Below are 115,343 nucleotides of genomic sequence, written 5' to 3' on the forward strand. Positions count from 1 at the left end.
GGATTCGAACCAACGGCCCCCTCCTTAAAAGGGAGATGCTCTACCGGCTGAGCTAACGAGACATTTTCTGAAATAAAAATGTGATTATGCCAAAATTAGCTCTATTTGTCAAGCTTTTTTAAATCATTTTTGGCATTTTCTCTCCAAATAACGAGAAAATATACTTATAGGTAAAGTCAAAACAAGATATGTAATAGCCAAAATTACATAAGCTTCAAGAGTAGCAAAAGTATAAGAATTTATCTCTTGTGCACTTTGGGTTAATTCATTTACAGCAATAACGCTTAATAATGAACTATCTTTAATTAAATTTGCAAATTGTCCACTCAGCGGTGCTAAAATATTTTTTAAAGCTTGGGGAAAAATTACATACGCAAAAACCTGCATCTCTTTTAACCCTAAAGCCCTAGCGCTCTCAAGCTGAGATATAGAAATACTTAAAATTCCAGCTCTAAATATTTCAGCTAAGTAAGCAGCAGAAAAACATGATAAAATAATAACTCCAGCCACATATCGATTATCAAGTCCTAAATTATTTGCAACGATATAATATATCAATAATACCTGCACTAGTAAAGGGGTTCCTCTGATAAGCTCTATGTAAAATATAGATAAAAATCTTAAAAAAACAATTGAACTTAAAGAAAAAGCACAAAAAACTCCACCCAAAATTATACTCAGTAATAAAGAAAAAAAACTGATTATTAAGGTATTTAAAAAACCTTGAAGAAATTTTTCTTTATAGGTCGCAATTGCACTAAAATCAAAATGATAAGCACTTATACTAAAACTACAATAACAAAACAATATTAAAAATAAAATCAAAAGAATTAAATTAGTGATTATTTTTGACTTTGATAGAGGTTTTAAAGGTTTAAAATTCTTATTTTTTTGGATAAACAAAGACAATAAAAATCTCCAAAATTACAATTTATTCATTTCTTAAAGTATCTAAAATGTTAATTTGAGTTGCTTTTTTTGCAGGATAAAAAGACGATAAAGCTATGATTATTAAAGCACCTATAATGGTTAAAGAAAAATCCATTAAAGACAAATCAAGTGGTAATTTACTGGTTCCATAAACATCAGCAGGTAAAGTTACAATATCAAAATTTCCTAAAAGCCATAAAGCAAAAAATGCAAGCATCACACCCACTATCATACCACCGCCGCCAATAAGCATGCCTAAGGCAAAAAAACTCTTTTTTACCTCATTTTTGCTTGCACCTAGGGCAAGTAAAAGTGCTATTTCACTGCGACGATTCATTACTATCATCAATAAAGAACTTACTATATTTAAACTTGCAACCAAAATAATAAGCATCAACACTATAAAAAGCGCTCTTTTCTCAAGCTCTAAGGCTGAAAAGAAATTTTTATTTTGTTCCCACCAGCCTACTACAGCATAATCGTCTTTTAAATAAGATTTAATTTTTTCAACATCCTTAAAAGCATTATCACTATATACATGAACTCCATCATAATTTGGATTTTTAGGCATTCCAAGTACTTTTTTCAATGCATCAACATCTGTGTACATATAAGCTTTATCATAAAATGCAAGCCCTGAAGTAAAACGCGCTTTAACATCAAAACGTTTAGTTTGTGGTACTAAAGAAAATCCACTAGGATTAAGATTTGAAAAAATAAGTGAAAGTTTGTCATTTTTATGCAAACCAAATTCATCAATAAGTGCTGATCCTACAAGTATATCAAAACCACTTAAATTCTCATCCTTTAAAGCTTTAGCAACCACTTCGTTTATTTTTTTTTCATCATTAAAATTAACGCCAAAAAGCACACCACCTTCAAAACGATTATCCCCCTTTATAACAACTTGAGTACTTATATAAGGGCTAAATAACAAATTTGGAAATGTTTTTCTTAACTCATCTATAAATTCATCATTTACAGGAGCGTAAAATTTAGGCAAAATAGTAATAGGATAATTCATCACAAAAAAGCGTTTTTCAAATTCTTTATCAAAACCATTCATAATTGCCATAGCTACAAGCAAAACACAAAGTCCTACGCAAACTCCTAAAAAGGCCAAAAGCATAGAAAGATTGATAAAGGGTTGTTCTTTATCAAATCTTAAATATTTAAAAAGTAAATATTTTAAAACGCTTTTATTCAAGCTAAAATTCCTTGCTTAGGACCACTTTTTCCATGGCATTCTTTAAATTTTTTTCCACTTCCGCAAGGACAAGGAGCATTGCGTGGAACTTTTTTAAACTCAGCTTCGCCAAGATTATCTTCGCTTGCACCCATTTCTACTGAGCTTTGAAGTAGCTTTTCATTTTCTTCATTGGCTTTATTTTCTAAATTTTGTACCTCTTCTTGATTAAATTGCACACTAAAAAGTAGTTTAATACTATCAAATTTAATACGATTAACTAGCTCCAAGAAAAGATTATAACTTTCTTTCTTATATTCCACAAGAGGATCTTTTTGATTGTATCCGCGAAGTCCTATTCCTGTTTTTAAAATATCCATTTGATACAAATGCTCTCTCCAAGCATTATCCAAAACTTGCAAATATAAAATACGCTCTATATTACGCAATTCTTTAATCTCAAGTCTTGACATCTTTTCATTATAAGAATTTTCAAGAATTTGACTTAGCTTGTCTTGCATTTCAATGACGCTTAAATTTTCAAAATCTTTTTCACTAATCTGAGTTGAACACTCATATAAAATTTTTGCTTTCAAATTTTCAAAATTTACATTAGAACCGCTTTCATCAAGCATATAATCATTCATTACATTTGTGCTATATTCAGCGATATTTTGAGAAATTTTAGCTCTAATATCATAGTTTTCATCTAAAAGCTCATTACGATAACGATAAATAGTTTTTCTTTGTTCATTTGCTACATCATCATATTCTAACAAATGCTTTCTGCTTTCAAAATGTAAGCTTTCTACTTTTTTTTGCGCATTTTCAACCGCTCTTGTAACGATTCTTGACTCTATGCTTTCGCCCTCTTCTATACCTAAGCGATCCATAATGCTTTTAATACGATCCCCACCAAAAATTCTTAAAAGATTATCTTCTAAACTTAGATAAAAACGACTTATTCCAGGATCGCCCTGCCTTCCTGCACGACCACGAAGTTGATTATCAATACGGCGGCTTTCATGTCTTTCTGTACCTATAATATAAAGCCCACCCAAAGCCCTAATCTCATCATCGATTTTTATATCCACACCACGACCTGCCATATTTGTAGCGATAGTTACGGCACCTTTTTTACCTGCATCTTGGATAATCAAAGCTTCTTGTTCGTGATTTTTAGCATTTAAAACATGATGAGGGATTTTCTCTTTTACAAGCATATTGTGAAAAACTTCACTGCGTTCTATACTTGCGGTTCCTACAAGCACAGGCTGACCTTTAGCATTGGCTTTTTTAATCTCTTCAATTACGGCTTTAAATTTTTCATTTTGAGTTTTATAGATAAGATCATCTTTATCTTGTCTTTTAATAGGAATATTTGTCGGTATAGAAATAACATCTAAACTATAAATTTGAGAAAATTCAGTCGCTTCTGTTTGTGCAGTTCCTGTCATACCTGCGAGTTTATTGTACATTCTAAAATAATTTTGAAAAGTAATATCTGCTAGAGTTTGGCTTTCTTCTTGAATTTTTACATTTTCTTTAGCTTCTAAAGCTTGATGCAATCCTTCACTAAAACGACGTCCTTCGCTTAAACGCCCTGTAAATTCATCAACGATGATAACTTCATTATTTCTTAAAACATAATGCACATCTTTTTCAAAAAGATTATGTGCCTTTAAAGCTTGATCAAGCTGATGTGCTAAGATAGCATTATCAAGACTGTATAAATTTTCTACACCAAAAAGTTTTTCAGCCTTAGCAATACCTGCTTCGGTAATCAAAACACTACGATTTTTCTCATCTACCACAAAATCACCCTCAGGTTTTGCAGGAGGTAAAACTACTTCGCCTTTTTGCATTTGCTTAGCTACTTCATTGGCTTTAATATAACCATCTAAAGTGCGATTTGTAGGGCCGCTGATGATAAGCGGAGTTCTTGCCTCATCAATTAAAATACTATCTACTTCATCTACAATAACAAAATTATGCTCTCTTTGAACTTTTTCAACTTTTGAAAATTTCATATTATCACGCAAATAATCAAAACCAAACTCATTATTGGTTCCATAAGTAATATCGCAATCATAAGCTTGCTTGTGCTCTATGTCACTATTTTGAGAAGAAAGAATCACACCTACGCTAAAACCTAAAAAATTATAAATCGCACTCATTTGCTCAGCATCTCTTTTGGCTAGATAATCATTCACTGTAACGACATGTACGCCTTTGCCACTCATGGCATTTAAAACAACAGGCAAGGTCGCTACAAGGGTTTTACCTTCTCCTGTTTTCATTTCTGCGATTTTTCCATCGTGTAAAACCATACCACCGATTAACTGCACATCAAAATGACGCATATTTAAAGTTCTCTTACCTGTCTCTCTGACTATAGCAAAAACATCATTTAAGATATCATTTTCGTTTTTTTCTCCGCTTAAAATTTGCTCTTTAAATTTTGCAAATTCGGCTTTTAATTCATCATCGCTTAAATTTTGATATTTGCCTTCTAAAGCATTGATTTGTGCTACACGCTTGAAGTATTTTTTAACTTCACGATCATTTTTTGTTCCAAAAACGGCTTTTAAGGTATTTAAAAACATTTTTAAACCTTTATAAATTTTTCAAACTATCATTATAACGATTATTTAATTAAAATTAGCTAGAATGATATAAAAAATATAATTTTTTTAAGGAAAATAAATGAAAAAAACATTCTTGATATTTTTTATTTTTATAGGACAACTTTTTGCCCTTGATCTTAATTTTAATACCTTTTCAAGCGATTTTATCCAAATAGTAAAATCCAAAAACTCTACACTTTCTTATTCTGGACATTTTATACTGAGTAAAGATCAAGCATATTGGAGTTATGATACTCCTAGTAAAAAAGAGATTTATATTAACAAAAATCAAGTAACCATAATAGAGCACGATCTAGAGCAAGTCATTTTCTCTCATCTTGATAACATTCCAAATCTTAATGAAATTTTCAAAAAAGCAAGTCTTATAGATAAAGATAAACTTGTAGCAAAATATGATAATATAAATTATACAATTAAACTCAATCAAGAGCAAATTCAAAGCATATCCTATAAAGATGAATTTGAAAATGATGTTATAATCAATCTAAACAATCAAATTAAAAATCCAAAAATTAATTCCGATGTTTTTAAGGCAAAAATTCCGCAAAATTATGACATAGTTCGCTAATTTTGCGTTGTATTTTCATCAAGCTTTATATCATAACCTGTTTGTGGTAAATGATAAGGCTTGCTTGCGTTATTTTCTTTGAATATTTGTGGAGGATTGGCGATTAAATCTCTTTTAATTTTTTCTTCTATATCTGGAGTCATTTTAGGTGTATTTAAATTATCTATATTGATTTCTCCATTGTCATTTTTATTTTCTTCATCTGAATCTTTGAAAAGCTGTTCAACTTGTTTGACTTCTAAATTTGGAACACTAGGAGTTGAGATCTTTTCAACACTAGGAACTTGAGTTTTAGGAGCTTCTAAGTTTTCAAGTGCTTTTTTTACCTCGCTGCCCATACCCTTCTCTTTAGCCTCAGTGCTTTCTAAAAAGCGTTTAAACTCCTCTAAATCAAATTTTTCCACTCCGCTTAAAGATATGATATATATATCATCTAATTTAATCTTATATTTCTTATCTAAAAATTTTTCTAAAGTCTTTTTAAAATTATTTTTTCCAATTTCTGTAAAAATATCTTCGTAAAAAAATCCTGAAATTACTGTATTTACAGCATCAATTAACTTATTTTCATTTTCTTTTAAATTATTCCCATCAAATTCCAAAGAAATTTCAACTTTTTTAAGAACATTTGTCCCACTTTTAGAATACAAATCTGTTCTTATGTTATCTATTTCAAGATTTTGAGCATTTAAACTCAAAACCAAAAAAACACTTAAAAATATTTTTTTCATTTAATGCCTTTAAATGATTTGTTCTTGTATTTCAAGATCTAAAAAATTATGTTTTTTATAAAATTCGATCACATTAGAATCTATTTTTAAAATATTAGCAAAATAAAATCCAAAATTTATCTTTTTTGTAGAATAAATTTTTAAAGTATTTGGGTTTGTAGCGCGAGAAAGAGCGACATAAAGCTGTCCATTTTCAAAAATATGATCAATATCACACACTAATTTTTCAATGCTCATACCTTGTGATTTGTGTATAGTAATAGCATAAGCTAATTTAATAGGAAACTGTGTAACACTTGCGAGAATATTAACAACAAAATCTTTACCTGATTGCTCAAGTTCTTCCATGAAAAAAGTATAAGGTTCAAGTAAAATTTTCATCCCATTATTTTTAATAATGCTAATATAAATTTTCTCCTCTTCATAAAGAATATCTTCTATAATGCCTTGCTCTCCATTATAATAATTCTTATCCCAATTATTTACACAAAAAATAATACGAGCGCCTATTTTAATATTTAATTCTTCCAATATATTTAAGCTTCTAATCCAAGAATCAAGCTCTTCATCTTTTATTCTCTTATCTTCTTTTTTAACCTGAGCTTTAAAGCATACAAGCGGGGTCTCAAGTTTGCTTAATTTTTCTTGATTAATATTGTTTACTTTTTTATTGATACCACAAAGTAAAGTATAATCATCTTCTAAATTTTCTAATTCTTTATAATCAATTCGCAAAGATTCAAAAAAGCTTAAAATTTTTTCATCTAAAAAACCTTGTCTAATCAAAGATAAATGGTTATAAAATTCCATATTTTGCGTTCTTTTAGGTTGAGAAAGTTTAACATTCTTAAAATTTAAATCTTGCCAAAAAAATGAAGAAAAAGCATAATAAGAATGGTTAAATAAAGTTTCCTTTTTTTCTTTAACTACGGGAGGCAATTGAAAAAAATCTCCTACAACTAAAATTTTTCCATTAAATTGAGAATTTTTAAGTCTAAAACCTATCATTTCAAAAACACTTGCACTAACCATGGAAATTTCATCGATAATAATAAGCTCAATCGTTTTTAAAAGTTCTTTAAGTTTTGTTAATTTTTCTTTTTGTTTTTGATTGCGATCCAATGCACTTAATTTCATCATATCATCACAATACCCTAAACAAAAAAAGCTGTGTAAAGTAACACCGCCTATATTAAACGCCGATAGAGCACTAGAACCAAGAGCTATGGCTAATTTTTTTTGTTTTCTATAAGATTTGATAAGCTCATTTGTCAAAAAGCTTTTACCAACTCCAGCACCACCACTTAAAAAAACATTATCATAAGCTAAAATTTTTTCTAGTTTATCAAGCATTATATTTCCTTGGCTTTAATTATAACTATTTTTTCTAAAAGGTTGATTATGAAATCTTGTTTATATTTTACTTTTATAGTGCTATTTTTAACAGCTTGTTCAACAAAAAATTTAACTTCACTTCATCATGAAAATTTAGAACAAAAAAATGAAAATCAACATTATGCAAAACTTGAATACGAACAAAATGTAAGCATTTTACCACAATTTGCTTACGATATTAATTTTGATGCAAAACGATATAAAAAATATTTCTTTAACCCTTGGCATGATTCGTTTAAAAATTACAAAGGACAAAATATTTTTTGGTCCTTTCCTTTATATTTAAATTCAAAAAATACTTATTATTTTTTCAATAAACAAATTATTCCACTTTCATGGTTTAAAAACGCTATAAATAATGCAAATATCCAAGAATTCGGTAAACTTAATCAAAAAGCTTTAATTATCCAAAATACAATCATTAAAAATCTTCCAACCCAAAGAGCTATCTTAAAAAATCCTTTTTTTGAAAATGAAGGAATTCCTTTTGACTATGCAAGCGATGGCATTTTAAATGCTGGAACCCCTGTCTTAATTTCACATTTTAGTAAAGATAAGCGTTATGCTTTTGTTTTAGGTGAAGCTGGATTTGGATTTGTTGAAAGTAAAAATTTGGAATTTTTCTCAAACGATAGAGCGAAAATCTATGAAAATCTCAACTTTATCACACCACTAAAAGAAAAATTTCCTATCTATAGCGAGGATGGTAAATTTTTCTTTGAAAGTAGAATTGGCGCTATTTATCCTTGCTACAAAGAAGATAAAAACTATTTTTATGGAAAAATAGGTTCTAAAAAATATAAAATTTCTAAAAAAGATGTATCTAAATTTCCTTTACAATTCAATGATAAAAATTTAAAAAATCAACTTTCACAAGTTTTAAATTTGCCTTATGGCTGGGGCGGTTATAATTTTGAAAGAGATTGTTCTTTACTAACTCGTGATATCTTTTCAGCTTTTGGACTTTATCTACCAAGAAATTCAGTTGCACAAAAAAATTCTTTTAATCATTTTGATATAAGCACTCTTAGCAATTCTCAAAAAAAAGATTTTTTAAACCGCTTTGGGAAAGCTTATCTTAGTTTACTTTATTTACCTGGACATATTATGCTTTATGCAGGACAAATTACAGATAATAATATTGCCATACATAATATATGGGGCTTAAGAAAAGATACAACCCAAAGACTTCTCATAAGTTCTAGCGTCATCACTTCTTTAGAAATAGGAAAAAATGAAATTTTAGAAGATAATTTGCTTTTATCAAGACTTAAAGAAATAAGTTTTATAAATTTAAACGAACAAGAAAAAGAGCAAATAAAAAGCTATCTTGAAAATATACAAAACAAATAAGATTTATTGATTTAATCAATAAATCTTTTAGTTAAATCTGCAAAATATTCTATGCGTCTATCTCGCAAAAAAGGCCACCAACGACGCACATTTTCACTTCTTTTTTTATCTATTTCTATGATTTTTACACATTCGTTTTGAGAATCTAAAAGACAAAGTTCTTCACCTTGAGGGCCAAAAACAAAAGAATTTCCCCAAAATCTAATGCCCTCTTCTACCCCACTTACATCTTTTTCAAAACCTACTCTATTGATAGCTACTACATATAAACCATTAGCTATAGCATGTCCTTTTTGAACACCAAGCCAAGCATTGAGCTGCCTTTGTTTTTCTTCATCTTCATCCTTATCAAACCAACCAATTGCCGTGGGATAAATAAGAATCTCAGCTCCTTTTAAAGCCATAATTCTTGCTGCTTCAGGATACCACTGATCCCAACAAATAAGCACTCCAAGCTTACCTAAACTTGTATTTATAGGTTCAAAACCCAAATCTCCAGGAGTAAAATAAAATTTTTCATAAAAACAAGGATCATCAGGTATGTGCATTTTGCGATATTTACCTGCTATAGAACCATCTTTTTCAAAAACCACTGCAGTATTATGATAAAGTCCGGCACTTCGTTTTTCAAATAATGAAGTAATAAGCACTATTTGATTTTTTCTAGCTATATTTGCCCAAAATTTCACATCTTTTTCATAATCATTAGCATAGTCAAAAAAATCCACATTTTCACTTTGACAAAAATACTCACTTTGATGAAGCTCTCCTAAACAAATAAGCTCAGCTCCTTGTTTAGAGGCTTCTTCTATAAATTCGCAAGTTTTTTTTATAGTTTGTTCTTTGTTTGAGTGAAATTTTTGTTGTATTAAAGCGATTTTCATTGTCTTTGCCTTTCTTGTTCTGCATCATCATAAGGATCTAAATGAATTTGTATATCCCATTTTTCATTTTCAAACATCTTACGCACACCTTCTTCTATTTCATCTGAAATTTTATGCGCATTTAAAAGCGAAATTATAGGGCAAAAAACCAAATGCACGCTTAAATAATTACAACTTGGAGTTTTACGCGTCTTTAATTCATGATAGGAAATTATTTCAGGATTATTAGAAATCAAAGTACAAATTTTATCCACTTGTTCCTTAGGTAAAGCCTCATCCATTAAAAAAGCCAAAGCTTTTTTAATGATTTTAAAAGCAGAAAATGCCGTATAAAGACTGATCACTATCCCAAAAATAGCATCAATAATATGTAAATTTGTAAAATAAATCAAAACCAAAGCCCCTAAAGTACAAGCATTGGTTAAGCAATCTGTTTTGTAATGCAAAGCATCACTTTCTATAATCAAACTTTTGGTTTTTTTAGCTACATAATTTAAAAAAAGCACAAGAAAAAAAGTCATAATTAAAGCAAAAATCATCACATAGATGCTTGAATTTAAATCTTTAATTTCTTCTTTATAATAAATCTTTAAAATACTCTCATAAAAAATAAAAATCCCCACGCCAACTATAAAAACACCTTCTAACAAACCCATTAAAGCTTCAATTTTAGAAAAACCAAAATTATAATTTTCATTCGCCTTTTGTGAGCTTTTTTTAAGAGCTAAAAAATTAAAAGCAGAAATAGCAAAATCCATTAAAGAATCAATCGCACTTGAAAGCACTGCAACAGAACCACTTGTTAAGCCTACTATAAATTTAACCAGGGCTAAAACAATAGCACATAAACTTGCTACAAGAGTTGCTTTTTTTTGCAAACTCATCTTAAACCTTTGAAACGATTTTGACAAGAACAATGCAAAGAACCGTTTTGTCGTAAAAACACTCTTGCATCTACTCCTATAATTTTATGATTGGGTAAAGCTTTAGAAAGTCTTTTAGTTATGATTTCATCATTTTTATCCTTATAAAAAGGCACAATTAAAGCATTATTTATAAAAACAAAATTCGCATAAGTCGCCCCCAATCTTCTTCCTTTATAGTATAAAGGCTTAGGTATAGGAAGTTCTACTAAATCAAAGCCTGTTTTTTTAAGCTCTTCTTTCATTTTTTGCAAAGGCAAATAATGCTCATCCTCTTCATCTTCACAAACACAATGTGCTATGGTATTTTTATCTATAAATCTTGCTAAGGTATCGATATGATGATCTGTATCATCACCTTTTATGAAACCATTTTCTAACCAAATAATTTGCTTTAAACCAAAAAATTCTTTTAATTTTGTATCAATTTGAGTTTTGTTTAGATGAGAATTTCTATTTTCATTTAAAAGACAATGAGAGCTTGTAAGCATCACACCCTCTCCATTAAAGTCAATGCTTCCTCCTTCTAAAACAAAATCCACCTTTTTAAGCCCCTCTTTAAATTTTTCTTTAAAAAGCTTAGAATTTACAGCATTATCAAGCTCACTTTGAAATTTATTTCCCCAAGCATTAAAAGTAAAATCAAGAGCCTTTAAACGACTATTTTCTACTATATCTATAGCTCCAAAATCACGTATCCAAGTATCATTTGTATCACATTTAAAAAACTCTACATTTTTTATATCTTTAAAATTTTCAAAATCACTCTGTTTAGGAGCTATAAGTAAAACTTTTTGAAATTCACTTACCGCTTTTACAAATTCTTTATAACTTTGCAAAATTTCCTCTAAATATGGACTCCAATCGCTTTTTTCATGAGGTAAAGAAAGTATGAGGTATTCTTGCTCGCTCCATTCAGGAATTGATTTTATCATTTAACTACCTTTTTTGATAATAAAATTATAATTGTATCATTTTTTGGAATTTTGTCAAATTTAAGAAGATTGCCTCGATATTTCGAGGCTTTAGTGTATTATTTAAAAAAGATTTTCATTTCATCATTACTTAAAACAAGTTTTCCATTTTCATTTGAAATTTTAAAAGTTCCTTTGAAATTTGAAAGGAAAGAATTTTCAAAATCCATTACATCCATTGGGTGACAAAGCATTTGAGTTGAAGCTACGCGATCACCTTCGATTTGCAAAGTATCTGCCTTAGTTTGGTAAGAACCAAAAAAACGATTACATCCTGAATAACCATAAAATTTATTATTTTCAAAACTAATATTTGGACTTTCCTCTGCGTTTTTTGGATCAAAAGTTTTACCATTAACTATAATTTTTTCTATTTTGAAAAGCTGGTTTTGCACAAGTTCATTATTACCTTTAGAAGTAGATGAAGTAATAGAAGTACTAGCACAACCTGCAAAAAAAGTTGCAGCTAAAGCAATTTGAAGCGTTTTTTTCATTTTATTCCTTTAAATTTGAAATTGGTTAAGTTCACTTTCGAGATTATGACACACTATTTTTAACTCATCTGCAACTTGAAGCAGAATTTTAGAAATTTCTTCATTCTTTTCACTTACTTCGACATTTTTTTGCATACGAGAAAGTAAATTTTGTATATTCTCTTGGGAAATTTTTATTTTTTCAGTACATTGAGTTACCAAAGCCCTAGCATCTTCGTTGCATAATTTAACCTCATTAGCATCATCAACCAATAAAGTGGTGTCATCATTTAAAGCTTGTATACTTTGAGCATTTTTCTTTAATTCTGCGCTAACCTCATTAATACTTTGCAAAAGCTCTTTTGTAATTTGAGCTATATTTCCTAAAAAATCTTCACTGTTCTGAGCCAATTGCCTAACATCCTCAGCAATTACAGAAAAACCTCGTCCAAATGCACCAGCCCTAGCTGCTTCTATGCCAGCATTTAGAGATAGTAAATTTGTTTTATCTGCGATCTCATCCATCATTTGAGTTGCTTTTTGTATATTACCTGCTTGATTAACCATATTTTCAACTTTTTTAGCCAATTCATTTTCATTTTGAGATACTGTTGATACTTTATTAGCAACATTAAACAAAGATTTAAGCATTTGCTCTAATAATAAAAAGGATTTTTCATTGGCACTATTTGCCTTATTTGACAAACTAGCAAGTTCTCCAAGTTCATTGCCAACATTTGCACCAAGCTTAAAACTTTGATCTATTTGTTTATGACTTTGTGAACTAATTTCACTTAAAGAAATAGCATTTGAATTTAAAAGATTGCTTTGTTTTTCTACATTTTTTGAATTATGACTTGCACCGCTAACTGCCTTGTGAGTTTTTTCGATAAATTGATTGATATATCTACAAGCTAAAGCAATTTCATCTTGACCTTTAACTGAAATACGAGCTTTTAAATTACCACTTCCTTGAGCTAATTCTTTAGCATGATTTAAAAGCTCTAAAACAGGCTTTCCAACAACAACTTTAAGCATTAAGAGAACCACACAAAGGGTAAAAATCAAAGCAATAGTAAATATTATAATATAAGATTGACTGGTTTTACTTATATCTTTTTGAACACCTTCTAAAGAATGCGATATATCCATAACCCCTATCACACTCCCTATATTAGCATTTGCATGACAAGCAACACAACTTTCATCTGCAATCAAAGGGCGTATCAATCTTAAATGCACAACACCATTTACATTTTCTTCTAAAGCTTGAATTTTAGGATTTGAAAATTGTTCTATAATACGCTTATCATTTGAAATTTGAGGGGCTTTCATCTCAAAAAGATCTATAGTATCTTTTGAAGGATAAATTTTAATATCACTAATACCCTCTATACTTTTTGCATCTTCAATAGCTTCTTTAATTTTTTCAGGATCTCCTAAATTCATAGCCATTCTCATTGTTTGAAAAACAGAAGTACTTACGGTATCTAAATTTGCCCTGCTCATTTTATTGGCAGTATTTTTAAAATCCAAATTTAAAATCACTTGCATAACAATAAAACTTATAAGCAACACCACAAAAATTGCAGCAGAAACCTTAAATCCTATAGTTTTAAACATCACAATTTCCTAAAAATAAAATTTTTCAGAAATATTTTACACATAATTTATTTAATTTTTATTGAATTATGTGTAAAAAACATAACATTCCATTAAACTTAATGTAAGAAATGTCTTACGCCTGTGAAATAAAGCGCCATACCATACTCATTGGCTGCTTTTACCACTTCATCATCTCTTATACTTCCGCCTGGTTCTACTATAGCTTTAACCCCTACTTTACTTGCTTCATCCATGCTATCTCTAAAAGGAAAAAAGGCTTCACTTGCTAAAACGCAACCTTGCAAATCAAGCCCCATTTCTTTAGCTTTAGTGATCGCTGCCTTTGCTGCATCGATTCTACTTGTCATACCCATACCTATAGCCACCATAGCACCATTTTTTACATAAACAACATTGTTTGATTTGGTAAATGCTGCTATTTTCATAGCGATTTCAAGATCTTTTAATTCTTCCTTGCTTGCCTCTCTTTGACTCATAAGCTTTGCATTTTTAAGCTCATCTTCGCCCACTTCATCGCTGTTTTGATATACAAAACCCCCATCAATATGTTTAAAATCATATTTATCAAAACTACGGATTAAAAACGGACTTTCTTGAGTGAAAATTTTAATGCGTTTTTTACCTTCAAACACAGCTAAAGCTTTTTCATCTACATTGGCTGCTATAATTACTTCTACATAAATTTCATTGATTTTATTTGCTAAAGCCTCATCAAGAGTTCCATTGATTGCAACCACTCCTCCATAAGCACTGACGCTATCGCATTTTAAAGCATGTATATAGCTTTGTACCAAATTTTCTTTTATAGCAAAACCACAAGGATTTCCATGTTTTACTATAGCAATAGCTGGAGCTTTATCAAAACTACTAGCTAAATTTAAAGCTGCATTAATATCGGTTAGATTATTAAAACTTGCTTCGCCTTTAAGGGCTTTGAAATTTGCACTAAAAAAGGCATCAAACTCGTATAAAGCCCCTTTTTGATGTGGATTTTCTCCATATTTTGTATCAAATACTTTTTGTCCTACTATAAATTTACTCGCTCCAAAACCTCCGTTAAAGCGTTCATTCATATAATTTGCAATATAAGCATCATAATTTGCCGTATGCTCGTAAGCTTTTATCATCAATTTCAAACGAAAATTCTCATCATTTTGACCTTTTTTTAAAGTCTCAATCACTTTTTCATAATCAAGCGGATCACAAAGCACCATCACATCTTTATAGTTCTTTGCCGCACTTCTTATCATCGCAGGCCCACCTATGTCGATATTTTCTATAATTTCATCAAAATCATCACTCATAATAGTGGTTTTTTTAAAAGGATATAAATTTACACAAACTAGATCAATGCCTAAAATTTCATTTTCTTTTGCTTGTTTGATATGATTTTCATCGCTTCTTTTATGCAAAATCCCACCATGAATCTTAGGGTGTAAAGTCTTCACACGCCCTTCAAAAAGCTCAGGACTTTTTGTAAAATCACTCACTTCTATAACTTTTATTCCATTTTCTTTTAAAAGCTTAAAAGTCCCGCCTGTTGAAAGAATCTCAAAGCCTAAATTTCCAAGCTCTTTGCCAAATTCTACTATGCCTTCTTTATCACTCACACTAAGTAATGCTCTCATTTTTACCTTTCTAAATGTTTTTTAACTTTTTCGTAAGCTTCATTGATTTTTTGAAATTTCTCTATACCGATCTTAAGTTCTTCTTCGCTGACATTGTTTGCGTTTAAAATGTCAGGATGATATTTTTTTGCTAAATTGCGGTATTGTTTTTTTACTGCATTTAAATCCGCATTATTTGGAAGTTCTAAAATAGCAAAAGCTTCATCAAGACTTAATTCTTTTTTAGCACTTTTTAAATTTGAAAGACTTGCTATAAAAGCGTCTAGTTCGCTTTTTGCTATATCAAAGGCTTTAGCGATTTGCTCTAAAATTTCACGCTTTTTAGCATTAAAATCTGCATCGATTAAAGCCATAAAAACAAGCACACGCAAGACATTAAAACGCTCATTTTTAGGTAAAGGTACTTCTTTTAAAAAATCTTTTGCCACATAAAAAGCATCGCTTAAATTTTCTTTATGTTCATTAAAACTTGCTTTTAAAAAAGCTCTTTCTTTTTCATCTTTAGCATTTGCATCTAAAAGATCTTTGATCATTTCAGCTTCATTTTCACTTACTCTGCCATCGCTTTTTGCAATTTTTGCCAAAAGTGCGATAACATAGTAATTCATACGCCTTTTAAACTCATCCATTCTTTCTTCCATAACTCCACGAGCAAAACCCTTAGCAAAGCCTTTGGCTCCTCTTGTGGCTGAGTTTAAAAAATCCTGTTTTCCCCAAGTTTTATAATACCAGTAAAACACCAAAACAACGAGTATAATTAAAACTAAAGTCATTGGATTTGCTCTTTAAAACTTTCAAAATAAAACTTATCAAGTTCAGCCTTGCTTAACTCAATGCTATCAAGTTTAAAATATTTTTGGCTTGTACTCACACCTAATTTATAAGCTTTTACTCCAAATTCTTTGGCTAAATTTAAAAAAGCTTCTTCATTTTCTTTGCTAAGCCCTACTATAGCACGACTTGCACTCTCATCAAAAATCATTTTTTCATCATCAAAACCACTTGTTAAATTTGCACCCACACTAGAAATAGCAAACATTTTTGCCAAAGTCATAGCAATACCCCCTATTCCTACGCTATTGGCACACTCAAGTAAAGAATTTTGATTGGCTTTATAAAGCAAATTCCAAAGTGCAAGTTCAGCTTTATAATCAAGCTCTTTAAGGCTTCCTGATACTTTTTTATCTTGGATTTTCATTACCATAGATCCACCAAATTCTCCTAAACTTTTACCCAAAAGATAAACGCTTAAATTTTCTTTTTCAAAACTAGCTTTTAAGGTTTTATTTGCATCTTCTAAAACCCCTACGCTTACTATAGTAGGACTTGGATAAATACTTACACCATTGGTTTCATTATAAAGCGAAACATTGCCGCTTACTACTGGGGTATTTAACTCTTTACAAGCTTCTTTAATACCTTCGCAACCTTGTGCGAATTGCCACATCACTTCAGGATTTTGCGGATTTCCATAATTTAAACAATCGCTTATTGCCAAAGGCTTAGCTCCTGTGCAAGCAACCTTTCTTCCTGCAGAAGCTACTGCTAAAGCTGCTCCTATTTTAGGATTTACATAATTTAAGCGTGAGTTACATTCTACAGCCATAGCCACACTTACACCATTTTCTTTGATACGAATAACACTAGCACCTAATCTTCCATCAGCTTTTATGGTATTGGTTTGCACGCTTGAATCAAATTGATCATAAATAAAAGCTTTATTATTAATATTTTCATTTTGAAGCATTTGTATAAAAAGCTCTTGAATACTTGATTTTAGCTCAAATTTATAGTCTTTAATTTCACTTAAATATTTTGGCTCACTTATAGGACGACTTAAAATCGGCGCTTTTTCACTTAAAGGCTCGATAGGAATAAGCCCTACAAGCTCATCATGCCAAAAAAGCTCCATTTTTCCTGTATTGGTAACTTCACCCATAACCACAGCATCTAAATCCCATTTTTTGAAAATTTCTATAACCTTATCTTCATAGCCTTTTTTTGCACAAATAAGCATTCTTTCTTGAGACTCGCTAAGCATTAACTCATAAGGAGTCATACCGCTTTCACGCATAGGAGTTTTATCTAGGTAAAGTTTCATGCCACTGCCACTTCTTCCTGCCATTTCAAAAGAACTTGAAGTAAGCCCTGCAGCACCCATATCTTGAATACCCACAATATAATCGGTTTTAAAAAGCTCTAAACAAGCCTCCATAAGAAGTTTTTCACTGAAAGGATCGCCAATTTGCACTGTAGGACGCAAAGATTTGCTTTCTTCATTGAAACTATCACTTGCCATAACCGCTCCACCAAGTCCATCACGCCCTGTTTTTGAACCCACATAAATCACAGGATTTCCTACACCTTCAGCCTTAGCATAAAAGATATCTTCACTTTTGCAAACCCCTAAAGCAAAGGCATTAACTAAGATATTTCCATTAAAACACTCATCAAAAGCACATTCTCCACCTATAGTTGGCACACCCATGCAATTTCCATAATGAGAAATTCCATTTACTACACCTTTAACAAGGTATTTTTGATGTTTACCGCATTTTTCATCATAAATATCGCCAAATTTTAAAGAATTTAGCCCCGCAACCACTCTTGCGCCCATAGTAAAAACATCACGTAAAATTCCCCCTACTCCTGTAGCCGCACCCGCAAAAGGTTCTATAAAGCTAGGATGATTGTGACTTTCTACTTTAAAAACTGCTGCCATACCTTGCCCGATATCAATAACCCCTGCGTTTTCTCCTGGGCCTTGAATCACCCAAGGTGCTTTAGTTGGAAAACCATTAAGATATTTTTTGCTGGATTTATAAGAGCAATGCTCACTCCACATCGCAGAAATAACCCCAAGTTCTAACAGATTTGGTTCTCGTCCTAAAATTTCTAAAATTTGTGCATATTCTTCATCGCTGATTTTATGTGCTTTTATGGTTCCTTTATCCATTTTTATCCTTTCATTTTCCTAAACAAAAATTACCAAACATTTCGTCTAAAATTTCATCTCTTTGAAAATCTTTGGTAAATCTTGCAAGTTCATTAATAGCTAAATTAAGTTCAAAAGCAAAAAGTTCTAAAGAACTTTCCTCTAAAAGTCCTTTAGCTCTAAAAATCGCTTCGCTTGAAATTTTACAAGCATTAATAAGATCTAAAGAACTTACCATAATACCTTCGCTATCAAAAGAATTAAGATAATTTTGCAATTCTTCTTTTAACAAAGTGATGTCTTTTTGAGCACTAAGCTTGATAAAATTTTTATTTTGAGTATTTTTGAAAACATTTTCTAAATCACTTTTATTTAAAATCCAAAAGATTTTTTTATCAGTATTTGCTAATAAGTCAAAAATTTTCTCATCTTCTTTATCTTGCACTCTTGAAGCATCAAAGACTGCCAAAATAATATCTGCATCTTCTAAACTTTTTTTACTTAAAGCTACGCCGATTTGTTCTATAGCATCTTTACTTTCCCTAATACCCGCTGTATCTATAATGCGTAATAAATGCGTTCCTAGTTTAAAGCTCTCTTCTATAGTATCACGAGTAGTTCCCGCTATATCTGAAACAATAGCTCTTTCATAAGAAAGCAAGGCATTTAAAAGCGAGGATTTGCCTACATTTGGCTTACCTACAATAGCGATTTTAAAACCTTCTATAAGTCCTTTTTTGCTTTGAGAAAGTGTATAAACTTCTTTTAAAATTTTAGAATTTTCTTCACACATAGTAGAAATTTGTTCTAATAAATCAGAAGGTAAATCATCATCAGCATAATCAATGCTAGTTTCTACAAAAGCTAAAGTTTTAACCAAATCTGTACGAATTTTTTCTAAAAGTTCTCCTAGATTTCCTTGCATGTTGCGTGCTATAATTTTAGCTGCAAGCGCAGATTTTGAAAGTATGAGATCTTGTATATTTAAGGCTTTTAAAGGAGTCATTTTGCCATTTAAACACGCTCTTTTGCTAAATTCTCCCGCTAAAGCAAGTCTTGCCCCTAAACTCACAAGTTCTTCGAGTAAAACTTCACTCACACTAAATCCTCCATGAGTTTGAAACTCTACTATATCTTCACCTGTAAAACTATAAGGAGCTTTAAAATATATCATTATAGCTTCATCGATGATTTCATTGTTTTGATTAAAAAGTTTTGTAAAAGTAGCATGGCGGGGGGTGAGTTTGGTTTTGTGGCTAAGCTTTAAGGCAAATTCTAAAGCTCTTTCACCGCTTAATCTTACAATAGAAATCGAACCCACGCCATGAGCTGTGGCAATAGCCGCTATAGTATCACTCATCTTTTTTGAAAAAGTCGTTTATTACAACAAATCTTTGATCATTATTTTGCTTAATTCCTACATACTTATCTGGAAATGCAGCTCTTAACTGCTCTAAAGCGATTTTTATCAAAACCCCATCTAAAGGTTTGGTTTGTCCGCGTCCATGAATTTTAATTTTTTCAATCACGCTTTGTAAATAAAGCTGCATACCTTGAATTTGATTTTCTAAAAATTGAGCGATCTCAAGGCGCACTAAAAGATTATATTTTAAATTGATCCAATTATGCAAAAGATAAGAAATAGCCTTGTAACGATGTGCTTCTTTGCCTATCATCAAAGCAGCATCTTCCCCATCCAATCGAATCAAAACACAATCTTCATCATACATTCTAAGTTCACTAAGCTCTATTTTAAACTGGGAGCTTTCTAAAAGTTTTACAAGCTGAATACGAATCTCATCTAAAATATCCTGAGTATTACGCACTCCTTTGCTTTCTCGATGAAAACTATCAAAAATTTCATCACTTTTTACTGTGTATTTTTCTTTTTGACTTTTATTTTTTTCATTTTTTATTTCAATCTTGTTTTCTTGTTTTGGCTCATGTGTTTCTGGTTTGTGATTTTTTGAACTTGTAAATTCTTTTTTAGGATTTTTTTTCAAAATCCTTTTTTTTGCTTTAGCCTCTATAATTGCCTTTTTTCTTCCAAATCCAAAAAAACCTTTTCTTGGATGCTGAATAATCTCATATTCTAAGTCCATCACAGAACATTCTAAACTTCTTGAAGCTTCTGTTAAGGCACTTTGAAGATCAATGGCTTCGATTTTCATTTTTCATGCTCCACTTGTTTTTTTGTGATGTTCTTTAGCAAATATTTTATTGATAACCCATTGTTGAACCAAAGAACAAAGATTATTTGCAAACCAATAAAGCGTAAGTCCTGCTGGGAAAGTGATAAAGAAAAAAGTAAAAATCACTGGTAAAAATTTCATAATCTTAGCTTGCATAGGATCTTGTATAGTCATAGGTGTGATAAGTTGTTGTAAAAACATCGTTGCACCCATTAAAATAGGCAAAATAAAATAAGGATCCATTACCGATAAATCATGTATCCAAAACGCCCAAGGAGCTGCTTTTAGCTCAATAGCATTAAGCAAAACGCGATAAATAGCAAAGAAAATAGGAATTTGTAAAAGTATAGGCAAACAACCACTCATAGGATTTGCACCATGTTTTTTATAAAGCTCCATCATGTGCATATTCATTTTTTGTGGATCGCCTTTATAACGCTCTCTAATATCTTTCATTTTAGGAGCAAGATCTTTAAGTTTATTCATAGAAATCATAGATTTATAAGTTAGTGGGAATAAAATAATACGCACAATTAAAGTCATCACAACGATAGCCCAACCCCAATTTCCTATATACTGATGTAAGAAATTCAAAAACTCAAACATAGGCTTAGCAATAAAAGTAAACCAACCATATTCAACAACTGCTTCAAGGCGTGGATCTATACTTCTTAAAATCACATGTTCTTTAGAACCTATATAACCCCCTGCTTTAAATTCATTATCACTATAAGCAAAAACTATAGGGTTTTTATTAGCATCCTTGCTGATTGCCACATTTAAAGGTTTATCAAAATTATAAAAGAAAGTTGCATAGTATCTATCAAAAGCCGAAGTCATTACGACATTATTAGCACTTTCATCCTTCTCTACATCTCCATCTTTATAAGTTTCAATGGTTTCTTTATTATCCATTACCAAAGCACCATGAACTGTATAACTATCTACGGCAATATTTGGACGATATCCTGGACTTATAAAATAATTTGCATTTTTGCTGAGTTTAACTTCTATCTCATAATTTCCTTTTGGATAAAAAGTAATATCTTTTTCGATTTTCAATCCGGAAAGATTTTGAGTGAGTTTTAAAACTTGACTTCCATTTTCATCAACAAAAAGATTGCTAGAGTTAGCAATATAAGGAAATTTAAAAGCCTCTGAGTTAATACTTGGATCACTAAAACGCATTTCTAAAGGATAAGGACTATTTTCCTTGCTAACAAGATTTATAAATTCCCCTTTCTCATTTTGGTATTTTTTATCTTTTAAATAAAAAGCAGAAATTCTACCAAAAGAGTCAATTTGTGCTTCAAAATGTTTGCTTTGAACCTTAGATATCACACTATCTTGCGAAACTAAAGCCGCACTTGGAGTATTTGTGGTGGTATTTTGTATATTAGGAGTGTTATTTATGCTTGTGTTTTGTTGATTTTGTTGTGTAATGTTTTGTTCTATTTTTAAAGGTTGCTTTGGAATGAAAAAATAATCATAAACAACAAAAAATAAAAAAGAAATCACAACAGCCAAAAGTATACGCTTTTGCTGAAAAATATTATTTGAATTATTCACTGATTTGTCCTTTTAAAGATGATTTTTATAAGATAAAAACTTTTATTTTTATAAGGTATGTATAAAAAACAAAGTTGTTTTTTTGCTAAAAATATAGGCTTAAAACATAAATTCATAGGATAAAAATTTTTAGAAACTCTAGGATAATCAAATCCCCCTTTAAAAAAAGGGTTACATCTTAAAATTCTAAAAAAAGTAGAAAAAAAAGCTAGAAAAAAATTCTTTTTTTGAAACTGCCAAAGTGCATACTCAGAACAATTAGGATAATACCTACAAGCAGCGGGTTTTAAAGGGCTTAAGAATTTCTGATAAAAACGGAGTATTTTTAGGCATATCATTTGAAACATTCTAGTTTTTTCAATCCCCATTTTAGATTTTTTTCTAACCTAGAAAAAGAAAGTTCAGTGATTTCATTTTTAGCTACAAAAATATATTTGCCATCTTGAAGATATCTTTCAAACTTAGCAAACAAAGCCCTTAAAATTCGTTTTGAACGATTTCTAACCACTGCTTTTCCAACTTTTTTACTAGCAACAACTGCTATTTTTTTTTCATAACTATTCAGATAAAAAATGATCACACCTTCGCAATGCCATTTTTTACCTACTTTATATACAGATGAAAATTCCTCGTTTGTGCTAAATTTATCAAAATTTTTCACACAGCAAGTCTTTTTCTACCTTTAGCGCGTCTTGCATTGATCACCTTGCGACCATTTTTAGTTTTCATACGAACACGGAAACCATGAGTGCGTTTTCTTGGAGTGCCATGCGGCTGATAAGTTCTTTTCATTTGATTTTTCCTTAAAAAATTATAAAATAAACTTGTATTTTATCTTAATCTTACTTATAAATTGCTTTTGATTAAGAGTAATTTTTAAATTCTTTTGATAAATTTTGAAATTATTTTTAAAAGGTTAAAAATGTCAAAATTTAAAATTATTGATTTAAGACAAGAAGATTTAGATATTTTACAAGAAATGATCATAGAATTTGCAAAATACGAAGATATGTTAGATTTTCTTCAATGCACGAAAGAAAAACTAAAACATTCTTTACTAAAAAATAAATTTGCTCGTGCTTTTTTGTTAAAAGAAAATGAAAAAACTATAGGCTATATGATTTATTTTTATACTTTTTCATCTTTTTGGGGTAGCGGTGGAATTTATCTTGAAGATATTTATATACGAGAAGATTTTCGTAAAAAAGGTTATGGAAAAGCTGTTTTTAAATTTTTAGGAGAAATTTGCAAAAAAGAAAATTTAAAAAGACTCGACTGGGTTTGCTTAAATGATAATATTTTAGGTATTAATTTTTATGAAAGTTTAAACGCTAAACATCTTAAACAATGGAGAAATTATCGTCTAAGTGGAGAAAATTTAGAAAAATTGTGTGATTTATGATAAGAAGTCTTTATTATTTAAAAGCTATGGGATTTAACTTTGTTGATACACATACAAACCACTTTGAACAAGTACAAAATTTTCAAGAATTAAAACAACTTGTTTCATCTTGCACCTTATGCCAATTTTCCAAAACAAGAAAATTTAGTCTTATGGAGCCTAAGATAAAAAATGCCAAATTGCTAATTCTTGATGTTTTTGGGCAAAAAAGTGAAAATGAAAGCGGAATTTTACTTAATTCAAAAAAAGGTAAAAAATTAAAACACTATATTTATCAAATTTTAGGGCTTTGCGATGAAGATTTTTATTTTTCTTATTTATTTAAATGTTTTTGTAATGGAAAATTTGATGATTTTTCGCTACAATCTTGCTTACCATTTTTCTGGAACGAACTAAAACTGATTCAACCTGCTTTTTTGCTTTGTCTAGGAGAATACACATTTAAAAGCTTGGGATTTAAAGATTATCACATTTTAAAAGGTGAAGTTTTTGCTTATAAAAATTTTTTCATAATGCCAAGTTATGATTTAGATTTTATAGAAAAAAATCCAAGTTATGAAAAAAATTTCATACAAGATTTAAAAAAAATTAAAGGATTTTTATGAAAAAAATATTTTTAATATTTTTCTTATCTTGCTTTTTGCTTAATGCAAAAGAGCAAAAATTAGTCAATGTAAAACCTGTTGAAAATTTTTATCCTAAATTAAGCGTTCAAGAATGCAACACAAATTGTCTTTTTGATCTTTTAGAATCAAGATTGTATCTCAGTTTTTTAAGTGAATTTGCAGACCAAAACGATCAATTTTTATCTAATGTTTATGCAAAATTATTAAATTCCATTACTGATTTTGAAAAAAATGTTCAAAAAATTACTTCTGTTAAACTTGCGATAATTATCCCAGAAAAAACCATAAAAAGCTACTCAAATACTATAATAAATTCAAGCATAGCCTATCTTTTAAGACAAAGAGCTGAAATCAAAGTAAAAGTTTTTTTAACTGGCACAGAAGATAGTGATAAAATTCGAGCCGCGCTTGATGCAGCACAAGCTCAAGGATATCAGTATGCCATAGCTGGATTTACTCTAAAAGGTGCCAATGAGTTGAAAAATTACTCAGGAAATATGAAAATTTTTATACCGACCATCCATAAAAACAACATACAATTTTCAAATCAAAATATTATTTTTGGAAGTATTGACTATGATGCTCAAATTGCCACACTTTTAAGCAAATCAAATGCTAATATCGCAATATTTAGCGATGGCTCTGCCTTATCAAGCAATCTAAATTCAAGAATTCTTGCTCAAAATAATAATGCTAGAATATATACCATAGAAGGCGAGAAGCTTGATTTTAGCAGACTTTTAAGATCACAAGGCGGAGTTAATAATGCCTCAATATTTTTTAACACTCCATTGATCAAAACAGCTCTAGCAAGTTCTCAACTAAGAATTTATAACATTCATCCTTATGTGCTTTTATCCACTCAAATCAACTATAATCCAACATTTTTAAGTTTAACACAACAAGGAGATAGAGAAAATTTCATCATTGCTAATTCTATCAATAACCACGATGATAACCTAGTCTATCTTAATGAAATTTTTAATCAAAGTATAGATTATAACTGGATTGCTTATGCCACTAGTATAGGAGTTGATTACTTTTATACCGAATTCTTAAATAAAAAAAGTGAAAGTTTATTTGATGAGAAAATCAAAAATTCTCAAGTTGATTACAAAGTGCGTCTTATGCAAGGCAAACAAGCAAGCTTTGAAGAATTAAAATAATTCTTCAAAGAGCTTTTTTAACTGCATATCCATTCTAGCTGGTTTTTCGTTTTTAATAAAAGCTAAAGTTAATTCCATTTTAAAAAGCAAAATTTCATCTTTATAAATTTCTTGTGAAATTTCCACAGAAGCATTTTTGACTTCTAAAATTTTTGTTTTAATCTCTATTATATCTCCAAGTTTTGCAGGTTTTAAGAAATTGCAATTTGCTTTTGCAAGCAAAAAATGTCCCTTAGACGCATCAAAAATATCTACTTTTTTATTGAAAAAAATTTCACTTCTTGCTCTCTCACAAAATTTTAAATAATTACTATGATACACCACTCCACCCGCATCAGTATCTTCATAATACACACGCATTTTCATCGCTTTACCTTAAAAAATATTTTACATTTAAAAAACATTAGATTATACAACGGAAATTCTTTGATATCGCTTTTTAGCTTATATTAAAAAATTCTGTCCAATATTAATTTAATAAAGCTTTTTAATAATATTAAATATATATTATAAAAAAATAAAATTAAAAAATAGCTTTTTATTATTAATATTATTTAAATATTTTATTTATAATTAATATACTTAAGAATATTATAATTACGCTTTCTTTTGATAATATTTACAGATATTGTTAAATAGTTAAAATATAATAATCAATATTTAAGGATATCTATGCCAGCCATTAAGCTTTTTAACTTCACGGGGAGGGGTATAGAGAAATTTTGTTTTAAACTTTCTATTGTTACCTTCTTAAGCATCAATGCTTTTAGTCACTCAAGCAAATACTACAGACAATCGAAATTTAAATATTCCAGAGTATTATTTTAATGATAACAAACTTTATAATAAAACCAATTCTACTTATAAAAACCCCAAGGTATAAATTATTATTCTAAGAGTTCTAAACATGATATTAACAATATTACTTTAATTTATAACAATACTAAAGTAAATATTATAAATATAAACGATTTAAATTTTAAACATTATTTACTTGCTTCTGATATGAGAGAAGATAAAGTTCTTTCTTTTAATAGTGTCAATACAGCTAATCATAGTAATAAAAACAGTTAAAGCACTTCCTTTTTTAATCATAGCAAAAACCGATTATGCTAATGCAAGTTATAATAAACTTATATTAGAACAAGGAGAACTTAGTTCAGTTTTTTATCTTAAACCTAAAGATACTCATATAAAAATCTTAGCAATTCTAAAAGCAATCAACGCATGAATTTCTTAATGAGATATAGAAACAAGCAAAGTAGATGGAGTAGAATTTGAAAATTTGCTAAACTTAATGTCAATCTTAACAATGCTTATTTCTTTAATGATACCTTTACTCATCTTTTTAGCTTAAATTATCAACAAGTTATTAATGAATCTATTTATACTAGATAATAGTAAAACTATATCTTTAGTAGGTCCTTATGGAGTAAGGGTTTATAATAATGAAGATAGAGATAATGCTGTAGTGGCTAGCTTTGGACTTAGAATGGCTACTCCTTTGAAAGATTTTTATATCACTCCTTTTTATGATATAGGTTATTCTTGGTGTGAGAATGTTTCTAAACTATATAGAGCAAGTGAAACAAACTATATGGATGCCTATGATTTGCAACTGCTTTATAATAAAACAGGAAATTTTTATGTTAAGCTTGATTTAGCTAAAGCTTTGTAAAAATGATGATTATAGTTCTAAAGCTTATGTGAGTTTTGGGAAGTATTTTGAATTTTTAAAAATTTATTTTTGATCAAATATTTAATACATATGAGATTTATATTGCCATAAAAGCTTTTAATGTTATAATTTAGCATTAAAAGCAAATGTCAAGGATAAAAATGCAAGAAAATTTACTCGAAAAACAATTTCTAAATCACCCTTTATACGCTAAAATTCAAGAACTTAAAGCTCTCAATCTTGCTTGTAATTTTTCTTTAGATGATAGTGTAAATTTATCTACAAATTCTCAAGCCAAAGATGAAATCCTAGCTATAACAAAAGAACTTAAACCATGGAGAAAAGGTCCTTTTAAAATAGACGATCTTTTCATCGATACAGAATGGCAAAGTTTTATTAAATTTAATATTTTAAAGCCTTTTATGAACGAAATTTCTCAAAAATGCGTTGCTGATATAGGCTGTAATAATGGTTATTATATGTTTAAAATGCTTGAATTTAATCCTGCAAAACTCATAGGTTTTGATCCTTCTATCAAATACCGTTTGCAATTTGAACTCATTAACGCTTTAGCTAAAACTCCTATAGAATACGAACTTTTAGGCATAGAAGATCTTCCAAGCTATGGCTTGAAATTTGATGTGATTTTCTGTCTTGGGGTGATTTATCATAGAAGTGATCCTATAAAAATGCTAAAAGATTTAAAAGCAGGACTTAATAAAAATGGAGTTGTTTTTTTAGATACCATGTATATAGAAGATGAGAGAGAAATCGCTCTTGTGCCTAATAAAACTTATTCTAAAATTCCAAATATTTATTTTGTACCAAGCATTAGTGCATTAAAAAACTGGTGTGAAAGAGCAGGATTTAAAGAATTTGAAGTTTTGGCTACAAAAAAAACCGATGAAAACGAACAAAGAAAAACAGAATGGATAGACTCTTTTTCGCTGGAAAATTTCTTAGATCCAAAGGATAAAAATCTTACCATTGAAGGCTATGAAGCACCCAAAAGAGTTTATGTGCGTATTGGGATATAAATTCTTTTTACTTTTTGTCGATCTAGGCTTTAGATATTTTGAAGTAGATAAGTAGAATTTAAAGGTTAGATATGGCAAAAAAAGATAATTTTGAAGAATATGCACAACTTGAAGAATACGCATCTGCAGAAGATATATCTCGTGTTAGAGCAGAATTACTCACTTGTCCTGAATTAAACACTTCGCTTGCTGGAACCATTATAGAAATTGATAAAAACTATGCCAAATCAATTTTAATAACCACAAGCGAAATGGTAGCAGATGATCAAGGATTGATTTTTGATGCCTTTATTTTCGCTGCGGCAAACTATGTAGCACAAGCCTCTATCAATAAAGAATTTTCAGTGATTATTGGATCAAAATGTTTTTTTTATGCTCCGCTTAAATTAGGCGATGTTTTAGAACTTGAAGCTCATGCACTTTTTGACGAAACCTCCAAAAAAAGAGATGTAAAAGTGGTCGGGCATGTTAAAGAAATTAAAATGTTTGAAGGAACGATACAAGTTGTTAGCACTGATGAGCATATATTTAAACTCAAGCGTCCGCCACTTAATACTGTTAAACCTACAGAAAATCAAGAACAAGGTGCCAAAATCAACAATCCAGAAGCCGTAGCAGCTGCATTAATGGCCTCTGTGGGTGGAAAATAATCAAGGAGTCATTTTAATATCCACCCAATTCTTTGGGCAAACCTTATGATAAGTTCCACTTCCATCATAATATTCTTTGCAATCATCATAAAAACGATTTGAAATTCCTCTTTCATTTACAAAACATCCAGAAATTCCTAAAACTAATAGTATCATTAAAATATATTTTTTCATGTTTTTCCTTAGAATTTATTGTGTTTTCTCCATTTATAAGGCTCTATAGGATTACCCTCTTTCCAAAGACCTAAATGATTTTTCTTAGCATTTTCTTGTTCTTTAATATAAGCGTTACTATAGTAAGTATCAGCCCAAGCATAGCCTTTGCTTACTAAAAATCGATTAATATCAACATTATTAAGCTTTACAATAGCAACAATTCTACCATAAGTATCTTTATTTTTATAAATAATTTCAACTTGTTTACCGCTTAAAATTCTACTTAAAGCTTCTTTTGATTGCTTTCCAAAACTTTGTTTAAGTTCTGGTGCATCTATACCAAAAAATCTTATTCTAGCGAGTTTGTTTTCATGATTAACTTCTATAGTATCTCCATCAATAATTCTAACTACTTTTCCTTCAAAACTAGAATTTTGGGCAATATAATTCTGGATAAAAACAACTACAAGAGTAAAAATTAATACAGAAAAAAGTTTTTTTGGATCACTTAGTAATTTTCTTAAATTAAATAATTTTTTATAATTTATTCTCATTTTTTAATCATTTTGCCTTTAAATTTTAAAAAATATGCCATAATTTTATCAAAACAAAGGAGATAAAATGCAAAATGTTATAGAAAATTTTAAACAATTATGTAAAATTCCTCATTGCAGTTATGAAACAGAACAAATGAAAGAATTTTTAAGCTCTTATGCTAAAGATAAAGGCTTTAAGGTGAGTGTAGATAAGGCAGGAAATATCCATGCCATAAAAGGCAAACCAAAAATTTGCTTACAAAGCCATTATGATATGGTCTGTATGGGCGATGCACCAAACTTAGAAGTTTATGAAGAAAATGGCTTTTTAAGAGCCAAAAATTCAAGTCTTGGCGCGGATAATGGTATAGGTATAGCCATCATGATGAGCGCTATGGCTGAATTTGAAAATTTAGAGTGTCTTTTTACAAACGATGAAGAAGTAGGACTCATGGGAGTGAATTCACTCGAGCACACTTTAGAATCTAAAATGCTTTTAAATTTAGATCATGAAAGCGATGATGAGATCATGATAGGCTGTGCAGGTGGAGTAGATATAGAAGCTAGCTTGCCTTTTAATACCCTTAGAAAAAAGGGTAAAATTTATGAGCTTTGCGCGCAAAATTTTAAAGGTGGACACTCAGGTATAAATATCGTACGCAACGAAAAAAGCTCCATCAAAGAAATGGCTAAATTCATACAAGAAAATAAAGGAGAAATCATTTCTTTTGAAGGTGGAGAAAGAATCAATTCTATACCTAAACACGCCAAAGCTTTAGTGCATTTTAAAAATGAAGTAAAGAGCAATAACTGGATAAAATGCGATTTTAAAGAAGAAGGTGAATTTGAAATTTGCGATCAAAGTAACAAACTTTTAAGCCTTATAAATTCTTTTACTCATGGAGTTAGAGCTTATGATGAAAATCTAGGTATAGTTCAAACAAGCATTAACCTAGCTACTTTAAGAATGCAAGATAAACAAATCAAATTCGCACTTTTTGCAAGATCTAATATACTTGATGGACTTAAGCAAGTAGAATTTGAAACTTTAGAATTTTTCAAGGCTTTTGATTTTAAAGTAAGAAGTTTTAATTTCTATCCACCTTGGGAAGGCAAACCAAACGCACTTAGCGACATGGTTTTTAAAGCGCTTAAAAAAGTATCGCCTAATGCCAAAGTTTCAGCTATCCATGCAGGGCTTGAGTGTGGCATTATAGAGAAAAAACAAGAGCTTTTATGCGCTTCTATAGGTCCAAATATCCATAATCCTCATTCAACTGATGAGCATTGCGAAATCGCTTCAGTTGAAAAAATATCTAAGGTTGTTTTTGAAGTTTTAAAAGACAATGCTTAATTCTTTAATCTTGCTTCTTGCAAAAACGCGTTTTAACAAAAACACGCAAAATAAGGAGCAAGATCCGACTATAGCAAGATAAATACCTAAATACTCTTTATAAAAAGCATTAACTACAAAAGGGGTTAAAAAACCTAAAATCGCATAAGAAATATTATAAGCAAAACTAAGCCCACTAAATTTAAGTTCGCTTTTAAAAATTTGTGTCATAAAAACAGGTGCGAAAGTGATAATACCTTGTGTAAAACAAGCCAGTAAAAAATAAAATAAAAATTTCTCATCATAAAAACTAAAAAGCATACCAAAGATAATAAAAGCTATACTAAAAATAGAACAAATCCTATAGCTTCCCCATTTGCTTGCTAAAAAACCTTGAAATAAAGCTCCAAAAATCACCGCTAAAATAGCAAAATTTTGTACCCATAAAGCAGAAGTTTTACTCATAGCTAAAAGACTTTCAAAATACTTAGGCAAAATCATTAAAGTTGCCACACCGCTTGTTAAAACCATGGTCATTAAAAAACAAACAAGCATGCTCATTTTATGAGTTTTTAAAGCTTCAAACAATGGAAAACTTAAAATTTTCTTTTCATTTTGAACTTTTACAAATTCTGGAGTTTCACTGAGTTTATTTCTTAAAAACAAAGCTAAAATTCCAAAAAATCCTCCTATGATAAAAGGAATTCTCCAAGCATAGCTTTGAACTTCTTCTGGGGTAAAATAAGATCTTATGCCTAAAGTGGCAATATTTCCTAGCAATAAACCTATGGTTAAAGTCGCTGAAATAAAACCAAGAGCTAAAGGAATTTGACGCCCTTTGACAAATTCGCTCACATAAATCCAAGCTCCGCTCACCTCAGTTCCAACGGCTAAACCTTGCAAAATACGAATAGTAAATAAAATCAAAGTAGCAAATATACCTATACTTTCATAACTTGGCAAAAAAGCTAAAGCAAAACTAGGCAAAACCATCAAAAGCATAGAAATATAAAAAATATTCTTTCTTCCATATCTATCAGCAAAATGTGCCATCACAATAGAACCAAAAGGACGCGCTAAATAAGCAGCACCAAAGGCTATATAAGCATTTATCTGCATCCAAAAAGCATCATTTTGCGGAAAGAATACCTTAGCAAAAATATCCAAAAAAAAGGCAAAAAGCACAAAATCATAAAATTCCAAAATTCCACCCAAAGAAGCATAAATAATATTTTTGTATTTTTTTTGCATATTTTATCCTAAATCAATATAAAGGGCAAAAAGCCCTTTGTTAAATTTTTCCACCTTCAATCACTACATCATCAGCCTTAACATCATCTCCAAAATGAGCTTTTAAAGTTTCATCATAAGCCTTGTGAAAAAACTGCTCTTGGCCTAGTTTAATGATCAAGTTATCGATAAATTCTTTAAGTTCTTTATCACCTTTTTTAACTGCTGGTGCGATAACATCTTTGTTGCCTAACTCTTTGATAGCCATTTTAAAATCAGGATGATCTTTCACCCAAGCAAAAAGCAAGGTATTATCATGACTTAAAGCATCGCCTCTTTTATCCATCAAAGCGGCAAAAGTTTCGGTATTTTGATCGTATTTTAAAGTTTTAATATTAGGATAATTTTGCGTAAAATACGCATCCGCTGTTGTGCCTTTGTTTAAAAGTAAAGTTTTATCTTTTAAATCTTCTACGCTAGTTATATTACTATCCTTTGGCACAGCTACGCCTAAAGCTACCTTCATATAAGGCAAGCAAAAATCAACCTGTTCAGATCTTTCTGGAGTTTGAGTAAAATTAGCCAAAATAATATCTACTTTATTTGATTTTAAAAACTCAACCCTATTTGCAGCTTCAACAAGAACAAATTGCACCTTATTTTCATCGCCAAAAAGTTCTTTTGCTATGCGTTTAGCTAAAGCTATATCATAGCCTTGATTGTTTCCTTTTTCATCCACATAACCAAAAGGTGGTTTATCGCCAAATACCCCAATCCTAATAACTCCATTTTGCTTGATCTTATCAAGAGAATTTAAAGTTTTAGAGTCAGAATTTCCTCCACAAGCAGCCAATACTACTGCAACAAAGGCCGTTAAAACACTTAGAAGTATTTTTTTCATACATTTCCTTTCTTTAAAAATAAGCTTAAAGCTATTGCAAAAATATATAATAATTGCAAAGTTAATTATACTTAAAATTATAAATAATGCATTTGAAACAAACTAAAAAGATTTTCCTATGTGTAAAAATGTAATTAATCTCACACTCTCTTTTAGCATTGTTTAAATTTTAAGTAAAAAAAGATATAATCTTTGTTTTAAAATTTTTAAGGAGAAAACTATGAAAAAAGGTATTTTTCTCTCTATTGGAATAGCTGTTTTGTTTTCAGCTTGCGGAAATTCCATAGATGAAAAAACAGTTAAAAAATATGAAAATCAACTAAATCAAACAGTTAAACAAGAAATTGCAAACCTTTCTCAGGATTCTGGAATAAAGATTGAATTTTCTGATTTTAAATGCAATGCAGATGGTGATTTTATAGCGTGTTTAAGTTCAAATTTCAAAACTCTTGCAAAAGATAACAACGATGAGTATCAAGAACTATTTCAAGCAAAAAATATCAAAATTCGCTCAAATGAAATTTACAAAGGCGAAGCAAATACATCAATTAACATTAAAGAATATTACAACGATCTTTTTAAAAACCAAAAAAGCATACAATCAAATTTGGTTTTTGAAGATTTTAAACTTGGAGAAAAAGTTGTTAGTGACATCAATGCAAGCTTATTTCAACAAGATCCAAAAATCAGCTCTTTTATCAATAAATTAAGCTCGGATTCTTATACTTTATCATTTGATAACTCCATAAACAAACAAGAAAACAATTATCTAGATAATCTTAATATAAAATTTTATAACGCAAAATTAAATTTCAATACAAATCTAAATATAAATCTAAAAGAAGATTTTCTTAATTACCTTGATTCTAAGGGTATAAAATTTAACACTCAAACTTTAGCTATGGATGAACAAGCTATCAATGAACTTCTTAATATAGCAAACTACGAACAAGCTTCAGATTTTAGCAATACAATCCAAAAATACATCATCTTAAATAATTTTAAAATTGATTCAACTCTTAAAACCGAAGGCGTATTTAGTAGCTATATAGCAACTGCTAAGGAAAATTTACAAACCTTAAAAGCTCAAAGTCAAAATGAAGAACAAGCATTAATCTTTGATAAAGCTTTAGCTATTTTAAACAATATCACTCAAAATGATGATTATAAACTCAACCTTGATTTAAAATTTAAAAACATCCCTGTTAGTGACTATAGCACACAAGGAATCGACAGCATAGAAAAACTAAGCATCAACAATCAAGACGCCACAGAAGCGTTAAAAATTATACTTCCATTTATCATGTTTTCCATGTTAATGGGCGGAGCGTCATTTTAATCTTTAAGAGGAAATATTCCTCTTAAAGCCAATTATTCTTTATCAAAATATTCAAATTTTGCCTTATCTTTATCTCTTAAAACTTTAATATAACCAGCATTTCCAGAAATATCGACACCATTAATGTAAAACACATTAGGCTCTTCTAAAGAATTATGAATATCATACCCCATTTCCTTAGCTAATAATTTAGCAAGCTCATAATGAGTTGGCAATTTGTTTTGTTTTAGATAAGTTATAAAATCATCATTTTTAACATTAAAAGTGGTGGCAAAAATAGGAATATTAGCCACATTTGCACTTAAAAAAGAATGTCCATATTCAGCATGTCCATCTCTTCCTAATTCTCCCATAGCTTCTGCATGATCAGGTATAAAAATTACATAGGTTGGAATGCCACTTTTTTGACTTAATTCTTTAAAAACTTCAAATACACTAGAAATAAAATAATCGTTAAAAATCATAGCATTATCATAAGTATTTTCACGAGTCATTGGTTTAAAAACATCTGCTTTTTGATACGCTCTATAGCCTCTTTGATAAGGAGAGTGTGCATTTCTTTGATGCAGTATAACAAAATTTTTCCCATTTAAAAATTTATATTGATTTTCTTTTAATTTTTCTAAAACCAACAAATCACCCAACTGTTTGTGTTCAAAATAATAATTTTCTCTTGTAAAAAATTCATCTAAATTTTCAGAACTTATATCACTAAGTTCACTAATGGTTTGTGAACTATAATAAAAAGTTTTAAATCCTGCTTTCTTGGCTAAATATACAAGATGTGTTTTCTCATTTAAAATATGCTTAATATTGTCTGGTTTATAAGCAATATTTAATAAGCTTGGTACAGCCACGCGAGTCAAAACAGCACTTGAAATTGCTCTTTTTGCCACAAAATTTTTATCATTTTTTGCCCATTCACTAAGCAAAGGATTTGTATTTCTTTCATAGCCTAAAAGTCCTATACGATTTGCATTAGTGCTTTCACCTAAAATTAAAACAACATTACGATCTGCTACGTTTTTATAATCATAAGTGTATTCAGGATAATCTGGTATAGGCGCTTGAGGCATGCGTAAATATAAGAAAAAATAACCGCTAAAAGTTCTTAAAGTGTTATATAAAGAAATACTATCATTTTTGGGAGAAAAATTAACAAGCCTATCGGTTTTATAAACTGCCTTATAAGGCAAGATACTTAAAGCAAAAATCGCCAAAACTGTGGCAATAAAATTAGTTCTTCTTGAAATTTTAAAATAAAAAATACTTAAAATAACATAAGTAAGAACTATTATAACTATATGAATTAAGCCTTTAAATAATACCCCCCCCCGCTAAAGCCGTTTTAGCCACTTCTCCAAATTCAATAAACATTAAATGCAAAGAAAAGATATTTAAGGGTTTATTAAAATAATATAAATGCGAAAATTGGATACACTCCATCAGGGCAAAAAGTCCAAAGACGCAAACTATAAAAATCCTAGGACGTACCAAAGGAAAAATTAAAGCTGCCGCACCTAAAGCTAAAACACTATTCAACTCAAAACGAAATATATAGTCATTATAGAGTGAAAATAAAAATCCAGGTAAAATAAAAGCTATAAAAGTTATAGCTGCTAAAAAAAGATAACTTCTAAAAAAGATTTTCATATATTCCTTTCATTAAAAAGTTCAAAAATTTAGATTATAGCTAAATAATAATAAATTTTAATTAAGCCAAAATTTACAAGCTTTTAGCTACCTTTATTAAAAAATAAATGTTTAAGGAAAAATCTTGAAAATACTTTTCTCCCCTAGTGAAAGCAAAAATGCAAATTGCGTAAAAAATCCCATCAATGAAAACTCATTTATATTTAAAGAATTATTTCCTTATAGAATGGAAGCTTTAAAGCATTATGAAGAATTTATCAAAAACGCAAGTTTACAGAATTTACAAGAACTTTTTGGCATTAAAAACGAAAATGAAATTGATAAATTTAAACACGACTTAAAACAAGCTCCCACCCAAGAAGCTATAATGCTTTACACTGGGGTAAGTTATGAATATCTTAATTTTAAAGCCTTAGATAAAAAAAGCCAAGCTTATATTTTAGAAAACACACTTATATTTTCTAATCTTTTTGGCGTTGTAAGAGCTAATGATACCCTACCCTTTTATAAATTCAAGCAAGGGGCTAAAATAGGAAATTTTACCATAGAGAAATTTTATAAAGAACATTTTAGTAAAGCCTTAGATGAGTACTTAGAAAATGAAGAAATACTTGATCTTAGAGCGGGATTTTATGATAAATTCTACACCCCAAAAAAGAAATTTTATACTTATAAATTTGTAAAAAATGGTAAAGTCATCAGTCATTTTGCTAAAGCTTATAGGGGAATTTTACTCTCCATAAGTGCAAAAAACCAAGTAAAAAACAATAAAGAGCTTTTAGCAAACCTTCCTTCAAACCTAAAACTCAAAGAAATTCAAATCAAAGGTTTAAAGGAAGAAATTGTGCTTGAAATTCTAGATTAGTTTTTATTTTAAGTATTTTAAAGCTAGCTTCGCATAATAACTTGCAGCCCTAGCTAAAAGCTTATCATTAAAAACATAACTAGAATTATGTAAATAAATGTCGTTTTCATTTTCTAAAAAAGCATAGGCACATTTTTTCATTTCGCAAAAAAATCCAAAATCCTCACTTGCCATTAAAGGACGATGATTAAATTCACAATTTTTTTCGCCAAATAATTCTTTTGCAACCTCACTAGCAAAATCCACAGCTTCATCGTTGTTCATAGTCACTGGTGCAACAACATTTTTATTGATTTTAATCTCTATATCATTAGCCTGTGCAATACCTTTACAAATTTTATAAATTTTTTCTTCAGTTAGTTTTCTAGTTTCATTATCTAATGCTCTAACACTCATTTTAATCGTTGCAATATCTGGAATGATATTAAAAGCATGCCCTGCATTAAAAGCTCCTATGCTTATAACTGCTGAATTTTGAGGATCAACATTGCGAGATACTATACTTTGCAAAGCCACCACAAGTAAAGAAGCAGCATAAATAGGATCTTTTGCCTTTTCTGGAGCACTTCCATGACCACCTCTTCCAATAACTTCAATGCTATAACTATCCGAAGAAGCCATCATCGCACCTTTTTTAAGATAAAATTTCTTATCGCTACCAAAAGGCATATTGTGCCATCCAAAAACATAATCACTATCAAATTTTTCAAACAATCCATCTTCTATCATTGCCTTAGCACCACCCAAACCCTCTTCAGCAGGTTGAAAATAAAGATTTAGAGTGCCATTAAAATTCTGATTTGCTAAATACTTTGCAGCAAGCAATAAAGAAGTAGTATGTCCATCATGACCGCAAGCATGCATTACATTTTCTTTTTTGCTTTTATAAGGCAAATTTGTGCATTCTTGTAAAGGCAAAGCATCCATATCTGCACGAAGTCCTATTTTTTTATCGTTATTTCCCTTTTTTAAAACCCCCACAACACCTGTTTTTCCTATTTCTTCATAAACCTCATAACCAAATTCTTTTAATTTTTGCGCCACTAATTTTGCAGTACATAATTCATCAAAACCAAGCTCAGGATTTTCATGAATTTGATGACGAATTTTTTCAAATTCGCCTTGTAAGTCTAGTATTTCTGGAATTAAATTCATTCTATTTTTCTCCTTGTATAAAATTTTCTCTTCTAGGTAAAACAAATTGTGCTAAGATCGCTGAAATAAAAATCAAAGCAAAAATATAAACAAAACCCAAAGTAAAACTATGGGTTTTATCAACACTCCAAGATACTACCCATAGGTTAAATGATAGTATAACAAAGGTAATACTCCAAAAAGCACTCATAATATAAGCAGTTTGATTTGGATTAGAATTTTTTAATTCTGAAGGTAGATTAAAGAAAAATGGAAACCACATAGAATAAAAAATGCCTGATAACACAGCAAAAATCTGTATCAATACTAAATTTTGTAAAAACAACATACAAAATCCGCATATAAAAATACACGCTCCTCCAGACAATAGCATTATTTTAAAAGAAATATTTTTTCTTTTAAAAAATAATCCAAGATAAGGACCAAAAATAATAGCAAAATTAGCCAAGGCTGGAATTTCTTTTTTAGCAAAATCAGCTAATTCTTTACTAAAACCCGCATATTGCGCATAAAAAGTTGGTAAAAAAGTAAAAAGAGAATTTAAAAATAAAATAGGCCCTATGTAAAAAATAATCATACCCCAAGTAACACGAGATTTTAGAGCATAAATAAGATCTTTTGCATTATTCTTTTTTTCTTCTTTTTTATTCTCATCTTTACCTACAAAAAGCCACAAAATCAATAAAATCAAATTAATCCAAGCATAAAATGATAAAGAATCTCTCCAATTTCCAAAATAATTTGAGATACTTTCAGCTAAAACAAGTCCTAGGGTAATGCCTACCAAATTTGAAGTCATATTAAAACTAATTACAAAATGTAAAGCTTTTTTTTCAAACCATTGTTGTGCAATAGGCACTAAACAAACTAAAGCACAAGCTGAACCAAGCCCTGTTAAAAATCTTATAATCAAAATACCACTATAACTATCTACAAAACTTAAAAAGATACCCGAACTCATTAAAATACAGCCTAAAAAATATCCCTTTTTTAATCCGAATTTATAAACCAAAAAAGCAGTAAATGAAGCACCAAAAATTTTCGCAACTACTATCATACTAGTGATTAAAGTAGCTTGCTGAGTATTTAGAGCAAGATCATTTGAAATCAAGGGCATTAAAGACCCTGTTGCTGCCCAAGAGATACTAAAAACAGCATAAACACTAAAAATAATAAATTCAACCCCAATGCGTCTAAAATGAAATAAAAGTGATTTTTCCATATTAAAATCCTTTTTGGATATTTATTAAAATATAACATAAAAAAATGAGATATTTATTATCTTTGATTATTTTTTTAATTTAATTATTTTTTTATATATTTTTTTGTTACTTTTTGAAAATTTATATATAAGTTTAAAGATAAAAAAACTAAAATACAAAATAAAAACCCATAAAAGTTTTTTGAAGTATTTAAATGATATATTTCAAAATCTAGTTTTAAAAAGGAAAAATATGGAATTTTTAGCATTTATTTTTTTGATTATTATATTTTTATTTGTAGTCTTTATCATCGTTACTCGCTATGAAAAAAAGATAAAATTACTCAACCAAAACATACAAAATATGAAAGAAGATATAGCCGATCTTAAAGAAACAACTCAAAAAAATCGCTCTTTAATTGAAAAAAATCGCTCTAATATAGAAAATATAATAAAATAAAACTAAGAAAGATTTGCGACAAGTTTATAGTGCTTTTTCTGATTTATCATTAAAGTAAAAATTTTTTCACTTGAATTTTCGCTTTTATTTTTATAAATCATGCTTTTTAAAAACGGAAAAAGCATCGTACTAGAAGTTTTACCTTGTAAAATAATATGCATAGAACCTTTTAAAATTCCATACTTATAGCTCATACCGCTTGGAAATATATCAAGATTAAAACTTAAACTATCTTCATTACTATCATAATTTAAAATTTCAATTTTAACAAAGCTAATTTCTTGATCTTCTTGAGATAAATTTTTAAAAATTTCAAGTTTTTCATGTTTTTTGATAACAACAACTTCTTGCTTGCTTTCTTTAAAATCAGAAAGAAAATTTTCATTTTTAAAAATTCTTGAAAAAAATTTTAAATTTTTAAATTGCATACTTATTTGTTTTGTGTTTTCATGTATTATTTTTTCAGATTTTAAGATGTCATGTTTTATATTATCTTCTTGGTTTTGATTATCTTTGTTTGATTTCATGTCAAAATCTTCAACGATAATCATATCTTCACTATTACAAATATTAAAATGTTTTACAATTTCTTCAAAAGTAAAACTGTCATCACTAAATTCCAAAAGCTCTATATTTGAAGTGATAAAATCAACACCATCTCGTTCTTCAATCTTATCTTTAATCACAAAAGCATCAACACAAAAGCACGATCTTTGAATTTCATATTCAGAACTTTTGCCTTTAAATACTATCTTCATCATCACAAAGCTTTTGCTATAAGCTCTAAAGAACTAGCAAAAACAACCTTACTTGAATTTTGTTCTAATGCATTTGAAATTTGCATTCTACAAGCTGAACACTCGGCACTTACCACACTAGCCTTACTTTCATCGATCATTTGTGCTTTTTTAAGCCCTACACTTAAGGCTTTATCATAATAATCCGTTTGCATACTCACCCCGCCAAAACCGCAACAAGTATTAGAATTACTCATTTCCACAAAATGATAATTTGTTTTTAAAAGTTCTCTTGGCTCTTTAAAAACCCCTTGCATTTTTCTTGCATGGCAAGGATCGTGATAAGTAATGCTATAATTAAATTTATTTTTTGTTTTTAAAATTTCTTCCAAAGAAGTAAATTTATAAAAATACTCGCTAGCCATATATATCTTAGATGACACACATTTTGCGCGTTTTGCCCAGTCTAAATCATTTTGCATTATAAAAAAATGTTCATAATCTATCTTTAACATAGCCGAACAAGTGGCCTCAGGAACTATAATAGCATCTAATTTTTCTAATTTTTTTTCAAAATACTCAATATTTTTTTTAGCCAAAACTTCAACACTTTTAAAATCACCCGTAAAAAATTGCGGCGCTCCACAACACACTTGTTCTTTCATCAAATCCACATTGATTTTTAATTCCCTAGTGATTTTAAGCACTGCATTAGCCGTATCTATGTAAAAATAATTCGCCAAACAACCTACAAAAAAACCTATTGTTTTTTCTCCATCATTATTGATAAATTTTGGATTAGAATTTAAGAAACTTTTTTTATTAAAACTTGTAAGTAATCTTCCCTTTTTAACAAAAGGCATGGAAAATCTTGCCTTCATACCTGTATTTTCATTCTCATTTTGAATTTTAAACGCACAACTTTGAAACACATAGCCAAGCTTAGCTACCAAATCTAAAATTGTGCGTCTTCTTAAAAAGAAAAAAATAAGTTTTTTATACCAAGCTATACCAAATTTTTTAGCTATGTCATAACGAACTTCTTCTATGGCATTATCTACTCTTAATTTACTTGGACACACTTCAACACAATTGGTACATAAAAAACAAGATTCAAAAACTTTCTTAGCTTCTTTATCAAGTTCTAGAATTCCCTCTTTATAAGCAGATAAAAGATCTAAAAATCCTCTTGGACTGGTAATTTCATCGCGATTTTCTTCATGTATAGTACAAACAGGTATACATTTGCCACATTTAACACAAGCATCACTTATTTGACTAAATTTCATCTTACACCGTTTTTGAGAATACTTTTTTATCTTCACTAATGTTTTTCATATAAGCATCAAAACACATAGCAATATTTCTTATAAGCAAAACACCTGTTTCATTGACTTTGATAAAATTTTCATCAAAATTAATAAAATCTTTGTATTCTTCTAAAGCTTTTAAATCCTCTTTAAAATACTCCTGAAAATCAATGCAAAATTCTTTTTCTATTGACTTGATATCAAGCTTAAAATTTGCCATTAACTCCATAATCACTGCTTTTCTAAGCTCATCATCATCGCTTAAAGCTACGCCTCTTTCAAAAGGCAAAACTCCTCTATCTAATGCAGCCTCATAACTTGACATATCTTTAAAATTTTGCGCATAATGTCTTTGTCCTTCGCCTATACTTGTAAGCCCAACACCGACTAAATCAGCACCACCTTTAGTAGTATAACCTTGGAAATTTCTATGTAAAGTTCCATTTTCTAAAGCTTTAAAAAGCTCATCATTTTCTTTTGCAAAATGATCCATACCTATCATTTTATAGCCGTTTTTACTCAAAAAATTCTCACAAAATTCTAAAATTTCAAGTTTAACATCAGGACTTGGCAAGGTATTTTCATCAAATTTTCTCATATTTTTCTTAAGCCAAGGCACATGAGCGTAATTAAAAATCGCCAAACGATCAGGATTTAAAAGCATAACTTTTTCTAAAGTTTGTGTAAAGCTTTGTAAATTTTGATAAGGCAAACCATAAATTAAATCCATATTTACAGACTTTATGCCTTTACTTCTTACAAGATTTAAAGCATTTTGTGTTAATTCAAAAGGCTGGATGCGATGAATTTCTTTTTGAACTTTTTCATCAAAATCCTGCACTCCAAAGCTGATACGATTAAAGCCATTTTGTGTTAAAACTGTGGCTTGTTCGTCATTTAAAAAACGCGGATCGATCTCACAGCTAATCTCTGCATCTTTAGAAAAATTTCTAAAAATAGATCTGATTTTTAAAATCAAATTTTGAAGTTGTTTAGCACTAAAAAAAGTTGGAGTTCCGCCCCCAAAGTGCATTTGCACCACTTCTCTTTTAGTATCTAAAATAGTACTTAAAATATCAAGCTCTTTAAAAATATAAGTTAAATATCTTTCTTTACTCTCTTCTTTGGCTGTATAAATAACATTGCAACCACAAAAATAACAGGCACTCCTACAAAATGGTAAATGAAAATAAAGCGATAAAGATCTATCTTGCTTTTTTAAAATTTCTATATATTCTTCGTATTTGAAATTTGCATTAAACTCTACTGCTGTAGGATAAGAAGTGTAGCGTGGTCCTGCTTTAGAGTATTTTACAAAAGCTTTATAATCTCTCATTTTGGTTTACCCTTTCTATCATCGCTTGCATATCTACAAATAAATTTGGATGCTTTTGTTTGATTTTAGAAATTAATTTTTCAAGATCAATACTAACTTCCATGGTGCCATTTTGCGCCTTTTGCTTGATCTCATCCATAGCAACCGTCCAAACATCGTTAAAATCTACAGGAATTTGTTGATAAATCGCCTTTTCTAAACGCAATTCAAAATTCTCTTTTTGACTTTGTTTTAAACTTTCAAGTATATTCTTAAGACTTTGTAAAGAAAGCAAAGTGTGAATTTCATCGTTTTCATCAATCACAAACCAAGGCTCAGGAGAATCAAAACTTCCATTTTCAAGAACTAAACATTTTTCGTTTTCATTCTCGCTTTGCTTCATTTTAAAAATCGTTCTATCTTTTTTCTTTATTCCTAGATTTTGACTAAATTCATCAATGCGTTTTAAGCAAATGCTATACTTTTCTAGCTCTTTCATTCTCTTCCTCTCTGATTATCCAAAAAGCAAAGCAAGGCTTTTACCACATAAAGGCGATTTCTTGCTTCTTCAAAAATCACATCTGCATGTTTTTCAAAAATTTCTTCACTCACTTCATAACCCCTATAAGCAGGCAAACAATGAAGCAATATCGCGTCTTTATTGGCAACGCTCATAGCCTTCTCATCGATTATAAATCCTTCAAATTCTTTAATCTTGCGTTCTTTTTCATTCTCTTCACCCATAGAAACCCAAGTATCGGTGATGACTACATCTTTATCCTTTAAGGCTTCAAATTTATCATGACTTAAGGAAATTTTGGCTCCTGAAATCAAAGCCTGTTTCATAGCAAATTCCCAAATTTCAGGGCTAATTTTATAGTTTTTTGGTATAGCTATACTAAATTCAAAGCCCAAAATCGCAGCCGCAATAAGCCAAGAATTGCACATATTGTTACTATCTCCGATAAAAGCAACTTTTGCTATACCATTTTGCATCTTATTCCATTCTTTGATAGTAAGCAAATCTCCTAAAACCTGAGTAGGGTGATAAAGCTCGCTTAAAGCATTGATCACAGGGGCTTTAGAATATCTTGCAAATTCGAGTAAAGTTTCATGTTTATTGACTCTCATCATCACAAAATCAACCATCGCCCCTATCACCCTAGCTGTATCCTTTACAGGCTCGCCACGACTAAGTTGTAAATCATTGCTATTTAAAAATAAAGCCTTTCCGCCAAGCTCTGTTATGGCTAATTCAAAAGCCATTCTTGTTCTTGTAGAATTTTTCTCAAAAATCATTGCTAAAGTTTTATCTTGTAAAAGTTTTTTAGGCTCTTTTTTAAGCTCGCTAGCATGATTTACAAGGCTTAAAATTTCCTCCTTAGAAAAATCTCTTAAAGTTAAAAAATGTTTCATTTTTCTCCTTTTAACATTTTAGCTAATTCTTTGGCATGATAAGTGATGATAAGCTTTGCCCCTGCTCTTTTAAAAGCTATCATAGTTTCATATAAGATTTTTTCATAATCAATCACTCCCGCATTTTTAGCTGCCTTTAGCATAGCATATTCTCCGCTTACATTATAAACACACAAAGGCAAGTTAGAATAAAGGGATATTTCTTTAATTACATCAAGATAAGCAAGAGCGGGTTTTACCATTAAAATATCAGCTCCTTGTGCTTCATCTTCTAAGCTTTCTTCTAAAGCTTCTTTACCATTAGCAAAATCCATTTGATAGCTTTTTCTATCTCCATAACTTGGAGCTGACTCTGCTACATCTCGAAATGGCCCATAATAACTTGATGCAAATTTAGTAGAATACGCCATTATAGGCAAATTTTCAAAACCTTCCTTATCTAAAGCTTTACGCAAAGTAGTGATAATACCATCCATCATTCCACTAGGTGCTATCATATCTACCCCTGCTCTTGCGTGAACTAAGGCTTGTTTGGCTGAAATTTCTAAAGTGGCATCATTATCCACGCTTTTTGTTTTTGGATCGATAATCCCACAATGCCCGTGATCTGTATACTCACAAAAACAAAGATCGCTAATTACAAAAAGATCTGGAAAATTTTTCTTAATCTCTCTTATGCTTCTTGCAACAAGCCCTTCATCATCTAAAGCATCGCTTCCGCAACTATCTTTTTTCTCATTTTCTAAAACGCCAAAAAGTATAATAGCTTTAATACCTAAGTTGACTACATTTTGACACTCTTTTAAAATTTCATCTAAACTCATTTGAAACACATCGGGCATAGAAGAAATTTCTTTTTTTATCCCCGTTCCACTAACCACAAAAAGCGGATAAATCAAATCATTCACGCTTAAAGAATTTTCCCTTACCATAGATCTTAAGTTTTCATTAAGCCTTAATCTTCTAAATCTTTTAAACATTTTTTTGTCCTTTTTTTGCTAAAATCTTAACATAAATTTGATTATAGAGAGTAGTAAATGAAAATAAAAATTTCAGAAATTGCGAATTTACCTAGCAAATGGGGAAATTTCCAAATACAAAGTTTTAAAGAAAATGATAAAGAACATTTATGTATATTTAAAAATACTCCAAAAGACACACTCAATCTAAGAATTCATTCAGAGTGCTTAACAGGAGATGCTTTAGGAAGTTTAAAATGTGATTGTGGAGAACAGCTTGAATTTTCGTTAAAATATATAGACAAAAATGGCGGAATGGTGATTTATCTTAGACAAGAAGGAAGAGGTATAGGACTTTTTAACAAGGTTAATGCTTATGCTTTACAAGATAAAGGTTTTGATACGATTAAAGCAAATCATCAGCTTGGCTTTAAAGCCGATGAGAGAACTTATGAAATTGTAGAATTTATACTCAAACACTATGAAATTTCTAAGGTTAATTTACTCACAAATAATCCCGAGAAACTAGAGTCCATTAAGGAAAAAATCATCACACGCATACCGATTTTAATAGAACCTAACCGTTTTAATGTAGAATATTTAAACATAAAACAAACTCAAATGGGACATCTTAAATAAATGATTTTTAAAGATTATGATTTTTTACAACACTACGATTTAAAAAACTTTAAAGAAAAGGTAAAAATTTATAAAGAATTATTATCTAAATTTAACCGCATTCACAATCTTACTCATTTAAAAAATATAGATGAAAATATCTTTGATAGTATTAAAATTTTAGATTTTTATGATTTTTCTAAAGCAAAAAATATTGCCGATATAGGAAGTGGTGCAGGATTTCCAGCTGTATTTTTAGCCTTTTTACTGCAAAGCAATTTTCATCTTTTCGAACCCAATCCCAAAAAAGCTGCCTTTTTGCGGACACTAAAAATAGAATGCGAACTTTCAAATTTACATATTTACAAAGAAAAAGTTCAAGAGTGTAAAAATACCTTTAAAGCCGATATCATCACTTCAAGAGCCTTAATGGATGTCAAGCCTTTGCTTGAAATTTGCAAAAATCTAAAAGATGAAAATACAATTTTTATTTTATGGAAAGGCAGTGAAATTTATCAAGAACTTGAAAATATAAAAAATTATGAAATTTTTGAAAATAATTTAAGAAAATACTGTATTTTAAAGTAGCCCTAAGGCTACTTTTTATTCTGCTAAATCAGCATTAAAACTGATATCAACCAAAGGCCAAGAGATTCCACCATGTCCTGGAGCAGCATCACTTAATGCTTTTAATGCTTTAGAACCATTTTTAAAAGTATGCAAATCAAGCTGCCCTTTAGCTTCAAATTTATTATCTTTGATAGTATAAGTTAAAGGTACAATAGTACTTTTTTTATCCATGGTAATTTTTGCTGAAATAACGCCTTTGTTTTCACCTACAATCACATCTTGGAAAACAACTTTAATATCTGCATTTCCCAATAAAGCAGGAAAAAACACTTTTGTGATATTATTGGTTATAACATCATTGCCTTCACCCATAAAAGCATTACTTGGCTTTATAGTAGCTTTAGCTCCTTTAAGATAACTTGCAAAATCCTTTGTATTTTTAGAAAATTTATATTCTACATTCTTAAATTCACCTTCTACTCCTACCATATCCTTAGTTTTATACCCTTCAAAAGATATTTTTAAACTATCTTCTTTAAAAGATACGGCACTTAAAGCAGATGCTAATAAACAAGAACTTAAAATACTTAAAACAATTTTTTTCATTTTAACTCCTTCAAAATGAGATTTTATTAAACAAAAACAATTATATTATCACTTGATTAATAAAAATAAATTTTTTCAAAAAATAATTGTTATTACCAAAGTATATCTTTAAAAGTTAAAGTTAAAAAATATCCTCCAAAAATCAAAACAAGCCCTAAAACAAAAGCCAAACCAAATACTCTAGAGCCACTCTTTAAAAATTTTTTAAAGTCAATTTGTAAACCTAAAGCTGCCATAGCAAAAACAATACATAAAGTACAAAGTGTTTTACCTAAAGAAATAATATCACTCGTAGCAATACCTAAAATATTTTCTTTACTTGCTAGATAAGTATTTAAAACTATCATACCTAAAAATGCAAAAGCAAAATAAGGGATAGTGATACTTTTTGCAGTTTTTCCACTGCTTGAATGCTGATTTTTAGCAAAAAAATAAGTCACTATAAGCAAAAAAGGCACAAGTAAAATCACTCTCATCATTTTTATAATCACTGCAACATTAGAAGCACCTTGCTCAAATCCTGCCATATCTTTTGCCATTTCAGCGGCACCTGCAACATTTGCCACTTCATGCAAAGTAGCCCCCATAAAAACCCCCATAGCATTTTGATCAAAAAAAGGAAAAAGATTTAAAGAAAAAGCTATAGGATACAAAAACATAAACACAAGTCCAAAAATCACCACCGTACCTACAGCTAAAATTCCTTTAAAAGGATCACTTTTTAAACTTGACTCCAACGCTAAAACTGCTGCCGCACCGCAAATCGCACTTCCGGCTCCAACAAGCATAGAAGTTTCTTTATCGAGTTTAAAAATTTTCATCCCTACAAATAAAGCAATAATAAAAACAAAAAATATCACTATAGCAGAAAGTAAAAACCCTTTCAACCCTACACTTAAAAGCTCAGTTAAAGTAATATTAAAACCATATAAAACAATACCGAGTCTTAAAAGCTTTTTTGCACTAAAATGCACTCCAGCTTGAAAATGATGTTGGTATTTAAAAAACCAAGGAGAGAGCAACACTCCTATGATGATAGCAAAAGCAGTCGCTGCCAAATGAGTAGTATCTTTGATACTTTGAACACTAGAAAAATACATAGCAAAAATCACTATACAAGCAGTAAAAAGCAAACCCTTAAAATTTGAACGCACTATAGCCATGCTATGTGCTAAAAAACTTGTTTTCATTTATTTTCCTTTTTCTAAATTTTGTGTTATTATATTTTTTTTATTAAAATTATAAAAATATATTATTTTAATTTTTATAATAATTTTTTTTTATTAAATAAAGGAATCACTCATGAAAATCAAAGATATGGAAATATTTTTAGATCTTTTAAACACTCAAAGTCCAACTCATACAGCCAACAATTTTTCCATAACTCAACCTAATGTTTCAATAGTAATTAAAAATTTAGAAAATAAATTTGATGGCATTTTATTTGAAAGACTTGGAAAAAAACTCTTACCTACACCAAAAGCTTTAGAACTAGGAAAAAATTGGTTAAAAATTATACAAGCCTACTACCAAAGCTTAGAAAAATTAAACGACGAAAGCATGCTCTTAGGGGAAATAAAAATAGCCTCAACTCAAAGCATTTCTGAACATTTTTTAGCTCCTATTTTATTTGATTTTAAAGCAGAATTTAAAAACATAGAAATTCACTCTCAAACGCAGAATTCAAAAGAATGTTTAAATTTGCTAAAAAACGGAAATATAGAATTTGCAATCATTGAAGCAGAACTTGATCCAGCTTTAGTGGAGTATGAAAATTTAGAAATAAATTTTTGGCAAGATGATGAACTTATAGTAGCCACAAGTGATAAAAAACTCAATGAAAAAGAATTTTATATCGATGAACTTTTAGAACAAAAGTGGATTTTAAGAGAAGTAGGCTCAGGCTTAAGGGATAAATTTTTAAATGAAATTGGTGCAAGCTCAAAAAAGCTTAATATTTTTCTTGAGCTTGATAGAATGGCTGCGATTAAAGAACTTGTTTTACAAAAAAAAGCAATCTCTATTTTTTCCAAAAAAAGCATAGAAAAAGAATTAAAAAATTCAACACTTTATGAAATCAAGTTAAAAAATATCAACCTAAAGCGTAAATTTTATACCTTAAAAAGAAAAAATTATAATTTTAACAGAGCTTTAGAAAAATTTGAAAAAATATTTAAATCATAAGCATAATAACCGATTTATATAGAAAGTTAAGCAATTTTTAGATAAAATCTAAAGCTTATATAAATTTCAAGGATAATCAATGAACGCCAAAACTCAAGAAGCTGAATTAGAAGAATTATTTCAAGAAAATGCAAAAGATTATATCACATATGAAAAATTGGTAAAATATCTTACAAAACAACCAAGTGCATCAACCGCTAAAAAAGTGCAAGCATTAGTGAAAAAACACAAAGTGCAACTTTTTTCAGCAGCTGAAATTGCACAAATGAAAAACATAGAAGATGCAAAAAGACTTCAAGAAGAAAAACAAAAACTCCAAGATACAAGCCTTGAGAACGAATTTGATTTAGCCAATGAAAACGATTTATTAGAATGGAGCAGATCAGACTCTCCTGTTCGTATGTATTTAAGAGAAATGGGACAAATTGCTTTATTAAACAAAGATGAAGAAATTGAAATTTCTAAAAAAATAGAACTTGGTGAAGATATTATCATTGATGCTTTTTGTTCTGTACCTTATTTGATAGATTTTATTTTAGATTATAAAGAACCTTTAATAAACAGAGAAAGAAGAGTAAAAGAATTATTTAAAAGCTTTGACGATGAAGAAAAAAATGATGATAAACTTGATGAACTTGATATAGACGAAGATGAAGAAAACGAAACAGAATTAGAAACAGATGAAGAAAATACTAAAAAAAACAGCAAAAAAGAAGATGAAAGAACTTTAAAAGTTATAGAAAAATTTAAAGCTCTAGAAAAAGCTAAAAAAGATTGGCTAAAAACATCCAAAGACAAGGAAAGTGGAGATGAGCTTTTAGATAAATTAAGCATTGCATTCAAAAAAAATATTTTAAAAGAAAAATTAATGGATCTAGGCCCTACTTCAAAACTTATTAGTGAAATCGTAAAATCAATGGAAACTGCACTAAAAAGTGATGAAGAATTTGACAAAGAACTTAAGCGTTTAGAATACCGCTTACCTATGTTTTCTGATGAACTTAAAAAACGCCATGCAGATATTTTAAAAGATATTACAAAATTGAGCAAAGAAGAAATCACAGAGCGAGCTTTAGAAACAACCATGGTAAGCACTTATATGGAAATTAAAAAACTATTTCAAACTAAAGAAGCTAGTGAAAAAAGCTTTGATCTTGAAAAATCACGTTTAAAAGAAATTTTAGAGCAAATTAAACGCGGTAAAAAAATCTCTGATGAAGCAAAAGGAAGAATGGCAAAATCAAACTTGCGTCTTGTTGTAAGCATAGCTAAACGCTACACAAATCGTGGTCTACCTTTCTTAGATCTTATTCAAGAAGGAAATATAGGTTTAATGAAAGCTGTGGATAAGTTTGAATACAAAAGGGGTTATAAATTTTCCACTTATGCAACTTGGTGGATCAGACAAGCTATTTCAAGGGCTATAGCTGACCAAGCAAGAACCATAAGAATTCCAATCCACATGATAGAAACCATCAATCAAATTAACAAAATTATCCGCGAACATCTGCAAAAAGATGGAAAAGAACCTGATGTCAGTGTTATAGCTAAAGAAGTAGGTTTAAGCGTAGATAAGGTTAAACAAGTCATTAAAATCACAAAAGAACCAATTTCCCTTGAAGCTCCAATAGGAAATGAAGATGATGGTAAATTTGGAGATTTTGTTGAAGATAGAAATTCACTTTCTCCAATGGATCATATCTTAAAGGATGATTTAAAAGAACAAATTGATGAAGTTTTAGATCAATTAAACGATAGGGAAAAAGCGGTAATTCGAATGCGCTTTGGCTTAATGGATGATGAAAGCGATAGAACCTTAGAAGAAATTGGGAAAGAGCTTAATGTCACTCGAGAAAGAGTGAGACAAATAGAAAGCTCAGCTATAAAAAAACTCAAACACCCTAAAGTAGGAAGAAAACTAAAAAATTATATAGAAGGTTGGAAGTAAGAGTCAATCTCTTACTAAAAACCCAAATCTTTTTCTTCTTTTAACTTGCGCACATGTTCAAAAAAAACTAATTTTCCGCTATGTTTTTTTAAATTTTTAAATTCCTTAATATCAAATTCTAAACACAAGATAGAAGAAGTTGGAAAAGAAGCTAAACATAGCGAGCTTAATAACTCTCCAAGCTCCATTAAACCAGGATTATGACCCACTAAAAATACTTCGTTAAACTCATCATCAATATCTTGCAAAATTTTTAGCAAATTTTCAACATTGCAAAGATACAATCTTTCATCAAAACAAATTTTATTTTTATCAAAATTATAAAATTTGGCTATTTTTTTCGCTGTTTTAGCGGTTCTAACAGCAGGACTTGATAACACTAAATCAGGATGAATTTCATGCAAGGCAAGATTTTTAAAAAGTTTTTTTAAATCTTCCTTTCCACTCTTAGTAAGCTTTCTTTCAAAATCATCGATATCTCCTCTCTTACTTGCTTTTGCATGTCTTATAATATAAATTTTTTTCATTTTACCTCTTTTATTTTAGCTAAAATATAACCACATATAAACCCGAAAATATGACCATACCAAGCAACATTTACCCCCATAAGCAATGGCGCAAAACTCATAAGTAAAATTGCCACTATAAGTCCTTTTGTGCTATTTTTATCAAGAACAGCATAAAAACCCATTAAAACACAAATTGCACCACTAGCACCTATGACATTTATATTTTCTCCAAAATATTTAAAATCAAAATACACATAAAAAACACTTAAAAGTGAACATAACAACCCGCCAATAAAATAAATAAAAATAAAACGCAAAGCACCCAAATAAGTTTCTAATATACGCCCAAATTGAAGTAAAACTATCATATTTAATATAAGATGAGTTAAATTTCCATGTAAAAATATTGAACTTAAAAGTTGCCAATAAGCTCCATTAAAAAATAAAATATTCAAACCAAGGATATTGTAATAATCATAAGAAATCAAAAAATAACATAAAATATTTAAAAAAATTAAAAAAATTGTAAGCAAAGTATAAAACCTTTATTTTTTATAATATTGTCTTAAAATTCACATAAAATTCACATAAATTCTTTACAATTTTACTAAAAAATAATTAGGAAAAATATTGAAAATTAAATTTTTAAGTATTATTACTATTTTAAGTTTATCTTTAAACGCTGATATAATAATTTCTGCTGATAATTTGCCAAGTGTTTCTAAAGAATTTTTACAACATAATTTCAAAGCACCTATAGGGATTGTACAAAAAGACAAAAATTCCTATGAAGTCTATCTTAGCGATGGGACAGAACTTGAATTTGACATAGATGGAGCTTGGAAAGAAATTGAAAATAAAGCCTTTCCTTTTGAACTAGATTTTTTACCTCAAAATTTAGCTAATATCATTAAAAACGAATTTCCAAATACAAAAGCTAGAGAAATCGAAAGAAAAATCAACCATTACAAGATTAAATTTGATAACGATGTAAAAATTCTTATAGATTTTAATGGAACTATCTTGCACAAAGAAATTGATGATTAAAATATAATCAAATCTGCATTATATTTTTAACATCATCATGTTCTATCTTTTCTTTTTCAAGCAAAAGCTCTGATAATTTTAAAATTTTATCCTTCATAGAATTTAAAAATTCATCCATTTCTTTTTTTTGTTCATTTAAATTTGACTCTTCTAACATATCAAAACTCAACATATAATCAAGCAATTCTTTAATCTTTAAAAAATCATCTTGCGAGTTGGTATAACTTTCATTGTAAATTAATTTCATAGCTCTAGAACCAGCCAAATAAACTTTTATACGATTAATAAGCTCTGATTTTGATCTTATATTATGCTCATATTCTTTAAAACGATCTTCAATGAGAGTAATTTTTTCAAATCCTATGTCAAAATAATACGCACTCAAAGCTTTTGCAGCTTGATAAGTGGCTTGAATTTTCTTCTCTTCATCATTAAAACTTAAAATCTTTTTCTTGCCTAAAAGAACTTTATTTAATACAGCATAAAAATCACTTTCCTCAACTAAAGCACTATTTCTTCTTAAAGCATTAATTGCCGCTTCATTGACCAAAGTTTCAAGTCCTGCTCCACTAAAACCTACGCTTGCTTTGGCGATTTTATTTAAATTAACATTATTATTTTTATCCTTCATATAAATTTCTAAAATTTTAACTCTGTCTTTAAAATCAGGTAAAGATAAAAAAATTCTCCTATCAAAACGCCCTGAACGCAATAAAGCAGAATCCATAAGTTCGATTTTATTTGTCGCAGCTATAACTATAACCCCGCTATTGTCCTCAAAACCATCCATTTGGGTTAAAAGTTGATTTAAAGTACTATCTCTTTCAACATTTGACATTTCTCCCCTTGCTTTACCTACAGCATCTATTTCATCGATAAAAACTATACTAGGAGCCATCATTTTAGCTTTTGAAAAAAGCTCTCTAACTCTTTTTGCACCCATACCTACATAAATTTCAACAAAACTTGAACCACTTTGATAAAAAAATGGCACCCCTGCTTCTCCTGCAACTGCTTTTGCTATCAATGTTTTTCCTACACCTGGTGGGCCTACCATTAAAACACCTTTTGGCATTTTTACACCAAATTCTTTATATTTTTTAGGATTTTGTAAAAAATCTACAAGTTCGCTTAGTTCCATTTTAACTTCATCAACACCTGCTACATCATTAAAAGTAATATCTGAAATCACAGGTTTTATATGAGAACTTTCTAAATTAATATTTGAATTTTGAGCTTGAATGTGATTCTTATTTGATATAGGATATTTAGCCAATTCTTTTTTACGGGCAAAATAACCAAGACTTATAAAAAGTGCGATAATAAAAACAAGTAAAATAAAAAACACCCAAAGCGTGTTATCTTTTTTAACCTCTATAGGAACTTTTGCTAAAAGTGTTTTTATATCTATGCCATCTTTTATAATTACGTAATTTTCACCTTCTGCCTTAAGCCAAATTTCGTCTTTATCAATCACAGCTTTTTGGATTAAATTTTGGCTTAATAGACTTTGATAAAGATTTTCATCTATATATTTAGGTTCATTTTTAAAATATAAAATTCCCAAAAGCATACATAAAACCATAAAAGATGCTAAAATTATCTTTTTATTTTTCATTATCTAGCCTTTTAAAATTGCAAAGTTAGACTTTTCTTGCACTTCATATTCAGATATAACAATCCATTCTTTAGCTATATCTTTATCACTTTTAATTTTGATCTTGTTAAAAAACTGATCATAACCCTCAAAAAAACCATCTTTTTGATTTTCTATCAAAACTTCAAGTGAAACTTGATTTTTTTTCCTAAATTCATAATTATTTTTTTCTACTATGGATTTTAAAGTGTTTAGCCTTTCTTTAGCTAAAGTTCCATTTATCACATCCTTCATGGTAGCAGAATGCGTGTTGTTTCTAGGACTAAAAATAAAAGCATGAATATGAGTGAGTGGAAATTCTTTAAATTTTTTCAAAGCTTCTTGCCATAGCTCTTCACTCTCACCTGGATGAGCTACTATAAAATCCGTCCCTAAAGCATATCCTTTGCTTGCTATAGTATTAAAAAGCTTTAAATCATTATCCGTATGCGATCTTCTTCGCATTATACGAAGCATTTTTTCACTTGTATGCTGCAATGCAATATGTAAATGCCTTTCAAGCCAAGTTTCATCTAAAATTTCTAAAAAACTCTCATCAATTTGTGCGGGTTCTAAACTACCTAACCTTATGCGTTTTATACCTGAAATTTGTCCCATTTTCCGCAAAAGCTTGCCTAAACTTGTGCCATTTTTAAGCCCATATGAACCTATATTAGTCCCTGTTAAAACAATTTCACTATAACCATTAGCTCCCAAAATTTCAACCTGTTTTAAAAGAGCTTTTTCATCCACACTTCTTGATTTTCCCCTCACGCTAGGGATAATACAATAAGAACAAGCAAAATCACAACCTTCTTGAATTTTCACAAAAGCTTTGGTATGATTTTCATATTCACAAACTATATCTTTATCAATAAAATTTAAATTTCCAAGTTCATAAAAACTTGTCTTTGCTCCTAAAAATTCATTGATTTTATCTTTATTTGACGCTCCAAGCACTCCAAAAACTTGCTTTTTATCTAAAAGCTCCTTACCTTTGCTTACAGCACCACAACCTGTAAGTATAACTTTAATGCCTTTTTTTTGCATGGTATTTACATAAGACTTTATCCCGCTATCAGCTCCATTTGTAACCGTGCAAGAATTTACAACGATAATTTGTGCCTTATTCTCATCATTTATAATCTCATAATCTTTCACATAACTTTTTAAAAGCTCTGTATCATAAATATTTGTGCGACACCCAAAGGTTTTAAAAAAAACTTTTTCTTTCAATCTTTATTCCTTGCATGAAAATGCATATTTTCATGATGTTGTTCAAAATGATTTTGATTTAAATTTCCCAAATATAAATTTTGCGATGGATAAGCAATTTTTATATCTTTATGCTTATTAAATTCTTTTATAATCTCTTTGCTAATCGTACTTCTTAATACCAAAGCCGCATAAGCATTGGTCATATACCATGCAGAAATTCGCATTCCCCAATGTTCAAAAAACATAAAAAACCTTGGCTCCACTTTAGGATTTTTAATACTATATTCATGTTGTAAACGAGCTATATTTTTTCTAGCAAGCTCAGTATAACCTTTGGCATGGCGTGTAACAATATTTTCCACAATTTCTTGCGCCTTATCAAGATTACTATCAAAAGTAACACTTATATCAATGCCATCAAGCACGGTTTTCATACCATGATGAGTATAATTAGCAAGCAAATTTGTAAAAACATAGTTGTTAGGAATAAATATAATACGTCCGCTGCGACGATGTTTACTATAAGTTTCAAGCGTAAGCTCTTCATAAAGAGTAATGCGTAAAAAAGAAATATCTATAATATCTCCTATATAGGTAGTATCATTTTGAAAAACCTTTACACGATCTCCTACTCTAAAACTTCCACCAAAAATAATCACACACCATCCAAGCATAGACATAAACATATCTTTCATAGCAATAGCTAAGCCTGCAGAAGCAAAACCAAGTATAGTTACAAGATAAGTAATATTTTCTATATAAGCAAAGAGCAAAATAAGAAAAATAATATTTATATTAATAAAATTAATAATCTTCGTAGCGGTATAATATCTTTCACTATCTTTAATATATTTTTTAGCAATAAATTTCAACATAAAAGCTATAGCTATAACAATAACAATAGCAACAAGTATATTTACAGCCCTTAAGCTTTGAATTTTAATCTCAGCACTTACTCGAGAAAGCTCTTCATCAATTTTTTTCTCATAAACAGAATAAGAAACACTAGCAAAATTTAAAGCTTGCTCAAATTCTTCTAATTTTTTATCCGAAGCTTTTAAAGCTTCTATATTCTCAACACTTGGTTTAAGCTCAACCAATTCTTTAAGTTCTGAGTTTTTTTCTCTAATTTTATCTACTAAATTTTTAAAATCATTAAATTTAAATATATATTCTTCCTTTTCTCCTTTTAATTTCTTAATATGAGAAAAAGCTCCTATAATAGCCAAAGGATTAGTAAGCTTAGATAAAGTTTCTATATTATCAGGGGCGCTAAGACTTTGTGCAAAATTTAAATCTTTGTATTCTTTAAGCAAGCTCAATTGCTCTTCTAAATTTGCTATCTTGCGTTTAAGTTCTTCTTGTTGGTGAATATCGGAAGTCTTTTTTAAATTAAGATTTAAAATGATTAATTCATCATTTATATCTTGATATTTTATAAAATTTTCATAACGTATATTCCAAATACTAGCACTGATTACAGTATTTAAAGTATTAATTTTCTCATTTATATTATTAATAATAGTCCGATTTACATCACCAAAAGCAAAAACAACAAAAAAGGTTAAAATAATAATTTTTTTCATTGGAATTCTCTTAAAGTTGCAATTATATCTTCTTTAGAAATATCACCTTTTATCAAACCCTTACCCAAAGGACTAGCAAGGACAAAATTGATTTTTTTATTAGAGCTTTTTTTATCCATGAAAAAAGCTTCATAAAATTCATCTACATTGTTGATTTTATATGATATTGGTAAACTGAATTTAAGTAAAATATCTTTTATTTTTTGACTTTGCATTTTATCCAAAAGCCTTAAATTTAAAGCCAATTGATTTGCCATAACCATACCTATAGCCACCGCTTCTCCGTGTAAATAAAGCTTATAATCTGTAAAATTTTCTATAACATGAGCAAAAGTATGACCATAATTTAAAAGCATTCTAAGCCCTGATTCTTTTTCATCTTGTTCAACAACCCTTGATTTAAGTTCTATGCTTCTTGCTATAATTTGAGTAAAAATTTCATTCTCGCAAGTAGCATTTAAGAAACTTTTTTCATCAATTTTTTCTATAAAATCAAGTATACTATCATCAAACATTGTCGCCATTTTAATAAATTCAGCCATACCTGCAGCAAGTTCCCTAGAACTCAAAGTCTTTAAAAAAGAACTCTCACAATATACAGCTTTAGGTTGATAAAAAGTGCCAATAAGATTTTTACCAAAATTATTATTAACACCTGTTTTTCCACCTACTGCTGCATCAACGCAAGCTAAAAGTGTAGTAGGAATATTTATAAAATCAATACCTCTTTGATAAATACTAGCAGCAAATCCGCCCATATCACTAATCACGCCACCACCAAAACTTATAAGCACGCTTTTTCTATCCAATTTAGAATTAAACATTTGGTTTAAAATTTCTTCTATGGTGCTTAAATTTTTATATTCTTCACCATCTTTTACAGTAGCAATAAAAATTTCTTTTGCCTTAATTTTAGAAAGTAATGTTTTCAAATGAAGACCTGAAATCTTAGGATTTGAAAGTATAAAAACCTTACTATCAAATTTTAATTCTTCAAGTTCATCAATATAAACCTTATAAGCATTTTCTTTTAACTTAACTTCTACTTGCATTGAACTACTCTTTTTGCGTTTATTCTATCACATTTAATTAATTATTTATTCTACTGGTATGAAAAGTTGGTAATTTTGTCTCATTTTATAATAATGCCTATTTAAATTTGTACTTAAATTTCTGCCAAAATCTCTATTTAGTAATTCTTTTTGAAAACTCACAAATTGTAACAAATCTTCGCGATATTGCAAATTTAAAAGAGGGTTTTCATCATTTTTATTAATAATTTGTATATTTTTATCATAAAGCTTAGATAAACTTCTAAAATACTCCTCCATATCTGTAGTATTTTGAGAATTTGGATTATAATAATATAAAATAACTCCAAAATCAAGCTGTTTACTTAAATCAGTAATGACATTTGCATTATTTTCAAGTTCACTCTCATCGGCACTTAAAATAATCGCTTCTTTAAGCTCATCAAAAGAAGCTTCACCCACCTTCATAATAGGAATTTTTAAATCAAAAAAAGCTTGTTTTTCTTTCTCAAAATTTTTTATATCGGTTACAACTAATCCTATATCATTATTTTGCAACCATGTGGAAATTTGTTTAAAATCCGTGTTGAAATAATCAAAAAAAACACCTTCTTTATTCTCAGAAAGTTTTTTTAATTTTTCATACATTACCCCTAATTTAGGATTGATAACATGTATAAAAAATCTTTTTGCATTGCTTTTTTGAGTTAATTTTAAAGTAGTATCAAGCACTCTTTCTTGCATATTTTGATTCATATTTTTCATATCAATTAAAGCAAAAACATTACTTCCAAAAGGCATAGGAAATTGCCCTGCTTTGCCTCTTATATTATGAAAAATACTTTGTAAAACAACAGGATCTCCAACGATCAAAATGCTATCATTTGGCTCTAAAACAAAAGATGGTTTTACAAAATAAATCTTAGAATTTCTATAAATAAGGACTATGCGCCACCTTTTTTGTTGTATTGAACTTATGTGCCTATAAGCAAAAATAGACCCTGCTGGAATTTTTACTTCCATAATCTCTCCAACCCCAAGCCCTATATACTGAGCTGTTAAAGCAATATCTGGTAAAAAATCCATAAATCTACGACTTAAAGTCATTCTAGCATCAGCTAAATTTGCATGAGTATCATTAACACTTAACCCCCAAAAATCCATTATTTCTATTTCTAAATTTGGATTTAAAGAACGCAAAGCCTCATAACTTTTTTTAGTTTCAAATTCATCTTGCATATAAATAAAAGCCTGTTTAAAATCTTTACTCATAATATTTTCAAGACGCGCTGTGCTTGTAGGATCAAAATAATGCAAGTCAATATACTCACTAGAAATATTTAAGTTATTTTTTTCACTATTTTGACACACTACTGTAAAAAAGTAACCTAAGCCTTTTTCAAAACAAAGCCTTTCTAAGAAATGCTTTGCTAAAATACCGTCTATTATAATTAAAATATTATTCATTTTAAACTCCAAAAAGGAAATTATAACAAATGGAATTTAAATTAAAGCATAAAGATGGAATGGCAAGGGTTTGTGAAATCACTACCGCACACAGCACTTTTTTAACCCCTGTTTTTATGCCTGTTGGCACAGTAGGAGCGGTTAAAAGTCTTGATGCTAATGATATAAAAAACGAGCTTGATGCAAAAATTATTTTAGCAAATACCTACCACATGTACTTGCGTCCAACTTCCAAAGTGGTAAAAGATTTTGGAGGTTTGCATGGTTTTACGAAATTTGATAGAAGTTTTTTAACCGATAGTGGTGGTTTTCAAGCTTTTTCTTTAAGTAAAAATTCCAAACATTTTAATGAAGGCATAGAATTTAAAAGTCACATCGATGGGAGTCGTCATCTTTTTACTCCAAAAAGTGTTTTAGATACTCAATATGATTTTAACTCTGATATTATGATGATTTTAGATGATTTAGTAGCTCTACCCGCAACCAAAGAAAGGGTTAAAATTTCTGTTGATCGTACTATATTTTGGGCAAAAGAGGCTATTGCTTATCATAAAAGTATGCAAAATAAAGGTATAGGTATAGGGCAAAATATTTTTGGTATTATCCAAGGTGGTACAAATTATGAAGAAAGAAAGCGTTGTGCTTTAAGTTTAAACGAAATGCCATTTGATGGTTTAGCTATAGGTGGACTTAGCGTGGGCGAAGAAAACGCCTTGATGTATGAAACAGTACAAAACTTAAACCCTTATCTAGATGAAAATCGTCCAAGATATTTAATGGGTGTAGGAACGCCTGAAGATTTGGTGGAAAATGTTGAGCGAGGAGTAGATATGTTTGACTGTGTGATGCCAACTAGAAATGCAAGAAATGGAACATTTTTCACAAGTTTTGGAAAATTTAATATCAAAAAAGCAGAATTTATCAACGATCATGAAGCCATAGATCCTACTTGCTCATGTTATACTTGTCGTAATTTTTCAAGGGGTTATTTAAACCATCTTTTTAAAGCTAAAGAACTTACTTTTTTTCGTTTGGCAAGTTTACACAATCTACATTATTATCTTGAACTTGCAAGAAAGATGCGTGAGGCAATTTTAAACAATTCTTTTACGCAATTTAAAAGAAATTTTTATCACTTAAGAGGCAAATAAAATGCTAGAGCTACACGAAAATCTAAAAAAAATCCTGCAAGCAAAGAATTTAGAAACTTTCTATAGCGAAATTTATGGACAAAAAATTTTTGTTTACGTGGGATTAAATTTGGAAACTTGGCTTTTTAATGATGAAAAAATTTATAAACTTCAAAATGAAGAATTTAAGCTTTCTAGCATAGAAGAATTTTCAAATTTTATTAAATCCATTTTAGAAGATTTTAAAGTACAAAATACTCATTTTCAAAACCTTTTAGAACACAAAGAAGGTATTATCTTAAAAGGTGGTTTTGTTAAAAATTTTTACAAAAAATCCTTTGTGTTAAGACAAAAAATCAACAAAAATCTAAAGCAAGTTAATCTTCTAAGTGAAGCTTTCAGTCTTTTGCTTAGTGAACAAGCACAATACAAAAAACATTTAAAAATTTTAAATTTATCCATCGGCATCTTAAGCAAAAACACCAAAGAACATCTAGCAAGAGTTGATACTCTTTATGCATTAACAAGTGCAATTAAAAATGAAAAAATGAATAAAAGTATTTATCTTTTAAGTATACTTTCTTCTATTTTCTTGCCTTTAAATTTGATCGTAGGATTTTTTGGAATGAATACTAATAATCTTTTTTTTAAAGATAGCCCTTATGGTACACTTTATATTTTTTCTTTGATTTGCTGTATTTTGATTGTGGGTTTTATATTTTATCATTCAAAAAAGACTAAAGAATTTGATTTAGATGAAGGTAAAAAAGCCAAAAAACAAACAAAATAAGCAAAATTTTGCTTATTTTAAGAATATTTATATATAATTTTAACTTATTTTTGCGCTCATAGCTCAGCTGGATAGAGCATTTGATTGCGGTTCAAAAGGCCAGAGGTTCGAATCCTCTTGAGCGCACCATATTATTTATCTTCTTTAATTTTTCTTTTAGCTAATCCCATATGCTCGTAAGCATCAATTTCTTTTTTGTAAGATCCAGAAATTTTCTTAAGTTCTTTATTTAAGTAACTGACTGTTTGTGCACTTGCATTAATATTTGCAGCCAAAGCAGAAACAAATTCTAGTTTCTTTTTTGTTGCTTCATCTAATTCTTTAGAAGTTTTTGAACCAAGTTTATGTGTCTGCACATAAAGTTTGGCAAGTTCTTTTAATTCAACATCTGTTAGCTTAACATCGGAAGCAGCAATTATCATTTTATCTAAGTCTGTATCAAATTTTTTAGTCTTTTCAGCTACATGCTGCTTTTGGCTAGTTTTTTGCTTTTTAACTGTTTTTTTGCCATCACTTGTAATAAGATAAGCAATTATGCCTAAAAACAATAAAAGCGCTAAAGCAGCACAAAAAATAACCAAAAAAATATGGCTCATTTAAAGTTTGCCCACAAAATTTCGATTCCTTCTTGCAAAAAGAGCTAAAACCACCATCAACGCAAATCCCCAATAAACATAATTAGGAATTTGAGCCGCTTCGCCTGCAGCGTAAGAATGAAGTCCTGTTAAAAAGTAATTTACTCCAAAATAAGTCATAATAATAACCCAATAAGCAAACATACTCCATAAAGCAAACACAAATTGATTACAATATTTTGGAATCATTCTAAGATGCAAAATTGCTGCATAAACCAAAATGCTAACCAAAGCCCAAGTTTCCTTAGAATCCCAACTCCAATATCTCCCCCAACTTTCATTTGCCCAAATTGCACCTAAAAAATTTCCTACAGTAAGCAAACAAAGTCCAAAAATCATTGCCATTTCATTAATTCTTGTAGCCTCTGTAATATTTCTCAAAATATTAAGATTATATTTTCCATCTTTCTTAAGAAAACACATTAAGAACAGTGTAAAGATACCAAGTAAGGCACAAAGTCCTAAAAATCCATAACTAGCAGTAATAACAGATACATGAATACTAAGCCAATAAGAATTGAGCACAGGAACAAGATTTGTAATTTGCGGATTCATTTCGCTTAAATGTGCAACCATTAATACAACACCGGATAAAATAGAAGTTAATGACAAGGCTATAGGACTTTTTCTAGAGAAAAATATACCCGACAAAGACAATGCCCAAGCTATATACACCATACTTTCATAGCCATTACTCCATGGAGCATGACCTGATAAATAAGCACGAAATCCAAGACCTAATGTATGAATTACAAAAGCTAAAACATTTAAAACATATACCACTTTAAATATAAAAGAGATTTTTAAATTCGGTATGACCATTTTAGAAAAAACAAGAATCAAAAGTAAAAAACCCGCAATTAAATATACAGGAGCGAGTTTAACGAAAATTTCAGCCTTATTAGAAAAAATTTCCATTTCAACCTTGGTTTTACTAGGCATGACTTTATATCCTATTTTTTCTTGATATTCTTTGATAAATTTCAAGCCTTCATCAGCTCTAGTCCAATTGCCATCTTTAAAAGCATTTTCCACGGCACTAAAATAATTCTGTATTAAAGCCCAAACAATATGCCCTTCATCCCCCTTAAGAGTAGTTACAGCAGAAAAAGGTGCAAGCCAAACATTATTTGGATTATTTTGAACAGGAATAAATTTAAATAATTCACCACTAAAAACTAAATTTACAACATTAGCTCTTTCATCTAGTTTTATAATTTCCTTATCAAAAACTCCTCTTGCATTTGGGTTTTTACGATTTGCATTTTCAACATATTTTTGAAGTTTATAGCGATTATTCTCATCAAAGAAATCTTTATAAGAAATATATTTAGCGCTAGGAATTTCTAAAATATTTGCAATAGCATCACGAACTGCTTGATTTTGTGGCATTAAAATAAAAGGTTCCATTTGCCATTTATTTACATCAACAAGCATGGAAAGCATAACAGCGTTAGAATTTTGACCCTTATAGCTATCACTTTGATGAATTTTTTCTAAAATTTCTCTTGATAGCGTATCAAAAGGCACCATTCTTCCATCTGCTGATTTTTGAACTATTAAAGTAGCAAGAGCTTTAGCATGATTAGTATTTACCACAGGTAAGGTTGAATTTAAATCTTGAGCAAAAGTCTTTTCAGAACCAAAAGATAGCAATAAAATAAAAATAATCACACTTGTATGTTTTAAAGTGTCTTTATTGATTAATCTTGCCAAAGTTCTAAATCTAGAATGAGGATTTAAAAAATTCATAAACATTCCAAGACAAAGCAAAAAATAACCTATATAAGTTGGTATTTTGCCTGGATCTTTATTTACAGATAAAACAGTCCCTTTTTCATCTTGATCATAAGAACTTTGATAAAATCTATAGCCATCATAATCTAAAACATTATTCATAAAAATTCTATAATCAAAATTTTCATTATTATTTTTTACAGTAATTTCACTTGCATAAGAAGCTGGAGACATAGAACCTGGATAACGATCTAATACAAAATCTCTTAAATAAATATCAAAAGGCAATTGTTCATAAGAAAGTGCCCAAGAAATAAAGAATTTTTGACCTGCAAGTTCTATCATAATAGGTTTATTATATTCAAAAATATAAAATTCTTTACTTTCATTTTTATAGCTTAATTCTAATTTTAAAGCATTAGAGCCAGTTAATTCTAAGTTTTTATTCTCATTGCTTAAAGCAAAATCTTTAAAATGTAATAATAAAGAATTTTTCCAATTTTGAGGCTCGCCAAAAGTAGAAATCAACATAGTTCTACCCACTTCTAACCAAGCAGATTTAAACCATAACCAAAAACTTTCATCTTGAGGTCTATTGGAGCCTTCTAAAGCTTCTTGCGCATGCAAAGAAGCAGCTTTAACTACAAAACTAATATCATTAATTTCATAAAGCCTTCTTTCCTTAGCATTTGCCTTTTCTCCAATTTTAAGGTCTAAATTTTGTCCATCTAACATACTTAAAAAATGTAAGTTTTCACTTGAACTTAAAGTTAAATTTTCATCAATTTTTACAAAAGGTGCTTTAACATTATCATTCATAAAAGCAAAGTTAACCCCTTCTATATTCTTAACTTCACCTTTTTCAAATTTAACATCAACACCTTGAGATCCTTTTTGAGAAAGCATCAAAACCAATAAAGGATCAGAATTATTATTTTCTTTATAAGTATAATGAGCATTTAAAATTAAATCTTTATATTTTAATACAGCTTGATCATCACCTAAATTAAGTTTTAGTTTAAAAGAATTAGCAAAAGGCAAATTTCCTATATAACGATCATTAACCGCACTATAGCGTTCTCCATCTTTTATAGCAGCAATACGCAAAGAAGTCTTAGAACTTTCTATAAGTGAATTTTGAGTATGCTCTCTAATAGGTAAAATACCTTCAAAACCAGCATATCTTGTCATTGCCGAACCCACTAAAATAAATAAAAAAGAAATATGAAAAATCATTAAAGGCAATTTTTTAAGCCCAAACATTTTATAACGAAACATCCCGCATAGTAAATTAATACCAAGTAAAAGTTGTATATATTCAAACCAAAAAGTATCATAAACCATTGCCCAAGCCGTAGGAGTTCCATAAGCACTTTCAATAAAAGTTGCCAAAGCACAAAAAAGCGCGAAAAGCAAAAACAATACAACCGAAACTCTTAAATCCCCTATGCTTTTTATTATATTTTTCATTCTTTTTCCTTTAAATTTTAAAGCCCTAAATATTTCTTTCTAATCTCATCATCACCTATTAAATTTTTAGCCTCGTTTTCCATTACAATGCGACCATTTTCCAAAACATAAGCATAATCACTTATTTTTAATGCAGAATAAGCATTTTGCTCTACCAAAAGAATAGTTATACCCTCTTCTTTTAAACGCACAATAATATCAAAAACTTCGCCCACAATCTTTGGAGCAAGTCCCAAAGAAGGCTCATCCAACATCAAAAGTTTTGGTTCGCTCATTAAAGCCCTTGAAATCGCAAGCATTTGCGCTTCCCCTCCACTCAATGTTCCAGCTAAAGCATGCTTTTTGCTTGCAAGTCTTGGAAAAAGTTTATACATTTGCTCTCTTAAATGCTCATAATTTTCAGCATTATTAAAAGCACCTATTTTTAAATTTTCCTCTACGCTTAAATTGATAAAAACACGCCTTCCTTCAGGAACTAAAGCTATACCTTTTTGAACTAAAGTATGAGTTAAATGTCTTTTAGTATCATAACCTAAGAAATTAACCTCACCAGTTCTTTTAACTGAATTTAAAAGCGCATTTAAAGTTGAAGTTTTACCTGCTCCATTTGAACCTATAAGAGAAACAATATGACCTGTTTCCACTTTAAAATCAATCCCTTTAACAGCTTCAATTAATCCATAATAAACATGCAAATCTTTAACTATTAGCATCAAAATCCCCTAAATACGCAGCAATTACTTCTTTATGATTTACAGCATCGCAAAGTTTACCTTCAAAAATTGTTTTTCCATAATCAAGCACCAATACGCGATCACACAATTTATTTACAAATTTCATATCATGCTCTATAAGTAAAACGCTAATTTTATAATCTTTTCGTAATTTAAAAATGAGCTCAGCAAGTTCATCGCTCTCAGAGCTATTCATCCCAGCGGCTGGCTCATCAAGCAATAACAATCTTGGCTGAGTAGCCATTGCTCTTGCAATCTCAACTTTTCTTTGTTGCCCATAACTTAAGCTAGTAGCCTTTTCATGAGCAAATTCTGCAATACCAAGTTCTTCTAATATTGCATAAGCCTTCTCTTTAAATACTTGTTCTATTTTTCCAAAACGCCCTAAATGCAAAAAGGCTTCAAAAATATTATATTTCATTTGTTTATTAAAACCAATAAGAACATTTTCAAGCACATTCATACTTGAAAAAAGTCTAATATTTTGAAATGTTCTAGCTATTCCTAAATGCACAATCTTATGAGGTTTTAAGTGATCAATTCTTTCTCCTAGAAATTCAACCGAACCTGAAGTAGGTTTATAGTTACCCGTGATAATATTAAAAAGAGTTGTTTTACCAGCCCCATTAGGTCCAATTAAAGCAAAAATTTCACCCTCATTGATTTTAAAAGAAGTTTTATTAATAGCCTTAACACTACCAAAACTTTTTGAAATTTGTTTTAATTCCAAAATCATTTTTCACTCCTTTTAAAACGCTTTTTAATCCCTCTAATCACATCACTCAACTCGTAATAACCCATTATGCCTTTTCTTGCAAAAAGCATTACTAAAATCAGAACAATAGAAAAAACAACCATTCTAAGTCCTGGTGTTGATTGGATATCAAGATTTAAAGAATCTATTTTTATATTTAACTCATCTAAAAATCTAAGCCACTCGCTTCCACCAATAACCAATATCGCACCTATGATAGCACCTGTAGTAGAACCAAGTCCACCCAAAACAATAATAATCAAAAGTTGGAAAGTAAGTAAAAAATCAAATTGAGTTGGAGATACGGTAGTCAACAGACAAGCTAAAAGTCCACCACCTACGCCTTCTAAAAATGCTGAAGTGCCAAAAGCTAAAGTTTTTATCCAAAAAGTATTTATTCCCATAGCACTTGCAGCATCTTCATCATCTCTTATAGCCTTCATTGCACGACCATATTTAGAATAAACTATATTTAAAATTAAAATAACCGCTACAATAGCAATACCACCTGTCCAATAGATCGTGGAAAATTGTGGAATATCTACCAGTCCTCTTGAGCCATTAGTAATAGAAGGAAAATTAATAGCAGCTATTTTAATAATTATTCCAAAGCCTAAAGTTACAATAGCTAAATAATCCCCTCTCACGCGAAATACAGCAAAAGCTAAAATCAGGGCAAGCAAAGATGAACAAATTCCAGCTACAATTAAAGCTAGAATAAAGGAATTTGAATGGATAGCTAAAATAAAAGAACTAGGACCATCTAAAAAAAACTGATCATTTTTTGCATCAGCACTTAAAAGAACTAAAGCAGCTGCATAAGCTCCAATTGCAACAAATCCATTGGGTTCTAGTGAAAATTGTCCAGTTACACCATTAATAAGGTTATAACTCACAGCCAAAATAATAAAAATAGCAATTTGATTAACAATATTTAATCCATAGTCCCCAAAAATATAAGGAGAAATGAAAATAAAAATAATTGAAGCAATTAAAAAGATTAAATGTGAAACCTTAATTTTAACCATCATTAAAACCTACTCTTTTCAAAATTTATACCTAAAATTCCCGTAGGCCTAAATAACAATATAAACACCAAAAAAATAAAAGCAAATGCATCTTTAAAGCCTGATAAATCTGGGAAAAAAGCCACAACAACAACTTCAGTAAATCCTATAATAAGTCCACCCAAAACTGCACCTACTACAGAACCTATACCTCCTAAAACGGCAGCAGCAAAAGCTTTCAAACCTATTAAAGTTCCCATAGTAGGTTCAACAGAGTAATAATTTGCAGCCCAAAAAACACCTCCAACTGCTGCCAAAGCTGAACCTAGGGCAAAAACTATAGCAATAATACGATTTGCATCTATACCCATTAAATTTACTGTTTGTATATCAAATGCTAAAGCACGAATAGCTATACCATATTTGCTTTTATACAAAATCCATAACACTGCTATTAAAATAACAAATGTAAGAGCAGGAACCATTAAAGAACCATAAGTTGTTATCACTCCACCAAAATTAACACTTTCCTCAAAATAACTTGGCGGTGTAAAAGTTCTAGGTGTTGAAGTAAAAAGCATATTAAAAAGATTTTGCAAGAAAAAACTAATACCAATTGCTGTAATCAACAATGAAATTCTAGGAGCCTGTCTTAAAGGTTTATAAGCAATTCTATCTGTAGCCATTCCAACACAGGCAGCAAAAATCATTGCTAAAGATAAAGCTCCTAGAAAAGGAACATTTAGGTTAGTCATGCAAAAAAGAGCTGCATAAGCACCAACCATCATAATATCGCCGTGAGCAAAATTAATAAGTCTTAACACACCATAAACCATAGTATAGCCAACAGCAATAAGAGCATACATACTACCCAAACTAAGCCCATTAACAAGTTGTTGTAAAAATAAAGTAGAATCCATAATCTTTCTATTTTTCCTTTAAGGATTGATAATATCTTTATAATTTTGCTTTTGATTTTTAATTTCTTTAACCACTACAGAACGAGTTGCATTTCCTGTTTGATCAATGCTAATAACACCAGAAACACCTTGATAATTTTTAGTTTGGTGAATTTTTTCATTGACGCACTTACTAGTAAGATTATCAACGCAAGCATTCATAGCATTTAGCATTACAAAATACGCATCAGCACCCATAGCCGAAAAATTTGGAACTTCTTTTGTTCCTTTAGCCTTTTCATAAACACTGATAAATTCTTTGCTTAATTTTGTAGTTGGATTATTAGCATCAAAACTATCTGTGAAAATATAACCCTCGCTTGCATCTCCAGCTAAACTAATAAAAGTTTGATCAGCAACTCCATCTGCAGAGCCCATAGGAATATTTAAACCTGCGAGTTTTGATTGTCTTGCAAATAAAGAAGCTTCACTATAATAAAGCGGTAAAAAAATAAATTCTGGATTTAAACTTTTAACTTGAGCTACAATAGCTCTAAAATCTTTATCACCTGAATTAACTCTTAAAATTCTAAGAATTTGACCGCCATTAGACTTGTACTGTTTTTCAAAAGCTTTTGCTAAACCTAAGGAATAGTCAGTGCTTTGATCTACTACAATAACAGCACTTTTGTAATTAAGTTTTGAAAAAACATATTTTGCTAAAGATGAACCTTGAAAACTGTCCATAAAACATACTCGAGAAGAATATATTTTTTTATCAAGCAATCTATCACCAGTTGCAGCAGGAGCGATCAATGGAATTTTATTATCTTCTGCTACGCGCATAACTTGCAATGTATTAGCAGTAACCATTTCCCCTATAAGACCTATAACTTTATCTTGAGAAATTAAACGATTTGCTCCACTCGAAGATTCTAATTTATCACCCTTAGTATCAATAATAGCAAGAGAAACCTTATTTCCATTACTTAAAGTTGATTGCATTGAATTTGCAAGTTTAATCCCTTCTAGTGCACTTTGTCCATATGCTGCAGTAGCTCCGCTAAGCGGTAAAACAACTCCTATTTTGACTTCCGCAGCACTTAAACTTAAACTTAGAATACTTGCTAAAATTAAACTTTTTTTCATTCTCTACCTTTATTTTAATAATTATGGATTTATAATTGTTTTATAATTTTGTTTTTGATTTTGAATTTCTTTAATCACAACAGAACGAATAGCATTACCGCTTTCATCTATGCTAATCACACCACCAACAGCTTGAAAATCTTTAGTTTGATGAATTTTGCTATTAATACATTCACTGCTAAGATTATCAACGCAAGCATTCATAGCATTCAACATTACAAAATACGCATCAGCTCCCATGGCCGAAAATGCTGGAAGTTCTTTTGTTCCTTTAACTTTCTCATAAGCTGCAACAAAATCTTTTCCTAATTGTGTAGATGGATTGTTATAATCAAAACTATCAGTGAAAACTACTCCATTAACAGCACTTCCGCCAAGATCTATAAAAGTTTGATTATTAACACCATCTCCTGCTGCTAAAAGTTTATCAAAACCAATTTGTCTTGCTTGTCTCGCAATTAAAGCAGCTTCAGGATGATAAATAGGCATATAAACAAAATCAGGCTTTAAACTCTTAAGTTGAGAAACCACAGCTCTAAAATCTTTATCTCCTGAATTAATAACAAGTTTTTTTATAATTTTCCCACCATTATTCTTAAAAGAATTTTCAAAAGCTCTTGCCAAACCTAAAGAATAAACATTGCTTTGATCTATGATGATAACGGCATTTTTAAGCCCTAAATCCTTAGATACATAAGTAGCAAATTTATCTCCTTGAAAACTGTCTTTAAAACAAACTCTACTTGCATATTTCTTTTTATCTAGCAATTTATCTCCAGATGCCACTGGAGCTATTAGAGGAATTTTTTTCTCTTCTGCTATAGAAATAGCTTGAATGGTATTTGGAGTTGTAGCTTCACCAATAATCCCAAAGACTTTATCTGTTGCTATTAAACGATTAACTCCGTTTGAAGTTTCAAGTTTATCTCCTTTTGTATCTATTGTGATAAGTTTAATAACATCTCCATTTGAAAGTTTTGGTTGTAGCTTATTAGCCAGTTCAATTCCGTTAAAAACATCTTGCCCATAAGCTGCCACAGTTCCAGTTAAAGGTAAAACTACTCCTATATTAATATCCTTAGCATATAAGCAATTTACCATAGTTAAAACACTTAAAGTTAAAGTTAGTTTTTTCATAGCATTCCTTTTAATTATAGTTTTTACATTTTATTTTAGAAATATATTATGTTTTGTTTTTTGCGCAGGTTCTTCTTCAAGAAGGTCTTTTACTTGCAAATCAAGCGCAAAATTTCCACCTTTAATATAAGCAATAATATTATCTATATCCTCGTGGCTTAAATTTCTAGCATAAAAAGCCATTTGAGAAGCTGTTGTAGAGCTACTACTATCAAGAGTATAACCTATCAAAGCTCCTTTAATATCCTCAGGAGACATATCTTTTAAAATTCTAGATCCTATAACACTCTTTTCAGCATTATCTCCATGGCAAGTATTGCATTTATTTTGAAAATACAAAGCCTTCGCTTTTTCCATATCATATTGCTTATTTGCATCAAAGGTATAAGTAAAAAATGATTTCAAGTTAATACCAAAAAGCGCAACAACAAATATTGAACTAATAAACAACCATCGTATAATCATGATTTTCCTTATTTTATTGTAATTTCCGTTTGTGTTTTATTTTGATATCTATGTGTTTTTTTATTGTATTTTTTTTCTTTTTTAATATCATAGCGATAACGAACAGTCCCTGAAACTTCTATATCTTTAAAGACTTCATCTAACGGAGCTGCAAAAACAAAATGATTTAAAATCATACCAATTAAAAATATTTTTTTCATTTTTATTCTTTAAACACAAAAAACGATTATATCAAAAAAAGATAATCCTTGTTAATGACCACCTTTATGTAAAAAATAAAGTCCTACACAAAGAGCTAAAATCGATCCAGCAAGAAAAGCCATATCCACAGGAGTAGCAAATTTCATCTGCAAAACCCTTTGAAAGAAATTTACCACTAAGACCATAATGATAACTTTTGCAAGCTTGTCTTTTAATTGATCTAAGCTATGCACCTCTAAAACCTTGCTTTGTTTTGTTTGTTTAAATTCTTCTATTTCGCTGATAAAAAGCTCATAAACTCCAAAAGAAAAAATAAACAAAACTAAAGCCATAAGATAAAGATCAACAGCTCCTATAATTAAAGCCACCACATCCTCATGCAAATCCACATTAGAACCTGCATCAAAAAAATAATTATAAGTATAAAATATAACTTTTAAAACATCATAACTTGCAATAAAAAACAATACAAAAGCTCCAATTAAACCAAAAATTACGGGTAAAATTGTAACAATACGACTTCTAACAAGTAAAGATTCAAATATTTTCTCTAACATTTTTTTCCTTATTTATTTTTTAATTCTAACCATTTTTGCGCAATACGCACAGCATTTGTTGCAGCACCTACACGAATTTGATCTGCCACACACCAAAGATGGAGTATTTTTTTATCATACACATCAGCGCGAATTCTTCCTACATAAGTTTCATTAGTATCACTTGTCATTAAAGGCATAGGGTATTTTTTATTTTTAGGATCATCTATGACAACAACACTTGGTGCTTTTTCTAAAATTTCTTTAGCTTTTTTTACATCTATTTCTTTTTCAAAATGCATAGTAATGGCTTCGCTATGACTTCTTAAAACAGGTACTCTTACACAAGTTGCTGAAACTTCTAAATTTTTATGTAAAATTTTTTGAGTTTCATTGACCATTTTAAGTTCTTCTTTGGTGTAATCATTATCCATAAAAACATCAATTTGTGGAATAAGATTAAGTGCTAAAGTATAAGGAAAAGTTTGAGATTTAAACTCATCAAGTTTAAAAGCAAAAAAACTTTGCATGGCTTCGACCAATTCTTGCATTCCTTCTTTTCCTGCTCCACTTGCAGCCTGATAGGTACTTACATCAACACGCTTTAAATTAAATGCATCATTTAAAGGTTTTAAAACTTGCACCATTTGTATGGTAGAACAATTTGGATTAGCAATAATCCCTGTTTTTTTCCAATCTTTAATATCCTCAGGATTGCATTCAGGAACCACCAAAGGAACATCTTTTTCCATTCTAAAATGACTTGTATTATCAATAACAACAGCACCAGATTCTGCTGCAAATTTAGCATATTTTTCACTCACACTTCCACCTGCGCTAAAAAAAGCAATATCAATAGGATTTTCTTTAAATACATTTTCAGTAAGTTCTTTGACTTTATAAGCTTTGCCTTTAAATTCTACTTCACTACCTACACTTTTTGCACTTGCTAAAGGTAAAATACTTTCCACTGGGAAATCAAGTTCATCTAAAACATTTAAAAGCTCTTCCCCAACCGCACCAGTAGCACCCACAATGGCTATTTTTTGTTTTTTTGACATTACTTATCCTTTATTTGATATTTTTTAATTTTTTCATTTAAAATTTTTATATCCATACCTAAAATTTGAGAAGCTTGATCCTTGTCATAATCTACACTTAAAAGAACTTCACAAATCAATTCTTTTTCTAAATTCTTTACATCTTTTTTTATACTTCTAGCTTCTAAGAACAAATCTTCACTTGAAATTTCATCATTTTCACTTAAAATACAAGCTCTTTGTACAACAGATATTAATTCTCTAATATTACCAGGAAAATCATATTCAAGTAAAGCATTTTTAGCTTCTTGGCTGAGCTGTTTTTCCTTAAAATCATATTCTTTACAAGTATCTTCTAAAACCTTTTGAGCTATACCCAAAACTTCTTCTTTACGCTCTCTTAAAGGCGGAATATTAATAGGAACAGTGTTTAAACGATAATATAAATCTGAACGAAATTCGCCATTTTTTATTTTTTCATCTAAATTTGCATTAGTTGCACTGATAATTCTTACATCTATTTTGATGTTTTTCGTACTTCCAAGTCGTGTGATTTCTTTTTCTTGCAAAGCTCTTAAAAGTTTGGCTTGAATTTCATAAGGCATTTCGCCAATTTCATCTAAAAACAAAGTACCCTCATTAGCCATTTCAAAAAGCCCTATTTTAGTTGCATTGGCATCAGTAAAAGCACCTTTTTCAAAACCAAAAAGCTCACTTTCAATCAAATTTGCAGGAATGGCTGCCATATTAATAGCAACAAAAGGCTTATTAGAGCGTTTAGAATGAGTGTGAATATAACGAGAAAATACCTCTTTTCCTACTCCACTCTCTCCAAAAAACATTACAGAGGCATCAGTTTTAGCCGCTTTTTGACTTAAATTTAATGTTTTTTCTAAATTAGGAGAAGTTGAAAAAAAATCTTTATTTTCTTCTTTTTTTTCATTTTTTTTGCTTTTTTTATCGGCTGTTTTTTCTCTTATGATTTTAGCACGCTTAATAGCCTCGACTAAAGTATCAACATCAAAAGGCTTGGTTAGAAAATCTTTTACTCCCAAACGAACCGCTTCTATAGCACGGTTTAAAGTAGCATTTCCTGTCATAATAATAAAATCATATTTATTTTCACAGGCTTTAACAAATTCTATGCCATCAATTCCTGGCATATTAATATCTGTAATAATCAAATCTGTATTCTCATCTATTTTTTTTAAAGCCTCAGTGGCAGATTTATAAGATTTAATATTAAATTCTTCATACTCTGCTAATGCAATTTCTAAGGATTTACGCATATTAATATCATCTTCTACTATGACTAAATTCATCCTAAACCTTTTAAAAAATTTCTGCTATAGTATCCAATTTGCGCTTAATTTTGAATTTACTTTTTTTTAAGATAATAAATTATCGCATTTTGTTCGCCAAATTCCACGGTAAAACGCAAGGGTAAAATTTTAACATAGGTTTCACTTTGAGCACGTAATAAGTCAGTATTAACAATATCCTTAACACTGATTTTAGCTCCTATAAAGCAATCACTTAACTCATCTTTATGAGAATTTAAAAAATTAAATTTAATTGTTTTTGGCATATTATCATCAATCAATCCTAAAGAAGTTCGAGGTAAAACTTTTAAATCTTGATCACTATAAGAAATTTCACATACCCATTGTTCTTCAACATTTTCACTTTGCGTCATTGCTAAGGATAAATTTCGATTTTGATGAAAGAGAATGAAATTTTTACTAGAAAGCTCTGCCCAAAAAATAAATTCATCTTGGGCAAAAAGCTTAAAGCTAAGAAAGATTAATAAGCAAACAATTCTTTCCACTTGTCTGCATCGATTTTAAGTTCTAAGTTTACTCTATAAAGCCCTTGATTAAAATTCTCATCAATAATACTTGCATTTTTAATCAAACCATTTACTTGCGCAGTAATAGTTGAACTTCTAAGCATTGCATCTTTTACAGTATCCTTACCATTCACTTTCACACCATAAAGCTTACTTGCAAGCTGTCTGTAAGCATCTGTAATCGCTGCTCTTTTTGCTAAAGCTAGGGCTTGAGCAGTAGAAACTGTATTCATCGGAGCAATCCCTTCACCAACTGCTGTAAAACTAAGTTCCGTTTCGCTAGCATCTGGAGCCAACATTTTTTCTTCTCTGATAATATCACGCACATCATCTTTATCGACTTTTTGCACGATAACATCTTGAGATGGAGCAGTGCTATTTGCACTTGAATTTTTAGTTGCACTGTTTGCACTTGGTACACAACCAGCGAAAATTCCTGCTATTGCTAGCATAAAATAAATTTTTTTCATTTTTACACCTTCAAAATATTGTAATTAGTAAAATAAAAAGCAATAAGCGTTCCAACTTTAAACTTATTACAAATCTAAACCAAAGTTTTCATCGCTTAACTCATCCTCATCATTTTCCTCTTTAGGACACTTAGCGATGCTAACCACCTCGTCATTTTCCACGTTAACAACGATGACGCCACTTGTGTTACGCCCTGCTTTTCTAATACTTTGCATATCAACACGTATCATCTTGCCTGAACTTGTAAGAGCCATCAAATCCATAGTTTCATCTACTATAACTACGCTAATAAGATCTTTAGTTTTTTCTGTAAGTTTCATGCAAATTACACCCTTACCACCTCTGCTTTGTAATCTATATTCTCCAGCATTGGTGCGTTTTCCTATACCTTTTGCGCTTATGCTTAAAATTTCTTGCTCATCATTTTCTACAACAACTGCACCTACTAATTCGTCATTTTTCTCTTTAAACTTAATAGCCGTCACCCCACGACTTACACGGCCGATTTCACGCACTTTGGCAAGTGGGAATTTGATACACATACCTTTTTTGGTTACTGCAAAGAGCATTTTACCTTGTGTGTTTATACTTTCTTCATTTTCAAAATTTTCATCATCTAAATTTTCAATTTCTTGATTTTCTAAATTTTCTTCACCACCACTGGTAAAAATTTCATTTTCATCTCTTTGAACAATAATAGCAGTTACCAACTCATCATTTTCATCCAAGTTGATCGCTCTAACTCCTACACTTCTGATATTTTGATATTCACTCAAATTTGTACGCTTTACAATACCATTTTTAGTAAAGAAACATAAAGATTTACTCTCATCAAAATCCGTGGTTGGAATAATAGCCATGATTTTTTCTTCAGCTTGTAAATTGATAAGATTTACCACTGCTTTTCCTTTAGCCGTTCTTGAGCCTTCAGGAATTTTATAAACTTTAAGCCAATAAAGCTGTCCACGATCTGTTACAAACATAAGCGTATCATGTGTATTTGCCGTAAAGAAACTTTCTATAAAATCATCATCATAAGTCGTAACTGCTAATTTTCCTTTTCCGCCTCGTTTTTGCTTTTCATATTGTTTACTAGGCACACGCTTAATATAACCGCGATGCGTAATAGTTACAACCATATTTTCATTAGGAATCAAATCTTCAATATCAATATCATCATAATCATCTTCAATTTGAGTAATACGTGGCACATCAAATTTACTTCTAATTTCTTTTAATTCATCGCGAATTAAATTTTCAAGCAAGGTTTCACTTTTTAAAATTTCTTCAAGTCTTGCAATTTCTTTCATTAATTCTGCAAGTTCATTTTCGATTTTTTCTCTTTCAAGTCCTGTTAAACGACCCAGTTTCATATCTAAAATAGCATTGGCTTGAAGCTCACTAAGACCAAATTTAGCTACCAAAGAATCTCTTGCGGTATTATTATCAGAACTGTTTTTAATTAAAGCAATCACTTCATCTATATTATCAAGTGCAATTTTAAGACCTTCTAAAATATGAGCTCTTGCTCTTGCCTTTTGAAGTTCAAAAATCGTTCTTCTAATAATAACTGTTTTTCTATGGGTTAAGAAAAGATTTAAAAGTTCTAACAAAGAGAAAATTTTAGGTTCTTTATTGTGAATTGCCAACATAATCACACCAAAAGTACTTTCCATAGTGGTAGATTTAAATAGATTATTTAAAACAATTTCACTCATAGCCTCACGTTTAAGCTCTATAACAACGCGGATTCCTTCTTTATTACTCTCATCTCTTACTTCAGATATTCCTTCAATTTGCTTTTCTTTAACAAGCTCTGCAATCTGCTCTATAAGTCTAGCTTTATTGGTTTGATAAGGAAGCTCATCTATAACAATAACATCTTTATTTGTCTTTTTTTCAATATGAGTTTTAGCGCGCACTTTCACGCGACCACGCCCTGTGCGATAAGCTTCTATAATACCTTTTTTACCATAAATTATTCCACCTGTTGGAAAATCTGGACCTTTGATAAACTGCATAATCTCTTCTAAGCTTGCATCTTTATTATCAAGCAAATATAAAATTCCATCTATCAACTCATTTAAACTATGAGGTGGGATGTTTGTCGCCATACCTACAGCTATACCACTTGAACCATTTAGTAATAAATTTGGAACCCTAGAAGGTAAAACATCAGGTTCACTTTCTGAACCATCATAATTTGGAACAAAATCGACCGTATCTTTATCTATATCTTTTAAAAGTTCATGAGAAAGTTTGCTCATTTTTGCTTCAGTATAACGCATCGCAGCAGCGCTATCGCCATCTATAGATCCAAAGTTGCCTTGTCCTGTAATACTTGGATATCTCATAGAAAAATCTTGAGCCATTCTAACCAAAGCATCATAAACTGCTGTATCTCCATGTGGGTGATAACGACCTATAACAGCACCCACTATACGGGCTGATTTGACAAAATCTGTCCTACTTTTTGCCTCGTCATTTTGCATAGCATATAAAATTCTTCTATGAACAGGCTTTAAACCATCTCTTGCGTCAGGCAAAGCACGACCTATAATAACACTCATAGAATAGTCTAAATAACTACTTTTTATAGAATTTTCTATATCTACAAGTTCAATATCAGAATCTTTGCTAAAAATATTCTCCATAAAAATCCTTCTATTAGTTCAAAGTTTTGATTATAGCATATTAAACTTTTGCATCAGCTAAAACAAGAGCAAAAAGTACAGAAATTTTATTTTCTTCTAAAACTTTTTTAGCTTCCAAAAGGCTAGAACCAGTCGTTACAATATCATCTACTAAAATTACAGGTTCGTGAATGGTTTTTAAGAGTTTGTAATTTCTTTTATGTTTTTGACGAAATTCTAAACTTTTTCCAGAATATTTAATATGATTTTGTGCTTTTAAAATATTAAAAACAGGTTTTACAAATTTTGTTTTAAGATATCTAGCTAAAATAGCAGAATGTGAATAAAGCATATCTTCAACCTTATCATCTAAAGCTATAACATTAATTGTCATTCTAGGATCAAAAAAATCTTTAAATTTTGCAAAACTTAATTTAGCAAGCATTTTATAAACGAAATAACCATAAAAATAATGTTTAGAGTGAAGCAAGTGTTGTATCTCATGGTATTTATAAAAAGAATAGACTTTGAAATTATTATCAAGCTTTCTTACATTTAAGGAAAATTCAGAAAGCTCTAGCTCACATAAATCACAAAAGCAAAGCAGAGCAAAAGCTCCGCAATTTATACACCTCAAAGTTCAGAGATTAAACTAGCTGCTTTATTTGCCATTTGTTTTATTAACAAATGAGTATAAAAAGTTGTTTCTTTTAGATCATCGAAACCTTGTACATCTTGCTTGGTGCGGATTGTAAATTTCTTATTTTTGTTTATATCGCTAACTTGTAAAACTCCTACTAGTTTTGAATGTAATCCTGTAGTATCTTGAGTTGCTCCATAAGATATAAATTCTAAATCAATCTTACTCACATAAGGTGAATTTTGATCGTTATTGTCAAGCACAACTATTCCTCTAGCTTCAAGTTCTTGTTTTAAATAAGTATAAAATACCGCATTAAAATTCACATCAACAAATAACTTTTTCCCTTTAGCATTTAAAACTTTTTGTCCTTCTTTTAAATCATAAAATCTATGCAAATAAACCTTTTTTAAAGCAATACCAGTGTCTAAAGTGCGTTTATTGGCACAACATTGAATTCCAACATCGCTAATGTATAAAAGTCCTTTAATCTTTGCTTCAAAGCCATCAGGACTTTCGCAAGAACTGCATTGAGAATTTCTAGAAATTTGATTAACTTGAGCAAAAGTATCTTGTTTAGTTGCACAAGCACTCAAAAATAAAATAGGCGCTATAAAAATCAAAAATTTTTTAAACATTTTTTCTCCTTAGAAAATTATTTTAAAATTGTATTAAAAATACAAGCAAATTTCAAGCCAAGTTTTAAATTTATCATCAATCTATCTTTAAAACACTCAAAAAAGCTTCTTGAGGTAAATTTACCTTACCTATAGCTTTCATTCTTTTTTTACCTTCTTTTTGCTTTTCTAAAAGCTTTCTTTTTCTAGTAATATCCCCACCATAGCATTTTGCTGTCACATTTTTACCCATGGATTTAACAGTCTCCCTTGCGATGATTTTATTTCCAATACTTGCTTGAATGGCCACTTCAAAAAGCTGTCTAGGAACTATTTCTTTCATAGCGCTAACAAGCTCTCTTCCTTTACCTTGTGCTTTCTCATTAGGCACGATAATGCTTAGCGCATCAACATTTTCACCCGCCACTTTAATATCAAGTTTTACCAAATCCCCTACTCTAAATTCTATAGGTTCATAATCAAAACTCGCATAGCCTTTTGTTAAGGACTTTAATTTATCATAAAAATCCATCACAATCTCATTTAAAGGTACATCATATTCTAGCAAAACACGCTCAGGTGTGATATAGTCCATTTTAACCTGCACTCCTCTTTTGCGATTTAAAAGAGTGATTAAATTCCCTAAAAATTCACTTGGAGTAATGATAGTGGCTTTAACATAAGGCTCTTTTATATGATCGATTTTATTAACAGGAGGAAGCTCGCTAGGATTTTGAATTTTAACAAGTTCTCCATCGGTTTGATAAATTTCATAAGTCACAGTTGGAGCTGTAGCAATTAAATCAAGATTAAATTCTCTTTCAAGTCTTTCTTTGATCACTTCCATGTGTAAAAGTCCTAAAAACCCTACCCTAAAACCAAAGCCTAAAGCCAAAGAAGTTTCAGGCTCATAGGTAATAGAACTATCGTTAAGTTTTAGCTTATCTAAAGCATCTCTTAAATCTTCAAATTTATCCGTTTCTATAGGATAAAGTCCTGCAAAGACAAAAGCTTTAGCCTTTTCAAAACCGCCTATGGCTTCTTTAGCCTTGTTTTTTACTAAAGTAATAGTATCGCCTACTTGTACATCACCTACAGTTTTAAGCCCTAAAACCACCACGCCTACTTCACCTGATTGTAAAGATTGAGTTTTAATTGGGCTTAAAGGATGAGGATAAAAAAGATCTTGAACTATATGTTTTTTATCCGTACTCATGACTAAAACTTCATCATTTTTAGCAATACTTCCTTCATAAATCCTAACTAAAGCCAAAGCACCCAAATAATTATCAAACCAAGAATCATAAATTAAAGCCTTAGTAGGAGCTTCATCATCTGTTTTTGGTGCAGGGATTTTAGTAATAATTGTTTCTATAAGCTCTTTTATACCCACTCCTGTTTTTGCACTCACGCAAATGGCGTCTTTACAATCTATACCTATAATATGCTCGATTTCATGCTTGACTTTTTCAATATCAGCATTAGGCAAATCGATTTTATTAATCACAGGAATGATTTCAAGATTATTTTCAAGCGCTATATAAACATTAGCTATAGTCTGTGCTTCAACACCTTGAGAAGCATCTACTACAAGTAAAGCCCCTTCACAACTTGCCAAAGAACGACTCACTTCATAAGAAAAATCCACATGGCCAGGAGTATCAATAAGATTTAAAACAAAATTTTCGTTATTAAATTTATAATTTAAACGCACCGATTGTGCTTTTATAGTGATACCACGCTCTTTTTCTATATCCATAGTATCCATAACTTGTGAACTCATCTGCCTATCACTAATAGCACCACACTCGCTAATAATCCTATCTGCAAGAGTAGATTTTCCATGATCTATATGAGCTATAATAGAAAAATTTCTAATATTTTTTACCGACAAAATTTCATCCTAAATATAAAATTTTAAAGCTAGGATTTTAACAAAATTTATGTTTAAAACAAATAAATTTTATTTTATATAAAAAACTTCAATTGAAATTTATATAAAGCATACTAAAATATCAAATGTTTGAAAAATATTTAAAATCAGCTATGTTTTTAGCTCTTTATCCCTTAGCAATGTTAGCTTCTAATTTGCACGAATTTATAGCACTAAGTCAAAATAACGAATCCTATCTCATTAAACAAATGCAAAGCGAACAAGCAAATTTGGACAAAGAACAAGCTTTTAGAAATTACCTACCCTCTCTTGGTCTAAACTCAGCTTATGTAGCCAACAATAAAGATCGCTTCATTATCGATCCACAAGAAAGTTTATTTGCTAAAGTTTCTCTTAATTTTTTGCTTTTTGATGGGGGTTCTAGAGAGGCCAATTTAAGGGCTTTAGAAAGCAAAGAAAAATTAAGCCTTTTAGACAAAGAACAAAGCAAAAATTACCTTGCCTTAAATGCAATCACACTTTATTTTAACACCCTAAGTCTTGAAAAAATTTTACTAGCCAATCAACAAAAAGTAGCTTTTTTAAAATCAACTTTTGAAAGATTGCAAAAATTTTACGATGCAGGACTTAGCCCTAAACATGAACTTGAAAGCATTAAAGCCAAATATCATTTAAGCTTATTAGAGCTCAGTCAAAATGAATTAAAACTTGCCAATATACAAAAAGAGATTAAAATTTTAAGCGATACAGATTTTAAAGTGCAAGGGAATGCTTTTTTAGAAAATCCGCAACAAGAAAAAAGTCAAAACTATGAAGTAATGATAGCTAAAGAACAAATCAATCTTGCTAAAGAAAGTGTAAATTTAGCAAAAGCTGAATATTTTCCAAAATTTTATATTCAAGATAATTTTAACTTTTATAAAAACAATTATAATCCAAAAGTTCCGGCTCCTTTTGCAAATTTAGCGGATCAATTCTTAGAAAAATATTCTCAAGGTAATCAGTTTATTTTAGGTATGGAATGGAAAATTTTTGATTTCAATGCAAGGGCTAAAGAAGTTGAAAAAGAGCGTTTAAACGTTCAAATAGCCAATGCAAACGCAAGGTTTAGTGAGAGAAAAAATAAAGAAGAATTAAATTATTTAGACAAAAGTTTAAAAGTTTTACAAGAACAAATTTTAGCTCTTAATCTTAGCTTAAATGCTGCAAATTTAGCTTTTGAAAGTGTAGATAAAAAATACCAAGCAGGACTTGTTTCTTATGTGGAATATCTTCAAGCTTTAGAGGCTAAATTTAAAGCACAAAGCGATTTAGAGCTTGCTAAAAATGAATTTGAAATTACTAAAGCAAATTATTATTTTAATGCAGGTATAGATCTTAATTCAAAGGTTAAAGAATGAAAAAAATTCTATTTTTACTTCTTGCTTTTAATTGCGCCTTTGGCGAAGAAATTTATGCAAGTTTCAATGTAGAAGCATCAAAACAAAGTAAACTTGCCCTTGAAAGCATAGGTTTAGTTCAAAAAATTCCTGTAGAAATTGGACAAAAAGTCAGCAAAGGAGAACTTTTACTTGCTCTTGATCAAGAAAGTGAAAAAATAGCTCTTCAAAATGCCCAAAATTCTTATCAACTTGCTCTTGTAGAATACGAAAATACCAAAAGCAAAATGCAAAAAATCAAAGCTGTAGAAAATGTTATAGACAAACAAAGCTATGAAGATATGAAAGCTAAGTTTGATGCAGCTAATTTAAATTTAAACAAAGCAAAAATCAATATAGCTTATTATAAAAATATCATGACAAAAAAAGAATTGCGCGCACCTTATGATGCTATTATCGCAAATAAATTTATACAAGTGGGTGAAGGAGTAGGAGGAGTAGCTCAACCTTTAATAGAAATTTTTTCCTATCCACAAAGCAAACTGATTTTAAGTTTTGATGAAAAATACAAAGATAAAGTTAAATTAGGCGATGATTTCTTTTACAAAATCGATCAAAATGGTGCAGAATTGAAAGGAAAAATCAGCCTTATCTATCCAAGTATAGAAGTAAAAACAAGAAAAATTTATGCTGAAGTGCAAACTACAAATTTAACACCAGGGCTTTTTGGCGAAGGTAGAATCATCACTAAAGATTAAAAATGTTTAAACTAGCTATAAACCGACCAATTACTGTGCTAATGTTTTTCTTAGCTCTTATGATTTTTGGGCTAATCTCTGCTTTTAGCATGAGTGTAAATTTATTTCCTAATGTTTCCATACCTCTTATAAAGATTACAAGCAAGGTAAATGGGGATTTAAATTTCGTAGAATCAAAAATCACTAAAGAAATAGAAAATGCTCTAAGTGAGATTGATGGAGTAAAGACCATAACCTCAGCTGCGTATGATAATTTTAGTGTGAGTGTAGTCGAGTTTAAACTAGGTAAAAATCTTGAAGTAGCTGCTAATGATGTGCGTGATAAAATAGGAACTTTAAGCCTACCTTCTAAGCCTGAAATTGAAAAAATCAGCTCAGATTCTGGTTCTGCTATTTCGCTTTTTTTATATTCTAAAGATAAATTACAACTCATGCGCGAAATCAATGATAAAATAAAACCTTTTTTGCAAAGAGTTAAAGGAGTAGGTAAAATCGAAGCTAAGGGTTTTTTAGAACCCCAAATTCGCATAGAATTAAAACCAAATGAACTTAGAAAATACAATCTTAACGCCCTTGATGTAGCAAATATCATCAAAAGTCAAAATTTTAAACAAGCCCTAGGCGAACTTAATAACAATCGAGATAACTATATCATCAAAGGCTATTTTGAAGCCACAAATTTAGAAGAACTTAGCAATCTTCGCATAAAAACAGGAGTATTTTTAAGCGATATTGCTAATATTTCAAGCCTTTATGAAGATGAAAAACAAAGTGCTTTATACGAAGGTAAAGAAGGGGTGCTTTTAGAACTCGGAAAAATCACAAATTATAACACCCTTGAAATGATTAAAAATGTCAAAAATGCCTTGCCTATTTTAGAAAAACAAATTCCAAAAGATATAAGCATTAATGTGCTTTACGATAAAAGCTTAAATATCCACAAGCATCTTTCTCAAGTGATTTTTGATATGGTTTTGGGGATTTTTCTAACCCTTGTAATTGTATTTTTATTTTTAAGAAATTTAAGTGCAACTCTCATTGCTTGCATAGCTATACCTACTTCTATCATTTCAACTTTTTTTATTATCGATCTTTTAGGCTATGATTTAAACCGCTTAACTTTCATAGCTTTAACCTTAAGCATAGGAATTTTTATCGATGATGCTATAGTAGTGATTGAAAATATTGCTAAAAAACTAAAAACTTATCCGCCTTTACAAGCTGCTTTTTTAGGTATCAACGAAATAGGTTTTAGCGTTTTAAGCATCAGTATAGTTTTACTTTGTGTTTTTATCCCTATTTCTTATATGAACTCTATACCAGGGCTTTTTTTCAATGCCTTAGGCATAAGCGTTGCAAGTGGGATAGTGATAAGCTTTTTGGTTTCTGTATTTTTAATACCTAGTATTGGAGCAAGATTTTTAAATCCAAAAGAAAGTAAGTTTTATGAAAAAACAGAAGTTTTTTTTGAAAAAATAGAGCAAAAGTATGAAAATTTACTCTATAAAATTTTACAAAATAAAGCAAAATTTATCCTAGCCACTCTTGTTTTTGTAGGGCTTTCTTTTGCTTTAGCTACCCGTATAGGACTTGATTTTTTACCTATGGAAGATGATAGCGAAATTCAAGTTTTACTTGAAAGCAAAAAGGATTTAAGTTTAGAAGCCATGAAAGAAAAAAGTTTAAATTTGCTTGAAAAAATCAAAAATGATAGCAATGTCAAATACGCTTTTTTACTTGTAGGCTATGATGATGCCAAAGATGCTACAAAGGCTAAAATTTATGTTAAACTTAAAAATTTAGACGAAAGAAATTTAAGACAAAGTGCTATAGTAAGTTTATATCGTCAAAAATTTCAAGATGAAAGTTTAAAAATCAAAATTTTAGAACTTCCAAAGATAGAGGGTGCAGGCATTGATGATCCCGTGCAGTTTTTAATCTTAGGAGATGATTTAAACACTCTAAAAGAAGCTGCTTCTCGAGCAAAAGAAATTTTAGGCACTAATGCACGCATTGTAGATATAAGCGACAATGCTAATGCTACAAAAGATGAAGTAGCCTTACACATCAACAAAGAAAAAGCTAAACTTTTAGATGTCAATCCTGAATATATCGCTGGGGTTTTAGGGTATTCTTTTTCGCAACTTAGCGTAGGAAGTATGGATAGAGGCAATTCAAAAGATGATATTATCCTAAGTTTTGCTCCAGAATTTAAAAAAGACATAGAAGCTTTAAAACGCATTAGTATTAAAAACAACCAAGGTGTAAATTTAGAACTTTCAAGCGTGGTGGATTTTATATACAGTAAGGATTTAAAAACTATCAATCGTTACAATAAAAACCGCTCTGTGAAAATCACAGCTGGAGTAAATGATCTTTCCTTAGGAGCGGTGCAAAAACTTTTACTAGATAATATGGATAAAATTTTAAATAATAATGCAAGTCTTAGCTATGCTTTTTCAGGCTTTATCAATCTTTTAGGTGAAACCGTGCAAGGTTTTGCTATGGCAGTAGTACTTGCTTTTGTTTTAATTTATCTTGTTTTAGCCGCACTTTATGAAAGTTTTATTCTGCCTTTAATCATCATGATAACCATGCCTTTAGCCTTTGGCGGAGCTTCTATAGGGCTTTTTATCACGGGGCATAATTTTTCGCTTTTTGTACTTATTGCCATCATCTTACTTTTTGGTATGGTGGGGAAAAATGCTATTTTGCTTGTGGATGTAGCTAATAAAAAATGTCATGAAGGTTTAGATCCCGATAAAGCTCTTTTAATCGCTGGAAAATCACGCTTAAGGGCTATATTGATGACAACTTTTGCTATGATTTTTGCTATGCTCCCACTCGCTCTTTCAAGGGGTGCGGGCTATGAAGCTAATTCTCCTATGGCAATAGCCATTATCTTTGGGCTTATAAGTTCGACTTTGCTTACCTTACTCGTAGTACCTGCACTTTTTAAATTTTGTTTTAAACTAGATAACAAATTAAGAAAAATTTATGAGAGAGAAAAATTAAATTAACCAAAATGATTAATTTAATTTTTTTAAGTATTATTCTTATAAAGTGCTTTTAAGTTATCATAGGCGATTTGTATTTTTTCAAACTGTTCTCTTGCGTAAGCTTTTTCTATTGCACTTTTTCCTTGATGAAAATCAGGATGATAAAGTTTTACCAAAATCAAATATTTTTGTCTGATTTCACTAAGATCATTTTGCGGAGTACATTCTAAAGTATTAAAATAATTACTAAAAAGCTTAGCTAAAGCATTAAATTTCCATTTCATATTTTCTTTATTGTGAATATTTTGGCGAAATTTTTTATACTCTTCTCGGTCAACTTCAAAATTCACGCAATATTTTAAATGCTCGCTCTCATCTGCAAAAGCTTCAAAAAGTTCAAGAGTATTCTCGTTTTTATATTCTAAAATTAGAATATTTGTCATTTCATTATATTCTATATTATGATCTTGAAAATAATTTCTTATATAGGTAACAAATAATTTTTCATTAGAGCTTAACTTCATCAAAATTCTACCCGCAGCAAAATCAATCTTGATAAACAACATAGGCTTAAGCATATTATTTTGCTCAAAATTTAATCTAAAAGTTTTAAAATGAGCATCTTGTAAATTCTCTATACCTTCATTTGTACTTTTGCGATATTTTTGATCTAAAACTTTTAAGAAATAACGACGCTGTGGAATTTCATTTTCTTCAAAAAAAGAAAAAATTTTATTTTTTCGTCCTATGACCTTTGTGAAATTTTTGGTAATCAAGTCTTTAAAATACTGAAATACGCTAATATCATCTGTATTAACATTGATAGTTTCTAAAGTTTGCACGATTTGCATCTATTTCTCCCATAAAACCTCATTTTCAAAAAGCTCTTTAGTGCCTTTTAAAATTTCATTGGGTGTATAATCGGCTTTATAAGATAAAGATTGACACTTTTTTACAAAATACCCAAGATAAATATAATCTAAGTTCATTTTTTTAGCTATTTGTATTTCATTGAGCAAAGAAAATTTACCCAAAGAAAAATACGAAAAATCAGGATCATAAAAACAATAAATGCTTGAAATTCCATCCTCTAAAATATCAATCAAATCAACACAAACGAGCTTATCTTCTATATAAAATGCAAGCTCATATCCAAAATTCATAAAACCATCGACATAAAGATTATAATACTGCTTAAAGCTTAAATCATAACGCTTCCAGTTCTTTTTTTCTTCCATAAAACGATGGTATTTATCATATAAAAACAAATGTTCATTGCTTAAATTGGGTGTTCTAAGCATAACTTTGGTGTTAATATTTTTATTTATAACCCTTCTTTCACTTTTTGAAAAATTATATTCATTAACTAAAATTCTAAGACTTAAACATTCATCACAATCTTTACAAATAGGGCGTGAAAAATACCTACCAAAACGACGCCAACCTCGTTTTATTAGCCCATTATTGATTTCTTTAGGGCAATTTTCAATGTATTTATACTCTATTCTTGAGCGTTTATCTTTTAAGTAAGGACACTGATCTTCAAGAGTACAAAAACCAATCTCAAGCATTAAATTTTCTTAATATCTGCATTTTTGATAAATCCGGAAAATTCATCCTGTAGTTTTTCTTGCTTTAAGAAAATTTCTTGCATTTCCTTATCTATGTTTGCTTCTTGATTTTTTTCGCGAATATCTTTAGCTAGTTTTTCTAAATTTTTTACACTTGCACCACTCTTGCTTGATTTCTTCGCTAATTTTGGAGTATTGGCGTTAGCTTGCATTTCTTTTTTAATACTTTTAAGACTGTCTAAAAAATCCATCTATTATTCTCTACTTTCTCGTATTTTTTTAAGCGTAGCAGCTATTGCAGCTATAACTTCTTCTTTGTTTTCTTGATGACGATCTTCTGTTTTTTCTAATAATTCTTGCATATGTGTTTCTATGAAAGAGGTGTCTAAATACCCTCTTCTAAATTCTCTTGTTTTTGTAATGGCAATTAAAAATGGTATCGTTGTTCTAATATCATCAATCACAAATTCCTTCAAAGCACGCTCAAGTTTATTAACCGCTAAATCATAACTGGTTGCTTTAATAATAAGCTTTGCAAGCATGGAATCATAATAAGGCGGCACAGTATAGTCTTTATAAATATGACTATCAACCCTAACAGATGGTCCAAGAGCTGGGTAGTATTCTCCTATTTTTCCAGGACTTGGAATAAAATTTTTCCATACATTTTCAGCAGTAATTCTAGCTTCAATAGCAAAACCCCTAGGTTTAATATCGCTTTGTTCTAAGTCCAAAATTTCTCCTGCTGCAATACGAATTTGTCTTACAATAAGGTCAATACCTGTAATTTCTTCAGTAATTGGATGTTCAACTTGAATTCTTGTATTCATTTCCATAAAATAAAAGCGATTATAATCATCAAGCAAAAACTCTATAGTTCCAGCATTTGTATAACCTACAGCCTTAGCAGCTGCCACAGCTGTAACACCCATGGTTTTTCTAAGATTATCTGAAATTCCAGGGCAAGGTGCTATCTCAATTACCTTTTGATGTCTTCTTTGGATAGAGCAATCCCTTTCACAAAGATGGATAATATTTCCGTAGTTATCTCCTAAAATTTGAAATTCTATATGCCTAGGATTAACTACATATTTTTCCATAAATACTTCATCATTATTAAAGTATGTTAAAGCTTCTCTTTTGCAAGATTCAAAAGCATTTTCAAGATCTTGTTCTTTATGAACAACGCGAATTCCGCGTCCACCTCCACCACCTGAAGCTTTTAAAATAACAGGATAACCAATCTTCTCAGCAAAAATTTTAATTTCTTCCATGCTATAGGAATTTAATTTTTCAGTCCCTGGAACAATAGGTATACCATTTTTAGCCATTAACTTACGAGCGATATTCTTATTTCCCATCTTATGAATTACTTCAGATTTTGGACCTATAAAAATAATTCCAGCATCTTCACAAGCCTTAGCAAATTCGTAATTCTCACTTAAAAATCCATAACCAGGATGGATCGCATCAGCACCACAAGCCTTAGCAATCTCGACAATACGAGCAACATCTAAATATCCTCTTATAGCATCCGTTCCTATGCGATATGCCTCATCTGCGATTTTTACATGCAAACATTCACGATCAGGCTCTGTAAAAACTGCAACACTTTTAATATGTAAATCTCTACAAGCACGGATTACTCTAACAGCTATTTCAGCTCTATTTGCTATGAGAATTTTATGGATTTGATTCATAATTTGCCTTTTTTGTTATATTTTTATTGTTAATTTTAGCAAATTTTCCTTACAAAAACTTAGCAAAAAATTTAATTTATTTTAGTTATAATAAAACTTTTTAAAATTTTAATTCCAATAAAGAAAAGTTATAATTATAATGGTTGCTGATAAAAGATTATTTTATTTAAGTTGTATTTTAATCACCATAGGAATAGTATTTTCATACTCTCTTACAGCTTTTACTGTTCTTTTTCTTGACTATAGCGAGTTTCATTTTTTTATTCGTCAGCTTTTTTTTGGAATTAGTGGCATACTTATAATGTTTTTTATTTCTCGTTTGGATCCTGATAAAGCACTTTCTAAAAAAATTATTTTAGCTATTTTGATTGTTTCTTTTATCTTTATCATCATTTTACCATTTTTACCTTCTGCACTAGCAACAGCTAGCGGAGGAGCTAAACGCTGGATACGCTTAGGCCCACTCTCTATCTCTCCTGTGGAATTTTTTAAAATAGGATTGATTTATTTTTTAGCATGGAGCTATACAAGGCGTATTGATGATAGCAAAAAAGCTATCAGACACGAGGCTCTAATTCTTCTGCCTTATTGTATCTTAGCTTCTATAGTTATAGGATATATTTATATCACTCAAAACGATTTAGGACAAAGTATAATTTCTTTCTTTTTAATTCTAGCTTTAGCTTTTTTTGCAGGAGCTAGTAAAAGACTTTTTGCTTTTGGAACTTTAATCATTATGATGATAGGTATAATGGTAATTTCTAGTAATCAAAGAAGAATTCAAAGAATTGCTTCTTGGTGGGGGAATATACAAGATGCTTTTTTACCTATGCTTCCTGATTGGTTGGCAAATGCTTTAAGAGTAAGTAGCAACAGCGAACCTTATCAGATTTCGCACTCTTTAAATGCTATAGCCCATGGAGGAATGTTTGGCGAAGGCTTAGGACTTGGAACTTTTAAATTAGGCTTTTTAAGTGAAGTACATACTGACTTTATTCTTTCAGGAATTACTGAAGAAATAGGACTTTTGGGTCTTGGAGTTATTTGTTATATTTATCTTTGGATGATTTTAAGAATTTTTAGAATTGCAGGAAGATGCGAAGCTAAACAAGATTTTATTTTCTGTTCAGGCATAGCCTTACTTTTACTTTTTTCCTTTTTTATGAATGCTTTTGGTATTATTTCTCTTACTCCACTAAAAGGTGTGGCTGTTCCACTTTTAAGTTATGGAGGAAGTTCAATGTGGGCAATTTGTATAGGTATAGGATATGTATTAATGATTTCAAAAAAGGTTAAATTATGACAATAGCTTTAACAGGTGGCGGAACTGGAGGACATTTGGCCATAGTGCGTTGCTTATTAGAAAGTGCGATTAAAAAAAATATAGAATGTGTATACATAGGTAGTCAAAATGGTCAAGATAAAGCTTGGTTTGAAAATGAAGTACGTTTTAAGGAAAAATTTTTTTTAAGCTCTAAAGGAGTGGTTAATCAAAACAAATTTGGCAAAATTAGTTCTTTACTCCACACCTTAAAACTCTCCAAAGATTGTAGAGAAATTTTTAAAAAATACCACATCCAAGCCGTTTTTAGTGTAGGTGGATATAGTGCAGCTCCTGCATCTTTTGCGGCTTTATTCTCACATTTGCCTCTTTTTATACACGAGCAAAATTCAAAAAGTGGCTCTTTAAACATGCTTTTAAAACCTTTCGCTACAAAATTTTTTAGCGCCTTTGAAAAAGAATTTAGTCCTTATCCTGTGGCAAATAAATTTTTTGATAATGCTAGGACTCGCACAGAATTAAAAAATATTATTTTCCTAGGAGGATCACAAGGAGCTAGTTTTATAAACGAACTAGCTTTAAATCTCGCCCCAAAGCTTCAAGAACAAAATATCAAAATCATCCATCAATGTGGAAAAAATGATTTTGAAAAATGCAAAAAACACTACCAAAGCTTAAATATCCAAGCTGATGTTTTTGACTTTAGTTCAAATTTGGAAGAAAAAATGAAAAATGCAGATCTAGCTATATCAAGAGCAGGTGCAAGCACCCTTTTTGAACTTTGTGCTAACACCTTGCCTGCTATTTTCATACCTTATCCTCATGCAGCTAAAAATCATCAATACTTTAATGCTAAATTTTTACAAGATCAAGCTTTATGTCAAATTTTCACGCAAGATTCGATCAATCTTGATGATTTTTTCAAAGCAATGTTAAAACTTAACTTAGAAGATATTTCCACAAGATTGCAAAATATAGCACAAAAAAATGGTGGGGATATTTTACTAGAAAAAGCACTATCTGATAACTTGGCTTTTATACGATAAATATCCAAAGATATTTACCAAAATCCCTACAAAAATCAACATCAAAATAGCAAGTGAAAAATTCTCAAATTTATCATGTAAAAAGCCTATAATCCACTGCCCTTGTGCTGCGATTAAATATCCAAAACCTTGAGCTAAAGCAGAAAGCTTTGCTGCTACTTGGGTATTTGAACTTTTTTGAGCGATAAAAAGCAATGCAATACCAAAAACCCCACCCCATGGAAAGCCCATGATAAAAGCACTGATGATAATAGAAATTTTGCTATCAAAAACAAAAAGCATGGCAAAAGCGATCACATACATACTACACAAACTTGCTATGTAAAAAGTATGTAAATTTTGCCTTAATTTTCCTAAAAGTAAAGGGCCAAAAAGAGACACTGGAGCTGCAACAAGTTGAGCAAAAAGAACCATATTTGTAGAAAATTCTTTATCAAATCCTTTTTCTACAACAATTTGAACATACCAAAAAAACAAAGAATAAGCTAAAAAACTTTGAAATCCCATAAAAAGAGTAATTTTCCAAGTTGTTAAATTTGTAAAAAGATTGATTTTTTTATAAGCTTTTTTCTTAATGCGAAAAAATCTACCATTTTTAGCTTGAGGATAGTAAACTACTAAAGCTACAAAAGAAAAAATAGCCCAGAAAAACATAGCTCCAGCTAAATCAAATACACTAAGCAAAGGTATAGCTAAAGCAATACCCATAATCGAAGAAATACTCAAAACAAGACTATAAATTCCCATTATACTTGCCATTTTTTTTGGAAATTTTTCTTTAATAAAACTAGGAAGTAAAACATTTGCAATTGCTATACCACAGCCCATTGCTAACATTCCTAAAAATAAGCCATATACACCAAAATAAGAACGAATAATTTCGCCTAAAAAAATTAAAAAAATTCCAAAAACAATAGCACGAATAGGAGAAAAATACCCCACAATAAAAGAAATACTTCCAAAAGCTATCAAAGGAAGACTTGTAAGTATGCCCGCTACGGTTGAGTTTAAATAATACTTATCTTTAATAATATCAATAATAGGCCCCACTGCAGTAATTGGGGCTCTAAGATTAAAAGCTACAATAATAACAATAATAACATTAATCCAAAATATCTTTTTAAAAGAAGCCATAAAAGCCTTATTTGTTAAGTTCTACTTTGAATATTTTACCTTCTGCCATCTTAGGAATCCATAAAATATTACCTTCAATAAATATATCTGCAGGACCTTTCATCAAAGGAAATTCAAGTTTTACAGATTTAACATTATCTAAATTATAAATATATCCATTTAGATTATTTCCCCAAGAACTTACCAATAAACCATCTTTATAAGGAACTATTCCATCATAAGATTCTTTTTCATTTTTAATTATACTGAGTTCTTTTGTATTTAAATCATAAGCCATTACAACACCGCCACTTACACCATCAGGATGATAACCAGCTATAAAAAGCTTATGTTTTTTTCTATCTAGATATAACCCATTTGGACCACCAAATTTTACTAAATCAAGTTTTAATAATTCATCATATTGCTTAGTTTTTAAATCAACCTTTAAAATAAGTCCTGTGCCAGTATCGCTAACCAAAAGCGTATTGTCGTCTAATTTTTCTATGTCATTTAAAAAGATTGCACCTTTAATAGGTAAATTAAAAATTTCTTTTTTAGTTTTAAGATCAAAACCGCGTAAAACATCGATATCTACCACATAAAGAGTTTTTCCAATCTCCATCATGCCTTTTGGTGCATTAAGATGGGTTAAAAATTTATATTCTAGCACTTTGCCATTTTTATCAAGCTTAGAAATAAATCCATCATTATCTTTCGCCAAAGGTTCAAGTTTTTCTCCTACATTAGATACATAAACATAGTTTTTATCTACAAAAATACTTTCAGGGCTTTTAAAACCATCAAATTCTTGATATTTTAATTCACTTGCACCAAGCAAACTTCCAAGAAGCGCTAAACTTAAAACATATTTTTTCATATTTTCTCCTTTATTTAAAAATATTTTCATTGAATTATATTTATTTAGATAAAAAAAATGTGCTAGTTTTTTGATAAAAAATACAAGTTTTTTGTTTTTTGATATTGCTTAGGAGTTTGCTCATATTTCTCTTTAAATCTTTCAATAAACCAAGCTACTGAAGAAAAAGCGCACTCATTAGCTATTTCATTAATATTTTTTTTAGAAAATTTAAGTAAAATCTTTGCTTTTTGCAACCTTTTTTCATCTAACCATTTTTTAGGACTTTGTCCAAAACATTTCTTAAATTCTTTAGAAAAAGTTGCTAAATCTAATTTCGCAAAATTAGACATTTCATTTACGCTTAAAAATTCTCTACCACAATACTCAAAAAGTTGGGAAAGATCAAGGCGAAATTCTTTTAAAATTCCTGATAAAAAACTAATAAAATAAATATTCTTATTTAAAAGCAAATGTAAAAAAATCTCTTCAAATTTCAAACTCACTATAGGATCTAAAATTTGCGTATTTTCTTCAAAATGCGGTGAAAAACTTTCCAAAATTCCTTGCAAAATCTTATCATTTTTTACCCAAAAAATTTCATAGTTTTGAAACTTTTGATCTAGTTTAAAAAAATCTTTATACTTATAAATAAGCTCAATTAAAAATGCATTGTCAAAAAAAAATAAATAAGCTTCATAAACTCCTTTACTAAGTCCTACATTGCTTAAAGTATAGCTCCCAGCTTTTAAAAACAAAGTTTCATAAGAGTTAATCTTATAATCTTTTGATGCAGTGTGTAAAATTTTATATCCTTTGCGAACAAAAGTTAAAAGATGACTTCCTATATTAACAAAAGTAGAATGCGAAGTATCCGTTTGTGTATATTTAGCAAAAGTGCAAGATTTAATTTTTTTATAATTGACACCTTTTAATTGCTTTAAATCTTCTGGTAAAGAAAGAATTTTATTCATCGTAAATTTTGCCTACATTCTAAAAGATACTTTTTAAGATCTTTTTCTTTCATTAAAATTTCACGCATACAAACGCCTGCTATATTTATATCTTTAAAATTTTCTATATTTTGAGCATTGATACCGCCTATAGCATAAAGTGGTATTTGACTAAATTCAAGCAAGGATTTTAAAAAATCAAGCCCTTTAGGCTCTAAACCCACCTTGCAAGAACTTTCAAAAATATGCCCTGCAAAAGCATAATTTACCTTATAGCTCATCGCCTCTAAAAGCTCTTCTTTGCTATGGACTGAAGTACCAAGTACATGAAAATATTTTACTAATTTAGGCTCTTTTCTTAGCAAAGAAAGCGGTGCGTGAAAATAACGATGTCCTAATTTTAAACACTCCCTATCAAAAAAATGCAAAAAACAAGTCACTTTTTGCTTTGCACAAATGCTTAAAACTTCTTTTGCTAAGTCATAATACTCAAATTCGCTTAAATCTTTTTCTCTTAAAACTATAGCATCTACCTTAGCCTTAGCAAGTTTTTCAATCTGCTTTAAGAAGTCTATTTCTACACATTTTCTATCGCTTATAGCAATGATTTTTTTATCCCACATAGATACTATCACTCATCACAGCTTGTAAATTTGATCTTTTAAGCATAGTTAAAATTTCATCCACGCTCCTATCATCTGAAATTTCAAACTGCCCATCGCCCTTTTTCTCGCCCTTATGTTCACCTATACCCACACTAACTCCTGCGCTCATTTTAGTAGCCCCAAGCTTAATAACCTCATCTCTAAAACCTATTCTTTCACGGCTTGAAATAGTAATGCCCGCAAAAGGCAAAAAGAGCCTATAAGCACAAAGCACTTGTAAAAGGCGTTTTTCACTCACATCTTTAGGATGAATTTTAGCATTATTGATAATAGGTCTTAAACGAGGCACCGAAATAGAAATTTCAGCATGAGGATAAGCTTGTTGTAAAAAATGTGCATGAAGTGCCGTAGCAAGGGCGTCTTTTCTAAAATCATCTATGCCTAAAAGCGCCCCAAAAGCCACTCCACGCATACCCGCTTTTAAAGCTCTTTCTTGAGCGTTAAAGCGATAAGGGAAAATGCGTTTTTCACCCGCTAAATGAATTTTAGAATATTTTAAAGGATTGTAAGTTTCTTGAAAAACAGTCACATAATCACAACCCTTTTCATGTAAAATTTTATATTCGTCTTCATTCATAGGATAAATTTCAACACCTACAACCTTAAAATACTCTCTAGCAATCTTGCAAGCATTTGCTATATATTCTACACTTGCAAACTCCCTACCCTCGCCTGTTAGCATTAAAATTTCTTCTAAACCACTTTTAGCAATGGCTTGCATTTCTTCGTGAATTTCAACTTCATTTAGTTTAGCTCTTGCGATTTTATTACCTTTTTGAAAACCACAATAAACACATTTAGAATTACAATAATTTGACAAATAAAGTGGGGTAAAAAGAGAGATAGAATTTCCAAAATATTTTTGCTTGACTTTAGCGGATTTAAAAGCTAATTCTTCTATGAAATCTTCTGCTGCACTTGAAAGCAAAGCTTTTAAATGCTCTATGCTTAAATGTGTTTGATTTAAAGCATTTTTAACATCTTTAGCGCTAAATTGACTCTCATCATAGTTTTGAACTTGACTTAAAACCTTGTTTAAAATTTCGCTTTTTATTTCCTGCATGTGAGGTAAATGCTGCATATAATCTTGCATGATTAACCCCTTAAAAAGCCTGTTAATGGAGAACTTGCTTTAGCCTCGCTCACACTTGCCAAACCTGCTAAAAAAGCCGCTCTTCCCGCATTTACCGCCAAAGAAAAAGCTCTAGCCATCAAGGCTATATCTTTAGCTTCAGCTATAGCTGTATTTACCATCACCGCACTTACTCCCATTTGCATAGCTTCACAAGCTTGTGCAGGACTTCCAATACCCGCATCTACAATAATAGGCAAATCAATTTCATTAAGCAAAATTTGTATAAATTCCTTAGCACATAAGCCTTTATTGCTCCCAATAGGTGCTGCCAAAGGCATGATAGCCGCAGCTCCTGCATCACGCATAGCTCTAGCTGCGTAAAGATCAGCATGCATGTAAGGTAAAGGCGTAAAGCCCTCTTTAGCTAAAAGCTCGCAAGCTTTAATCGTTTCATAATTATCAGGCAACAAATACCTACTATCGCTTATCACTTCTATCTTGATAAGTTCTCCGCAACCAAGCTCTCTTGAAAGCCTTGCAATGCGTAAGGCTTCATCGGCGTTTCTTGCGCCTGAAGTGTTGGGTAAAAGTGTGATATTTTTAGGGATATAATCAAGTATATTTGCAATTTCCCCTGTATTTGCACGGCGTAAGGCTAGAGTGATAATCTGCGCTTTAGCTTCTTCTATGGCTGATTTTATAAGCTCTAGCGAATATTTTCCAGAACCTAAAATAAATCTTGAATCAAACTCGTATTTGCCTATTTTTAATTTATCATTTTTTAAATTTTCTTGCATTTTTACTCCTTATTTGCTAAAAGCTCTAAAACAAGATTACTTTGATGTCCTGCGCAAATATTTACCCTTGGCGCCATAAGTCCATTTCCTAGCTTAGCACCATTTACCAAATCCCCACATACATAGAAATTTTTAGCAATTTTTCTTGTTTGTATGCTGTTGCTATCACCATAGCCCGCAAGCCCTGAAGCACAGATTAAAATACTATCTTTGTAAAATCTATGAAAATTTTGTGCCATCATCGCTTTTGCGATAGCACCATCAAAGGCTTCGCAAACTATATCTATATCTTTAAACAAAGACTTTAAATTATCCTCATCGATTTTTAAAGTGCAAATTTCAACGCTGATATAAGGGTTAATCTCGCTAATTTGCTCCTTTAAAGCTTCGGTTTTAAATTTACCCAAATCACTTACACGGTAAGCTTGACGATTCAAATTGCTAGGCTCAATCACATCAAAATCAATCAGCTTTAAAAACCCCACACCACTTCTTGCTAAATTTATCGCTATATGTGATCCAAGTCCGCCTAAACCACACACCGCCACGCGCCCATTTTTAAGTTTATCGTGAAGTTTTGGAGTGTGTCTTGCTCTCATCATAGCATCTAGTGCATCTTTTGGAGGTAAAGTATTTTTTTCTATGCAAAAAAGCTCATCATCTTCGTTTAAAGCGATATTCTCTTTTGTTGCAAAACCATTGATAATCCAAACATCATTTTCATTTTTGCTGATATTTTCAAAAAATTCCAAACTTGTTTTAAAGTCTGTATCAAGTTCTTTGCCATTAAATTTCACTCTCATCAACCGCCTCCTACAAAGCTTACGATTTCAGCTTTATCGTTTTCTTTTAAAATCAAATTTTCAAATTCACTTTTTGGTATGATTTCTCCATTTAATTCTAAAGCGATAAGTTCGATTTTAAAACCTTTTTCTTTAATAAAATCCATAAATTTAAGCTCTTTTAACTCAAGCTTTTGTCCATTGATAATCATTTTAAACCTTTAAAAATTTTCTATCAAGTCTTTAAAAACAAGGCAAAGTTTTTCAAATTCTTCTATACTTACTCTTTCATCAATAGCGTGAATTCTATCATTACAAACCCCAAATTCCACTACCTTTACACCGTATTTTGCAAAATACCTTGCATCACTTGTACCGCCTTTGGTATTAAGCTCTGGTACTTCATGAGTGATTTTTTGAACGCTTTCATTCATTTTTTGAACGATTTTATTATCGATATTTGTCAAAAAAGCTTCGCTTGATTGTTTTAGCTCTAACTCATAGTTTAAACCATGACAAATTTTTTCTACATAACTTTTTACATCTTCTAAGCTTGTATCGGGGGAATTGCGAACATTAAACATAAGTTTTAAATCATTTGGCGTAACATTACACACCCCCATACCTCCGCGAATATCGGTAATAACAATTTTTGAAGGACTAAATTCAGCACTTCCAGGATCAAGATCAAAACCCGCTAAAAGCTTTAAAACTGGTGCAAAATCATGCACAGGATTGATACATTTTTCAGGATAAGCAACATGCCCTTGTTTTCCACGGATTAAAAGTTTTCCATTGATAGAACCGCGACGCCCTATTTTAATACTATCACCAATTTTTTTAACACAGGTTGGCTCGGCAACCACAGCATAATCAGGTAGCATATCTCTTTCTTGCATCCATTCTAAAACAGCCTTAGTTCCATATATAGCTTCGCCTTCTTCATCACTTGTTAAAATAAGGCTAAGTCTAGCTCCTTTAAAATCCGCATTCTTTACCGCATCTACAAAGGCTGCTACTCCGCTTTTCATATCTTGAGCACCCCTTGCATAGATAAAGCCTTCCTTTTCCATAGGCACAAAAGCATCACTACTCCAACCCTCGCCTGCAGGCACCACATCTACATGCCCACCAAAAGCTAAATGCTCACCCTCATCTTTAAATTTTTTAGTGAGTAAAAGGTTTTTAATGCCTTCTTTTTCTATAAAAAAAGCTTCAAAATCACTCAGTTCCATAGCGATGAAATTTAAAGCTCCATCATCATTTGGCGTAACAGATTTAAATTTTAAAAATTCGATTAAAAATTCTTTTGCATTCATTTTTTATCCTAAGAAAGTTTTATATAATAAATTAAGAGCAAAATACTCTATAATTATAGCTGAAATTATATTGATTATAAAAACAACTTTTGCACTAAAAACATGACTATATCTTGCCACCACAAAGGCTAAAGCACTTACCCAAAAAAGTATAGCCACAACAAGCCCTAAAGTCATCAAATAAGCATGATCACTACTTAAAACCACGCTTGCAGCACTAAGCCAAAATCCTATCACAAAAGGATTTGAACCATTTAAAAAAGCTCCTTTAATATAACTTTTCAAAAGACTTTCTTTAAATTCTTTATGCTCTAAATTTAAGCTTTCTTTCTTTTTTCTTAGCATCAAGTACGCCATATAAGTTAAAAAACAAAAACCAAAAATCGCCAAAGAACGCATAAAAATAACATTGTCTAAAAAATTTAAAAGCCCAAATTGAAGCAAAAAAAGATAAAGCATATCTATACTAAATGCTCCAAGTCCTACAGCTATGGAATTTTTAAAAGCTTTTAGTGCATAAGTTAAAATCAAAATATTTACAGGTCCAAAAGGAACACTCACTCCAAAGCCCAAAAAAACTCCACTTAAAAAAGAATCAAACATTACCATCTTTCATAAAATTTTCTATATCAAGTGCGATTTTATCAATAGCGCTTATAATATCTTCTATATAGATTTTATCAAAATACCGCTCTAAATTCGCATCTTTTTCGTAGATATTTAAAATACTTTTTTCGCACATTGAAGCATAACGCCCTACAGGCAAAACCGCCCCACTTGTGCCTACGCTGATAAAAAGCGAAGTTTGATTTAGCAAAGAATAAAGCATAGTATAAGCAGGAGCTTGCTCTTCAAACATGACTATATTGTGTCTTAAATCCTTACTTTTGCATTTTGGGCATTGTTTATCTGTGATTTTTTCATAACCTATATTAAAAATTTCTTCGCATTTTAAGCAGCGAAGTTCGGGCAAAAAGCCATGCAAATGCACTACATCTTTACACCCTGCACGCTCTAGCAAATCATCTACATTTTGCGTGATAACAAAAAGATTTTTACCCCATTTTTCTTTTAATTGTGCGATTTTTTCATGAGCATGATTTGGCTTTACATTTTGAAGTTGCGCCCTTCTTGCATCGTAAAAATCAAGCACTTTTTTAGGGTTTTTTCTAAAACCTGTTGCGGAGCAGACCTCCATCACATCGTATTCTTCCCAAAGTCCATCATTATCTCTAAAAGTTTTAAGTCCACTTGGAGCAGACAAACCCGCTCCACTTAATATCATAATGTTTTTCATAATCTCACCACCTTAGCACCAAAGCCACCTTGATTGATCGGTGCGTCATTAAAGCCTTTAACACTTTTATGGGTTTTTAAAAACTCTCTTACCGCAAAGGCAAGCTTTCCTGTGCCTATACCATGATAGATCAAAACCTCATCAAATCCCGCTATTAAAGCATCTGAAATAAATTTATCAAGCCTTGAAATAGCCTCATCACTCCTAAGTCCATGCAAATCCAAAGTTACGCTTAGATTGCTTGGTTTGCTTACGCTTATACTTGTTTTTGCTACTTTTTTTGGCATTGCACCACTTTTTTTAAGCAGTTTTAAAGGCACACGAAGTTTGATCCCATCGCTTTCAACCATAGCATCGTTTTTAGAAATGCTTATGATTTTACCCTTAATTTTTTCATATTTTACAAAATCCCCCACACGCAATTCTTCGTTTTGCTCCATACTTGGCAAGATGATTTCTTTTTTAAGTTCATTGGCTTTATTAAGGCTTCTTTGCTTATCTTTTGTGTCTTTAAGCTGTATGGTTTTCTTAGCTTCTTCTATGGCTTTGTGAAATTTAAATTCTAAATTTCTCAAACTCGTGCGAAATTCTTGTTCATTTTTTTCTTTTTGATCTTTTAAAGAAAGTAAAATTTCATCGACTTTTTGCTCTTTTTTCTCAACATTTTCAAGCTTAGCTTTTAGTTCTAATTCAAGATTGATATTTTTACCCACAAGCTCTTCTAAATTTTCTTTATCCTCGCCATAAAGCTTTTTAGCCTCGCTAACTAAATTCGGCGGAATCTGATAACGCAAAGCGGTTTCAAAGGCATAAGATTTTCCTATAGTACCTTTTAAAAACTCATATTTTGGGCGTGAAAGCTCTTCATCATATAAAGCAGCAATGAGTTCAACTTGCTCATTTTTTGCTAAAAGCATGGCAAGGCGTTTGTGGTGCGTGGTGATGATGATTTTAAGATTATTAGCTATGAGTTTTGAAATTAACACACTATACAAACAAGCCGCTTCTTCAAAATCTGTTCCAAGCTCTATTTCATCTATACCTAAAAGCAAATTTTTCTTAGAAAAAAGTCTAGAAAAATGCAACATTCTTCCTGCAAAAGTTGAAATGTCGTTTTTAACATTTTGCGGATCTTCTATGATGGCATCAAATTCTTTAAAAGTACCAATTTTACTTTCACTTGCTTTGATATGCATAGGCAAAAGATGTTTAGCTAAAAATGCTGCGCTTAGCATGGATTTTAAAAGCATGGATTTTCCGCCTGCATTTACCCCTGTGATGATTAAAACTTGTTTTTTAAATTCCAAACTCACGCTTTTTGGATTTTTTAAGGCAGGATGAGCGAAATTTTTAAGCACTAAATCCGTACTTTGATCACACAAAACAATTTCAAAATCCTTTTTTTTAGCAAGCAAAACCCTAGCACTATAATGATCAAAAAGATCAAAGGCTGTATTGATAAATTTTAAAAAAGGTAGGTTTTTTGCTAAAAAAGCTGAGAAATTTTTAGCGTATTCATAATAAATTTCTTCTTTTTGATTTTTGATTTTTTCTATATCATTTTGCAAATTTTCAACACTTAAAGGCACGATATAAAAGCCACCGCCACTACTTCTACCTATGATTTTTGCTTTAATAGCGTGATTAAACCCGCCTCTTACAAGCAAGGCTTCAAGATTGTTTATAAGATGGATTTGTGTATCGATAAGATAAGGCATTAAAGCTTTTGTATAGCAAAATTTCTTAAACTCAGCTATTATGCTTTCGTTTTTCAATCTTAGAGCAGTATTAAGATTTACAAGTCTTTCATCTAAACTTTCTTTTAATTCCCCTTTCTCATCGAAATTCAAACAAAGCTCCAAAGCCCCGCTAACAAATTCTATCTTTTGTAGCCAAGAGTCTAAATTTGTTCCTAGTTTTATTTTTTTTAACTTTTCAAAATAACGAAAAATTTTTACAAATTCAAAAATTTCATCTAAATGTAAAATTCCTTGCTTGCTTAAATGAACTAAGGCTTTATCAAGATTGCTAAGCTCTGGCATAGCAGGAAATTCCACCTCGCAAAGCTCATGTATGCGTTTAAAATGAAGATTAGAATCTCCTTGCAAAAAAATCTCCTTATCTCTTGCAAAAAGGCCTTTAAATTCTTCTAAATAGCCGTTTAAATCAAGCTTTGAGATCAATTCTTCTTTTGCATCATTCATCATTTAACCTGCAATCTTTAATATCTATGATTAAAGAATTAAAACTTTGATTATTATCTTTTGAAATAAAACTTCCTGTACCAAATTCATAGTTAAAATACGCCTTAGATACATTAATATCTTTACATAAAATATTTTTATTTTGATTAAAAGCTACGATAATATCTGTTCTTAAACGACTTTTTTGCGTATTTTCAAATTCAAAAAATACCGCTAAAATGATAAAGATCACAAGCAAAATACCAAAAAAAGGTTTGGTTTTTTTGCCTAATTTTTCACGCAAAGCAAAAGTGATTAAGGCTAAAATTAAGATAATTAAAAAATATAAAAAAAACCTACTCATTTTTTTGCCTTAATTTATTACTGATATCTCCTGCACCAAAACCTATAATAAGCCCTTCTTCAAAAACTTGCCCCTTAGAAGCCACCAAAAATTTACCCTCTCTTTTGATATCTTCTACAAATAAAGCCTTAGGAAAAACCGCTTTTAAATCAAGTTCTATAGGCTCTTCTCCTGCAGCATAAACAGGTAAAATTACAAGCTCATCAACACCTTCAAAAGCCTTTGCAAATTCCTTTAAATTTGTAGCCAAACGCGTGTAGCGGTGAGGTTCAAAAATGGCTGTAATTTTTTTATATCTACCTAATTTTGCGTATTCTTGTGCTGCGCTTAAAGTCGCTTTTATTTCGGTGGGATGATGACCATAATCATCGATTAAAACCAAATTTTCATCAGCATGTAAAATATCAAAACGCTTTTTAATACCTTGATAATTTTTAAGCCTAGTTCTTATCGTTTCTATATCTAAGAAATTTAAAGCCGCCAAAATCGCCAAAGACGCATCAAGGGCTAAATGATATCCCATGCCAAAAACCTTAAATTCACCCCAATCTTTCAACTCAAAGCTTGTAAAAGGTTTGAAATTTTCTATACACATGGTGCAGTTTTTGATATCTTTGCTCGGATAAAGCTTGATTGACTCATTTTTATAATTTTTCAAAAACTCATCTTCAGCATTAATCACGCGAATTTTAGCCGTATCTAAAAACTCCACATAAGCATGATGGAGTTTTGAAACTTCATTACCATAATGATCTAAATGCTCTGCTTCCGCATTGGTAACTATAGCCAAATAAGGATTTGAATTTAAAAAAGAACTATCGCTCTCATCAGCTTCAAAAACAAGGTTTTGGCTTTCTTTATAAATCATATTTGAACCAAATTCTTTTAAAATCGCTCCGATGATCACAGAAGCATCATCAAGCAAAGAAGCCAAAATACTTGAAGTTGTGCTTTTTCCATGTGCTCCTGCAACTGCAAAAACGCGCTTATCTTCTAAGATAAGAGGTAAGGCCTCCTTGCGTGAAAGGCATTTAATGCCTAATTCTTTAGCGTGTTTAAATTCAGGATTTTCTTCTTTGATAGCAGCAGAATAAATAACTAAATCTTTGTTTAAAATATTGTCTTTATGATGAGGGATGCTGACCTTAACCCCTTCTTTTTCTAGTTCTTTAGTGATTTTACTCTCTTTAAGATCACTTCCGCTAATTTTAAAACCTTTTTCTTTTAAAAATCTTGCTAAAGCGGAAATTCCTATACCGCCTATGCCGATAAAATGGATATTTTGCATCATTTAAACCTTTATACCTTAAAGGCTAATTTTAGCACTTTTTTACTAAAAAGAAAATATAAATCCTATTTTGAAATGCCTAAACGCTCGGCTAATTGATATAAATTTAACTCTCTATAAAATTTATCAAAGTCTTTAGTATAAACATCAAGATTAAAAGCTTTATTCATATCTTTTAAAGTATCATTACTTTCAAAATAATACCCTTTACCACCGCTATATACTCCATTTTTATCAATCCATACAGCATCGTTGATCCCAAATTCAAATTTATCATCATTTGGTCTTGCTAACATATTTCTTCCGCCTACGCTTAAATACTTAACATTATTTAAACTTAAAGCATAAAGAGTTGGAAAAATATCCTTATGAGATCCTACACGATCTTTATCATAATAAATATCATCTTGTAAATCCTTAGGAATATAAAGATAAAAAGGCACACTATAAGCAAAAGCTTTTTGGGAATTTAAATCCATACTCATTTCGCGTACTCTATGATCTCCAGTTGCTGCTATAATGACACTATCTTTAAAAGAACTCTGTTTTATTTTATCTAGAAATTTTCCAAATTCATTGTTTGCATAAGTATAAGCTTTGATAATATTGTCTTGTTTATCTTTTTCATAAGGAAGCATATTAAGCAAAGTTTGTGGAATATTTTCTAATTTTGGCAAATCATTTTGCGGAAATTTATAAGGTGGATGGTTAGAAATAGTAAGAGCGATTATAAGGGTTTTATGTGGATTTTTTTGAAGTAAGTCATAAACTTTTTTATATAAAAACTCATCAGCTACCCCATAACCATTTTCGCTATCTTTTGCTCCATTATACTCTTTCATTAAAATATTTTCATCTATAATCTCATCTACTCCCAAAATACTGAGATAATTTTTAATATTTTGCCAAGATCCATTACCTGCACTTACAAAAATCACCTTATATCCTGCTTTCTTATAAACAGCAATAGGTGTTAAATCTAAATAAGTTTTCTGAAATTTACTTGTAGAAATATTAGAAAATGGACTTACAAAAAATAAGTTTGCAAAACTTGGTATAGTTCCATTACTAGAACTCAAAAAGCGTTTGAATAAAAAATCTTGTTTAAAATGTTTATCTAACGAACCCAAAAAATTATGTTCTGTATTTGTAAAATCAGCCAAATTAAGCCCAAAACTTTCCATTAAGTTAACAAATACACTAGGATGATTCTTTTCAGCTTTTAGATTTATAGGGCTTTGATGCCAATAATCAAAAAGTTTTTCTTTAAGTTCTTGTGCTTTCAAAGGTGTGATAACCTTCAAAGCCGCTTCTTCTTTATATTGTTTTAAAGCCCAAGAAAATGCCATAATTGGATTTAACATTGTATCATTTACAACACTATACTCACTAAAAGAATAATTTTGTACATTTATAGCCACATGCTTAAAGGGGCCCCTTAAGGCTATAACATAAACAATAATTAATATTAAATTTAAAGCTATCAAGGGAAATAATCTTAAATTAACAGGTTTTAGCTTTAAATTTAATATTTTCAAATTTAAAAAAAATACAAAGACTCCAAAAATCAACATTAAAGCTAAAATTTTTAAAATTGGATAATCATGATAAATAATACTTAAAATAGTTTTTGCATTATCATCTTTTAGAGTAAACATAAAAATATCAAATTTAGTCTTGTAAATTTCGTAATAATAGTATTTTGCATAAGAAAATCCTATACAAAGACAAGAAAGAACAATTATGTAAATGCTTGAAAAAATGAAATAAAAATTTTTACTATATATTACTAATTTATTATTTATTTTTATATTAGAAAAAATTAAACTTAAAAAACCACAAAGCAAGAATGGTAAAAACGCTGCACTTAAAAATCTTATATCATGAAAAACACCCAAAAGATACATTAAAAAGATTTCATTTTTATCATCAATTAAACCAGTAGGGATAAAAGAATTTTGCATTAAAATACGATTAATGGTAAAAATTACTATAAATAATACACTAAAAATAAAAATTTGAAGTAAAATTTTTCTCATGTTCACCTTCTTTAAAAATTCTTAAGAATTTTATCAAAAGCCCAAAGTTTTCTTGCCTCATCGCTTTTTTTAGGCTCTATGATAAGCATTTCTTCTTCAGAACCTAATTTACTTTCTATCTCACCAAAAGCATTAATAAACAAAGTATCGCCGTAAAAATTCCATTCATCTTTTGTTTTGCCTATGCGATTTACTCTTAAAATGCTTGTAGAATTTAAAAAAGCTCTTGTTTTTAAAAGTTCTTCCCATCTTTGTTTGCTTTCAAAGGTGCAAGCACTAGGAACGATAACCAAATCAATTTTTTTCGCCATAATCTGCTGCCAAAAGATATCAAAATGGGTCTCAAAACCAAAAAGTAAGGCATATTTTAATTTTTCATAATTAAAAGTAAAAATTTTTAACTCTGATGGAGTTTTGTTGCTGAAAAATTTTTCTTCATTCCAATGTTCATAAGGCATTAAAATTTGCTGTTCATAACTTTTAACACCATTTGGAGTAACTTTTAAGCAAAGTTTTTTATAACTTTTAGCTTCAACGCTTACATAAGGAGCGATGATTTCTAATTCATATTTTTTAGCAAGTTTAATCAAGCTTTCTTTTTTAGCTTCGCTTTGTTCTTTTATCATATTTTTTGGCATATGCAAAAGTTCTGTAAAAAAACTATTGATCACATATTCTCCCAAAACTACTAAATTTGCCCCATTGTCTTTTGAAGCTTTGAGATAATAATCAAGCCTTGATTCACTTAAAGCTAAAGTTGGAAACTGTAAAGCTGCTATTTTACTCATCGATTTGCTCCACTTCTAATTTTGCTTTTTCAAGCTCAAGTCTTGCTTTTTTGATACTCTCTAAACCTTCTTTATAAATTTTTACACTTTCATCTAAGGCAAGCTCTTGATTGTTTAATTTTTCCAAAGATTCATTAGCGTGTTTTAAATTTTCTTCAAAACTCATTGATGATTAACCTTGTAGTTTGGTGCTTCATGAGTGATAGTAACATCATGCACATGACTTTCTTTAAGCCCTGCAGTAGTAATTTCAACAAATTCAGCTCTTTTTTGAAAATCTTCTATATCTTTAGCCCCAACATAACCCATAGAAGAACGCAAACCTCCTAAAAGTTGGTGCACCACGCTTCTTATACTTCCCACATAAGGAACACGCCCTTCTATACCTTCAGGAACGAGTTTATCTTGAGCAGTACCTTGCTGAAAATATCTGTCTGAACTTCCCTTTTGCATAGCCCCAAGTGAGCCCATACCACGATAAGACTTATATTGTCTTCCTTGATAAGTAAAAAGCTCTCCTGGACTTTCATCTGTTCCAGCTAAAAGCGATCCTATCATAACAGAACTCGCACCTACAGCTAAAGCTTTTGCAATATCACCTGAATATTTAATCCCGCCATCGGCTATCACAGGAACGCCAAATTTATTTGCTTCTTCCACACATTCATCAATGGCTGAAATTTGAGGTACACCCACACCTGAAACAATACGCGTAGTACAAATACTTCCTGGCCCAATACCTACTTTAACCGCATCTACCCCTGCTTCGCAAAGTGCTTTTGCTGCGGCTGCAGTAGCAATATTTCCTGCGATAAGATCTAAATTTGGATATTTAGCTTTAATTGCTTTTACTGTATCAATAATACCCTTAGAATGTCCATGCGCAGAATCAAGCACAACAACATCAACGCCTGCCTCAACTAAAGCATCCACACGATCCATTTGCCCTACTCCTATAGCCGCACCCACACGCAATCTTCCAAAACCATCTTTATTGGCATCAGGATATTCTTTGCGTTTTTTAAGATCTTTTATAGTGATAAGTCCTTCCAAGCGTCCTTGTTCATCAACTATAGGAAGTTTTTCTACTTTGTTGGTGCTAAAAATTTTTTCCGCATCGTCTAGAGTGCAACCTTTTGGAGCAGTGATTAAAGGCATTTTAGTCATAACATTTTCAACCAAATTTGAAAAATCACTCTCAAATCTTAAATCACGATTGGTAAGTATGCCTATTAGTTTCTTATCTTCATCTATTACAGGAACACCTGAAATTCTATACTCTGCCATGATTTCTAAAGCCTCTGCAACACTTGCTTTAGGACTTACAAAAATAGGATCGATAATCACTCCGCTTTCGCTTTTTTTCACTCTTTTTACTTCTCTAACTTGTGAAGCTATATCCATATTTTTATGAATTACCCCAAGTCCTCCAAGTCTTGCCATCATGATAGCAGCTCTGTGTTCAGTAACTGTATCCATAGCCGCAGAGATTAAAGGCATATTTAAAGTGATATTTTTTGTTAGTTTAGTGTGAATTTTTACTTCCTTAGGTAGAACTTCAGAATACCCAGGACGCAGTAATACATCTTCAAAAGTTAAAGCTCTTTTTACAATTTTCATCTTTCATCCTTAATTTTTAATCATTTGTTCTAAACTTAAAGCCCCATCTAACAAGGTTTGTTCATCATAAGCTTTGCAAATCAGCTGTGCTGATATATTAAGCCCTTCTTTATCTTTTGCAACAGGCACACTAATACCTCCAAGTCCTGCTAAATTTACAGAGATAGTATAAACATCTTCTAAATAAGTTTGTATAGGGCTTTTTTGAGTATCAAATTTAAAAGCCGTTGTAGGAGTTACAGGCATAAAAATAAGATCACAATCTTGCAAAATTTCTTCATATTTTGCCTTGATAAAAGCTCTAGCTTTTTGTGCTTTGATATAATACGCATCATAATATCCACTACTTAAAACAAAAGTTCCTAACAAAATTCTTCTTTTTACTTCTTCGCCAAAACCTTCGCTGCGTGTATTTACATACATTTCTTTTAAATTTTGGATATTTTCAGAACGCTTGCCATAACGCACCCCATCATAACGACTTAAATTTGCACTTGCTTCAGCTGTTGCGATGATATAATACGCTGCGATATCAAACTTAGAATCAAGCAAATTTTTATATACAATCTCATGTCCATTAGCTTTTAACATATCTATGGTTTTTAAAAGTGCGTTTTTTACTTCGCTATCTGCATCATTGACATAATTTTCAATCACTGCGATTTTTAATTTTTTATTTGCATTTAAATTTGAAGCGGTTTTGATAAACTCGATATTTGCACTCGTGCTATCCATTTTATCATATCCTGCGATCGCATCATATAAAATTGCCGCATCTTCTACATTTTGCGTTAAAACTCCGATTTGATCCAAACTTGAAGAATAAGAAGCCAAACCATAGCGACTTACTCTTCCATAACTCGGTTTAAATCCTACACAACCACAAAAAGCCGCAGGTTGGCGCACAGATCCACCTGTATCAGAACCTAAACTTGCTAAAGCCAAGCCACCCGCTACCGCAGCAGCACTTCCACCACTTGACCCACCTGGAACACGCTCAAAATTTAAAGGATTTAAAGTTTTTCCATAACAAGAACTCGCTGTTGAACTTCCCATAGCAAATTCATCCATATTGCAACGCCCAAAAGGAGAAAAACCGTTAGCCTTTAAATTAACAATCGCACTTGCATCATAAGGAGCGATATAACCTTGTAAAATCTTACTCGCACTAGTAAGCTCCCAGCCCTTTACACTGATATTATCTTTTATAGCTACAGGCACACCTTCACCTGAAACACTTAAGTCCTTATCTAAAAATTGTTCGATATAAGCACCTATTTTTTTTTCTTTTTTTGCTTTTTCATTGAGTTCTTTTTTTAAATTTTCAAGTTCTTCTTTGGAGTATTTTAAAGCTTCTTTTAAAGTTATCATTTATTTTCCTTTGTTTTTTTGATCAAAAATACTGCTAAAGCACTAAAAGCCAAAACCACCGCTATAGTTGCAATGATAATACTATTTGGAATAGGATTTTCTAACATTAAACCCCTTTTAAAACTTCTTCACATCTTAAACAAGGTGTTTCTTCATCTTTACTTTGAAGTTTCCAACATCTTGGGCATTTACAAAGTGAAGCTTTGGTGATTTTAAATTTCTCATTCTCTACTTCAAATTCAGCCAAAATTTCTTCATTTTCATTACTGATTTGACTTACCATAAACCAATCGGCTAATTCCTCATTTGGGAATTTATTAAAACTAATGTTTAAATTTAATTCCAAGGTGGATTTAATGATTTTATCTTTTTTAAGCATATCAATTTGTTCAAAAAATTTCTCTCTAGCACTCATTAAAAATGTATCATCTATACCAAAATCATAATCAAAATCCTGAGTTAAACTCAAATCAAATACATCTTTTGCATCGCCTTTGATTAAAACATTAGCATGTTCTAAAGCCTCATCTACACTATAGCTTAAATTTGGAGCAAGTAAATTTAAAAGTTCTTTTGCTATCAAAGCCATAGCCACTTGAGCAGATTTTCTTCTTTGGGCATTTTCACTATCGCAATAAAGCCTATCTTTACTGATATCAAGATAAATCCCACTTAAATCCGCACTTAAAAAATTTAAAAGCAAACTAAAACCTTTAGCAAATTCATAAGCAAAAAATGCTTCTTTACTTGCTTTAAAAACTTTGGTTGCACGACTTAATATCCATTTATCAATAAAACTAAATTCTTTAACTTCTAAATCTTTTAAATCATTGGTATTAGCAAGTAAAAATCTTATAGTGTTTCTTATTTTGCGGTATTGTTCGCCCACTTGTTTTAAGATATTGTCTGAAATTTTTAAATCACTTGAATAATCACTTAAAAGTATCCAAAGTCTTAAAATTTCAACTCCATAGGTTTTTGCTACATATTCAGGAGCGATCACGTTGCCTTTAGATTTAGACATTTTTTGCCCTTTTTCATCGGTGGTAAAACCATGAGTTAAAATGCTTTCATAAGGTGCGCTTTCATTGATCGCTGTACCTACAAGCAAAGAGCTTTGAAACCAACCCCGATGCTGATCGCTTCCTTCTAAATACATACTTGCTCTTTTTTCTCCTGCGTCATAAAGTCCGCTATTTAAAACTGCATTAAAAGTACTTCCGCTATCAAACCAAACATCTAAAATATCATATACTTTTTCTAAATTTTCAGCTTTGTATTTTGAATTTGTAGGAATTAAATCTTTGATTTCAAACTCCCACCACGCATCAGCACCGTGTTTTTCAAAAATAGCTGCTACAAAGTCAAAAAGTTCATCATCAAAAATCACTTCTTTAGTGTTTTTATCTCTAAAAAAGGCTATAGGCGTTCCCCAGTCCCTTTGTCTTGAAATACACCAATCTGGGCGATTTTCCACCATAGAACCTATTCTTTTTACCCCACTTTGCGGATAAAAGGTTGTTTTTAAAAGTTGTTCTTTTGCACACTCTCTTAAAGTTTTTCCTTGAAGTTTTGGTTCATCCATTAAAATAAACCATTGTTTAGTAGCTCTATAAATCACAGGCTTATGCGTTCTCCAACAAAATGGATAAGAGTGTATAAATTTAGAAGAATGTAACAGTTTTTCGCCTAAAAGTTCTAAAATTTTTTCATTGGCCTTAAAAATATGAAGACCTATAAACTCTTCAAGCAAATGAGAAGGCAAAAGCCCTTTAGCTCTTAAAGTTTCATCATAACATCCACTATCATCAACAGGCATTAAAACTTCAATACCGTATTTCAAACAAGCATAGTAATCATCTTCGCCATGTCCTGGTGCAGTATGTACAAGTCCACTTCCACCATCCATCAATACATGCTCGCCCATAATTAAAACAGATTTTCTTCCATTTAAAGGATTGATAGCTTCAAGTTTTTCAAATTCTTTTGCGTTGAGTTCTTTTTGAATTTCTCCACTTGTAAGTCCTTTTTCTACCATGCTTTTAAGCAAAGCACTTGCAAAAATCAAACCTTCTTTAGTGATCACATAATTTTCGTTAGGATTTAAGGCTATAGCTTGATTAGCCACCAAAGTCCAAGGCGTAGTTGTCCATATCACTGCGCTTGCTTTTGAAACGCCTAATTTTTCGCAAGCTTTTACATCTAAATCAAAAGCCACAAAGATAGAATAATCTTCTTTATCTTGATACTCTACTTCAGCTTCCGCTAAAGCTGACTTTGCCGCCCAACTCCAAAAAACAGGTTTAGAACGCTCACAAAGTAAGCCTTTTTTAGCAATCTCACATAAAGTTCTATAAATCGCTGCTTCAAACTCAAATTTCATAGTCAAATAAGGCTTATCCCAATCCGCAATAATGCCTAAATTTTTAAATTCTTCTCTTTGGATATCTACAAATTCACTCGCATGTTGTCTGCAAAACTCACGAATTTCTTTCTTGCTTAAGCTTTTTTTCTTTTCTCCAAGCTTTACTTCTACTTGTTGTTCTATAGGTAAACCATGACAATCCCACCCTGGAGTAAAACGCACACTCTCACCTTTAAAATAATGCGTTTTGATAATAGTTTCTTTTAAAATTTTATTTAAAGCATGTCCTATATGAATATGTCCGTTAGCATAAGGGGGGCCATCGTGCAAGGTAAAACTTTTTTTCGCATTTTTGCGATTTTCTTTCATTTTTTCATAAGCATAATTTTGCTCAAACCATTTTTTAAATCTTTGCGGTTCAAGTTCCGCTAAATTCGCCCGCATAGCAAAAGTAGTGCTGGGCAAAAGTAGAGTTTCTTTGTAGTCCATTTTTTCCACCTAATTTTTAATAATCTTAAATTCTACTCAAATTAGCTTTAATTTCTACTTTGTTTTTGGCTATAATTATAAGAAAAAAAGGAAAATTTATGAAACATTTGCTTTATCTTATAGGAGATGAGCTTACTATAAACGAAAAATTCAAAAATTATATTTATAGAACTTATGAAGAAAAATTTAAAGAAATTAACGAAATTCGCATACAAAATAAAACCGATAAAGATTTACCCTTTTTGCTTGAAAATCTCTTAAATCAGTATGATTTTATCACTTTATTTACAAGCCCTTTGCATTATGCGACTGTTGCTAAAATTTTAGCAACTTTAAATGATGATAATCTTATCTTAAAAGATGATACCTTGGTTCCAGATAAAGCAGAATTTAGTAAAAATAGCTTTGTATGTAATTTTTCAAATTCAAAAATTAATGTCGTTAAAATAAATCCAAGCGGAAAATTACCTGATCTTCTTGGGCATATAAAATTAAATTTTGCATATTTTTGCATTTTTGGCATGGATGATGAAAGCGCTATATTACTACTGCAAACCCTAACAAAATCTTATGAGATAAGTATAAAATCAACCAAGCTTTTAGATAATCTTGTGCTTATTAAGGCCACTTGCGCTAATTTTGGAAAACTTGATGGTTTTTTAAATAGCGTAAAAAATCTTTTTGGACAAAAAGTATTTTTAGGTAAAGATCCTATACATTTTATAAGCTCTAAACTTTTAGAAAAAAAATTAAAAATTTCTTTTGCTGAAAGTTGCACAGGCGGACTTTGTGCAAGCACCTTAACCAAAATTTCAGGTGTAAGTGAAATTTTTGAAGGATCTATTGTAAGTTATTCCAACCGCATCAAACACGAATGGCTTGGAATTAGCGAAAGCGTCTTAGAAAATAATGGCGAATACAGTGAACGTTGTGTTTATTTTATGCTAAAAGGTATTTTTAAAACAGCTAATCCTGATTTTGCCTTAGCTATTAGCGGAGTAGTTGGCGAAAAAGATGAGGGAAAAATAAAATCAGGCACTATTTATATAGGCGCAATGTTTAGAGATGGAACTTTTGTCCAAGAAACTCTTTATTTAGATGGGGATCGTGAATTTATGCAAGAACAAGCCGTTTTAGCATCTTTTTGCTTGCTTTTAAAATTAAAACCTGAAATTTTTGAAATTTAAAGGATTTAAAAATGAAAGAAATTAAGCTAAAAGAAGACTTGGAAAAAATTTATCCCTTGATAAAACAATTAAGAAACAATCTATCTTTGAAAGTTTTTTTAGACAAATTCCAACTTGCTACACAAACTCAACATTATAAACTTTTTGCCTATGAAAATGAGGGAAGCTACAAAGCAGCTTGTGGAGTCATGCCTTTTAATGTGCTTTATCATAACCATTGTCTTTATATTTGTGATTTTGTCGTAGATGAAACTTTAAGAGGAAAAGGTATAGGTCAAGCTTTTTGAAAAAAATCCAAATTTGGGCAAAAGATCAAGGATATGAAGAATTAGAACTAAGTTCAAGTTTTTTTAGAACACAAGCTCATGAATTTTATATCCAAAAAATGGGTTTTGAAAAATCCGGTTTTGTTTTTAAGAAAAATATCAAACTATAATATTTTTTGATTAAGCTTTGCATTTTATAATTAATATTATTATTTTTGATTTTAAGGAATAAAATGAATTTTAAAGAACTAATTTCAAAACGCAGAGCTTGTAAACTTTTTAATGATAAAAAAATCAATGAAAAGGATTTGCATTGTATCTTAGAAAGTGGAGTCTTAGCCCCGAGCTCACATGGATTTGAGCCTTGGAAATTTGTAGTATTAGAACAAAAAGAACACAATCTTAAACTCTCAACCCTATGTTACAATCAACAAAATGTA

Annotated in this window: 112 protein-coding genes, 1 tRNA gene and 3 pseudogenes (1 of these 116 running past the window's edge); 29 read left to right on the plus strand and 87 right to left on the minus strand. The window is 30.3% G+C overall.

The features are described 5' to 3' along the window. Window positions 1-123: 123 nt before the first annotated feature. From AJ884_RS00480 to secA, 3 genes are read right to left on the minus strand one after another with little or no spacing between them, the layout of a single operon-like run. Window positions 124-909 (minus strand): amino acid ABC transporter permease, encoded by a 786-nt coding sequence (locus AJ884_RS00480; RefSeq protein ID WP_044794404.1) that lies wholly within the window; start codon window positions 907-909, stop codon window positions 124-126. Window positions 910-931: 22 nt separating this feature from the next. Beyond that, a complete protein-coding gene (locus AJ884_RS00485) occupies window positions 932-2,137 on the minus strand; it encodes an ABC transporter permease (protein ID WP_070233136.1) in 1,206 nt (401 codons plus the stop codon). Then, a complete protein-coding gene (secA, locus tag AJ884_RS00490) occupies window positions 2,134-4,722 on the minus strand; it encodes a preprotein translocase subunit SecA (RefSeq protein ID WP_070233134.1) in 2,589 nt (862 codons plus the stop codon). Before secA ends, AJ884_RS00485 begins: the two co-directional genes overlap by 4 nt. Before the next feature lie 100 nt (window positions 4,723-4,822). Here secA and lolA point away from each other — a divergent pair, with 100 nt between their 5' ends. Next, window positions 4,823-5,332, plus strand: coding sequence for a LolA-like outer membrane lipoprotein chaperone (gene lolA, locus AJ884_RS00495; protein WP_002871477.1), 510 nt, complete (start codon window positions 4,823-4,825; stop codon window positions 5,330-5,332). Here the strand turns inward: lolA and AJ884_RS00500 are convergent. Both AJ884_RS00500 and pif1 read right to left on the minus strand, forming a co-directional pair. Beyond that, window positions 5,329-6,063 (minus strand): hypothetical protein, encoded by a 735-nt coding sequence (locus AJ884_RS00500; RefSeq protein WP_070233129.1) that lies wholly within the window; start codon window positions 6,061-6,063, stop codon window positions 5,329-5,331. The genes lolA and AJ884_RS00500 overlap by 4 nt on opposite strands. Before the next feature lie 9 nt (window positions 6,064-6,072). Then, the gene (gene pif1 / locus AJ884_RS00505; RefSeq protein WP_070233127.1) at window positions 6,073-7,416 is read right to left on the minus strand and encodes an ATP-dependent DNA helicase Pif1; all 1,344 of its coding nucleotides are present in this window, start codon (window positions 7,414-7,416) and stop codon (window positions 6,073-6,075) included. A gap of 48 nt (window positions 7,417-7,464) precedes the next feature. Here pif1 and AJ884_RS00510 point away from each other — a divergent pair, with 48 nt between their 5' ends. Next, the gene (locus AJ884_RS00510) at window positions 7,465-8,811 is read left to right on the plus strand and encodes an SH3 domain-containing C40 family peptidase (RefSeq protein ID WP_070233125.1); all 1,347 of its coding nucleotides are present in this window, start codon (window positions 7,465-7,467) and stop codon (window positions 8,809-8,811) included. An 11-nt stretch (window positions 8,812-8,822) separates the two neighbouring features. Here AJ884_RS00510 and AJ884_RS00515 read toward each other — a convergent pair whose 3' ends face one another. The 14 genes from AJ884_RS00515 to rpmH all read right to left on the minus strand — a co-directional run bounded on the left by AJ884_RS00515 (window position 8,823) and on the right by rpmH (window position 22,807). Further along, window positions 8,823-9,695: an N-carbamoylputrescine amidohydrolase gene (locus tag AJ884_RS00515; protein ID WP_002871473.1), complete on the minus strand. Its 873-nt coding sequence runs from the start codon at window positions 9,693-9,695 to the stop codon at window positions 8,823-8,825. Next, complete coding sequence (locus AJ884_RS00520; protein WP_002853697.1) at window positions 9,692-10,579, minus strand: cation diffusion facilitator family transporter; 888 nt, start codon at window positions 10,577-10,579, stop codon at window positions 9,692-9,694. Before AJ884_RS00520 ends, AJ884_RS00515 begins: the two co-directional genes overlap by 4 nt. Beyond that, a complete protein-coding gene (locus AJ884_RS00525; RefSeq protein WP_070286335.1) occupies window positions 10,576-11,553 on the minus strand; it encodes an agmatine deiminase family protein in 978 nt (325 codons plus the stop codon). Before AJ884_RS00525 ends, AJ884_RS00520 begins: the two co-directional genes overlap by 4 nt. Window positions 11,554-11,651: 98 nt before the next feature. Beyond that, window positions 11,652-12,086 (minus strand): META domain-containing protein, encoded by a 435-nt coding sequence (locus AJ884_RS00530; protein ID WP_044779490.1) that lies wholly within the window; start codon window positions 12,084-12,086, stop codon window positions 11,652-11,654. A 9-nt stretch (window positions 12,087-12,095) separates the two neighbouring features. After that, a complete protein-coding gene (locus AJ884_RS00535; RefSeq protein WP_070274722.1) occupies window positions 12,096-13,688 on the minus strand; it encodes a methyl-accepting chemotaxis protein in 1,593 nt (530 codons plus the stop codon). A gap of 98 nt (window positions 13,689-13,786) precedes the next feature. Next, window positions 13,787-15,319 carry a bifunctional phosphoribosylaminoimidazolecarboxamide formyltransferase/IMP cyclohydrolase gene (gene purH / locus AJ884_RS00540; RefSeq protein WP_044779492.1) on the minus strand — a complete coding sequence of 511 codons (1,533 nt, stop codon included), beginning with the start codon at window positions 15,317-15,319 and terminating at the stop codon, window positions 13,787-13,789. A gap of 2 nt (window positions 15,320-15,321) precedes the next feature. Then, entirely contained in the window at window positions 15,322-16,092 is a 771-nt protein-coding gene (locus tag AJ884_RS00545) for a DnaJ domain-containing protein (protein WP_044779493.1), read from the minus strand. After that, the gene (purL, locus tag AJ884_RS00550) at window positions 16,089-18,275 is read right to left on the minus strand and encodes a phosphoribosylformylglycinamidine synthase subunit PurL (RefSeq protein ID WP_070274723.1); all 2,187 of its coding nucleotides are present in this window, start codon (window positions 18,273-18,275) and stop codon (window positions 16,089-16,091) included. The genes AJ884_RS00545 and purL overlap by 4 nt, the downstream gene beginning before the upstream one ends. A gap of 10 nt (window positions 18,276-18,285) precedes the next feature. Further along, entirely contained in the window at window positions 18,286-19,614 is a 1,329-nt protein-coding gene (gene mnmE / locus AJ884_RS00555) for a tRNA uridine-5-carboxymethylaminomethyl(34) synthesis GTPase MnmE (protein WP_070274724.1), read from the minus strand. Further along, window positions 19,607-20,425 (minus strand): Jag N-terminal domain-containing protein, encoded by an 819-nt coding sequence (locus AJ884_RS00560; RefSeq protein ID WP_070274725.1) that lies wholly within the window; start codon window positions 20,423-20,425, stop codon window positions 19,607-19,609. The genes mnmE and AJ884_RS00560 overlap by 8 nt, the downstream gene beginning before the upstream one ends. 3 nt (window positions 20,426-20,428) lie before the next feature. Further along, window positions 20,429-22,015 (minus strand): membrane protein insertase YidC, encoded by a 1,587-nt coding sequence (yidC, locus tag AJ884_RS00565; RefSeq protein WP_002861707.1) that lies wholly within the window; start codon window positions 22,013-22,015, stop codon window positions 20,429-20,431. Beyond that, window positions 22,012-22,353 carry a membrane protein insertion efficiency factor YidD gene (gene yidD, locus AJ884_RS00570; protein WP_002861708.1) on the minus strand — a complete coding sequence of 114 codons (342 nt, stop codon included), beginning with the start codon at window positions 22,351-22,353 and terminating at the stop codon, window positions 22,012-22,014. The genes yidC and yidD overlap by 4 nt, the downstream gene beginning before the upstream one ends. Then, entirely contained in the window at window positions 22,350-22,676 is a 327-nt protein-coding gene (gene rnpA / locus AJ884_RS00575; RefSeq protein WP_002853349.1) for a ribonuclease P protein component, read from the minus strand. The genes yidD and rnpA overlap by 4 nt, the downstream gene beginning before the upstream one ends. Beyond that, complete coding sequence (gene rpmH, locus AJ884_RS00580) at window positions 22,673-22,807, minus strand: 50S ribosomal protein L34 (RefSeq protein ID WP_002776864.1); 135 nt, start codon at window positions 22,805-22,807, stop codon at window positions 22,673-22,675. Before rpmH ends, rnpA begins: the two co-directional genes overlap by 4 nt. Window positions 22,808-22,937: 130 nt before the next feature. Here rpmH and AJ884_RS00585 point away from each other — a divergent pair, with 130 nt between their 5' ends. The 3 genes from AJ884_RS00585 to AJ884_RS00595 are packed head-to-tail and all read left to right on the plus strand — an operon-like array spanning window position 22,938 to window position 25,209. Next, entirely contained in the window at window positions 22,938-23,417 is a 480-nt protein-coding gene (locus tag AJ884_RS00585; RefSeq protein WP_070274726.1) for a GNAT family N-acetyltransferase, read from the plus strand. Further along, window positions 23,414-24,022, plus strand: coding sequence for a uracil-DNA glycosylase family protein (locus AJ884_RS09845; RefSeq protein ID WP_002881669.1), 609 nt, complete (start codon window positions 23,414-23,416; stop codon window positions 24,020-24,022). The genes AJ884_RS00585 and AJ884_RS09845 overlap by 4 nt, the downstream gene beginning before the upstream one ends. Continuing rightward, window positions 24,019-25,209, plus strand: coding sequence for a hypothetical protein (locus AJ884_RS00595; RefSeq protein ID WP_070286336.1), 1,191 nt, complete (start codon window positions 24,019-24,021; stop codon window positions 25,207-25,209). The genes AJ884_RS09845 and AJ884_RS00595 overlap by 4 nt, the downstream gene beginning before the upstream one ends. On the opposite strand, the gene AJ884_RS00600 is transcribed toward AJ884_RS00595, so the two are convergent. Continuing rightward, on the minus strand, window positions 25,201-25,575 hold the full coding sequence (locus AJ884_RS00600; RefSeq protein ID WP_002871461.1) for a YbgC/FadM family acyl-CoA thioesterase: 375 nt from the start codon (window positions 25,573-25,575) through the stop codon (window positions 25,201-25,203). The genes AJ884_RS00595 and AJ884_RS00600 overlap by 9 nt on opposite strands. A gap of 345 nt (window positions 25,576-25,920) precedes the next feature. Between AJ884_RS00600 and AJ884_RS10040 the strand changes: the two are divergent. The 4 genes and pseudogenes from AJ884_RS10040 to AJ884_RS00620 form a co-directional block, all read left to right on the plus strand. After that, window positions 25,921-26,451 (plus strand): annotated as a pseudogene (locus AJ884_RS10040) (hypothetical protein); the annotation flags it as partial. 39 nt (window positions 26,452-26,490) lie between these two features. After that, window positions 26,491-26,960, plus strand: a pseudogene (locus tag AJ884_RS00610) (ShlB/FhaC/HecB family hemolysin secretion/activation protein); the annotation flags it as partial. A 73-nt stretch (window positions 26,961-27,033) separates the two neighbouring features. Then, a complete protein-coding gene (gene cmoB / locus AJ884_RS00615) occupies window positions 27,034-27,924 on the plus strand; it encodes a tRNA 5-methoxyuridine(34)/uridine 5-oxyacetic acid(34) synthase CmoB (protein WP_083263143.1) in 891 nt (296 codons plus the stop codon). 71 nt (window positions 27,925-27,995) lie between these two features. Next, entirely contained in the window at window positions 27,996-28,574 is a 579-nt protein-coding gene (locus tag AJ884_RS00620) for a hypothetical protein (protein ID WP_002873190.1), read from the plus strand. On the opposite strand, the gene AJ884_RS00625 is transcribed toward AJ884_RS00620, so the two are convergent. Beyond that, on the minus strand, window positions 28,575-28,748 hold the full coding sequence (locus AJ884_RS00625) for a hypothetical protein (RefSeq protein WP_070242956.1): 174 nt from the start codon (window positions 28,746-28,748) through the stop codon (window positions 28,575-28,577). It abuts the gene before it with no gap. 8 nt (window positions 28,749-28,756) lie between these two features. Beyond that, window positions 28,757-29,284 carry a thermonuclease family protein gene (locus AJ884_RS00630; RefSeq protein WP_002861717.1) on the minus strand — a complete coding sequence of 176 codons (528 nt, stop codon included), beginning with the start codon at window positions 29,282-29,284 and terminating at the stop codon, window positions 28,757-28,759. Between the two features lie 67 nt (window positions 29,285-29,351). On the opposite strand from AJ884_RS00630, the gene AJ884_RS00635 reads away from it, so the two are divergent. Continuing rightward, window positions 29,352-30,620 carry a M20/M25/M40 family metallo-hydrolase gene (locus AJ884_RS00635; protein WP_002861718.1) on the plus strand — a complete coding sequence of 423 codons (1,269 nt, stop codon included), beginning with the start codon at window positions 29,352-29,354 and terminating at the stop codon, window positions 30,618-30,620. On the opposite strand, the gene AJ884_RS00640 is transcribed toward AJ884_RS00635, so the two are convergent. Beyond that, complete coding sequence (locus tag AJ884_RS00640; RefSeq protein ID WP_002861719.1) at window positions 30,603-31,850, minus strand: MFS transporter; 1,248 nt, start codon at window positions 31,848-31,850, stop codon at window positions 30,603-30,605. The two genes, AJ884_RS00635 and AJ884_RS00640, sit on opposite strands and share 18 nt — an antisense overlap. Before the next feature lie 40 nt (window positions 31,851-31,890). After that, window positions 31,891-32,730, minus strand: coding sequence for a cysteine ABC transporter substrate-binding protein (locus AJ884_RS00645; RefSeq protein WP_044779506.1), 840 nt, complete (start codon window positions 32,728-32,730; stop codon window positions 31,891-31,893). A 220-nt stretch (window positions 32,731-32,950) separates the two neighbouring features. On the opposite strand from AJ884_RS00645, the gene jlpA reads away from it, so the two are divergent. After that, a complete protein-coding gene (gene jlpA, locus AJ884_RS00650; protein WP_070242955.1) occupies window positions 32,951-34,069 on the plus strand; it encodes a lipoprotein adhesin JlpA in 1,119 nt (372 codons plus the stop codon). A gap of 32 nt (window positions 34,070-34,101) precedes the next feature. Here the strand turns inward: jlpA and AJ884_RS00655 are convergent, their stop codons facing one another. Both AJ884_RS00655 and AJ884_RS00660 read right to left on the minus strand, forming a co-directional pair. Further along, on the minus strand, window positions 34,102-35,289 hold the full coding sequence (locus tag AJ884_RS00655) for a phosphoethanolamine transferase (protein ID WP_070242954.1): 1,188 nt from the start codon (window positions 35,287-35,289) through the stop codon (window positions 34,102-34,104). 97 nt (window positions 35,290-35,386) lie between these two features. Continuing rightward, window positions 35,387-35,722 carry a hypothetical protein gene (locus tag AJ884_RS00660; protein ID WP_044779508.1) on the minus strand — a complete coding sequence of 112 codons (336 nt, stop codon included), beginning with the start codon at window positions 35,720-35,722 and terminating at the stop codon, window positions 35,387-35,389. Between the two features lie 124 nt (window positions 35,723-35,846). On the opposite strand from AJ884_RS00660, the gene AJ884_RS00665 reads away from it, so the two are divergent. Next, entirely contained in the window at window positions 35,847-36,587 is a 741-nt protein-coding gene (locus AJ884_RS00665; RefSeq protein WP_052857692.1) for a YaaA family protein, read from the plus strand. Between the two features lie 3 nt (window positions 36,588-36,590). On the opposite strand, the gene AJ884_RS00670 is transcribed toward AJ884_RS00665, so the two are convergent. Both AJ884_RS00670 and AJ884_RS00675 read right to left on the minus strand, forming a co-directional pair. Next, complete coding sequence (locus AJ884_RS00670) at window positions 36,591-37,742, minus strand: M20 aminoacylase family protein (protein ID WP_044779510.1); 1,152 nt, start codon at window positions 37,740-37,742, stop codon at window positions 36,591-36,593. Window position 37,743: 1 nt separating this feature from the next. Next, on the minus strand, window positions 37,744-38,964 hold the full coding sequence (locus AJ884_RS00675; RefSeq protein ID WP_002861726.1) for a CynX/NimT family MFS transporter: 1,221 nt from the start codon (window positions 38,962-38,964) through the stop codon (window positions 37,744-37,746). Between the two features lie 232 nt (window positions 38,965-39,196). Here AJ884_RS00675 and AJ884_RS00685 point away from each other — a divergent pair, with 232 nt between their 5' ends. Then, a complete protein-coding gene (locus AJ884_RS00685) occupies window positions 39,197-39,403 on the plus strand; it encodes a membrane protein (protein WP_002853356.1) in 207 nt (68 codons plus the stop codon). Between the two features lie 2 nt (window positions 39,404-39,405). Here AJ884_RS00685 and AJ884_RS00690 read toward each other — a convergent pair whose 3' ends face one another. From AJ884_RS00690 to hemB, 6 genes are read right to left on the minus strand one after another with little or no spacing between them, the layout of a single operon-like run. Next, a complete protein-coding gene (locus tag AJ884_RS00690) occupies window positions 39,406-40,167 on the minus strand; it encodes a DUF5416 family protein (protein ID WP_083263144.1) in 762 nt (253 codons plus the stop codon). Further along, window positions 40,164-41,429, minus strand: a complete 1,266-nt coding sequence (locus AJ884_RS00695; protein ID WP_070233096.1) for a (Fe-S)-binding protein — start codon at window positions 41,427-41,429, stop codon at window positions 40,164-40,166. The genes AJ884_RS00690 and AJ884_RS00695 overlap by 4 nt, the downstream gene beginning before the upstream one ends. A 1-nt stretch (window position 41,430) precedes the next feature. Then, window positions 41,431-42,786, minus strand: coding sequence for an oxygen-independent coproporphyrinogen III oxidase (gene hemN / locus AJ884_RS00700; RefSeq protein ID WP_002861729.1), 1,356 nt, complete (start codon window positions 42,784-42,786; stop codon window positions 41,431-41,433). Then, window positions 42,773-43,264: a DUF2603 domain-containing protein gene (locus AJ884_RS00705; protein WP_044779214.1), complete on the minus strand. Its 492-nt coding sequence runs from the start codon at window positions 43,262-43,264 to the stop codon at window positions 42,773-42,775. Before AJ884_RS00705 ends, hemN begins: the two co-directional genes overlap by 14 nt. Beyond that, a complete protein-coding gene (argF, locus tag AJ884_RS00710; RefSeq protein ID WP_004305704.1) occupies window positions 43,261-44,181 on the minus strand; it encodes an ornithine carbamoyltransferase in 921 nt (306 codons plus the stop codon). Before argF ends, AJ884_RS00705 begins: the two co-directional genes overlap by 4 nt. Then, complete coding sequence (gene hemB / locus AJ884_RS00715; protein WP_044779212.1) at window positions 44,178-45,161, minus strand: porphobilinogen synthase; 984 nt, start codon at window positions 45,159-45,161, stop codon at window positions 44,178-44,180. Before hemB ends, argF begins: the two co-directional genes overlap by 4 nt. A 57-nt stretch (window positions 45,162-45,218) precedes the next feature. Here hemB and ribA point away from each other — a divergent pair, with 57 nt between their 5' ends. Then, window positions 45,219-45,779 carry a GTP cyclohydrolase II gene (ribA, locus tag AJ884_RS00720; RefSeq protein ID WP_053872889.1) on the plus strand — a complete coding sequence of 187 codons (561 nt, stop codon included), beginning with the start codon at window positions 45,219-45,221 and terminating at the stop codon, window positions 45,777-45,779. After that, entirely contained in the window at window positions 45,780-46,346 is a 567-nt protein-coding gene (gene rsmG / locus AJ884_RS00725) for a 16S rRNA (guanine(527)-N(7))-methyltransferase RsmG (RefSeq protein WP_004305702.1), read from the plus strand. 15 nt (window positions 46,347-46,361) lie between these two features. On the opposite strand, the gene AJ884_RS00730 is transcribed toward rsmG, so the two are convergent. After that, window positions 46,362-46,934: a hypothetical protein gene (locus AJ884_RS00730; RefSeq protein WP_002861734.1), complete on the minus strand. Its 573-nt coding sequence runs from the start codon at window positions 46,932-46,934 to the stop codon at window positions 46,362-46,364. Window positions 46,935-47,026: 92 nt separating this feature from the next. Beyond that, the gene (locus AJ884_RS00735) at window positions 47,027-48,124 is read right to left on the minus strand and encodes a YeiH family protein (protein WP_044779211.1); all 1,098 of its coding nucleotides are present in this window, start codon (window positions 48,122-48,124) and stop codon (window positions 47,027-47,029) included. A gap of 112 nt (window positions 48,125-48,236) precedes the next feature. On the opposite strand from AJ884_RS00735, the gene AJ884_RS00740 reads away from it, so the two are divergent. Continuing rightward, on the plus strand, window positions 48,237-49,118 hold the full coding sequence (locus AJ884_RS00740) for a LysR family transcriptional regulator (protein WP_002932884.1): 882 nt from the start codon (window positions 48,237-48,239) through the stop codon (window positions 49,116-49,118). A 79-nt stretch (window positions 49,119-49,197) separates the two neighbouring features. Further along, a complete protein-coding gene (rpoD, locus tag AJ884_RS00745; RefSeq protein ID WP_004305698.1) occupies window positions 49,198-51,066 on the plus strand; it encodes an RNA polymerase sigma factor RpoD in 1,869 nt (622 codons plus the stop codon). Window positions 51,067-51,080: 14 nt separating this feature from the next. Here rpoD and AJ884_RS00750 read toward each other — a convergent pair whose 3' ends face one another. Both AJ884_RS00750 and AJ884_RS00755 read right to left on the minus strand, forming a co-directional pair. Beyond that, window positions 51,081-51,593, minus strand: coding sequence for a SixA phosphatase family protein (locus AJ884_RS00750; RefSeq protein WP_002861738.1), 513 nt, complete (start codon window positions 51,591-51,593; stop codon window positions 51,081-51,083). Continuing rightward, entirely contained in the window at window positions 51,590-52,108 is a 519-nt protein-coding gene (locus AJ884_RS00755; RefSeq protein WP_044779210.1) for a rhomboid family intramembrane serine protease, read from the minus strand. Before AJ884_RS00755 ends, AJ884_RS00750 begins: the two co-directional genes overlap by 4 nt. A 97-nt stretch (window positions 52,109-52,205) precedes the next feature. Between AJ884_RS00755 and AJ884_RS00760 the strand changes: the two genes are divergently transcribed. Then, window positions 52,206-52,622 carry a PepSY-like domain-containing protein gene (locus tag AJ884_RS00760; protein ID WP_004305692.1) on the plus strand — a complete coding sequence of 139 codons (417 nt, stop codon included), beginning with the start codon at window positions 52,206-52,208 and terminating at the stop codon, window positions 52,620-52,622. A 7-nt stretch (window positions 52,623-52,629) separates the two neighbouring features. On the opposite strand, the gene AJ884_RS00765 is transcribed toward AJ884_RS00760, so the two are convergent. Genes AJ884_RS00765 through AJ884_RS00785 form a run of 5 tightly spaced genes read right to left on the minus strand, consistent with a single transcriptional unit; the run spans window position 52,630 to window position 59,560 of the window. Continuing rightward, complete coding sequence (locus AJ884_RS00765) at window positions 52,630-54,240, minus strand: AAA family ATPase (RefSeq protein ID WP_070286337.1); 1,611 nt, start codon at window positions 54,238-54,240, stop codon at window positions 52,630-52,632. A 3-nt stretch (window positions 54,241-54,243) separates the two neighbouring features. Further along, window positions 54,244-55,494: a tRNA (N(6)-L-threonylcarbamoyladenosine(37)-C(2))-methylthiotransferase MtaB gene (gene mtaB / locus AJ884_RS00770; protein WP_002861742.1), complete on the minus strand. Its 1,251-nt coding sequence runs from the start codon at window positions 55,492-55,494 to the stop codon at window positions 54,244-54,246. Beyond that, the gene (locus AJ884_RS00775; RefSeq protein WP_044793978.1) at window positions 55,491-57,062 is read right to left on the minus strand and encodes a mechanosensitive ion channel family protein; all 1,572 of its coding nucleotides are present in this window, start codon (window positions 57,060-57,062) and stop codon (window positions 55,491-55,493) included. Before AJ884_RS00775 ends, mtaB begins: the two co-directional genes overlap by 4 nt. After that, window positions 57,059-58,114 (minus strand): 3-dehydroquinate synthase, encoded by a 1,056-nt coding sequence (gene aroB / locus AJ884_RS00780; RefSeq protein ID WP_070233094.1) that lies wholly within the window; start codon window positions 58,112-58,114, stop codon window positions 57,059-57,061. Before aroB ends, AJ884_RS00775 begins: the two co-directional genes overlap by 4 nt. 45 nt (window positions 58,115-58,159) lie before the next feature. Then, window positions 58,160-59,560, minus strand: a complete 1,401-nt coding sequence (locus AJ884_RS00785) for a COG3400 family protein (RefSeq protein WP_070233092.1) — start codon at window positions 59,558-59,560, stop codon at window positions 58,160-58,162. Between the two features lie 29 nt (window positions 59,561-59,589). Between AJ884_RS00785 and tgt the strand changes: the two genes are divergently transcribed. The 3 genes from tgt to AJ884_RS00800 all read left to right on the plus strand — a co-directional run bounded on the left by tgt (window position 59,590) and on the right by AJ884_RS00800 (window position 61,609). Further along, window positions 59,590-60,711, plus strand: a complete 1,122-nt coding sequence (gene tgt / locus AJ884_RS00790) for a tRNA guanosine(34) transglycosylase Tgt (RefSeq protein ID WP_002861746.1) — start codon at window positions 59,590-59,592, stop codon at window positions 60,709-60,711. Window position 60,712: 1 nt separating this feature from the next. After that, a complete protein-coding gene (locus AJ884_RS00795; RefSeq protein WP_070286338.1) occupies window positions 60,713-61,480 on the plus strand; it encodes a magnesium transporter CorA family protein in 768 nt (255 codons plus the stop codon). A gap of 52 nt (window positions 61,481-61,532) precedes the next feature. Next, a tRNA-Arg gene (locus AJ884_RS00800) sits at window positions 61,533-61,609 on the plus strand. Between the two features lie 2 nt (window positions 61,610-61,611). Here the strand turns inward: AJ884_RS00800 and AJ884_RS00805 are convergent. The 19 genes from AJ884_RS00805 to lepA all read right to left on the minus strand — a co-directional run bounded on the left by AJ884_RS00805 (window position 61,612) and on the right by lepA (window position 81,348). Further along, window positions 61,612-62,061, minus strand: a complete 450-nt coding sequence (locus AJ884_RS00805) for a hypothetical protein (protein WP_074470042.1) — start codon at window positions 62,059-62,061, stop codon at window positions 61,612-61,614. Window positions 62,062-62,076: 15 nt separating this feature from the next. Beyond that, window positions 62,077-65,322, minus strand: coding sequence for a cytochrome c biogenesis protein (ccsA, locus tag AJ884_RS00810; protein WP_070286339.1), 3,246 nt, complete (start codon window positions 65,320-65,322; stop codon window positions 62,077-62,079). A 17-nt stretch (window positions 65,323-65,339) separates the two neighbouring features. Next, window positions 65,340-66,035 (minus strand): ABC transporter ATP-binding protein, encoded by a 696-nt coding sequence (locus AJ884_RS00815; protein WP_002852965.1) that lies wholly within the window; start codon window positions 66,033-66,035, stop codon window positions 65,340-65,342. After that, complete coding sequence (locus tag AJ884_RS00820) at window positions 66,022-66,792, minus strand: ABC transporter ATP-binding protein (protein ID WP_044779200.1); 771 nt, start codon at window positions 66,790-66,792, stop codon at window positions 66,022-66,024. The genes AJ884_RS00815 and AJ884_RS00820 overlap by 14 nt, the downstream gene beginning before the upstream one ends. Beyond that, complete coding sequence (locus tag AJ884_RS00825) at window positions 66,789-67,841, minus strand: branched-chain amino acid ABC transporter permease (RefSeq protein WP_044779199.1); 1,053 nt, start codon at window positions 67,839-67,841, stop codon at window positions 66,789-66,791. The genes AJ884_RS00820 and AJ884_RS00825 overlap by 4 nt, the downstream gene beginning before the upstream one ends. Beyond that, the gene (locus AJ884_RS00830; protein WP_002881774.1) at window positions 67,841-68,737 is read right to left on the minus strand and encodes a branched-chain amino acid ABC transporter permease; all 897 of its coding nucleotides are present in this window, start codon (window positions 68,735-68,737) and stop codon (window positions 67,841-67,843) included. Before AJ884_RS00830 ends, AJ884_RS00825 begins: the two co-directional genes overlap by 1 nt. An 18-nt stretch (window positions 68,738-68,755) precedes the next feature. Continuing rightward, entirely contained in the window at window positions 68,756-69,865 is a 1,110-nt protein-coding gene (locus AJ884_RS00835; protein ID WP_070210231.1) for an ABC transporter substrate-binding protein, read from the minus strand. 21 nt (window positions 69,866-69,886) lie between these two features. Next, window positions 69,887-71,002 (minus strand): ABC transporter substrate-binding protein, encoded by a 1,116-nt coding sequence (locus tag AJ884_RS00840; RefSeq protein ID WP_070274731.1) that lies wholly within the window; start codon window positions 71,000-71,002, stop codon window positions 69,887-69,889. 30 nt (window positions 71,003-71,032) lie between these two features. Next, the gene (locus AJ884_RS00845) at window positions 71,033-71,467 is read right to left on the minus strand and encodes a c-type cytochrome (RefSeq protein WP_002853959.1); all 435 of its coding nucleotides are present in this window, start codon (window positions 71,465-71,467) and stop codon (window positions 71,033-71,035) included. An 8-nt stretch (window positions 71,468-71,475) separates the two neighbouring features. Beyond that, window positions 71,476-71,667 carry a mini-MOMP protein gene (locus AJ884_RS00850; RefSeq protein ID WP_002853004.1) on the minus strand — a complete coding sequence of 64 codons (192 nt, stop codon included), beginning with the start codon at window positions 71,665-71,667 and terminating at the stop codon, window positions 71,476-71,478. 51 nt (window positions 71,668-71,718) lie between these two features. After that, complete coding sequence (locus AJ884_RS00855) at window positions 71,719-72,225, minus strand: YqhA family protein (RefSeq protein WP_002852919.1); 507 nt, start codon at window positions 72,223-72,225, stop codon at window positions 71,719-71,721. A gap of 8 nt (window positions 72,226-72,233) precedes the next feature. Next, complete coding sequence (locus AJ884_RS00860; protein WP_002880732.1) at window positions 72,234-73,265, minus strand: aspartate-semialdehyde dehydrogenase; 1,032 nt, start codon at window positions 73,263-73,265, stop codon at window positions 72,234-72,236. Continuing rightward, on the minus strand, window positions 73,265-74,566 hold the full coding sequence (gene flgR, locus AJ884_RS00865; protein WP_002880734.1) for a fla regulon two-component system response regulator: 1,302 nt from the start codon (window positions 74,564-74,566) through the stop codon (window positions 73,265-73,267). Before flgR ends, AJ884_RS00860 begins: the two co-directional genes overlap by 1 nt. Before the next feature lie 56 nt (window positions 74,567-74,622). Continuing rightward, complete coding sequence (gene flgQ / locus AJ884_RS00870) at window positions 74,623-75,072, minus strand: flagellar assembly protein FlgQ (protein WP_002880735.1); 450 nt, start codon at window positions 75,070-75,072, stop codon at window positions 74,623-74,625. Beyond that, window positions 75,048-75,563, minus strand: a complete 516-nt coding sequence (gene flgP / locus AJ884_RS00875; RefSeq protein WP_002852972.1) for a flagellar assembly lipoprotein FlgP — start codon at window positions 75,561-75,563, stop codon at window positions 75,048-75,050. The genes flgQ and flgP overlap by 25 nt, the downstream gene beginning before the upstream one ends. A 66-nt stretch (window positions 75,564-75,629) precedes the next feature. Beyond that, window positions 75,630-78,218, minus strand: a complete 2,589-nt coding sequence (gene gyrA, locus AJ884_RS00880) for a DNA topoisomerase (ATP-hydrolyzing) subunit A (RefSeq protein WP_002880737.1) — start codon at window positions 78,216-78,218, stop codon at window positions 75,630-75,632. A 40-nt stretch (window positions 78,219-78,258) separates the two neighbouring features. Further along, entirely contained in the window at window positions 78,259-78,834 is a 576-nt protein-coding gene (locus AJ884_RS00885; protein WP_002880738.1) for a ComF family protein, read from the minus strand. Next, a complete protein-coding gene (gene mapA / locus AJ884_RS00890) occupies window positions 78,831-79,475 on the minus strand; it encodes an outer membrane lipoprotein MapA (protein ID WP_002880739.1) in 645 nt (214 codons plus the stop codon). Before mapA ends, AJ884_RS00885 begins: the two co-directional genes overlap by 4 nt. A gap of 76 nt (window positions 79,476-79,551) precedes the next feature. Continuing rightward, on the minus strand, window positions 79,552-81,348 hold the full coding sequence (lepA, locus tag AJ884_RS00895) for a translation elongation factor 4 (protein WP_002880740.1): 1,797 nt from the start codon (window positions 81,346-81,348) through the stop codon (window positions 79,552-79,554). A gap of 125 nt (window positions 81,349-81,473) precedes the next feature. On the opposite strand from lepA, the gene cmeD reads away from it, so the two are divergent. Genes cmeD through cmeF form a run of 3 tightly spaced genes read left to right on the plus strand, consistent with a single transcriptional unit; the run spans window position 81,474 to window position 86,505 of the window. Next, complete coding sequence (gene cmeD, locus AJ884_RS00900) at window positions 81,474-82,748, plus strand: multidrug efflux RND transporter outer membrane subunit CmeD (RefSeq protein ID WP_070233088.1); 1,275 nt, start codon at window positions 81,474-81,476, stop codon at window positions 82,746-82,748. Continuing rightward, complete coding sequence (cmeE, locus tag AJ884_RS00905) at window positions 82,745-83,485, plus strand: multidrug efflux RND transporter periplasmic adaptor subunit CmeE (RefSeq protein ID WP_002880742.1); 741 nt, start codon at window positions 82,745-82,747, stop codon at window positions 83,483-83,485. Before cmeD ends, cmeE begins: the two co-directional genes overlap by 4 nt. A 2-nt stretch (window positions 83,486-83,487) precedes the next feature. Then, window positions 83,488-86,505, plus strand: coding sequence for a multidrug efflux RND transporter permease subunit CmeF (gene cmeF / locus AJ884_RS00910; protein WP_070233086.1), 3,018 nt, complete (start codon window positions 83,488-83,490; stop codon window positions 86,503-86,505). A gap of 23 nt (window positions 86,506-86,528) precedes the next feature. Here the strand turns inward: cmeF and AJ884_RS00915 are convergent, their stop codons facing one another. The 4 genes from AJ884_RS00915 to AJ884_RS00930 are packed head-to-tail and all read right to left on the minus strand — an operon-like array spanning window position 86,529 to window position 89,755. Beyond that, window positions 86,529-87,335: an adenylosuccinate lyase gene (locus AJ884_RS00915; RefSeq protein ID WP_002861764.1), complete on the minus strand. Its 807-nt coding sequence runs from the start codon at window positions 87,333-87,335 to the stop codon at window positions 86,529-86,531. Continuing rightward, window positions 87,336-88,055, minus strand: a complete 720-nt coding sequence (locus AJ884_RS00920; RefSeq protein ID WP_002870578.1) for an arginyltransferase — start codon at window positions 88,053-88,055, stop codon at window positions 87,336-87,338. It abuts the gene before it with no gap. Then, the gene (locus tag AJ884_RS00925) at window positions 88,055-88,306 is read right to left on the minus strand and encodes a hypothetical protein (RefSeq protein ID WP_070247870.1); all 252 of its coding nucleotides are present in this window, start codon (window positions 88,304-88,306) and stop codon (window positions 88,055-88,057) included. Before AJ884_RS00925 ends, AJ884_RS00920 begins: the two co-directional genes overlap by 1 nt. A 3-nt stretch (window positions 88,307-88,309) precedes the next feature. Further along, complete coding sequence (locus tag AJ884_RS00930; RefSeq protein ID WP_002856595.1) at window positions 88,310-89,755, minus strand: acetyl-CoA carboxylase subunit A; 1,446 nt, start codon at window positions 89,753-89,755, stop codon at window positions 88,310-88,312. 139 nt (window positions 89,756-89,894) lie between these two features. Between AJ884_RS00930 and ftsW the strand changes: the two genes are divergently transcribed. Both ftsW and murG read left to right on the plus strand, forming a co-directional pair. Beyond that, entirely contained in the window at window positions 89,895-91,058 is a 1,164-nt protein-coding gene (ftsW, locus tag AJ884_RS00935; RefSeq protein ID WP_002870576.1) for a putative lipid II flippase FtsW, read from the plus strand. After that, window positions 91,055-92,083, plus strand: a complete 1,029-nt coding sequence (gene murG / locus AJ884_RS00940) for an undecaprenyldiphospho-muramoylpentapeptide beta-N-acetylglucosaminyltransferase (RefSeq protein ID WP_002870575.1) — start codon at window positions 91,055-91,057, stop codon at window positions 92,081-92,083. Before ftsW ends, murG begins: the two co-directional genes overlap by 4 nt. Here the strand turns inward: murG and AJ884_RS00945 are convergent. From AJ884_RS00945 to ileS, 21 genes are all read right to left on the minus strand, one after another. After that, entirely contained in the window at window positions 92,054-93,217 is a 1,164-nt protein-coding gene (locus tag AJ884_RS00945) for an MFS transporter (protein ID WP_070278092.1), read from the minus strand. The genes murG and AJ884_RS00945 overlap by 30 nt on opposite strands. Window positions 93,218-93,224: 7 nt before the next feature. Continuing rightward, window positions 93,225-94,076, minus strand: a complete 852-nt coding sequence (locus tag AJ884_RS00950) for an ATP-binding protein (RefSeq protein ID WP_002861770.1) — start codon at window positions 94,074-94,076, stop codon at window positions 93,225-93,227. A gap of 62 nt (window positions 94,077-94,138) precedes the next feature. Continuing rightward, entirely contained in the window at window positions 94,139-95,029 is an 891-nt protein-coding gene (locus AJ884_RS00955) for a helix-turn-helix domain-containing protein (RefSeq protein WP_002861771.1), read from the minus strand. Further along, window positions 95,026-95,631 carry a thiamine phosphate synthase gene (locus AJ884_RS00960; RefSeq protein WP_070278094.1) on the minus strand — a complete coding sequence of 202 codons (606 nt, stop codon included), beginning with the start codon at window positions 95,629-95,631 and terminating at the stop codon, window positions 95,026-95,028. Before AJ884_RS00960 ends, AJ884_RS00955 begins: the two co-directional genes overlap by 4 nt. Further along, window positions 95,621-96,766 (minus strand): 2-iminoacetate synthase ThiH, encoded by a 1,146-nt coding sequence (gene thiH, locus AJ884_RS00965; RefSeq protein WP_070233079.1) that lies wholly within the window; start codon window positions 96,764-96,766, stop codon window positions 95,621-95,623. Before thiH ends, AJ884_RS00960 begins: the two co-directional genes overlap by 11 nt. 2 nt (window positions 96,767-96,768) lie before the next feature. Continuing rightward, window positions 96,769-97,545, minus strand: coding sequence for a thiazole synthase (locus AJ884_RS00970; RefSeq protein WP_070233078.1), 777 nt, complete (start codon window positions 97,543-97,545; stop codon window positions 96,769-96,771). A 2-nt stretch (window positions 97,546-97,547) separates the two neighbouring features. Further along, the gene (gene thiF / locus AJ884_RS00975) at window positions 97,548-98,351 is read right to left on the minus strand and encodes a thiamine biosynthesis protein ThiF (RefSeq protein ID WP_074470037.1); all 804 of its coding nucleotides are present in this window, start codon (window positions 98,349-98,351) and stop codon (window positions 97,548-97,550) included. After that, window positions 98,348-98,539, minus strand: a complete 192-nt coding sequence (thiS, locus tag AJ884_RS00980; RefSeq protein ID WP_002830937.1) for a sulfur carrier protein ThiS — start codon at window positions 98,537-98,539, stop codon at window positions 98,348-98,350. Before thiS ends, thiF begins: the two co-directional genes overlap by 4 nt. A 9-nt stretch (window positions 98,540-98,548) precedes the next feature. Continuing rightward, entirely contained in the window at window positions 98,549-99,646 is a 1,098-nt protein-coding gene (dapE, locus tag AJ884_RS00985) for a succinyl-diaminopimelate desuccinylase (protein WP_070233077.1), read from the minus strand. Between the two features lie 3 nt (window positions 99,647-99,649). Next, window positions 99,650-100,249, minus strand: a complete 600-nt coding sequence (locus AJ884_RS00990; RefSeq protein ID WP_002861777.1) for a LysE family translocator — start codon at window positions 100,247-100,249, stop codon at window positions 99,650-99,652. Further along, window positions 100,242-100,943, minus strand: a complete 702-nt coding sequence (locus AJ884_RS00995) for an SIR2 family NAD-dependent protein deacylase (protein ID WP_070286340.1) — start codon at window positions 100,941-100,943, stop codon at window positions 100,242-100,244. The genes AJ884_RS00990 and AJ884_RS00995 overlap by 8 nt, the downstream gene beginning before the upstream one ends. Further along, window positions 100,940-103,150 carry an endonuclease MutS2 gene (locus tag AJ884_RS01000; protein WP_074470036.1) on the minus strand — a complete coding sequence of 737 codons (2,211 nt, stop codon included), beginning with the start codon at window positions 103,148-103,150 and terminating at the stop codon, window positions 100,940-100,942. The genes AJ884_RS00995 and AJ884_RS01000 overlap by 4 nt, the downstream gene beginning before the upstream one ends. Beyond that, entirely contained in the window at window positions 103,140-103,490 is a 351-nt protein-coding gene (locus AJ884_RS01005) for a hypothetical protein (RefSeq protein ID WP_002861781.1), read from the minus strand. The genes AJ884_RS01000 and AJ884_RS01005 overlap by 11 nt, the downstream gene beginning before the upstream one ends. Further along, on the minus strand, window positions 103,483-104,781 hold the full coding sequence (gene murC / locus AJ884_RS01010; protein ID WP_074470035.1) for a UDP-N-acetylmuramate--L-alanine ligase: 1,299 nt from the start codon (window positions 104,779-104,781) through the stop codon (window positions 103,483-103,485). The genes AJ884_RS01005 and murC overlap by 8 nt, the downstream gene beginning before the upstream one ends. A gap of 62 nt (window positions 104,782-104,843) precedes the next feature. Next, on the minus strand, window positions 104,844-106,817 hold the full coding sequence (locus tag AJ884_RS01015; RefSeq protein ID WP_070233074.1) for an LTA synthase family protein: 1,974 nt from the start codon (window positions 106,815-106,817) through the stop codon (window positions 104,844-104,846). Window positions 106,818-106,828: 11 nt separating this feature from the next. Beyond that, on the minus strand, window positions 106,829-107,605 hold the full coding sequence (locus AJ884_RS01020; RefSeq protein WP_070233073.1) for a carbon-nitrogen hydrolase family protein: 777 nt from the start codon (window positions 107,603-107,605) through the stop codon (window positions 106,829-106,831). After that, a complete protein-coding gene (xseB, locus tag AJ884_RS01025) occupies window positions 107,598-107,771 on the minus strand; it encodes an exodeoxyribonuclease VII small subunit (RefSeq protein WP_002853034.1) in 174 nt (57 codons plus the stop codon). Before xseB ends, AJ884_RS01020 begins: the two co-directional genes overlap by 8 nt. After that, window positions 107,768-109,225 carry an IMP dehydrogenase gene (guaB, locus tag AJ884_RS01030; protein ID WP_070286341.1) on the minus strand — a complete coding sequence of 486 codons (1,458 nt, stop codon included), beginning with the start codon at window positions 109,223-109,225 and terminating at the stop codon, window positions 107,768-107,770. The genes xseB and guaB overlap by 4 nt, the downstream gene beginning before the upstream one ends. A 9-nt stretch (window positions 109,226-109,234) precedes the next feature. After that, window positions 109,235-110,596 carry an Asp-tRNA(Asn)/Glu-tRNA(Gln) amidotransferase subunit GatA gene (gene gatA, locus AJ884_RS01035; protein ID WP_070286342.1) on the minus strand — a complete coding sequence of 454 codons (1,362 nt, stop codon included), beginning with the start codon at window positions 110,594-110,596 and terminating at the stop codon, window positions 109,235-109,237. Beyond that, window positions 110,593-110,703, minus strand: coding sequence for a hypothetical protein (locus AJ884_RS01040; RefSeq protein ID WP_002880777.1), 111 nt, complete (start codon window positions 110,701-110,703; stop codon window positions 110,593-110,595). The genes gatA and AJ884_RS01040 overlap by 4 nt, the downstream gene beginning before the upstream one ends. Continuing rightward, a complete protein-coding gene (ileS, locus tag AJ884_RS01045; protein ID WP_070286343.1) occupies window positions 110,703-113,450 on the minus strand; it encodes an isoleucine--tRNA ligase in 2,748 nt (915 codons plus the stop codon). Before ileS ends, AJ884_RS01040 begins: the two co-directional genes overlap by 1 nt. A gap of 98 nt (window positions 113,451-113,548) precedes the next feature. Here ileS and AJ884_RS01050 point away from each other — a divergent pair, with 98 nt between their 5' ends. From AJ884_RS01050 to AJ884_RS01060, 3 genes and pseudogenes are all read left to right on the plus strand, one after another. Next, window positions 113,549-114,637, plus strand: a complete 1,089-nt coding sequence (locus AJ884_RS01050) for a CinA family protein (RefSeq protein ID WP_070286344.1) — start codon at window positions 113,549-113,551, stop codon at window positions 114,635-114,637. An 11-nt stretch (window positions 114,638-114,648) separates the two neighbouring features. After that, window positions 114,649-115,073, plus strand: a pseudogene (locus tag AJ884_RS01055) (GNAT family N-acetyltransferase). 63 nt (window positions 115,074-115,136) lie between these two features. Beyond that, window positions 115,137-115,343, plus strand: the start of a protein-coding gene (locus AJ884_RS01060) for an NAD(P)H-dependent oxidoreductase (RefSeq protein ID WP_002880780.1). It continues 414 nt past the right edge of the window; the window shows 207 of its 621 coding nt (coding positions 1-207); its start codon is at window positions 115,137-115,139; its stop codon lies off the right edge, out of view.

Origin of the sequence: Campylobacter sp. BCW_6463 (assembly GCF_001762785.1) — a bacterium.
Classification (GTDB): Bacteria; Campylobacterota; Campylobacteria; order Campylobacterales; family Campylobacteraceae; genus Campylobacter_D; species Campylobacter_D jejuni.

Coding starts and splice junctions, on each gene's coding strand:
- mapA (WP_002880739.1), bottom strand. CDS start 79,475: ATGTTTAAAAAATTTTTGATTTTTATAGCGCCTATTTTATTTTTGAGT.
- AJ884_RS00750 (WP_002861738.1), bottom strand. CDS start 51,593: ATGAAAAAAATTTATATTATAAGACATGCAAAAGCAAGTAAGAGAGGA.
- AJ884_RS00520 (WP_002853697.1), bottom strand. CDS start 10,579: ATGAGTTTGCAAAAAAAAGCAACTCTTGTAGCAAGTTTATGTGCTATT.
- AJ884_RS00960 (WP_070278094.1), bottom strand. CDS start 95,631: ATGTGGGATAAAAAAATCATTGCTATAAGCGATAGAAAATGTGTAGAA.
- AJ884_RS00535 (WP_070274722.1), bottom strand. CDS start 13,688: ATGTTTAAAACTATAGGATTTAAGGTTTCTGCTGCAATTTTTGTGGTG.
- AJ884_RS00735 (WP_044779211.1), bottom strand. CDS start 48,124: ATGAAAACAAGTTTTTTAGCACATAGCATGGCTATAGTGCGTTCAAAT.
- gyrA (WP_002880737.1), bottom strand. CDS start 78,218: ATGGAGAATATTTTTAGCAAAGATTCTGATATTGAACTTGTAGATATA.
- AJ884_RS00560 (WP_070274725.1), bottom strand. CDS start 20,425: ATGAAAATCGAAGCCATTGATCTTCAAAGTGCCTTAACAGAAGCTTCA.
- AJ884_RS00620 (WP_002873190.1), top strand. CDS start 27,996: ATGGCAAAAAAAGATAATTTTGAAGAATATGCACAACTTGAAGAATAC.
- ribA (WP_053872889.1), top strand. CDS start 45,219: ATGAAAATAAAAATTTCAGAAATTGCGAATTTACCTAGCAAATGGGGA.
- dapE (WP_070233077.1), bottom strand. CDS start 99,646: ATGAATGCAAAAGAATTTTTAATCGAATTTTTAAAATTTAAATCTGTT.
- AJ884_RS00730 (WP_002861734.1), bottom strand. CDS start 46,934: ATGAAAAAAATTGTTTTAAGTATTTTAAGTTCTTGTTTATTAGCATCT.
- AJ884_RS00775 (WP_044793978.1), bottom strand. CDS start 57,062: ATGAAAAAAATTATTATTTTAACCTTTTTTGTTGTTTTTGCTTTTGGT.
- pif1 (WP_070233127.1), bottom strand. CDS start 7,416: ATGCTTGATAAACTAGAAAAAATTTTAGCTTATGATAATGTTTTTTTA.
- cmeF (WP_070233086.1), top strand. CDS start 83,488: ATGTTTAAACTAGCTATAAACCGACCAATTACTGTGCTAATGTTTTTC.
- thiS (WP_002830937.1), bottom strand. CDS start 98,539: ATGATTATCAATGGACAAAAGCTTGAGTTAAAAGAGCTTAAATTTATG.
- mnmE (WP_070274724.1), bottom strand. CDS start 19,614: ATGAGTGATACTATAGCGGCTATTGCCACAGCTCATGGCGTGGGTTCG.
- AJ884_RS00990 (WP_002861777.1), bottom strand. CDS start 100,249: ATGTTTGATTCTTTTTTAAGTGGAGTTTTTTTGGGCTTTGGAGTGAGT.
- AJ884_RS00970 (WP_070233078.1), bottom strand. CDS start 97,545: ATGCAAGAAAATTTAAAAAATGATAAATTAAAAATAGGCAAATACGAG.
- AJ884_RS01020 (WP_070233073.1), bottom strand. CDS start 107,605: ATGAGTAAAATAGCAGCTTTACAGTTTCCAACTTTAGCTTTAAGTGAA.
- AJ884_RS00860 (WP_002880732.1), bottom strand. CDS start 73,265: ATGTCAAAAAAACAAAAAATAGCCATTGTGGGTGCTACTGGTGCGGTT.
- AJ884_RS00920 (WP_002870578.1), bottom strand. CDS start 88,055: ATGCTTGAGATTGGTTTTTGTACTCTTGAAGATCAGTGTCCTTACTTA.
- jlpA (WP_070242955.1), top strand. CDS start 32,951: ATGAAAAAAGGTATTTTTCTCTCTATTGGAATAGCTGTTTTGTTTTCA.
- AJ884_RS00670 (WP_044779510.1), bottom strand. CDS start 37,742: ATGAATTTAATTCCAGAAATACTAGACTTACAAGGCGAATTTGAAAAA.
- AJ884_RS00930 (WP_002856595.1), bottom strand. CDS start 89,755: ATGAATCAAATCCATAAAATTCTCATAGCAAATAGAGCTGAAATAGCT.
- AJ884_RS00500 (WP_070233129.1), bottom strand. CDS start 6,063: ATGAAAAAAATATTTTTAAGTGTTTTTTTGGTTTTGAGTTTAAATGCT.
- AJ884_RS00845 (WP_002853959.1), bottom strand. CDS start 71,467: ATGATTATACGATGGTTGTTTATTAGTTCAATATTTGTTGTTGCGCTT.
- AJ884_RS00685 (WP_002853356.1), top strand. CDS start 39,197: ATGGAATTTTTAGCATTTATTTTTTTGATTATTATATTTTTATTTGTA.
- guaB (WP_070286341.1), bottom strand. CDS start 109,225: ATGAAAATTGTAAAAAGAGCTTTAACTTTTGAAGATGTATTACTGCGT.
- AJ884_RS00660 (WP_044779508.1), bottom strand. CDS start 35,722: ATGAAAATCTTTTTTAGAAGTTATCTTTTTTTAGCAGCTATAACTTTT.
- thiH (WP_070233079.1), bottom strand. CDS start 96,766: ATGCAAGATTATATGCAGCATTTACCTCACATGCAGGAAATAAAAAGC.
- tgt (WP_002861746.1), top strand. CDS start 59,590: ATGGAATTTAAATTAAAGCATAAAGATGGAATGGCAAGGGTTTGTGAA.
- ccsA (WP_070286339.1), bottom strand. CDS start 65,322: ATGAAAAATATAATAAAAAGCATAGGGGATTTAAGAGTTTCGGTTGTA.
- cmeD (WP_070233088.1), top strand. CDS start 81,474: ATGTTTGAAAAATATTTAAAATCAGCTATGTTTTTAGCTCTTTATCCC.
- AJ884_RS00695 (WP_070233096.1), bottom strand. CDS start 41,429: ATGAAATTTAGTCAAATAAGTGATGCTTGTGTTAAATGTGGCAAATGT.
- AJ884_RS09845 (WP_002881669.1), top strand. CDS start 23,414: ATGATAAGAAGTCTTTATTATTTAAAAGCTATGGGATTTAACTTTGTT.
- AJ884_RS00995 (WP_070286340.1), bottom strand. CDS start 100,943: ATGAAAAACATTATGATATTAAGTGGAGCGGGTTTGTCTGCTCCAAGT.
- rpmH (WP_002776864.1), bottom strand. CDS start 22,807: ATGAAAAGAACTTATCAGCCGCATGGCACTCCAAGAAAACGCACTCAT.
- AJ884_RS00675 (WP_002861726.1), bottom strand. CDS start 38,964: ATGGAAAAATCACTTTTATTTCATTTTAGACGCATTGGGGTTGAATTT.
- AJ884_RS00785 (WP_070233092.1), bottom strand. CDS start 59,560: ATGAATAATATTTTAATTATAATAGACGGTATTTTAGCAAAGCATTTC.
- aroB (WP_070233094.1), bottom strand. CDS start 58,114: ATGCAAGTAGAAGTTAAGTTAAAAGAAAATGCTTATAAGGTTTATATT.
- AJ884_RS00630 (WP_002861717.1), bottom strand. CDS start 29,284: ATGAGAATAAATTATAAAAAATTATTTAATTTAAGAAAATTACTAAGT.
- purL (WP_070274723.1), bottom strand. CDS start 18,275: ATGGATAAAGGAACCATAAAAGCACATAAAATCAGCGATGAAGAATAT.
- AJ884_RS00585 (WP_070274726.1), top strand. CDS start 22,938: ATGTCAAAATTTAAAATTATTGATTTAAGACAAGAAGATTTAGATATT.
- ftsW (WP_002870576.1), top strand. CDS start 89,895: ATGGTTGCTGATAAAAGATTATTTTATTTAAGTTGTATTTTAATCACC.
- gatA (WP_070286342.1), bottom strand. CDS start 110,596: ATGATAACTTTAAAAGAAGCTTTAAAATACTCCAAAGAAGAACTTGAA.
- AJ884_RS00530 (WP_044779490.1), bottom strand. CDS start 12,086: ATGAAAAAAACGCTTCAAATTGCTTTAGCTGCAACTTTTTTTGCAGGT.
- AJ884_RS00740 (WP_002932884.1), top strand. CDS start 48,237: ATGAAAATCAAAGATATGGAAATATTTTTAGATCTTTTAAACACTCAA.
- AJ884_RS00855 (WP_002852919.1), bottom strand. CDS start 72,225: ATGTTAGAGAAAATATTTGAATCTTTACTTGTTAGAAGTCGTATTGTT.
- AJ884_RS00945 (WP_070278092.1), bottom strand. CDS start 93,217: ATGGCTTCTTTTAAAAAGATATTTTGGATTAATGTTATTATTGTTATT.
- hemB (WP_044779212.1), bottom strand. CDS start 45,161: ATGTTTAAAAGATTTAGAAGATTAAGGCTTAATGAAAACTTAAGATCT.
- AJ884_RS00640 (WP_002861719.1), bottom strand. CDS start 31,850: ATGCAAAAAAAATACAAAAATATTATTTATGCTTCTTTGGGTGGAATT.
- AJ884_RS00705 (WP_044779214.1), bottom strand. CDS start 43,264: ATGAAAGAGCTAGAAAAGTATAGCATTTGCTTAAAACGCATTGATGAA.
- AJ884_RS00950 (WP_002861770.1), bottom strand. CDS start 94,076: ATGAAAAAATATGTTTTAAGTTTAGCGCTTCTTGGAAGTTTGCTTGGT.
- flgP (WP_002852972.1), bottom strand. CDS start 75,563: ATGAAAAAAATTTATTTTATGCTAGCAATAGCAGGAATTTTCGCTGGT.
- lolA (WP_002871477.1), top strand. CDS start 4,823: ATGAAAAAAACATTCTTGATATTTTTTATTTTTATAGGACAACTTTTT.
- AJ884_RS00850 (WP_002853004.1), bottom strand. CDS start 71,667: ATGAAAAAAATATTTTTAATTGGTATGATTTTAAATCATTTTGTTTTT.
- AJ884_RS00510 (WP_070233125.1), top strand. CDS start 7,465: ATGAAATCTTGTTTATATTTTACTTTTATAGTGCTATTTTTAACAGCT.
- purH (WP_044779492.1), bottom strand. CDS start 15,319: ATGAGAGCATTACTTAGTGTGAGTGATAAAGAAGGCATAGTAGAATTT.
- AJ884_RS00765 (WP_070286337.1), bottom strand. CDS start 54,240: ATGAAAAATAAAAAGATAATTTTAGCATCTTTTATGGTTTTATGTATG.
- AJ884_RS00645 (WP_044779506.1), bottom strand. CDS start 32,730: ATGAAAAAAATACTTCTAAGTGTTTTAACGGCCTTTGTTGCAGTAGTA.
- xseB (WP_002853034.1), bottom strand. CDS start 107,771: ATGAGTTTTGAAGAAAATTTAAAACACGCTAATGAATCTTTGGAAAAA.
- AJ884_RS00825 (WP_044779199.1), bottom strand. CDS start 67,841: ATGATGGTTAAAATTAAGGTTTCACATTTAATCTTTTTAATTGCTTCA.
- AJ884_RS01000 (WP_074470036.1), bottom strand. CDS start 103,150: ATGATGAATGATGCAAAAGAAGAATTGATCTCAAAGCTTGATTTAAAC.
- argF (WP_004305704.1), bottom strand. CDS start 44,181: ATGAAACATTTTTTAACTTTAAGAGATTTTTCTAAGGAGGAAATTTTA.
- flgR (WP_002880734.1), bottom strand. CDS start 74,566: ATGAATTTAGTCATAGTAGAAGATGATATTAATATGCGTAAATCCTTA.
- ileS (WP_070286343.1), bottom strand. CDS start 113,450: ATGGACTACAAAGAAACTCTACTTTTGCCCAGCACTACTTTTGCTATG.
- AJ884_RS00545 (WP_044779493.1), bottom strand. CDS start 16,092: ATGACTTTAGTTTTAATTATACTCGTTGTTTTGGTGTTTTACTGGTAT.
- murG (WP_002870575.1), top strand. CDS start 91,055: ATGACAATAGCTTTAACAGGTGGCGGAACTGGAGGACATTTGGCCATA.
- AJ884_RS00595 (WP_070286336.1), top strand. CDS start 24,019: ATGAAAAAAATATTTTTAATATTTTTCTTATCTTGCTTTTTGCTTAAT.
- AJ884_RS01015 (WP_070233074.1), bottom strand. CDS start 106,817: ATGAGAAAAATTTTACTTCAAATTTTTATTTTTAGTGTATTATTTATA.
- AJ884_RS00795 (WP_070286338.1), top strand. CDS start 60,713: ATGCTAGAGCTACACGAAAATCTAAAAAAAATCCTGCAAGCAAAGAAT.
- cmoB (WP_083263143.1), top strand. CDS start 27,034: ATGTCAAGGATAAAAATGCAAGAAAATTTACTCGAAAAACAATTTCTA.
- AJ884_RS00515 (WP_002871473.1), bottom strand. CDS start 9,695: ATGAAAATCGCTTTAATACAACAAAAATTTCACTCAAACAAAGAACAA.
- AJ884_RS00915 (WP_002861764.1), bottom strand. CDS start 87,335: ATGCAAATCGTGCAAACTTTAGAAACTATCAATGTTAATACAGATGAT.
- AJ884_RS00625 (WP_070242956.1), bottom strand. CDS start 28,748: ATGAAAAAATATATTTTAATGATACTATTAGTTTTAGGAATTTCTGGA.
- hemN (WP_002861729.1), bottom strand. CDS start 42,786: ATGAGAGATTATAAAGCTTTTGTAAAATACTCTAAAGCAGGACCACGC.
- rpoD (WP_004305698.1), top strand. CDS start 49,198: ATGAACGCCAAAACTCAAGAAGCTGAATTAGAAGAATTATTTCAAGAA.
- AJ884_RS00600 (WP_002871461.1), bottom strand. CDS start 25,575: ATGAAAATGCGTGTGTATTATGAAGATACTGATGCGGGTGGAGTGGTG.
- AJ884_RS00830 (WP_002881774.1), bottom strand. CDS start 68,737: ATGGATTCTACTTTATTTTTACAACAACTTGTTAATGGGCTTAGTTTG.
- AJ884_RS00820 (WP_044779200.1), bottom strand. CDS start 66,792: ATGATTTTGGAATTAAAACAAATTTCAAAAAGTTTTGGTAGTGTTAAG.
- AJ884_RS00840 (WP_070274731.1), bottom strand. CDS start 71,002: ATGAAAAAACTAACTTTAACTTTAAGTGTTTTAACTATGGTAAATTGC.
- AJ884_RS01050 (WP_070286344.1), top strand. CDS start 113,549: ATGAAACATTTGCTTTATCTTATAGGAGATGAGCTTACTATAAACGAA.
- AJ884_RS00955 (WP_002861771.1), bottom strand. CDS start 95,029: ATGAATAAAATTCTTTCTTTACCAGAAGATTTAAAGCAATTAAAAGGT.
- AJ884_RS00635 (WP_002861718.1), top strand. CDS start 29,352: ATGCAAAATGTTATAGAAAATTTTAAACAATTATGTAAAATTCCTCAT.
- cmeE (WP_002880742.1), top strand. CDS start 82,745: ATGAAAAAAATTCTATTTTTACTTCTTGCTTTTAATTGCGCCTTTGGC.
- AJ884_RS00525 (WP_070286335.1), bottom strand. CDS start 11,553: ATGATAAAATCAATTCCTGAATGGAGCGAGCAAGAATACCTCATACTT.
- murC (WP_074470035.1), bottom strand. CDS start 104,781: ATGATGCAAAATATCCATTTTATCGGCATAGGCGGTATAGGAATTTCC.
- AJ884_RS00835 (WP_070210231.1), bottom strand. CDS start 69,865: ATGAAAAAAAGTTTAATTTTAGCAAGTATTCTAAGTTTAAGTTTAAGT.
- AJ884_RS01040 (WP_002880777.1), bottom strand. CDS start 110,703: ATGTTAGAAAATCCTATTCCAAATAGTATTATCATTGCAACTATAGCG.
- secA (WP_070233134.1), bottom strand. CDS start 4,722: ATGTTTTTAAATACCTTAAAAGCCGTTTTTGGAACAAAAAATGATCGT.
- AJ884_RS00925 (WP_070247870.1), bottom strand. CDS start 88,306: ATGGATTTTTTAGACAGTCTTAAAAGTATTAAAAAAGAAATGCAAGCT.
- rsmG (WP_004305702.1), top strand. CDS start 45,780: ATGATTTTTAAAGATTATGATTTTTTACAACACTACGATTTAAAAAAC.
- AJ884_RS01005 (WP_002861781.1), bottom strand. CDS start 103,490: ATGAGTAGGTTTTTTTTATATTTTTTAATTATCTTAATTTTAGCCTTA.
- AJ884_RS00815 (WP_002852965.1), bottom strand. CDS start 66,035: ATGCTAATAGTTAAAGATTTGCATGTTTATTATGGATTAATTGAAGCT.
- yidD (WP_002861708.1), bottom strand. CDS start 22,353: ATGATATGCCTAAAAATACTCCGTTTTTATCAGAAATTCTTAAGCCCT.